We start from the raw sequence: 111937 nt of genomic DNA on the forward strand, positions 1-111937 counted from the left end.
CAGCACGACCCGGGGGGTTTCAGGAACGCCGCTTGAATCGAACGCGGCAACGGAGATGACGGCCTTGCCGGTCGCGTGCGGATAGTCCTCGACGAACACGAAAGGCCGGTCCTGCCACCAGAAGGGGAACGGGTCGGCGTAGAAATGATCGCCGGGGTCCGGCAGCACCGACCAGCCGGTGCCGAGCCTGCCCGTGTCGGCGACGCCCGGTGCATCGGTGAAGCGATAGCCGACACGCCAATGCGCGTGGCGGAAGCGTGCGCGCCTGAGCGCTTCACGGCCAAGCCGCGGCAGTGCCGCGCCGAGATAGGCGGATGTGAACCGGCTTCGCCCGCCACCACCATGAATTTCAGCAACGGCCGCCCGTGGCAGCTGGTCCGCGGCGAACGCGCGAGCGAGCGACTGCACCAGCGTGATGGCGCGGGCGAATACATCCTCGGTGCCGAGCGCCGCCGATTCGCGCTTGTCGACCATCGGCCGCGCTTGGCCCACCACCGTCTTCCTGTCGAGCACGGCCTCGATCAACGGCAGCCTGCCAGCCGCGACGGCAATGGCCGCCTGGAGATCGGCGCTGGATCCGTCGAAGCGAAGGCCGATGGTCGGAACAGTCGACAGGGCAGCGCCGCCGGCAAGGTCGAGCCTCAGCGCGGCAGGGCGGTGGCCGGGCCGCGCCTGGATCGCTTGAACTGCGGAGCCGAGAAGGGGCCCGCGCCGACGGAAAAGACGTTGCTCGAACCGGAAGGCGGCGTTTGCCACGGCCGGCCAGCTTGCGGGCCCGGGCTGATGCAGAATGGCGACATCGTGGCCGTCCGCCTCCAGCCGCTCGATGGCGACCTGCTGCCAATGGCGGGGCGCCGATTGCGGAACGATGACCTCGATCGCCAGCATGTCTTCCCGCGATTACGTCCTGTTGGGATTTCGACAATGGGGAACGAGAGACTGGCTGAAAATGCTTACATCGAGGTTACGTGCGAGGTTCGACTTCGCCGGCCGCGGGATTTCTTGCCTTGCGATACCGAACCGGTCTTTTGGCGCACGCGCCTGATCCCTGTGCAACGCAAGATTAGCACTTTGCGCATATACCAAGATTCCAACAATCCCGGCGATCGATCTTGACCTGAGACGCAAGACGTCGTCGATAAGCCGCAGTCCCGCCGGTTCGGATCACATGTTTGAAGTCACTGCCGAGGATGCGTTCGATTTCCGTTCGACGGAATACGCCGAGCTCTTCGCCAGTTCGGCGGCGACCGCTTTTCAGCATCCGATTTGGCTGGCGCAGCTCTATGAGAGGCTCGTGCGGCAAGGCGGCGCCACGCCGCTGATCGTCGTCGTGCGCGCCCGTGCAAGCGGAAAGCTCGCGATGGTCCTGCCTCTGGTGAGGCGCCGGTACACGCTGCTGAAGGTCGTGGAATTCGCGGATATGCGGGTTTCGGACTATGTCTCGCCCGTCGCCGACGAGGAGACGTTCTCCCGCATCCTTGCCGACCACAGCACGGTCGCCGCCATCCGCAGGCATCTGCGGCCATACGATCTGCTGCGCATCGGCAAGCTGGCGGACCGCTCGCTGGCGATGGAGCGCCTGCTTGGCGTCGACAAGCGCGACAGCATGGGCATGAGCGCCTATACCAGCAAGCTGGAGCCGACATTCGCCGGCTGGCGCGAGCATCGGCTGGACCAGTCCTATCGCAAGGAGCTCGACAAGAAATCCCGGCAGCTCAACCGGATGGGCGAGGCGCGCTTCGAATGCGTCGGCGGTCCGGCCGCCATCCGCACGACATTCGATGCCCTCAAGCTCTATCGCGGCAAACGCTTCGACGGCAGCAACGGCCCCGCCGATCTTTTGCAGCTGCCTTCCTATTTCGATTTCTACCTGGCCGTTGCCGATGAAGGGCGCGGCGGCTTCGCCCGCACCTACGCATTCTGGATGAACGGCCGGGCGATCGCCGGCGCGCTCGGGCTCGAGCACCGCGGCTCGCTGCTGGTCATTCTCGGCGGCTTCGACGAGGCCGGCTACAGGAAGCAGTCGATCGGCAGCCTGATGTTCGAGCAGATCGCCCGCGACTGCATCGAGCGCGGCGACCACTATCTCGATTTCACCATCGGCGACGAGCCCTACAAGCGCGTTTTCGGCGGCCGGCCTTCACCGATGTGGCAAGTCTACCGGGCGGGGAGTCCGCTCGGCTATGCGGCACATCTGACGGTGGAGAAAATGCCGGCGGCCAAGGCGCTGGCGCGGCGCATCCTGGAGGCGGCGCATGTCAGGAAGGCCAAGCCGTCTGCCGTTATGGTGCAGCCGGCCCCCGATGAGGCCGCAGAGTCGTCCTGACATCTGGAAGATCGAAGCGCGCCGGGTCCCTGACGCGATTCAAAATGCTCCCCGCGGTCCCAAAACCGGACCGGGCAGGTTGATGCAAGGACGGTTTTCGACGTGCCGGCCGATTGGCCGCGATCAGGTGACGGCTTCGACTCGCGGCCGCTTGAGACCGCGCAGCCTGGCGGCGAAGCTCGGGCTGAACTTGTCGATCTCATGCAGGATGCGGCGGCGGCTGAAGTGAGCCTGCCGGCGCGCCCGCCAGCGCAGGTCGGTGTCGATGGTCAGGCTGCGGCGGAAATTCGCCAGCTCGAGCCCCCGCTCGTCCATCGCCAGCTTCATGGGATCGTCATAGAAGGTGGCGATCTTTGCCGCCGCCATGCCGGGCGAGGCCATCCATTGCGGCACGTGCACCATGCACAGGCGCTCCACATCGGTGAGCAGCCGGCTGACCCCTGTTCCGGCAGCCGGACAGGAGGTCTGGTAGGCGTCTCCGATCAGGACGACGCCGTCGCGCTTGCAATTTTCGGCGACGGTGATGTCCGTGAGCCAGCTCGAGACACGGTCGATGACGTCGAAGTCGCCGAATGTCTTGAGAAGTCCGGGAAGCGTTTCGATGAGCGTTTCGCGGGGGCGGTCGCGCAGCGCCTTGACCCAGGGGTCGGTGTGCTCCCGGAAGACAAAGAGATTGGCGCGCGTGACCCCGCCGGCCGGGAAAAAGTTCAGGTAGTCGATCCCGTCGGAGACGCGTTCACCGTAATAGGTCAGCGCCGGATGCTTGAAGGCTCCTGCGCCCGCCGGCCGGACATTGAAGCCGAAAGTCAGCGATTGCCGCTGGTGGACGAATCGGCGCTCGATGCCAACGTCACGCCGCAGGATGTCCCCCATGCCGGTGGCGAGCACGAGCAGGCGAGCCGTCACATCCGGCTGCCCGATGATCGACACACGCTGCCGCTCCGGCCCGGCCTCCACCGCGCTCACCCTGCCGGCGACGAAGCGCACGGTGTTGGGCAGCTCCGACCGCATCGCCGCGACGAGGTCGTCGTAGAAGATGCCGTAGTGGCGGGCGCGCGTGCGATCGAGCACCCGCCCCTTGCGCACGTTGACGATCTCGTCGAATGCCGCGGCCGCCGCGGAAAGACTGTCGAGAAGGCCGATCCGGCGCAGCTTGTCGATCTGGTCGCCGGCGATCTTCTCGACGCGGAACTCGCGCGGAAAAACCGGGTGGCGGTCGATCAGCGTGACATGGTAGCCCGACCGCCCGAGCAAGGTCGCGGCCAGCGTTCCCGAGAGCCCGCCGCCGACGATGGCGATCTCCGTATCGGTTCCCGCCGGCAGCGGACGAAGCGATTGTTCGGCGGTCATTGCGAGTACCTCAAGAGGGCATAGAGGGCACGGGGATTGGTGGTGAAGTAGCGCCAGAAGAGCCGGCGCGGTTCCATCAGCATGCGCCAAAGCCACTCGAAGCCGGCCTTCTGCACCCAGAGCGGGGCGCGGCGGACCTTGCCGGCGATATGGTCGAAGAGTCCGCCGGAGGTCTTGATTACGCCGACATTCGAGAGCCGCGACGCAAAATCGCGGACAAAAATCTGCTCGCGCGGCACGCCGAGACCCAGCCACAATATGTCCGGCGCAAGCGCGTTGATCTCATCGAGCTTCGTTTCGAGCGCTTCGCCGGTGAGATAGCCGTGGCTGTGGCCGACGATGCGCAGGCGCGGATAACGGGCCCTGATGGCGGCCACGGCCTTGGCGTTTCCGGCCTCGGTCGATCCCAGCAGATAGAAGGTCGCCGCCTCGTTCTCGGCGAGCTTTGCCACGTCGTGGAACAGATCGGTGGTGGCCACGCGCTCCGGCAGCGGCCTGCGGCACAAAAGGCGCGAGGCAAGGACTAGCGGCTGGCCATCGGCGAAGATCTGGTCGGCTTCGCGGAAGAGGGCGGCTATCTCGGACTTGGCGCGCGCCTGGGCGATGACCTCGCCGTTGGCGGAGGTGAAGTAATACGGGCGGCTGCCATGGCGGTGTTGCCGCGCTGCGGCGATCATCAGCCGGGCGGCGCCTTGCCGGTCGATCACGGTGACGGGCAGCCCGCCAAGCTGCACCGTCGGCAGTGCAGGCAGGTCCTGCCGGGAAGGTGCTGCTTCCAGCTTCGCCACGGCATTCACGCTGGTATGCCCGGTCGAAGTCTGATGCTGCAACCGAGGGAAATGAGAGGTCTCATGCTTCGCGGGCGTCAAAGGTTGGCTTGGATAGAGCGGATCCGGTCCGCCGGTCGTAGCGCCGTCTTGTTCAAAATCCTTTTTTGAATTCCCTAAAACTTTTCGCATAGGAGAAGTCGCCCCACTCTCCGATATTCAAGCTACCCCCTTCATGGGCACCATACGTAAAAAAATCAAAAAGTTAAGCGATACGTTAATAGTTAGTTAATAAGTAAAATTTGAATCAAAATATAAACCAATGCAATTCTTTTTGCCCAACTTCGGCTTGTTCTTTTTTCGAACTGAAGTTCTATTTTTCTTGGCGAGTCATGAGATTCGCCTGTCGCTGATCGCAGCTACATTGCCATGTCCATGGACGGCTGATCCCCTCTCGGGTGATCGCTGGCGGTCGACAGTTGTCAGGATGCAGACGCGGGCGGCGGCGCAACGCCGAACTTCATGAGCCTACTTCACGCCTATTCCGGCGGTCAGGCCGCCGTCTATCTTGTAATCCGCGCCAGTGCAGAAGCTCGCGTTGGCGGAGCACAAAAAGGCGATGAGCTCCGCCACTTCCTCCGGCTCGCCGATGCGGCCAAGCGGATGCGCCGCGCCGAAGCGCCTGTAGGCTTCCTCGACATCGGCGTCGCTGCCGTTTTCGCCGCGCGCGGCCTTCTCCAGGATGGGCGTGCGGATCGAGCCCGGGCTGACCGAATTGACGCGAATGCCGACCGCCGCGTAGTCGAGCGCCAGCGAACGCGTCAGCGTGTGGATGGCCCCCTTGGTCGTGGCATAGGCGGCGACGTTCTGCTGACAGGCGAAGCCTTGCACCGAGGCGACATTGACGATGGCGCCGCCACCGCGGCGGATCATTTCGGGGATGCCGAAATGCGCCGTCAGATAGATGGAGCCGACATTGACCGTCATCGCCCGGTTCCAGGTTTCCCAGTCGGTCGTCGTCGCGGTCCCGTACGGATGGACGGCCGCCGAATTGACGATCACGTCGAGGCCGCCGAAGCGCTCGACGCCGGCCGCGACGGCGTCGCGGACCTGGTTGGAAACGGAGACGTCGGTGTCGATGACCAGCGCGCCGGCTTCGGAGTTTTCGAATTCGGCTCTCATCGCCGCGTTGGCCGAGCGGTCGATGCCGCAGGCGATGATCGCCGCGCCTCCCGCCGCGAGACGCCTGGCCGTTGCAAGACCGATTCCGGTCGTCCCGGTCACCAGGGCCACCTTGCCGTCGAAATCCTTCATTGCGGGAGCTCCTTCAGTCACGTGTCCGAAGCCGGCTCTTCCGGCAGGAATCGCAGGGCGAAATCGAGGTGACGGCTCACCAGGTAGGCGTAGGCCAGCCTGTCGCGTGCGCGAAGCGCGGCAATGATCTCGCCATGCGCGGCGCGCGTGTCGGCCAGCACCGGGCGCATTTCCTTGCCGATGGCCATGATCCGCAGGATCACTGGCGAAAGGAAGGAATACATGTCCGTCAGCATGCGATTGTCCGCCAGCCCGATCAGCGCCATGTGAAAATTGAAATCGTTCTTGGCGGCCTCCTCGATCGAGCGGCTCTCGACGATCCGGGCATTGATTTCGTCGAGCGCCTCGATCTCGGCGTTCGTGGCATTGAGAACGATGTGGTCGCCGATGCCGACTTCGATGATGCGCCTGAAGCCCTGGATGTCGGCGAAGGACGAGCGCGAGACATCCATGTGCGCGGCGAAGAAGTTCTGGATGGCGATGCTCTGCCCGTCGGCGAGCACGGCGCCGACGCGGGGCCTGGGCTCGATCAGCCCGTAGGTGCGGATGGTGCGCAATGCCTCGCGCACCGTGTTGCGGCTGGCGCCGGTGATCTCGCTGAGCTCGCGCTCCGTCGGCAGCACGTCGCCGACATTCAGCTGCCGCGCGCGGATGAGGTCGAGGATCCGCCCGGCCGCGGCGTCGACCGCCGAGCTGCCGCCGGCGCGGCTGTCGGCGCCATTGTCGCGCACGGCATGGACGTTCTTCGGCATCGATCCTCCTAATTTGTTGGACCACAATATCGCAAGGTTTGGAGAAAACAACTGACTTAGGACAATTCAGGGCCGAAACTGTGCGCCATGCTCGTTAGGCAAAACCAGCTCCGCGGAGCGCGGAAATTTAATTGACTCATATTGTGGTCCAACAATACGTTGCGGCTTTCTCGAAAAGGAAAGCGGCGATGGAACAGTGCTGGCGTTGGTACGGTCCGGACGATCCGGTGACACTCGATCATGTCAAGCAGGCGGGGGCGACCGGCATCGTCTCGGCCCTGCACGACATCTATGACGGACGCGCCTGGCCGCTGGAAAACATCCTGGAACGCAAGCGCATCATCGAGGCGGCGGGGCTGATCTGGTCGGTCGTCGAGAGCATTCCCGTCCACAATTCGATCAAGATCGGCGCGCCGGAACGGCTCCGTTATGTCGGCTTCTACAAGGACACGATCCGCACGCTGGCCAAGGCCGGCATCGCGACGATCTGTTACAATTTCATGCCCGTGGTCGACTGGACCCGCACCGATCTGGCCTACCGCCTTCCGACGACGGGCTATGCGTTGCGCTTCGACGCGATCGATTTCGCGGCTTACGACCTGTTCGTGCTGAAGCGCGGGAATGCCGAGGCCAGCTACAGCGCCGCGCGCATCGCGGAGGCGGAAGCGCGATTGAAGGAGCTCGGCGACGACAAGATCGACAGGATCGAGCGCAACCTCATCGCCGGCCTGCCCGCCACCGAACGCAGCTACAACCGTGACAGTTTCCGCGAGGCGCTGGCCGAATACGATGCAATCGGGCCAAAGGAATTGCGCGACAACCTCGCCTGGTTCCTGCGCGAGATCATTCCGGTGGCCGAGCAGGAAGGGGTGCGCATGTGCATCCATCCCGACGACCCGCCCTTCTCGCTCTACGGGCTGCCGCGCATCGTTTCGACGGCGGAGGACGCGCGCTTCATCCTTGGCGCCGTCGACAGCCCGGCCAACGGGCTGACCTTCTGCACCGGCTCCTACGGCACGCGCGCCGACAACGACATCGTCGCCATGGTCAAGGAATTCGCCGGCCGCATCCATTTCGTCCACCTGCGCAACGTCGCCATCGAGAATGACGGCTCCTTCCATGAAGCGGAGCATCTCGAGGGCGGCACCGACATGGCGCATGTCATCCTTGCCCTGATGCGGGAGGAGACACGGCGCCGCGCGGAAGGCCGCGCCGACTGGCGCATTCCGATGCGACCCGATCACGGACATCTGCTCGCCGACGACATCGGCAAGACCAGGATCAATCCCGGCTACTCGCTGATCGGCCGGCTGAAGGGCCTCGCCGAGCTGCGCGGCATCATGCGGGCCGTGGAGCGGTTCGATCTGGCTTGAGGCTACGGCAGGGAGGAGCGGCCATTCCCGCTTTTTGCTTTCGCAGACCTTCGGTTCGGAATCATGCTCTAACCGCAGGTAGGTGATGCGCTGCGGCTTGAGCCGACGGCCATCGGTGGCCGTATCCTGCCGGCCTTCAAACCAGTCGAAACCGAAACAGAGGAGAGGCCGGAATGAGCACCGAAACGAAGGACGGTTGGGTCGGCGTGGTGAAGGGCCGTCCGCAGGTCGGCGCCTTTGCCGAGCGCACGCGCCGCACGAGGATGAGCGACATCGAAGCCTTCACCGAGATCACCGGCGACCGCAATCCGCTGCACTATGACCGGGCGCTGGCCGAGAAATCGGTGTTCGGCAAGCTGATCGTCCAGGGCGGCGTCACTTCTGGTATTCTCAACGCGCTGGTCGCGGAGGATCTGCCGGGACCGGGAACCGTGTTTCTCGAAGTCGCCTGGAAGTTCCTCAAGGCGGTCGGCGTTGACGAGGAGATCACCGGACGCGTGGAGGTCAAGGAAGTGCGCCCCGACAAGCCGATCTGCAAGATCGAGACGAGCGTGCGCAACGGCCAGGGCGAGCTTTGTCTCACCGGCACCGCGACGGTCTTCACCGTGCCGCTGCAAGGCGCATGACAGCGGTGAGCGGCAACCCGCTTGGCATGGCCGCCGACGGCGGTCGCTGGCGCGTGCTGTCGCTGCTTTGCCTGGCGGTCGTGCTGTCGCTGACCACCTGGTTTTCGGCGACCGCCATCCTGCCTGAACTCACGCAGGAGCTGGCGCTCGGCGCCGGCGAGGAAGCCTGGCTGACCAACGGCGTTCAGGTCGGCTTCGTGATCGGCGCGCTGGCGGCGAGCCTGGTCAATCTTCCCGACCTGGTGCGGCTCAGCCGCCTCATGGCGGCCGCGGCGCTCGCCGCCGCGCTCGCCAACGCAAGCCTGCTGCTTCATCCCGGACCGGGTGGCGTGATTGCCGCACGTATCATCACCGGCATGGCGCTGGCCGGTGTCTATCCGCCGGCGCTGAAGCTCGTCGCCACCTGGTTCACGCGCGACAGGGGGCTGGCGCTCGGCGCGGTTATCGGAGCGCTGACCATCGGCTCGGCGCTGCCACATCTCTTCCGCGCCGTTTCGACGTCGTTCGACTGGCGGCCGGTGGTTGCCGCCGCCAGCCTGGCGACGGCCATCGGTGCGCTGCTGTTTCTTTTGTTCGCAAGGGAAGGGCCCTATCCCTTCGGCAAGGCGGTGTTCGAACCGTCGCGCATCGGTCAGGTGTTTCGCGAGCGGCCGCTGCTTCTCGCCAATCTCGGCTATCTCGGCCACATGTGGGAGCTTTACGCCATGTGGGCCTGGCTGCTTGCCTATACGCGCGCGGCCTTCGAGGCGCAGGCGATCGGATCGGTCGCAGCCGCCTCGCTTTCGACCTTCTTCGTCGTGGCGTCCGGCATCCTTGGCTGCCTGTTGGGCGGCTATCTGTCGGACCGCATAGGCCGCACCGCGACCACCGCCGGCATGATGATCGTCTCGGGAAGCTGCGCGCTGCTGATGGGCTTCCTGTTTGCCGGTCCGCTCTGGCTCTTCATGCTGGTCGCCGTCGTCTGGGGCATTTCGGTGATCGGCGATTCGGCGCAATTCTCCGCCGCCGTCACGGAACTCGGCGACCGCCGCTTCGTCGGCACCGCGCTGTCGGTGCAGCTTGGGCTGGGTTTCGCGCTGACCGTGCTCGCGATCTGGCTGACGCCGCGCTTTGCCGACTTCATCGGCGGCTGGCGCTGGGCCTTTCTGCTGCTGGTTCCAGGTCCGCTTATGGGGGCCGCCGCCATGCTATGGTTGCGAAACTTGCCGGAGAGCGTGAAAATGGCGGGCGGACTCCGTTAGGGAGGCGCTGCCGCTTTTTTCAGTCGCGGCAAATGATTTTGCGGCGGTTGAAGACCGAATGGAACAGATGACCAGAATGCGCGGGCGTCCTCGTTACGACCAGGAAGATGCCGCCGCTGCCGAGGCGTTCCGCTCGATCGGCTCCAAGGTCCAGCTCAACCGCGACGAGGCCGCACCGCTTTGGGTCCAGTTGCGCAACCAGGTGGAGGAGGCGATCAACACCGGGCTGCTGGCGGCCAATTCGCGCATTCCGTCGGAGCAGGCGCTTTGCGATTTCTTCGGCGTTTCGCGCCCCGTCGTGCGCGCCGCGATCGGCTCGCTGTCCAACGAAGGCCGCATCATCAAGATGCCGCGCAAGGGCATGTTCGTCGCCGCGCCCCGCGAGCATGTCGACTTCATGACCGCCAATCTCGGCGTGTTCGACGACTTGACCGCCAAGGGCCACAAGGTCTCGACGCGCACAATCGAGGTCTACCGCTGCCCGCCAAGCGCAAAGGAATCCAGCGTCTTCGGCATTCCCGCCAACGGCAGCGTGGTCAGGATCAGCCGCGTCTACATGACCGACGGCACGCCGATCACCATGACGCGCATCAGCCTGCCGGGGCATCGGGTGCCGGGTCTCGAAAACATCCTGTCGGAAAACCAGTCGATCTTCGGCACCATCCGCGCGGTCTTCGGCCTGACGGTGAAGCGCGCCGACCGCTGGCTGCGCGCGGCGCTGCCGACCAAGGAGGAGGCCGAGCAGATGGGCGTCGCCGCCAACACCCCGCTGATCGAGATCGAGTCGATCGCCTACGACGCGGACGGCGCCGCTCTAGAATATTACGAGGCCTTCTACAACTCCTCCGTCGCCCGCATTCATATGGCGGTCGAGCAGCCGTCGGCGACGGTGAACGGCGTCGATCGCACCTGATCCCAAGCGTCCGCCAAAAAATCTGTTTTCTGGTTATAACCAGATTGACGAGCCCAGGAAGCTTCTGTAACCTCCTCGTGCATGGGGTCAGGAGGAGCCTGACCCGGAGGCATTTATCAGGACCAGTCGGGACTGCGACGCCGCTGCGGCGGCGAGGTCGGAGTTTTGCCCGCGCTCCAGCTCGGTTCCTGATGGAGGACGTGCATGGATTACGGGTCGCAATTCGATCTGGCAGGCGAGGTTGCCGTCGTCACCGGCGGCGCCAACGGGATCGGCTTCGAGGCCGCCAGAGCGCTCGGCAATTGCGGCGCGCGCGTCTCCTGCTCGACATGAACGCGGATGGGCTGAAGGCAGCCGCCCAGGCGCTGAAGGCGGCCGGCGTCGCAAGCGTCGACGGCCGTGTCCTCGACGTGACCGATCCGAGCGCGCTGAACCGCCACAAGGCGAGGCCGATCGGATCGTGCCCAGCCTGACATTGACCGGCACGCGGCGAAGATCGCTCTTGGTGCGATCCAACTTACTGATTTTGTTGAGTGGTAGCGGAGGAGCGCTACCGTCAATGCAGCGCTTCGATCGAAATCACTTGTTAGAGCGCCGGCAGTCTGCGGCAAAAGGAAGCCACTTGGCTGCTCATTCGGCGTTTAGGGCGGCGCGACCCGTAACGGCCTACTGTAGTGAAAGAGGCTCCGCCGGCGGTTTCGATAACTGAAGTCGCGAGTTGACCCGATACTGACCTTTGGTCCCCTCACTCGGAACGTCAGCATGTACCTCGAATCGACCCTCCGCAGCCGCGCGGACGATCTCCCGACAGCGGCGCGCGGGATGTTTGGCGCGGCTAAGTTTCGCGCTCGCAACGAACGCAGATTGGGCGTATGGTCGCATATCGTCGGTTGCTAATGCACTAGCCCGCGACTGAGAGCGCAAGACTCCCGCATTGGACTGGGCGCGCTCCACTGAAGACAGCTCGCGCGCTCACGAGACGAACTGCCTCTGTCGGAACCTCTTTTGCCCGGTTCCGAATGGAATTGCCCTGCAGTTCACGAGAGGGGAGCGATGCCATGCACATCGTCCAGAACCGCCGCCATTTCCTGGCCGGCGCTGCGGCAGCCGGCGCAGCGGGCCTAATCGGCGCAACGGGGGCCTGGGCCGAGCCACTGCCGGAAACGACCTCCGTCCGCCTGCCGCGGTGGATCAATGGCGCCTACTGCTGGGCCGGCCTGTACCTTGCAGGAGAACTGCTGCGAGCGGACGGCTTCACCGACGTTCGCTACATACAGGGCGACCCCAAGCTCGATCAGTCGGTGTGGATCGCGATCGGCGAGACAGATTTCAGCATCAACTATGTGCCGGTTCACGTCAGGTCGATCGATGCCGGCGTGCCCATCAGGGTGCTCGGCGGCCTGCATGTCGGGTGCCTCGAGTTGCTTGCCAATGACAGGGTCAAGACGATCACGGATCTCAAAGGCAAGCGGGTTGGCGTACATGACCTGGATGCGCCGTCATACGTGTTGGTCGCCCTGATGGCGGCCTATGTGGGGCTCGATCCCGCCAATGACATCGACTGGGTGATCGAGCCCGACAAGCCGACGAAGGCATTCGCCGACGGAAAGTTCGATGCATACCTCTTTACGTCGCCGCAAGTGGCTGAGCTGCGCATCAGGAATATCGGTCACACAATTCTCAATTCGACCCTCGACCGCCCCTGGTCCCAGCATTTTTGCTGCATGATCTCGGCTAGCGCCGAATACGTGGACAAACATCCGGTGGCGACCAAGCGCGTTCTGAGGGCCATCGTGAAGGGAGCCGACCTTTGCGCGTCCGATCCGTCATGGACCGCAGGGCGGCTGGTGGAGCGAGGCTTCGTGCCGAGCTACGAGATTGCGCTGCAAACGCTGAAGGACACCCGCTACGACGTCTGGCGGGACTATGATCCCGAGGCGTCGATCCGCTTCTACGCGCTCCGAATGGCAGAGACGGGCATGATCAAATCCAGCCCCCAGGCCATCATCAACAAGGGCACGGATTGGCGGTTCCTCGATGAACTAAAGCGTGAGTTGAAGACGTAAACCACATCCACGGGGAGACGCTCATGCATATCATCCAGAACCGCCGCCATTTCCTCGCCGGCACCGCGGCGGTGGGCGCCGCGAGCTTCCTGGGTACCGCACCTGAGGCCAGGGCCGAGGCACCCCTGGAAACAACTTCGGTCCGGCTGCCCCGCTGGGTCGGCGCTTCCTATTGCTGGGCGGGCGCATACATCGCCGGGGAACTGATGCGCGCAGATGGCTTCACCGACGTTCGCTACATAGAGGGCGACAGGAGCCTGGACCAATCGGAGTGGATCGCACGCGGTGAGACGGACTTCTCGGTGAACTTTCCACCGAAGCAGATCGCCTCGATCGACGCCGGAGTCCCGATAAAAGTGCTGACCGGATTGCATTCGGGATGCCTCGAATTGATCGCCAATGAAAGCATCCGCAGCGTTTCGGATTTGCGGGGCAAGAGGGTGGGCGTGGACGGCTTCAACAACTCGCGACACGTGTGGCTCACTCTCATGGCCAACTATGTCGGGCTCGATCCCGCAAATGACATCCATTGGGTTATGACCGGGGACTTCAAGCCGACGGAACTCTTCGTCCAGGGGAAGATCGACGCATTCCTCGGGACGCCGCCCCAGCCGCAGGAGCTGCGTGCCAGGGGGATCGGCCACACGATCCTCAACAATGCGGTCGACCGGCCGTGGTCGCAGTATTTCTGCTGCATGATCTCGGCGACGACCGACTATGTGAACAGCTACCCGGTGGCGACCAAGCGGGTCCTGCGAGCCATCCTCAAGGCCGCGGACCTGTGCACCTCGGATCCGCAGGTGGTGGCGATGCAGATGGTCGATCGCGATTTCGTTCCGTCGTACGACTACGCGCTCCAGACGCTGCAGGATATCCGGTACGACCGCTGGCGCGATTTCGATCCTGAAGACTCGTTGCGGTTCTACGCCCTGCGCATGCAGGAGACGGGCATGATCAAATCTGGCCCGCAGGAGATCATCGCCAACGGAACCGACTGGAACTTCCTTAACGAGCTGAAGCACGAGTTGAAAACCTGATCCCATTTCTCTCGAAGGGAGGCGTCGACATGCAAACCATCCAGAGTCGCCGGCGCTTTCTGGCTGGCCTTTCGGCAGCCGGTGCCTTGAGTCTCGCTCGGCCTCAGCAATCGCTCGCCTCAGAGCCGCCGCCGGAAACGACTAGTGTCCGTCTTGCAAAGATCAGGGGCATCTGCATCGCGCCTCAATATGTTGCCGAGCAGCTGTTGCATGCGGAAGGCTTCACCGAGGTTCACTATGTGATGACTGAGGCAGCCACGGGGCAATCTGACGCGGTCGCGAGTGGTCAGGTGGACTTTACTTTGAACTTCGCGGCGCCGCTTGTCGTGACGTTGGATGCAGGGGGTCCGATCAAGGTCTTGGCCGGCGTGCACCCTGGCTGCTTTGAGCTGTTCGGGAACGAGAATATCCGCGGGATTAAAGACCTGAAGGGCAGGAGTGTCGGCGTCCAGGCCTTAGGCTCGAGTCCGCATGTATTTTTGACGGGCATGGCGGCCTATGTCGGGCTGGATCCAATGAAGGACATAAACTGGGTTACCAGCCCGACCATCAAACCAATGACGCTCTTCGCGCGCGGGGAAATCGACGCGTTCCTCGGCTTTCCGCCGGAGCCTCAAGAATTGCGTGCACGAAACGTCGGTCACGTCGTGATCAACAGCTCCGTCGATCGTCCCTGGTCCCAATATTTTTGCTGCATGCTGGCCGGCAACGCCGACTTCGTTCACAGCAACCCGGTCGCGACCAAGCGCGTGCTCCGCGCCATTTTGAAAGCGGCGGACCTTTGTGTTGCTGAGCCGGAGAGCGTCGCGCGACAGATCGTCGATGACGGATTCACGGCCAACTACGACTATGCTCTCCAGACGATGACGGACGTGCCTTACAACAAGTGGCGTGAATATGATCCGGAAGACACGATCAGATTCTACGCGCTGCGGCTTCAGGAGGCCGGCATGATCGGGTCGGGTCCCCAGAAGATCATCGCCGACGGTACCGACTGGCGGTTCTTCGAAGAGCTGAAGCGAGAGCTGAAGATATGAGCAACTGGCACGTATGTGGCCCAAGGCCGCCATGCCGGCATGGCCGACGCTCGGGCCCGCGCACGACATAGCATCCAGGGTCAGCGCTCTCGGCGTCAAACTGGCCAGCAGTTGGAAGGGAGGTTCCGATGCGTATCCTATGCCCCGGACGGTTCAACCGACGCAGCTTCCTGCATGGGATGACGATGGCGGGGACAGCCGGGCTCCTGGGCTGGCCCCACCCCAGCCGGGCCGCTGCCGAGCCGCCGCCTGAGACGACGCGGATCCGGCTCGTCCGGATTCCCAGCATCTGTCAGGCCCCCCAGTACGTAGCCGAGGAACTGCTGCGCAGCGAAGGGTTCACCGACGTGCAGTATATCCAACGAGAGGGGACCGCGGACATTGCACCGGCCCTCGCCTCCGGTGAAGCCGACCTCAACAATCATTTCGCCGCCCCGCTCCTTCTCCGCCTGGAGGCGGGGGATCCCATCGTCATCCTGGGAGGACTCCACGTCGGCTGCTTTGAGCTGTTCGGGAACGATCGCGTCCAGTCGATCCGCGACCTCAAGGGCAAGACCGTGGCCGTGCCGTCGCGAGATTCCAGCCGATACGTCTTTCTCGCCGCTATGACGGCGTACGTGGGCCTCGACCTCCATAAGGACATAAATTTCGTCACGCATCCGGGACCCGAGTCTGTCCGGCTCCTGAGTGAGGGGAAGATCGATGCCTACCTGGGCTTTCCCCCCGAACCGCAAGAGATGCGGGAACGGCGGATCGGGCATGTGGTGATCAGCAGCACCATCGACCGGCCCTGGTCGCAATACTTCTGCTGCATGCTGGCTGGAAACCGGGAGTTCGTCCGCACAAATCCGGTGGCCACCAAACGCGCGCTGCGTGCCATCCTGAAAGCGGCGGATTTCTGCGCCAGCAAGCCCGAACTGTCCGCGCAGCTCTTGGTGGAACAGGGCTACACCAAGCGCTATGATCATGCCCTCCAGGCGATAAAGGCGATCCCCTACGCTTGGCGCGAGTATAGCGCCGAGGACACGCTGCGCTTCTACGCCTTGCGCCTCCACGAGGTCGGGATGCTCAAGAGCACCCCCCAACAGCTCCTGGCCCAGGGCACCGACTGGCGTTTCCTCGATGAGCTGAAGCTGGAACTGAGGACGTGAGGCGACCCGCCTATGCACTTTCCGAGAAGGAGGATTCTCAATGAAGATCATCCAGGATCGCCGCCATTTCCTGGCCGGCGCTGCGGCCGCCGGCGCGGTGGGGTTCACGAACTGGCAGTTTCTCAACGAGATCAAACGCGAGCTGAAGACGTGAGCAGGTGGCTGGCTCGGCTGTCGCTGCTGGCGGCGTTGATCGCGGGCGCCGCATACGCGCATGACGCTCCGCACGACGAGCGCCTGCCGATGATCGGACCGGCGTCGGACTTCACGCTGGAATCGCAGGATGGGGCGCGCGTGTCGCTGCATGACTTTCGCGGCAAGGTCGTCGCGGTCGCGTTCATCTATACCCACTGCACCGATGTCTGCCCGATGCTGACCGCCAACATGGCGCTCGTGCAGGACAAGCTCGGCTCCGAATTCGGGTCGAAGGTCGACTTCATCTCCATCACTGTCGACCCTGAGCGCGACACACCCGAAGTGCTGAAGGAATATGCCGAGACTTTCGGTGCCGATCTGAAGGGCTGGTCGTTCCTGACCGGCGATCCAGCGACCGTCCGTGAAGTTGGACTGAAATATGGCGTCATCGCGCGAAAGACGGCAGACGGCGACATCGATCATACCCTGCTGACGTCGCTCGTAGACCCGAACGGCACATTGCGCGTACAATATCTGGGCGCTCGGTTCGACCTTGAGGAGTTCCGGAGTGATCTACTCAGCCTCCTGGACGAGGCCAGGTAATGTCACGGGCCGGCTGGTCGGCTGGGTGGCGCGGTTCCCTGCGCGCGTCCAAACCAAGCTGCTGATCGCTTTCCTGTCGATCGTCGGGCTGCTGGTCGTGCTTGGGGCCGTCGGGCTGCAGGTGCTGAGCGGAGTGAATGATCAGACCGACGAGCTGATCAAACTGGAGCGCAAGATCGCAGCCTATCGTCAGGTCCAGCACGACACCACGAACCAGCTCTACAGCATCTCGACCGCACTTCTACTTGAGGACAACCAGACGCTGGATTCGGCGCTGCGCCAGCTCAACCAGTTCAGCTACGACTTCGACCGCATGGAGTTCGTCGCTGAAAGCGAGGCGGACGTGCTTGGCAAGGTCCGGCAAGAGTACGGCCAGCTTACCACCGAAGTGAAGCATGTCGCCGAGCTCGTTCGTGCCGGCCGCACCGATGACGCCCGCAAGGTCCAGCTGGACGCAATCATGCCGTCGGCCGACCGCCTCGAGCGGCTGACCAACCAGCTGGTCAATATGGCCGAGTCCGACATGGTGGCAGCCATCGACGCCAGCGAAGGGGCGTACGGGACTTCGCGGGTGATGGTGGTCTCGTTCTCCGTGGCGAGCATCCTTCTGGCACTGGGGCTTGGCTACATCATCTCGTGGTCGCTGATCGAGCCGGTCAAGAAGATCGAAGCACGGCTCAGCGAGATCGCCGACGGTGACTTTAGCCGGCAGGTGACCGTCGCCAACCGCGACGAACTCGGAGTGCTCGCCACCAACGTCAACCAGGCGTCCCATCGGCTGGGGCGGCTATATCAGGAAGTGCAGGCGCGCACGGCGGAGCTCGCACGCTCGGTCAGCGAACTGGAGGCACTCGGCGAAGTCAGCAAGGCGGTCAATTCGACGCTCGATCTCGACACGGTGTTGAAGACGATCGTCGCCAAGGCGGTTCAGCTGTCGGAAACGGATGCAGGCACCATCTATGTGTTCAGCAGCACGAGGCAGCAGTTCCGCCCGCGCGCGAACAACGGCATGAGCGACGAGCTGATCGCCGCGATCTCGCACCAGACGATCGGTCTGGCTGACATGGGAATCGGCGATGCTCCGGGGCGCTGCATGCCGGTGCAGTTTCCCGATCTCGGCGAGGCGACGTCCTCCTTCCTGGTCAGGAAGACGATCGTCGACGCGGGATATCGCGGTATCCTGATCGTCCCGCTGCTCAGGCCTAGCAAGATCGTCGGCGCCCTTGTCGTCAGGCGTCGGATGCCTGGCGCTTTCGACGAGCAGGTCGTCCACCTCATGGAGACGTTTGCGGCCCAGTCGGTTCTTGCCATCCAGAACGCCAAACTATTCAGCGAAATCGAGGAAAAAAGTCGCGAGCTTGAGGCCGCCAGCCGCCACAAGTCGCAGTTCCTCGCGAACATGAGCCATGAGCTCAGGACGCCGCTCAACTCGGTCCTGGGCTTCACCGAGCTTCTGGTCGACGGCATCTACGGCGAGCTGCCGGAGAAGGCGAAGGCAACGGTGGCGCGCGTCCAGGCGAACGGCCGACATCTGCTCGGGCTCATCAACGACGTCCTCGATCTCTCCAAGATCGAAGCTGGCCAGCTGACGCTGGCGATGGAGGATTACTCGGTAGCTCAGATCGTCCGAACGACCGTTGCAGCTGTCGAGCCGCTTGCGCAAGCGAAAGGCCTCGTGCTCTCAACGAAGGTTGCCGACAACCTTCCGATCGGCCGCGGCGACGAGCGCCGTTTGACCCAGGTGCTGCTCAACCTCGCCGGCAATGCGGTCAAGTTCACGGAGGCCGGCTCCGTCGACATTCTTGCCGCTGCGGTCGACGGCCGTTTCGAGATCGCGGTGCGGGACACTGGCCCGGGGATCGCGCCCAAGGATCAACTGCTCATCTTCGAGGAATTCCAGCAGGTCGACAGCAGCAGCACGAGGCAGAAGGGCGGCACGGGACTTGGCCTGGCGATCTCCAAGCGCATCGTGGAAATGCACGGCGGATCCATCGACGTCGAGTCCGTGCTCGGTTCGGGCTCGACGTTTCGCATGAAGATACCCATCCGTGTGGAAGAGGATGTGATGGCCGCATGAGCAAACGCATCTTGATGGTGGAGGACACCGAGGACAATCGCCAGATCATCCGCGATCTCATCGCAACCACGGACTATGGTCTGATCGAGGCGGCGGACGGCGCGGCCGGCCTCGCCGCAGCGGCCGAGCACAGGCCCGACCTGATCCTCATGGACATCCAGCTTCCCGTCATGGACGGCTACGAAGCCGCGCGCCGCATCAAGGCAGACCAGGCGCTGCGGCATATCCCTATCATCGCCGTGACCTCCTACGCGTTGTCAGGCGATGAGGCGAAGGCGCTTGCCGCGGGGTGCGACGGCTACATCGCCAAGCCGTTTAGCCCGCGCCAGCTGCTCGCAAAGATCCACGAGTTCCTTGCTTGAAGGAGACAAGGTCTTGGACGATCCGCCTTGCATTCTCGCGGTCGACGACACGCCGGAAAATCTCGAAATCCTGCGCATGCGGCTCGAGGCAAACGGCTATCGAGTCGAGACCGCCGCGGACGGCGAAGAAGGCCTCTCGAAGGCCCGCGAATTGGAACCGGACCTGATCCTGCTCGACATTATGATGCCCAAGCTCGACGGCATCAGCGTGGTACGCATGCTCAAGCAGGATGATGCGCTGCGATCGATCCCGGTTATTCTCGTCACTGCAAAGGCAGACACCCGCGATGTCGTCGCGGGGTTGGACGCGGGCGGCGACGACTACCTCACCAAGCCGTTCGAGCACCGGGCGCTCTTGGCGCGCGTGCGCTCGATGTTGCGCCAGAAGGCTTTGAACGACATCGTCGCAAGCCAGGCGCGACGCCTCGAGGAGCAGGCCAGGGAACTGGCCAGGTGGAACCGCTCGCTTGAGGACAAGGTCGCAGAACAGGTAGCGCAGATCGAGCGAATGGGACGGCTCAGGCGCTTCCTGCCCGAGCAGGTCGCCGACCTCGTTGTCGACGCCGGCGGCGGGGAGGGGCTGCTGCAAAGCCATCGGCGCGAAGTGACGGTCGTCTTTTGCGATTTGCGAGGTTTCACGGCGTTCGCCGAAACCGCCGAGCCCGAGGAAGTAATGGCCGTCCTCGGCGAGTATCACCGCTGCCTTGGGGAACAGATCACCCGATTTGGCGGAACACTGGAACGGTTCGTCGGCGACGGCATCGTCGTCGTATTCAACGATCCATTGCCCACCGCCGAACACAGCGAGAGGGCCGTCGCCATGGCGACGGCGATGCGCGACGCAATCGACGAACATTCGCAGCAGTGGCGCAAGCGAGACTACTTGCTCGGCTTCGGGATCGGCATTGCCCGCGGCCACGCAACCATCGGAAGGATCGGTTTCGATCAACGCTGGGACTACGCGGTCATCGGCAGCGTCGCCAATCATGCGGCTCGCCTGTGCGAGGAGGCCAAGCCGCGCCAGATCCTGATCAGCCAGCGCGTCCTGAGCGCCGTTGAAGAGCTGGTCGAGGCTGTTCCTCTTGGCGACGTGGCCCTGAAGGGTTTTCACCGCCCGATGGCCGCTTACGAGATCGTGCGTTGGCTTGGTTAATCAAGTTAGTGTTAGACGCACTCTGGTCACCCTCGGACGATACGGTCCGTCGAACCATCCGTACAAAAGCATCTCAGCCATCGACCGATCTCGAAATCGCTGCAACGGAGGAAAGCGGTCATTCCCCCAGCAGCAGGCAGAGTTCAATGCTTGGTATAGTGATCGCCATTCGGCCCGGCTCGCGAAGCATCGAGCGAGCCATGTGCGACTGGTGCGAGAAAGCCGTGGCAAGGCTCCTCCATCATTGCTCGCCGGCAAGCCCCTCTTCTTCGATGGAACCCAGCTTGGATCATCACGTTCGATCTTGACGTCGCTCGAAGTCGTCGAAGCTGCTCCCGCGGTGAAAGGCCGATCCGATGTATGTTTTTCTGGAGGTCTTGACCGTCATCCTAGTGGCGGGCTCGATGGCCATGGCGCGCGCAAGGGCATGTTCGTCGCAGCACCCCGCGAGCATGTGGACTTCATGACGGCCAATCTCGGCGTGTTCGACGACCTGACCGCCAAGGGCCACAAGGTCTCGACGCGCACGCTCGAGATCTACCGCTGCCCGCCGAGCGCGAAGGAATCCAGCGTCTTCGGCATTCCCGCCAACGGCAGCGTGGTGAGGATCAGCCGCGTCTACATGACCGACGGCACGCCGATCACCATGACGCGCATCAGCCTGCCGGGGCACCGCGTGCCGGGCCTCGAAAACATCCTGTCGGAAAACCAGTCGATCTTCGGCACCATCCGCGCGGTCTTCGGCCTGACGGTGAAGCGCGCCGACCGCTGGCTGCGCGCGGCGCTGCCGACCAAGGAGGAGGCCGAGCAGATGGGCGTCGCCGCCAACACCCCGCTGATCGAGATCGAGTCGATCGCCTACGACGCGGACGGCGCCGCTCTCGAATATTACGAGGCCTTCTACAACTCCTCCGTCGCCCGCATTCATATGGCGGTCGAGCAGCCGTCGGCGACGGTGAACGGCGTCGATCGCACCTGATCCCAAGCGTCCGCCAAAAAATCTGTTTTCTGGTTATAACCAGATTGACGAGCCCAGGAAGCTTCTGCAACCTCCTCGTGCATGGGGGTCGGGAGGAGCCTGACCCGGAGGCATTTATCAGGACCAGTCGGGACTGCGACGCCGCTGCGGCGGCGAGGGCGGAGTTTTGCCCGCGCTCCAGCCCGGTCCTGATGGAGGACGCTCTTGGCGCGATCCAACTTACTGATTTTGTTGAGTGGTAGCGGAGGAGGGACTTGAACCCCCGACCCCAGGATTATGATTCCCGTGCTCTAACCAACTGAGCTACTCCGCCAGGAGCGGCGAAGAGGCTCGAAGAGGCACACGGAGCGTGGGCAATTCGAGGCGTTCGCCAAGGTCGCGCGGATATAAGGTTGGCAGGGCAAAGCTGTCAAGCCGGACGCATCGGCATAATCTCATCCCAGAAAAGCTTTGCCGGGCAGACGCTGAAGGGCATGCATCGGGGTTGAGTTCGACGGGGCACGTCGCTATGTCTCGGCCATGAAATTCTAGAGTTTGAACGAATGAAGCCGCGCATCGCCGTCCTCGGTTGCGGATACTGGGGCAGCAACCACATCCGCACCCTCAAGGCGCTTGGCGCGCTCCACGCCGTTTCCGACGTCAACCGCGCTCGGGCCGAAGGGTTCGCCAGCGAGCAGGATTGCCTGGCGATAGAGCCGGACAAGCTCTTCGAGCGCGCCGATGTCGACGCCATCGTCATGGCGCTGCCGCCGCAATTTCATGCCGACACGGCTGTTCGCGCCGTCGAGGGCGGCAAGGACGTGCTGGTGGAGAAGCCGATCGCGTTGACGGTCGCGGACGCCGAGCGCTCGGTGCAGGCGGCAAGGAAGAACGGCCGCGTCTTCATGGTCGGCCACGTGCTGCGCTTCCATCCCGCCTTCGAGACGCTGAAGGCGCTGATCGACAATGGCGAGCTCGGCGAGGTACGCTACATCCACTCGCACCGGCTCGGCCTCGGCAAGTTCCACACCGAGAACGACGCGCTCTGGGACCTGGCGCCGCATGATCTCTCGATGATCCTCGCCATCACCGGCACGGAGCCGATCGAAGTCAGGGGCGAGGGCGCGGCGCTGCTCGACAACCTCAGCGACTTCGCGCATCTGCACATGCGCTTTCCCAACGACGTGCGCAGCCATCTCTTCGCCTCGCGGCTCAACCCCTATCGCGAGCGCCGGCTCACCGTGGTCGGCACCAAGGCGATGGCGGTGTTCGACGACGTCGAGCCCTGGGAGCGCAAGCTTGCCGTCTACCGGCACGCGGTCTGGCAGGACAGCGGCCAGTGGGCCTTCACCGCCAACGAGCCTTCTTACGTGGCGGTCGGCGAAGGCATGCCGCTGACGCGCGAGCTCGCGCATTTCGTGCAGTGTATCGAAACGCGCGCCGAACCGCGCACCGACGGCGAGGAAGCGATCCGGGTGCTGCGCATCCTCACCGCCGGTACCGTGACGCATAGCGGCTCATCGGCCTGAGCCGATCACGAAGATGGTCTGATCTGAAGCGGCCGGTCGAAGCGGCGCTTACTCGGCAGGGATGTGCGCGGGCCGCTGGGCAAGCCTGGACAGCATCGCTTCGGCTTCGGCGCCGCGCTCGGAGCGCTCGATGAAGCCGCCGCCGAACACACGCGCCTCATTGCCGTCGTCGGAATAGAGCACGCAGGCCTGTCCGGGCGCGATGCCGGATTCGCCGTCGACCAGCTCGACCGACGTAACTCCGTCGCGGTGATGCAAGACGGCCGGGCGCGGCGGCCTGGTCGAACGGACTTTTGCGAAAAGCTCGATCCCGCCCTCAGGGACGTCAGTAAGGGGGCCGTCGCCGAGCCAGTTCACGGCGCGCAGGTAGATCCTGTGCGTCTCCAGCGCCTCGCGCGGGCCGACAATGACGCGGGCGCGGTCGGCGTCGAGATGGACGACATAGAGCGGCTCGCCGGAGGCGATGCCGATGCCGCGGCGCTGGCCGATTGTGTAGCGCAGGATGCCCTCATGGCGGCCGAGCACGCGGCCGTCGATGTGGACGATATCGCCCGGGTTGGCGGCCTCCGGCTTCAGCTTGGCGATGATGTCGGAATATTTACCCTGCGGCACGAAGCAGATGTCCTGGCTGTCCTGCTTGGCGGCGACCGTCAGCCCCATCTCCTCCGCGATCGCCCGCACCTGCGGCTTGGAGAGACCGCCGAGCGGGAAGCGCAGATAATCGATCTGCGCCTGCGTGGTGGCGAACAGGAAGTAGCTCTGGTCGCGGTCGGCATCGACCGGACGGTAGAGCGCGCGATGCGCACCATTGGCGCGCGAGCGGATGTAGTGGCCGGTGGCCAAAGCGTCGGCGCCGAGATCCTGCGCGGTGGCCAAAAGGTCGGCGAACTTGACCGTCTGGTTGCAGGACACGCAGGGGATCGGCGTCTCGCCGGCGACATAGCTCTCGGCGAAGGGATCGATGACAGCCTTGCGGAAGCGCTCTTCATAATCGAGCACGTAATGCGGGATGCCGAGCGTCTCGGAGACGCGGCGGGCGTCGTCGATGTCCTGGCCGGCGCAGCAGGAGCCTGCCCGGTGCGTCGCCGCGCCATGGTCATAGAGCTGCAGGGTGACGCCGACGACATCATAGCCTTCGCGCTTCAGAATACCGGCAACGACCGACGAATCGACGCCGCCCGACATGGCGACGACGACGCGGGTGTTTTCTGGGCGTCCGGGAAGGTCGAGGCTGTTCATGGTTCTTTCAATCTGCGTGGCGCTGGCTGCCAATCGCCGGAATATAGGTCAAGCGCCCCGGCTGCGCCAGCTTGCCTCCTTTAGGCGATTTTTTTGGCGATTTTTCCCGGCAAATTCGGTCCCGGGACCGCGATTATCTCAAATGCCGAACAAAAACCTAACGCGACGTTCACGATCCTTACCTAGTCATTAGGGTTCGCTTAGGCAATTTTTAAAGCTGTGGCGGTACTGTGGCGGGGATTGGGTCTTTGAGTTTTTAGTAGAGAGTACGATGACCGATCTGGTTAGACCTAGAGTCAAATATGTTATCGGGCCTGACGGCAGCCCTCTTACGATAGCCGATCTGCCGCCGACCAACACACGGCGCTGGGTTATCCGGCGCAAGGCGGAAGTAGTCGCTGCGGTGCGCGGCGGCTTGCTCAGCCTGGAAGAAGCCTGCCAGCGCTACAAGCTCACCACCGAGGAATTTCTCTCCTGGCAGGCATCGATCGACGAATATGGCCTTGCCGGGCTGCGCACGACGCGGATCCAGCAATACCGGCACTAGCACTGGCCGGGAAACGAACAAGGGCGCGGATTCCGCGCCCTTTCATTTTTCTGAAGCGGCCTTGCACTCAGACCGTCAGCACGACCTTGCCGATCGGCCGGGTTGCGAGGAAGGCATGGGCGGCGCCCGCCTGATCGAGCGGGAAGATTTTCGCTACGTGGGGCGAGAGCTTCTTTCCCTCGACCAGCCTGGCGAGCTCGACCAGGCCGTCGCGGTCGGGGATGACCGAGATGCGCTCGACGCGAATGCCGCGCGCGCTGGCCTTCGCCCTGGTGGCGTCATGGACGTTGAGCAGCGAGACCAGCACGCCGCCGTCGCGCAGCGACTTCAGCGATTCGTCGGCGTGGTCGCCGCCAAACGGATCCAGGACCAGATCGACATTGCCGGCCTTCCCGGTGAAATCGTCCCTGGTGTAGTCGATGACCTCATCGGCGCCGAGCGAACGCACGAAATCGAGCTTGTCCGGGCTGGCGGTCGAGACGACATAGGCGCCCAACGCTTTGGCGATCTGCACCGCCAGATGGCCGACGCCGCCGGCGCCGGCATGGATCAGCGCGCGCTGACCGGATTGCAGGCGGCCCTGCCGGACAAGGCCTTGCCAGGCGGTGAGGCCGGCAAGCGGTAGCGCCGCCGCATGGGCATGATCGATGCCGGCGGGCTTGACGGCGATCTCGTCCGCCGGCGCTGCCGCGAGCTCGGCATAGGCACCGGCCTGTTTGGGAAAGCGTGGCATGCCGAACACCTCGTCGCCGACCTTGAAGGCGGTCACGCCGGCGCCCAGCGCCTCGACGGTTCCGGAAATATCCCAGCCGAGAATGAAGGTCGGCTCGCCAAGCAACGGGTAAAAGCCGCCGCGCACGGCGCCGTCGACAGGGTTGATGCCGGCCGCCTTGACGCGAACCAGCACCTCGCCAGGCTTGGGTGACGGATCAGCTTGTTCGGCGACAAAAAGGACGTCGGGCCCGCCGACGGTGTTCTGGATAACGGCACGCATGGAAGCCTCCTGTTCGATTGGCATGCCGCTATCATTTGGATAGTAATATCCTATTGTCTAGTATGTACCTTTTCTATATATAGGCACCTCATGGATAGTGACGACAAATCCCCTTTCGGCTACGACGCTTTCCGCCGCACCTGCCCATCGCATACCGTGCTCGAGATGCTGGCCAGCAAATGGGTCTACTTGACCGTTTGCGCGCTGCGGCGCGGACGGATGCGCAATGGCGAGCTGGCGCGCAAGCTGGAGGGCATCACGCCGAAGATGCTGACCCAGACGCTGCGTGTGCTGGAGCGCGACGGCCTAGTCAGGCGCGAAGTGTTCCCGGTCATCCCGCCGCGGGTCGAGTATGAATTGACCGAGCTTGGCCAGAATCTTGCGGAACTGCTCAGCCAGATCCGCTCCTGGGCGGAAGAGCATGCGCCCGACATCAAGGATGCCCGTGCCAGGGCATCGGCGGACCATCAGGACGATATGGCAATGCTGCCTTGACGCGGAAGCGCGGGCGGGAACAGGCCCGGCGCGGTCTCAAGGGCGATGCCGGAGGACCCCGGCGATGGCGGCAAAGCGCGCTCGGCTCAGCCGATCATGGCGCTGCGGCCGCCCACTTCGGCGTCGCGGATCTTGCTGTCGCGCGATTCCAGCATCTCGGCCTTGGAAAGCTCCGCTTCAGCTTCGCCGAGTAATGATTCGGCCATGGTTCGCTGCTGGGCAAGGTCACCCTGGGAGTTCCTGAGGTTGTCGCGGCGCAGGCGTGCCGCCTTGGCGAAGGTCGGATAGGCAAAATGATTGATGTCGGTGATGCCGGCTTTTTTCTCTTCGGCGACGATCTGCGCCTCCAATTCGACGGCCATGCGTTCGAACTCGGCGATCATCATGTCCAGCTGCAACAGCTGGCGCCGCTTCTCATTCACCTGAAACTGCTTCAGCCGAACGAGGTTTTCACGTGACTTCATGACTCGGTACTCCGCAAACGCACATCTGCTTATCGTCCCATCGGCCTCGAAAGGCCCAAGCGTCGCCCGTTTCCCCCGGCTTTCCCCACTCTATGGGAAACAAACCCCTAAAGATTTTTGCCGGCGGTAACCATTCGTTTACGGGCATTGTTAATCATACGGGCGAGGACTTAAGGCCGGGTAAAAATTCCGGCAGCGGCGGGAAGCGCGGCCTGCGAGTCTCTGGAGTCACTTAGGCTGGCTTATTAATGTGGTACATGAGCAATTTGGGTCTACGATTCGTTATTAGATTCAAGTAGGTGTAGAAAGGGGTTAAAAATTCTGATATCGTGACCGACACGAAATTAGGATTTGTTAACCAGTCGGTGGCACCTTCTGTTCAGGCAATCACTGCTCCGGGTCCCGGACGGGCCGTGAAAGGGTCCGGCAGCAGAAAAGGGGAATGAAATGCGTGTTCTGCTGATTGAAGACGACAGTGCAACCGCACAGAGCATCGAGTTGATGCTGAAATCGGAAAGCTTCAACGTCTATACGACCGACCTCGGCGAAGAAGGGGTCGATCTCGGCAAGCTCTACGACTACGACATCATCCTTCTCGATCTCAATCTTCCCGACATGTCGGGCTACGAGGTGCTGCGCACGCTTCGCCTCTCCAAGGTCAAGACGCCGATCCTGATCCTCTCCGGCATGGCCGGCATCGAGGACAAGGTGCGCGGCCTCGGTTTCGGCGCCGACGACTACATGACCAAGCCTTTCCACAAGGACGAGCTGGTGGCGCGCATCCACGCCATCGTGCGCCGCTCCAAGGGGCATGCCCAGTCGGTCATCACCACCGGCGACCTGGTGGTCAATCTCGACGCCAAGACGGTCGAGGTCGGCGGCCAGCGCGTGCACCTGACCGGCAAGGAATACCAGATGCTGGAGCTGCTCTCGCTGCGCAAGGGCACGACGCTGACCAAGGAGATGTTCCTCAACCACCTTTATGGCGGCATGGACGAGCCGGAACTGAAGATCATCGACGTCTTCATCTGCAAGCTGCGCAAGAAGCTCGACGCAGCGTCCGGCGGTCAGAACTATATCGAGACGGTGTGGGGCCGCGGCTATGTGCTGCGCGAGCCGGAAGACATCCGCGTCAGTGCCTGAGCTAAGATCAGGAAAATCAAACGAAAAACCCGGCTCCGGCCGGGTTTTTCGTTTGCGCGAAAACTGCCGTCCGCGAGATCAGGCGGCGATCTTCAGGACACGGAAGCTCTCGAGCAATTGCGCCCGATTGAACGGCTTCAGCAGATAGCCCTGGGCGCCGGCCCGCTTCGCCCGCATGATCGCGCCGACATCGACTTCGATCAGCGACACCAGGATCTGTGGCTTGACTGCAGCGTCCATGCTGCGGATGCGACGAATGAGATCCGCGGCCTGCATATCCGCCAACCCGCCGTCGACGACGACGACATCGGGCATATCGCTGGAGCAGATCTCGATGGCATCAAGGCCGGTGGCCGCTTCTATGACCACGATGTCCGAGCCGCCAAGGATCCGCTTTGCGACCTTCCTGATGACGCTCGAATCGTCCACGAACAGGCAGCGCTTCATTTCCGGGTCCTCTTTGCCATCTGCCGAACCGGCAACCTCCGGTAACCTCAGGGCACCATAGGGCAATCTGGTAAAGAAGCCGAAAAGCCGTTAGGTAAAGTTTTTGCAAAGAGGCGTAAGGCGCGGTTTTTCAGCGCCAAGCCGACACTCCGGCAAGGGCGGACGTTGCTTCGTTTGCGCGGCAAGCGACAACATCGGCGAAAACAATACTTGGCCTGTTCTTGGCCTTTGCCTCATACCGCCGACAAAACGATCTCGTCCGCGGTCGCATGGATCGAGATCGTCATATTGGCCTCACGCGCCAGAAGCAGCGTGTAGTAGGGCTGGACCGAATGGGCGTCGATCGGCTCCTCGGGTTTGTGGCCGGAGTGCAGCTCGAGGAACTTCGGCGGCACGCGCAGCATCGGACCGCTGGCCGACAGCGAAAAACGCGGCTCGGTCTCCAGGTTCTCCAGAGTGACCACCAGCTTGCCGCCGCGCGGTATGGCCGCGTTGGCGACGAGAAGGAGATTGAGCAGCAGCTTGACCTTGTTCTTGGGAAGCAGCGCGCGGGCGCCGTTCCAGACCAGTTCCGGCTTCTCGTTCTTCAAGAAGGCGATGGCCACGGCCTCGGCGTCGCCGGTGTCGATCATCATGCCGGCCGAGCCGGCGGCGCCGAAGGCGATGCGGGCAAACTGCAGCCGCGCCGAAGCGTTCCTGGCGCTCTGGCGAATCAGTTTCATGGCGTCTTCGTCGGCGCCGCCTTCATCGAGCAGTTCGAGACCGTTGTTTATGGCGCCGACCGGCGAAATGATGTCATGGCAGACGCGGCTGCACAGAAGCGCCGCCAGATCGGGGGCGGAGAGGGTGAAGAGCTCGGCCATCGGAGAAATCCCTGCTGGTTCACATATTCATGGCCGAGCGTTTTCGCGCCCGCCACGCGAATCACGCTCTCTTCCAAGGCCTCTGAATACACAGCGCCCGCCCGTGCATCAACAAATCCGCGGCCACCGACGGCGAAAATGGCGCGTTCAGGCCGGGAAAACGAGGCTTGTGGACACCGTGTCGGGCCGCCAGCCTTCGAACCGCCATCTTCCTGCGCCAGCTTAATGGTTGAAAAAGGATTACGGCATAGTTTGCCCGTGATAGTCATCTCGAAACGGCCGCCAAGAGCCGTAGGGGTACGAGGCGTCGGCGAAAGTGCTCCCTGACGGAGATTGGAAGCATGTTTTCCCGATTCTATGACCGGACATTCGTCCGCGTCCTCGCCATGACGATCGCCCTCATGGGCGCGCTCATTGTCTCAACCTCCGCGTCGCGGGCGCAGGAATACACCGCGCAGGAGATCGTCGATTCCGGCCACAAGTTCTTCGGCGCTACGTCCGGCGGTCTCGCCACTGTGGTCGAGAAGATCTTCGCGTCCTACGGCCTGCCCAACGGCTACCTGCTCGGCGAGGAAGGATCCGGCGCGCTGATCGGCGGCCTGACCTATGGCGAGGGCACGCTCTACACCAAGAACGCCGGCGACCATAAGGTGTTCTGGCAAGGCCCATCGCTCGGCTGGGATTTCGGCGGCGAAGGCTCGCGCGTGATGATGCTGGTCTACAATCTCGACGACATCAGCAGCCTCTACAACCGCTTCGGCGGCGTCGCCGGTTCCGCCTATGTCGTGGCGGGCGTAGGCTTCAACGTGCTGCAGAGCAACAGGGTGCTCATCGTCCCGATCCGCACCGGCGTCGGCGCCCGGCTCGGCGTCAATCTCGGCTATCTGAAGCTTACGGAACGGGCGACCTGGAATCCGTTCTGAGCGGACAGGATTGTCACAACCGCCCGTTCGCGCCGCGGCATGCTCTTGCCGCGACGCTGGATTTCCGCCATGCCAAGGTGGCACAGTCGGGCATTGGCGGGTCGCCGCCTCGCATACGGAATAGTCCACCTTGGTCCAGTCGATCCTGTTCTTCGCACTCGGCTTCCTCTGCGCCGTCTTTCTGGTGTCGCTGATAGCGCCGGCCGTCTGGCGGCGCGCCGTCGTCCTGACGCGCAGGCGCCTCGAAGCCTCGATGCCGCTGACGCCTGCCGAGATCCTGGCCGAGAAGGACCGGGTCCGCGCCGAATTCGCCATGAACACGCGCCGGCTCGAGATGAACATCAAGAGCCTCAAGGAGAAGGTGGCCGAGCAACTGGTCGAGATCGGCCGCGGCAGCGAGGCCCTGAAGGGACTGGCGGTCGAGAAGAAGGACAAAAACCAGGCGCTATCCGATCTGCAGGCCAAGAACGCGGAGCTCAGGCAGCGCGGGGAGGAATTGCACAGGCTGTCGGAAAAGCTGGGGCAGACGGAGCGCGCCCTGGAGAAGCGGGCGCTGGAGCTGCAAAAGCTGGAGCAGATGTACGACGACGCCAGCTTCTCTTCCTCGAACCGCCAGATCGAGCTCGTGGCCCGCGAATCGGAGCTGGACAAGCTCGCCAACGACATTGCGGTGCTGCGCAGCCAGCGCAAGGAAGCGGACCGGCGCAATCAGGAACTCGTCGCGGAAAGCAAAGCCGCCAGAGACACGCTCAAGGCGGAGAAGAAGCGGGCAACCGAGCTGGACAAGAAGCTCGAGCGGCTGCTTGCGACCCTTGCCGATCGCGAGGAGAAGCTCGACCGGCGCGAGAAGGAGCTGGCTAGGATGCGTGAACGCCCAAGCCAGGATCGCGCGGCAAACGGCGGAGCGCACCAGGCCGATCAAGGCGGCGGTGGCATCGACAAGGCCATCGCCAAGCTCGAAGGCGATCGCGAGCGGCTGGAGGCGAGGCTGACGGCGCTTGCGCGGGAAAACAAACGGCTCAAGACCGATCTTGCCGTACTCGAAACGGCAAAGCCCGAACAGGCAGGCGATGCACGACGCGCCGGCGCGGCGCTTCGCGAACAGATGAACGAACTGGCGGCCGAGGTCGTCAATCTGACGATGAGGCTGGACGGGCCGGATTCGCCGATCGCCAAGGCCCTGGCGACCCCTCGCGAGGGGCGGCAGGACGTGGGTGAGCGCGGAATTAGCCTCGCCGACCGCGTAAGGGCCCTGCAGAAGACCGACCCGACCAACTAGTGCATTTGACCGTGTTACCGAAACGGCCAAACGCCCTATCTCCTTGTTTTTACGCAATTCCGACGGAAAACCGCTCACACTTTTCCTGGAATTGCTCTAAGCCAGCCGAGCGGCGGGCGGTGGTTGCGGCGCGGCTACCGTTTCGAGAAGTGATGCAGGGCGATGGCCGAGGCGGCTGCAACGTTCAGGCTGTCGAAGCCCTCCGCCATGCCGATCCGCACGGTCCGCAGGCGTTCGAGCAGTGCTTCGGGCAGGCCTTCGCCTTCAGTGCCGAGATAGAGCGCCAGCCGAGACGTTCTTTCCGCGGCGCGGATGTCGGTTTCGCCGCGTGGCGAGAGCGCAAGCTGGCTGAAGCCCAGCCGGTCAAGCGTTGCGGTCAAGCTCGAGGCGTCGCCGAAAGAGCCGACGGGAACCTTCAGCGCCGCGCCGACCGAAACGCGGATCGCCTTGCGGTAAAGCGGGTCGCAGCAGGTGGAATCCAGAAGCACGGCATCCGCGCCAAAGGCCGCGGCGTTGCGGAAGATCGAGCCGATATTGTCGTGATTGGATATGCCGACCAGAACCACGACCAGCGCGCTTGCGGGCAGGGTTTCGAGCAGGGCTTCGGCGGATTGCGGACTGCTCCGAACGCCGATCGCCAATATGCCGCGATGCATATGGAAGCCCGCGATCCGGTCCATGACCGCACCGCCGGCGACATAGACCGGGAAATCGGCCGGCGCTTTGCGCAACACGCCTTCCAGGCCCGCCAGCCTGTTTTCCAGAATGAGGGCCGACTCCGCCGTGAAGCGTCCGGCCGATAGCAGGAGATCCAGCACCACCTTGCCTTCCGCGACGAAGCGGCCTTGCCGGCCGACGAGATCGCGCTCGCGGATGTCGAGATAGGCGGCGACGCGGGGATCGTGCGGGTCGTCGATGGGAATGAGGTTCATGCAAATCTCGCCGGCAAAAAATGCCAGCGAGGTAAGGCGCTTTGGAGAGCGCGGGTCAAGTGCCGGCGCGGCGCATCCTGTAGGCCATCTGGGATAGGTCGCCGTCGCCGAAAATGCCTTCCAGCATGCGCAGCAGCTCGCGCACCGCGTCGGACTTGCAGGAATAGTAGATCATCTGGCGATCGCGGCGCGTCTCGACGAGATCGAGCGCTCTCAGCTTGGCCAGATGCTGCGACAGGGCGGACTGGCTCAACTGGACTTTCTCGGCGATGGCACCGACCGACATTTCGCCTTCGATCAGATAGCTGACGATCAGCAGCCGCTTTTCATTGCCCATGAGCGTCAGAAACGCGGCAGCCGATTCGGCGTTGGCGACTAGCTTGCTCGAGATCATAGATCCCCCATGTTTTCTGGCTCATCCAGCCGCCATGGGGGCAATGGTGGCTGATTCCACGATGTTCAGGTCAGGAAGCGCCGTGAATCAGCGCTGCAACGAAAGGTAGATCATTTTATCTAAATCTCAAGAGTTGCTTTCGATCTAGAGCGATTAACTTTCGCTACTGTGCCTGGCCGGCGCCGCGTCCGGTCTTTGCCATCTCGACCAACACGGAGCGCAACTCGCGGGCAGCGCCCAACGGCTGCGGGAAGAAGACCCTGCACACGGCATCCGGCGAAGCCAGGTCCATGCCGTCGGCATCGAAGCCGGTGACGGTCCAGCCATCGCCCTCGGCCCGGCCGAAATGGCGCGCATAGATGCAAAGCGCATCGCCATGGTCGGCGTTCATGTGATCCAGCGCCGACTGTTCGCTGGCCGCGAGCTCGTCGACGATTGGGCCGCCGGTGGTCAGGTCGGCGCGATCCAGAAGATAGGCCTTGCCGAAGCCGCCATTCAGGCCGGCGCGCTCAGGCTCGAGCCGGAATATCGAGAAATCGCCGAGCCCGGCATAGAGCTTCGCCTTCGGATTGCGGTTGAGATAGCGCCGTTCGGCGCGGGCGTGATCGGCCGATCCACGTTCCAACCGCAGCGCCCGGCACACAAGGGCGATGCGCGGATGCGCGAGCGGATCGCCCTTGCCGGGTTCGCCAAGAAGCAGCGAGCAGCGCGGGTCGGCGAGAAGCGCGCCGGTATGTGCGGACAGCATCGAGACCAGGATCAGCGGCGCGCCGTCCATGTCGGTCGCCACGCCGACCCGACTTGCCAGCGGCGCGCCGGTGCCGGGCTCGATCACCGCCAGCGCGCCGAAGCGAGCCGAGCGGACCAGCGTCTTCGCCAGCCTGACGGCCTCGGCGTCGGTCTCGCGAATGACATCCTTCCTGGTCTCGGCCAAAGCGTTCACCGCGATAAGGTGATTTCTGCCCTCCGGTTTATTGGCCAAACAGGCCGGACCTGACAAGGGCTTCGATTTCACTTTCGTCGATGCCGAAGCGGCTCAGCACATCCGAAGGTTGGCGGTCGGCGGCCGTCGGCGCCGCGGCAGGCGTCGACGCGGCCTTCGAGAAGCGCGGCGCCGGCGCTGGGCGTTCGAGCGTACCCGATCGCACAAAACCTTGCCGGGCACGGCTCTGCGGGTGGTCCCTGGCCTCGGTCAGCGACAGGACGGGAGCGACGCAGGCATCGGTCGGGGCAAAGACCTCGGTCCACTCGTCGCGCGTCTTCTCTCTGATCCTGGCGGCGATCGCGGCACGCATCTGCGGCCACGACGCCCGGTCATACTGGCTGCCGACAAAACGCCGGTCGAGCGGCAACTGTCTGGCGAATTCGGCAAAGAACCGCGGCTCGAGGCAGCCGACGGCGACGTGCCGGCCGTCGGCGGTCTCGTAAGTGTCGTAGAAGGGCGCTCCGGAATCGAGCAGGTTCTCGCTGCGCCGGTCGTTCCAGAGGCCTGCCGCCATGAAGGCGTGGACGGGAGCCGCGAGCATTGACGCGCCTTCGGCCATCGCGGCATCGATCACCTCGCCCTCGCCGGTGCGCGAGCGCTGGAAGAGGGCGGCCAGCACGCCGGCAATCAGCATCATGGCGCCGCCGCCCTGATCGGCGACGAGGTTGAGCGGCGGCACGGGCGGCGCCCCTTGCCGGCCAATGGCGTGTAGCAGGCCGGCATAGGCGAGGTAGGTGATGTCATGGCCGGCGCGGGGCGAAAGCGGGCCGTCCTGGCCGAAACCCGTCAGGCGGCCATAGATCAGCGCCGGATTGCGGTCGCGCACGATGTCGGGTCCGAGGCCCAGCCGCTCCATGACGCCCGGGCGAAAGCCTTCGATGAGGATGTCGGCCTTTTCCGCAAGACGCAGTAGGAGCGCCGCGCCATCGGGGCGTTTCAGGTCGAGCCTGAGGATGGAGCGGCCATGGCGGTCGAGGTCGCAGGCGTCCGGCAAGGACAGAAGCGGTTGCTTGGCGTCCGCCCGCTCGATACGCAGGACGTCTGCGCCCATTTCCGACAGCATCAAGGCTGCGAGCGGCACCGGGCCGATGCCTGCCATCTCGATCACCCTGAGGCCAGCCAGCGGCCCTGTCTTGTCGGCGGCTGTCTGCGTCGTGACCATTCCCTTTTATTTGGGCGCCATGCGGATCGCGCCGTCGAGGCGGATGGTCTCGCCGTTCAGCATCTGGTTCTCGATGATGTGGAGCGCGAGCGCGGCATATTCCGAGGGTTCGCCGAGGCGGGGCGGGAAGGGCACTGAAGCGCCGAGCGAATCCTGCACCTCCTGCGGCATGCCGGCCATCATCGGCGTCTTGAAGATGCCCGGAGCGATGGTGCAGACGCGGATGCCGGAGCGGGCGAGATCGCGCGCGACCGGCAGCGTCATGCCGACGACGCCGCCCTTGGACGCCGAGTAGGCGGCCTGGCCGATCTGGCCGTCATAGGCCGCGACCGATGCGGTGTTGACGATGACGCCGCGCTCGCCGCCGGCGAGCGGGTCGAGTTTCGCCGCCCGGTCGGCGACCAGGCGGATCATGTTGAAGGTGCCGATCAGGTTGATCTCGATCACCTTGCGGTACTGGTCGAGCGGGTGCGGACCGTCCTTGCCGACCGTCTTCACGCCGATGGCGATGCCGGCGCAATTGACCAGGATACGCGGCTCGCCAAGCTTCTCAGCCACATCGGCAATGGCAGCGCTGCCGCTGTCGGCACTGCCGACGTCGCATTGAAGCGCAATGCCGCCAATGTCGGCCGCGATCTTGGCCGCGCGATCGATGCCGATATCGAGTATGGCAACCTTGGCGCCCTTGCCGGCGAGGGCGCGCGCCGTCGCTTCGCCAAGGCCGGAGCCACCTCCGGTGACGATCGCGATCTGGCCATTCGGATTCATGCCGGCGTCCTCCCAGGATTTCGGGTCATGCTACGAAGCGCGCTGCTGCGGCGCAACCTGGATGACCGCGTCGATCGAGGGCTGAGGGTTGACCGAAGCACGGACCACGGCCGAGGCCAGGTCGGCAACCCGCGCCGTATCCGCATGGCAGACCTCGCCGACGAACCGGGCCACCGCGCCGGGCCTGATTTCGTGATGGAGCAGCCGGTCGAGATCGACCGGGCGCGGCATGGTGATCTGGCCGCGCGGGAAGCGCTTGAAGCCGAGCGGCCCGTAATAGGGCTCGTCGCCGACCAGCATGACGGCCGGGGCGCCGGCCTTCGCGGCGGCCTCGAGCGCTATCGCGACCAGCCGGCGGCCGATGCCAAGATTCTTGAAGGAAGGCCGCACGGCAAGCGGGCCGAGCATCAAGGCGCGCCCGGCGCCGGCGGCGACCCGCGTCATGCGCACCGAGGCGATCACCGTCTCGTCCTTGACGGCGACAAAGGACATCGAGCGGTCGTGCCCGCCGGCCTCGCGGATCTTGTAGGCGGCAAGCACGAAACGGCCGGGCCCGAAGGCCTCGTCGTTGATGGCTTCGATTTCAGGATCGTGCGCCGGGGCTTCCGGCAGGTATGTCACGTCGGCAAGGCTCATGGTCTTTGCGTTCCGGTATGCGAGGGAAGGTTGCTGCAAGCGGCAGCGTTCGCCAGTCAGCGCTTTAAGCGCGGGCGCCCTTTCGTCGTCGGTCGAACCGGATCGTGGCAAAGTCGAACATGGGCGCCTCCGCTAGCATCAATTCTTCCCCGCTGCAATCGGCGCTTTCACCTTTCTTCCGCCGCTTGACGATCCGGTTCGTCGTTGACGAACTGTTCAGCGCCTGAGGGTTTCAGATTCCGGTCAGAAGCCTAAATGTCTGTTGGATCCGCAAGGAGATTTCGCATGGGATTGCTGATTGAAGGCAGATGGCAGGACCGGTCGACCGTTGCCGATGGCAGCGGCAGGTTCGTGCGCGCCGAAGCGCAATGGCGCGACTGGGTGACGCGCGACGGCGCGCCGGCGGAAGGCAGCAAGCGCGGCTTCAAGGCCGAGCCCGGCCGCTACCATCTTTACGTCTCGCTCGCCTGCCCCTGGGCGCACCGGACCTTGATCTTCCGTGTTCTGAAGAAGCTGGAAGGGATCATCTCCGTCTCCGTGGTGCACCATTTCATGGGTGAGAACGGCTGGACCTTCAAGGCGCAGGACGGTGCCACCGGCGACGCGCTCTACGGCCTCGAATATCTGCACCAGATCTATGCCAAGGCCGATCCCGCCTATTCGGGCCGGGTGTCCGTACCGGTGCTCTGGGACAAAAAGCAGGAGACCATCGTCAACAACGAGTCTTCCGAGATCATCCGGATGCTCAATTCCGCCTTCGACGAATGGGGCGATGCGAGCCTCGACTTCTATCCGCCGTCGCTGCGCGCCGAGATCGACGAGATCAATGCGCTGGTCTATCCGGCGATCAACAATGGCGTCTACCGCACCGGCTTTGCCACCACGCAGGAAGCCTATGAGGAAGCGTTCGGCGAATTGTTCCTGGCTCTCGACACGATCGAGGAGCGGCTTTCGAAGCAGCGCTACCTGGTGGGCGAACGCATCACCGAGGCCGACTGGCGACTGTTCACCACATTGGTGCGTTTCGATCCGGTCTATGTCGGCCACTTCAAGTGCAATCTGCGCCGCATCGCCGACTATCCGAACCTGTCGAACTATCTGCGCGACCTCTATCAGGTGCGGGGCGTCTCAGGCACGGTCAACCTTCATCACATCAAGTCGCACTATTACGGCAGCCACAAATCGATCAATCCGACGGGGATCGTTCCGGTTGGGCCGGAGCTCGACTATGCGGCGCCCCATGATCGCAGCCGGTTCAGGAGGGCGGCGTAGCTACCAGTAAGGCGAAGGCTGCTCGCCGCCAAAAATCTCTCCAATCCGCCGCAACGTCGCCGGCGTCGTGCCCTTGGGCAAACGGTCGAGCGGGAAGAACGCTGCCTCGGCGATCTCGTGGTCAGGCAGCTTCGGCGCGGTCTGGCTGAAGGCCTCGATCAGATAGAGGCCGACATGGTCGCGGCGGCTGGCGCGGTGGTTGAAATGCATCGATTTCAGCACCGGCGGAGCGGTCAGCGCGACGTTGCCTTCCTCGGCCAGTTCGCGCGCCAGCGCCTCGACGAGCGTCTCGCCCAACTCGACGCCGCCGCCTGGCAATTGCCAGCCCGGCACATAGGTGTGGCGGATGAGGAAGACGGAATTGGACTCCCGGTCATAGATCAAGCCGCGCACGCCAAGCGTCATCGGACGCCGCAGCAGGAAATAGAGATGGAACAGCCTTGCCCTCAGGCCTGACCAGCCGGTCTGGCGGAACGCCTGTTCCGGATCGATGGCGCCGGTCATCCGGCAATCGCCAAGCGAACAGCAAACGGTGAGTAGAAAGCCTGAGCGGGGTCGCTTAAGAATGGGCTATGCTCAGGCTCGCACATATTTCCGATGTCCATCTGGGGCCGCTGCCCGATGTAACCTATCGCGACCTCGCGTCCAAGCGCGTGCTGGGTTACGTCAACTGGCAGCGTAACCGCCGCCGCCATATGCACGATGCGGTCATCGACACGATCGTTGCCGATATCAAGGCCAACGCTCCCGACCATCTCGCCGTCACCGGCGATCTCGTCAACCTGGCGCTCGACGGCGAGATCGAGATGGCGAAGCACTGGCTGGAGACGCTTGGCTCTCCGAACGATGTGTCGGTGGTGCCGGGAAACCACGACGCCTACGTGCCCGGCGCCTTCGACAAGGTCTGCCGGTCGTGGGCGCCGTGGATGACGGGCGACGGCGTCAACAGCCTGGTCGACCGCAATTCCTTTCCCTATTTGCGCGTGCGCGGCGACGTCGCGCTGATCGGCGTCACGACGGCGCGGGCCACGGCGCCCTTCATGGCCAACGGCTTCTTCATGGAGGGCCAGGCGGAGCGGCTCGGCAAGATCCTCGACGCCACGGCCAAGCAGGGGCTGTTTCGCGCCATCATGATCCATCATCCGCCGGTGCGCGGCGCGGTTTCGCAGCACAAGCGGCTGTTCGGCATCGCGCGCTTCAACAAGGTCATTCGCCGGCACGGCGCCGAGCTTGTCCTGCATGGCCACTCGCACCTGCCGTCGCTGTTCACCATCGGCCCGCGCGGCGCCAAGGTGCCGGTGGTCGGCGTGGCCGCCGCCGGCCAGGCACCTGGCGGCAAGCATCCCGCCGCGCAGTACAATCTGTTCGAGATTGACGGGGAAAAGGGCAGCTGGAGCATCCGCCTGACACGGCGCGGCCTGACCGGTCCGGCACTGCCGCCGTCAGACCTGCAGGTGATAGAGCTGGGCGCCGACACAGCGGCGGCCCGTGAACTCGTCAGAAGCTGAGCCAGTCAAAAGCTGATCTTCATCTGGGCGATGCGGTCCCAGAACAGCAGGAGCGATATCGCAAGGCCCACCAGCGCGCCGGCGGCGATCAGGCCAAGCCCGGCGAAGAAGGTCGTCCAGCCGTTGCGGCGCGTTGCGGACTGCAAGGGCGGCTCGGCTTCCTGGACCTCGGCGCGATGCAGGCCAGGCGCGGCGCTCTCGACCAAGCCCTCCATCATCCGCTGCCGCTCGACGACACGCTCGGCCACATATCGCGTCACGGCATCGGCGACGGGCTTCATGTCGGTCGATTCGGCCAGCACCACGCGGCCGATGCGCGTTTCCTTGAGGAAGCGGAAGGTGCGGCGGTCCCGCCCCATGGCGACATGGCTGACGGCATCGATCCACAACCGCGGCTGCAGGCCGGAGGAGACGGCGAAGTCGAAACTGTCTATCTCGGTCGGTACACCGGCGAAGACGGGCGCGAGCTCGGCCGCCAGCAGCTCGAGCCGCATGCGATGCGCCTCGCGCATGTCGACCACCACGTCGTCGCGGTCGGCGAAGGCGTTCTTGACGTCGCGGATCGCGTCCGTGAGCTTTTGCGACGGCTCGATCGGGGTGATTTTGTCGCCTGCATCCTTCATGGCGGCTGCCTCGCTGTTGGTAAACAGCGAGTTAACACAGTCGCCGGCAAAATGCACTGCGAGATGGGCTCAGCTCGCCGCCGCGCCGAATACGGGCTGCTGGCTCCTGCCGCGGCGGCGCGTGTTGCGGCGTACGGCCTCTGCAACCAGGTCAGGCGCCTCCTCGACCAGCATATGGCCGGCCGCCAGCACGTGGTGCAGGTGGAAATGCGGCGGCAAGCCTTCGGCCTGGGCGACCGGCAGGACGGGATCGTCCGTTCCCCAAACCACCATTACCGGCATGTTCAGGGTTTCCAGCCGCTCGCTCGGGATGACGCCTTGCCGGTCATCCCTGGTCATCGCGGCCGCCGTGTCGACAAGGGTCGGCAACTGGCCCGGCCGCTCACGCATGCGGAAAAGCGCCTCCACAACATGTTCAGGAGGCGCGCTCCGCGGCCCCGACATGGCGGCAAGACAAGCGCGGACCTCGTCCCTGTCGTCGGCGGCGGCATAGCGGCGCAGCAGCGAACCGTTGATCTCGGGACCGAAGCCGCCGGGCGCCAGCAAGGTCAGCGAGGCGACTCTTTCAGGGTCGGCGAGCGCCATCAACGTTGCGATCGCGCCGCCCATGGAATGGCCGACGAGGTGGACCTTGCCGAGCCGGCGGCCGGCCAAATCCGCGAGGATGGCGCGTGCCGCCTGCTTGGCGCCTGCCGTTTCCGGGTACTCAAGGGAATTTCCGTGGCCGGGCAGGTCGTAGGCCAATGCCCTAACGCCGGGCACCAATTCCGCAATCACGTCGCGCCAGATCGAATGGCAACCGCCGAAGCCGTGCAGGAAGATGATCGTCTTCGAGCCAGCACCGCTTTCGGCGACGTGAAGGGACAGGAGCATCAAATTTATGGCTGCGAAGCAAGGCGAACGGCAATTCAGGATTGTGGCTGAATTGCTCCCCGGGCGGCTCGATAGCCAGTAAAATTTTCGCGACCGGGAATGCATGCGCCTGACCGAATGTGGAAGCATGCCCTAATACTTGTTGAATTTCGGTCCCATGCCTGGCCGAGCGAGCCGGCACGGCGAATATCGATGGCAATTCGGGATCGGCGCACCGGCACATAGCCCGCGACGGTTCAGCTCGGGTTGCCGATTCCCGCTGAGCGCAAGGATTGCACCAACCGATCGGTGAGATCGGCGGGATACTTCCTGTCGACGAAGACCGCGCGCGGATTGGCAGCGAATTTCGGGAATTCGGCCGTCAGTTCGTTCGCCAACTCGCTCGCGAGCTTGTCGCGGCCTGAAATCTTGGCGCCGATCAGCCGTGCGGCCAGGTAATGCGATTTTGACGCGGTGGTCCTCAGCGACTCGCTGGCGATCGCGGCCTTCTTGGTATCGCCTTGCATGAAGGCTCCGACAAACAGGCCATAATCCCACCAGGTCGGGTGGCCGCTGAACGCTTCGACCGCGTGGGCGAGGATCGGCGTTCCTTCCTGGTATCGGCCGGCGAAGATCAGGCCATAGCCATAGGCGGCCGCCATGCCTAGATCGTAGGTGTTGAGCTCATAAGCCTTGCGCATCCAGCGGATCGCTTCGTCCGTGTTGCCCAGACGAGAGTTGAGGTAGCCATAGGCGCGATGCGCGTGCGGGCTCATCGGTCCCATCTGGATGGCGCGGTGGGCAAACGACATGGCCTGCTCGACCGTGGCGTCGGGCGGATAGGCGTAGTGATTGTTGACGGCTTCCAGATGCAGCGAAGCCATTTCCGAATAGACGAGCGACGATTTCGTGCCTTCGCCGACCAGCTTCTCCAGGCAGCGATACGCAGCCTCATGCGTCTTGGCGCTCTGGTCGAGATAGTAACGGTCGTTAAGCACCAGACATCCGATCTGGCCGGTCCGGATGTCGCTCTGGTCGATGTAGTTGTAGATCGCGCCGGAAGCGGGGATGGTCGAAGTCAGGAGATTGGCGATGTTGCTTTCGACCGCACCGGGCGCGCTTTCGGCCGATGTCAGGTTGCGTGACAGGAGAACCCGTCCCGTCGCGACGCTCTGCAGCTCAATCATGACGTCGCCTGCAGCAGGTCCGGGAATAAGATCGAAAACGAAGCTGACCGGATCGGCGGAACGATCGCGCGTGGCGTCGGCGTCGCGTCCGATGAAGTCGATGGTGTCGAAGCCGGCGAGCCCGGCACGCAGCGAGGCGGCAACACGGGCCGCCTCGGGTCCGTCGGCCTTGATGGCCATGTAGATCAAAGGCAGGGTGTCGAATATGTCGGGGGCGACGCTGCCGGTCGCCGTTTCGACTTCGACGGGCGCAGTCGCGTCGTCACTGTGAAGAAAGGCGTTGCCCTGGCGGATGACAAGGACGCTCAGCATGGCGATGACCACAACCATGGCGGCCCAGAAGAAGCGCAATTGACGCGCCAGCGACGAGGCGGATGCGGGCGGTGCCGGAGCCGTCATCAGCGGCGCGGCGTCGGCCCGCGCGGCGCGGGCAGGCGAGGGGGGCTCGAAACGCTCGGCCGATGGCGGAGCGGCCTTGCCGCCATCGGCGCTCTGGGCCTCGGCCGGCAGCCGGATGGCGTTCAGCTCGTAGGAAGGCACATAGCCGCCGCGCGGGATGGCGATGCGCACCGGCTCGGCGATGCCCTCGTTAGCGAAATAATGTTCCAGAAGCTCACGCAGCCGCCCGGCCTGGACCCTGACGACGGCGTCGGTCGATGCGTCGAAATCGCCGTCCTTGCCGAAGACGTCCATAGCAATGGAAAGGCCCTTCAGCCTGTCGCCTTCGCCGGCCTGCTCACGCTCCACGAGATAGCGTAACAACCTGCGCGCGCGCTCGGACCGTCCGAACGTTTCGCTGGCAAGCAGTCGCTCCAATGTCTCGCGCACTGCGGGGGCGGCAGGCGTGGCAGGCTCCAAGTGTCGAACCTTTCGAAGGCGGCACAGGTTAGGGAGTGATCATATAGCGCTCGCGCCGGCGCACAAGAATGCATCTGTTATGCGATCGCGTAAGCCACTGCAAATTTCCCTGCCGGTTAATGAATGGCAGGAAATCGTGCGCGTTTTTAAAGCACGGCGCGTCTGGTGGACGCGCCGTGCAAAGGTCGAGGGTCAGCCGGCCCTGCGGCCGATGATGCGGTTGGCGGCCGAGACCACGGCCTCCAGCGAGGCGGCGACGATATTGGTGTTTATGCCTGCGCCGAACAGCTTGCCGCCCGGATATTCCATCTCGACATAGGAGATGGCCGATGCATTCGAGCCGCGCTGCAGGGAGTGCTCGGAATAGTCGAGCACCGACATCTCGACGCCGACATGGCGCGACAGCGCATCGACGAAGCCGTCGATCGGCCCGGTGCCGGAACCGGTGATGGTCGTCTCCTTGCCGTTGTCGAGGATGACCGCTTCCACGACGCGCCGCCCTTTCACCTGGGTGTCGGGATAGGTTTGGTGATCGAGGAATTTCAGCCGCGCGCCGGGTTGTTCGACATAGGTTTCGAGGAAGCGGTCATGGATGCGCTTGCCCGGCACTTCCTTGCCTTCGGCATCGGTGATCGCCTGGATGTCCTGGCTGAACTCGATCTGGAGGTTGCGCGGCAGGTTGAGGCCGTAGTCGGCCTGCAGCACATAGGCAATGCCGCCCTTGCCGGACTGCGAGTTGATGCGGATGATCGCCTCATAGGTGCGGCCGACATCGGCCGGGTCGATCGGCAGATAAGGCACTTCCCAGAGCGGCGTGTTGGCCTTGCGCAGCGCCTTCATGCCCTTGTTGATGGCATCCTGATGCGAGCCCGAGAAGGCGGTGTAGACCAGCTCGCCGACGTAGGGATGCCGCTCCGGGATCCTCAGCTGGTTCGAATACTCGTAGACGTCCTTCATCCGGTTGATGTCGGAGCAATCCAGCCCGGGGTCGACGCCTTGCGTGTACATGTTGAGCGCCAGCGTGACGATGTCGACATTGCCGGTGCGCTCGCCATTGCCGAACAGCGTGCCCTCGACGCGGTCGGCGCCGGCCATCAGGCCGAGCTCGGTCGTGGCGATGCCGGTGCCGCGGTCGTTGTGGGGATGCAGCGAGATGATCAGCTTGTCGCGATTGTCGAGATTGCGGCACATCCATTCGATGCGGTCGGCATAGACGTTGGGCGTCGACATCTCGACCGTCGAGGGCAGGTTGATGATCAGCCTGTTGTCGGCCGTCGGCTTCACGATCTCGGTGACGGCGTTGCAGATCTCCAGCGCGACCTCGAGCTCGGTGCCGGTGAAGCTCTCCGGTGAGTATTCGAAACGGAAGCCGCCGCCGGCCCTGGCGGCCATGTCGGTGATCATCTTGGCGGCGTCGGTGGCGATGCGCTTGATGCCGGCGACGTCTTTCTCGAAGACGACGCGTCGCTGCAGCTCACTGGTCGAGTTGTAGAAATGCACGATCGGGCGATGCGCGCCCTTGAGCGCTTCGAAGGTCCGCGTGATCAGCTCGGGCCGGCACTGCACCAGCACCTGCAGCGACACGTCGCTCGGCACGCCGCCCTCCTCGACGCACCAGCGGGCGAAGTCGAAGTCGGTCTGCGAGGCCGACGGGAAACCGATCTCGATCTCCTTGAAGCCCATGTCGATGAGCAGCGCGAACATGCGCGCCTTGCGCTCGTGGCCCATCGGGTCGATCAGCGCCTGGTTGCCGTCGCGCAGGTCGACCGAGCACCAGATCGGCGCCTTGTCGATGACCTTGGAGGGCCAAGTGCGATCGGCGAGGTTGACGGTCGGGTAGGGCTGATATTTGCGGGCGGCGTCCGGCATCTGCCCGCTCGCTTGCGCGCCCGTTTCGGCCTCGCCAGCGCGGATTGCTTCTCTTCTGTTCATCGTCGTTTCTCCCGGCGGCTCGTGTGACCGCCCTCAGGCGGATTGGTGCCGAGCGGCGCCTTTACCAAAGTTTCGTTCGCTTGATGTGACTTGCCAATCTAGCCGAGGAGCATGCGCCTGGGGCGGCGGCTATCGACCGCCGGGCGCTCCTTCAGCGAACCCGGCGATCGCCGATAAGGCCGAGAAGAAGCAGGGTCGAAGCAAGCGCGCGCACGGTCTCGCCGGCAAAGCCGGGGCGAGGAGAAGCGACGGAGCGGGTGCGCGTGGTCATGCCGGCTCTCTTACAGGAGCGGCCATCAGGAGGCAAGTGCAGGGCCGACGCACTTGAAGCGCGTCGCGTCGAAACGGATTCGAGCGACGCGCTCCAAGTCCTTGGTTTTTGTGCATGTCGTTTCCAAATCCGCCGCACACTTTCGCGCGACATGCATTTGGTCCGGGCTCTTCCCCGCACCAGGCAAATGCGCCACACTCGCTTGCGGAGGACCTGATCCCAGGGGAGGCCGTGCATGAATTTCGTGTTCTTCTCGCCGCATTTTCCGGCCAACGGCGCCGATTTCTGCGACCGGCTGAAAAAGGCCGGCGCCACCGTGCTCGGTATCGGCGACGCGCCCTATGAGGCGCTGAGCGGCAAGCTCAAGGCGGCGCTTTCGGAATATTACCGCGTCGCCGACATGGAAGATTACGATGCCGTGTTCCGGGCGATGGGGCACTTCATCCACAAATGGGGCCGCATCGACCGCTTCGAATCCCTGAACGAGCACTGGCTGGAGCTGGAAGCCAACATCCGCACCGACTTCAACATCTTCGGCACCAAGCTCGATTTCGTGAAGAATCTGAAGCGCAAGAGCCGCATGCGCGCCTTCTTCCGCAAGAGCGGTGTCGAGACCATTCCGCAGCGCAAATGCTCGGACCGCGCCGGGGCCATGACCTTCATCCGCCGCGTCGGTTATCCTGTGGTGGTGAAGCCGGACTCCGGCTCCGGCGCCTCGAATACGTTCAAGATCTCCAACGCGAAGGAGCTCGACCGGTTCTTCAAGGACAAGCCCGAGGGCGTCAGCTTCGTCATGGAGCAGTTCATCGAGGGGCTGGTGGTGACCTTCGACGGGCTGGTCAACCGCGACGGCGAGGTGGTGCTGGCGGCGAGCCACCGCTACGACCAGAGCGTCATGGAAGTGGTGAACCGCGACCGCCACATGAGCTACACCTGCTTCCCCGAGATCACGCCGGCGGTCGAGGAAGCGGGCCGCAAGATCCTGAAGGCGTTCGACGTGCGCGAACGCTTCTTCCACATCGAATTGTTCGAGACGGAGGGCAAACGCGTCATCGCGCTCGAGGTCAACATGCGTCCGCCCGGCGCCTGGATGACGGACGCCATCAACTACACCTTCGACATCGACGTCTATGCCGAATGGGCAAACATGGTGGTGAAGGACGCCGCCGGCGGCCCCTACAAAGGCAAGTATTTCACCGCCTATGCCAGCCGCAAACGGCATCTCGACTATTTGCACAGCCATGCGGACGTGCTAGCCGCGCACGGCGACAAGATCGTCCACCACCAGGCCATCGAAGAGGTTTTCAGCCGCGCCATGGGGAACTACGCCTACCAGATGCGCTCCAAGGACCCGAAGGCGCTGCGCCATGCGGTCGACTATATCCACGCGGAAAAGGCGTGAGGCGATGGACGTTTCCTACCACAAGGGCCATGCCCGCAATCTCGGCCGCGACATGGAATACAAGCGCTACGGTCATGCCGGGCGCCCGGTGGTGGTGTTCCCGACCTCGCAGGGGCGCTTCTACCAGTTCGAGGATTCGGGCGGCGTCTCAGCGCTCGCCGAATTTATCGACACCGGCCGCATCCAGCTGTTCACGCTCGACGGCATCGATTCGGAATCCTTCTTCGACAAGCATGGCGACCCCACTCATCGCATCGCCCGCCACGAGGCCTATTTCCGCTACGTGCGCGAGGAGGCGCTGCCGGAGCTGCAGTCGGTTGCGGCCAAGGCCAATGGCGGACGCACTCTCAAGCCGCTGTTCTGCGGCTGCTCGATGGGCGGCTACCACTCGTCGAATTTCGTGTTCCGCTTTCCGGAGCTGGCAAGCGGCGTGATCTCGCTGTCGGGCGTCTATTCGAGCCGCGATTTCTTCGGCCGGACGCTCGAGGGCAGCATCTTCTACAATTCGCCGCTCGACTATCTGCCGGGCATCGTCGACCAGAAGCTGCTCGGGCGGCTGAGGGCGCTGAGGCTGATCTTCTGCTGCGGGCAAGGCGCCTGGGAAGAGCGCATGCTTGTCGAAACCCGCGAACTGGAACAGGTGCTGCGCGACAAATCCATTCCGGCCTGGGTCGACTATTGGGGCGGCGACGTCAGCCATGACTGGCCGTGGTGGCATAAGCAGCTGGTCTACTTCTTCGGCCGCTGGCTGGACGACGATCTGATGCACAGGATCGATTGAGCTGTGCTGAGATTCAGGTGATGCCGGCCCGCAAACGACGGCCTTCTGCGCTTCTGGTGCTCACGGACCTGAATGTCCGCTCCGCTCCGGTTCTCGAAAGCCACCGTTTTCGGCTCGGCCTGACCTGAATCTGAACACACCTAAGGCACAAAACAAATGACCACGCCCGACCCGATCCGCCGCTTCGTCGAAGCGACCAACGCGGGCGACAGCGAGGTGTTTCTCGAAACCTTCACCGCCGATGCCTTGCTCACCGACTGGGGCCGCTCTTTCCGCGGTCGCGAGGGGATCGCGCGCTGGAACCAGTCGGACAATATCGGCGTGCGGTCCCACTTCGACATCGTGCGCATCGCGCAGTCGGACGGCGCCTGGCATGCGCGTATCAAGGTGGCCGGCGACGGCTTCAACGGGGAAGGCGACATGACCTTCACGCTCGAAGGCGACCGGATCGCGAGCCTGATCATCGCCTGAAATCCCTTTCGTCTGTCCATCGGCCGGCGGCCGATTTCATAAATATGACTTTTATTGTCATCTTTTTGTGGAAAGGTGACCGGGGCTGTGGCATGCACGCCTGACCATGGCGTCGGCCCCGGTGGCCGCATCGCCTCACCCTTGTCGAAAGGCCTGGCGATGGTTCAGCTCAGCGCGCAAACTCATATCCGCAACGACGCCATCCGGGCGGTGATGGACAGGCTGCGCGCCGAGCACAGCGACTGCGAAGTCGATCGCGGCGCCACGGATCAGTGGCAGCTCCGCATGCATTACGGCTTGCTTCACGCCACACTCGAAGATGGCGGCGCGCTGATCCGGGTCGCGGCGCAAGACGAGACCTGCCTGTCCTACATGAAGATGATCGTCGCAGGTCATATCGCCGGGCAACTGGGGAGCACCGGCGGCCTGCGCTGGCAAGGCGACGGCAAGGACGCCGGCACGCCCGTCTTCTTCCGCGAGATCACAGTCGTGTCCTCGACGCGGCTGTCGCCGCATATGCAGCGGGTGCGCTTTTCCGGCCGCGACCTCGGCCGCTTCGCCCATGGCGGGCTGCATGTGCGGCTCCTGCTGCCGCCGGCTGGGCGGCAGCAGGTATGGCCCTCCATGGGCGCCGACGGCATGATTGTGTGGCCGTCGGGCGAGGACGCGCTCACCGTGCGCGTCTATACGATCCGCGCGCTCAACGTCGCTGAGGGCTGGCTCGACGTCGACTTCGTGCTGCATCCCGGCACCGAAACGCCAGCCGCGGCTTTCGCGCAGAATGCGCGGGCGGGCGACGTGATCGGCATGATCGGCCCCGGCGGCGGCGGCGTTCCGGAGGCGCAAAACCTGCTCCTGGTCGGCGACGATACGGCGCTCCCCGCCATCGGCCGGATCCTGGCGGAGCTTGCGCCGTCGACTCGCGCCGAAGTCCTTATCGAGGTCGATGCTCCGCAAGACCGGATTGTGCTGGCGGCGGGCGACAACGTCGCCGTCCGCTGGCTTTACCGGCATGGCCGCGAGGCAGGCTGCGCCGGTCTCTTACCGGCGGCGCTGCGCGAGCGCGGGCATTCGGTCGATAATCTCTATGTCTGGGCTGGATGCGAGTTCGCCGACTTCCGCGAGATCCGCAGGATCGTGCGCAAGGAGTGGGGCCTGCCGCGCGACCGGCACTTGGTCACCGCCTATTGGCGCCGGGGCGCGCAAGGCGGGGACGGGGGCGACGAGGAATAGGACAAGCTGCGAATGCGGCCACGAATGTTGATTTGTCCTCGCCGCCCGTCTTTCAAAGGTCAGCGACGCCTCAGAAGCGATAGCGCGGGCTTCCGAACAGCGAACGGCCTTTCGAGCCCATGCGGAACTTCATGACGTCATGTGGCGTCAGCGCGGCGAGGATCGAAAAGGGGCGCCGCGCTTTGGTCGGGGGCTACCCTTCCTGGCAGGCCGGGAGAGGCGCGACGTCTTGTTCGGGCGCCGATCCGCGACGCAGGCCGAGGAAGACGACGATGGCGGTAAGCACGGTGATTGTCGCCAGCACGACGAGCAGCCGGTCGAAAGCCGTCTGGTAGGCCTGGATGAGGACACTGGCGTTGGCCTTAGGCAGATGTTGCGCGGTTTCGCCGACATTGCCGGTAGCAAGCAGCTGCGCTGCCGCAGCCACCTGGGCGGGTGAAGCAAACGCTTGAGCACCGAGCTGCGCTGCGGTGAAACCGGACAGCGCCGCCATGACGATCGCCAGCGCCACGCCCTCGCAAGCGACGCGGGTGGTGTTGAAGATGCCGACCGCCATGCCGGCGCGCTCCTTCGGCACGACACTGACGGCAAGCCCGTCCATCAGACCCCAGGGCAAGGCGATGCCGGCGCCGATCAGGATCAGCGGGGCCACAAGAGCGCCGTCCACCGCGGGAACACGGCTGAGCCAGACAAGACCGGCAGCCGCGACAAGCAGGCCGACACCGCAGATCGTGGCTGGAGCGATCCAGCGTGCCACCTGGCCGGCAAGCAACGGCAATATCAGCAGCGGCCCGGAGAGGCAGATCATCAATTGCCCCGCCTTGATCTCGCTCATCCCCTCGATGCCGATGAAGCGGATCGGCAACAGCACGAGCAGGACGACAAAGGCATAGGCAGGCGCGGCGGCCAGGAACTGGACGCCGACGAAACGCGGGAAGCGAAACAGCGTCAGGTCCAGCATCGGCCGGCGCGCGCGCCGCTCGACCATGACGAAAGCGATAAAGCAGACGGCAGCCACGCCGAGAAGCGCAATGACGAGGGGATCGGTCCAGCCGTTCTGCGGCGCCTGCAGCACGCCGTAGGTCAGCGCGGCAAGCGCGGTGGTGAAGGCGCCGGCCCCCGCCCAGTCGAGCCCGGTTGCCTCTGGATCGCGCGATTCGGTGACGGTGCGCAGGCCGAAGGCCGCGGCGGCAACCGCCAGCACCGCCACCAGAAAAAAGATCGCGCGCCAGCCGAATGCGTCGATGAGCAAGCCGGAGGCAACAGGGCCGAAGGCGAGGCCGATGCCGAAGCTGGTGCCGAGGAAGCTGAAGGCGCGCAGCCGCAATTGGCCGTCGAATTCCTGGGCAAGCGCAGAGGCGCCGCCGGCGAAGGCGGCAGCACCGCCTATTCCTTGCAAGGCCCTGAAAATGTCGAACCAGACGATGTCAGGCGCAAGCGTGGCGCCCAGCGCGGCAAGGACATAGGTGGCGAGGCCGGCAAGGAAGATCCGCTTGCGGCCATGGTTGTCGGCCAGCGCTCCGGCCGCCATGAGGCTGGCGCCGAAGGTCAGCATGAAGGCGTTCGTCACCCAATTGAGCTCGATCGGACTGCCGCCGAGATCGGCGGCAATGCGCGAGAGCGCCACGGCAGGACCGGTGAAACTCAACGGCATCGTCATGGCGGCGAGACAAACCGACAGCAGCACAAGCCATCTGCCGGCAGGGCCGGTTCTGGTCATCAAAGTCATGGATTTTCCTATCTGAGGCAGGATCTGCCGGCATGCCGCCGATTGGCGGCGCCGATCACAACGACAAGATAGGGCGGCGACATTTCCGGCAAAATAGTATTAAATCTCCGGTCATACCGGAACAAGACGCTCGAATGGACTCATGCGATGGATCGTCTCAACGGGCTTCTCGCCTTCGCCCGCACCGCCGAGCTCGGCAGTTTTGTCACCGCCGGCCGGGCGTTGGGAATCTCGGCCTCCGCCGTCGGCAAGAGCGTCGCCCGGCTCGAGCAGGAGCTCGGCGTGCGTCTCCTGCAGCGCAGCACGCGGCGCATAGGTCTGACCGAGGAGGGCAAGCTGTTCAACGAACGCGTGCGCCGCATCCTCGACGACCTCGAGGATGCGGAGGCGATGCTGTCGCGGACACGCGAAACACCGCATGGGCGGCTGCGCATCTCGACCCCGATCGTCACCTATCATCTGCTTTTGCCGGTGCTGTCGGAATTCATGGCCCGCTATCGCGACATCGAGCTCGATATCGATTTCAACGATCGCATCGTCGACGTCATCGAAGAGGGTATCGACGTCGCGATCCGAAGCGGCGAGCTGCCGGACTCACGATTGGTGTCGAAGCCGGTTGCGCCCTTTCGCATGCTTTTGTGCGCGGCCGCTTCCTACCTCGATCGCCATGGTACACCCGGCACACCGGCGGATCTGACACAGCATTTCGGCATACAATTCCGCTTTCTCAACAGCGGCAGGCTGCTGCACTGGCCGTTCGTTACCGGGAGTGCCGAGCCGCAGATACGCTCGAGGCTGACCTGCAACAACATGGAGGCATTGAAGGGCGCCACGATCGCTGGTCTCGGTATCGCCTGCATGCCCGATTTCCTGGTGCGGGAGGCGCTGCTTGAGGGAAAGCTGCGCATCGTGCTCGACGACCATGTCGACGGCCGCAGCCAGTTCCGCATGCTCTGGCCGTCCAATCGCCACCTCTCGCCGAAGGTCCGCGTCTTCGTCGATTTCCTCCCCGAGCGGCTTGCGGCCGGGCGATAGGGTTCGCCGCAGGCCGCAGTTTTAGCCGCGGGATGGATCAGTAGGTGGCGCGCCCGCCGGAAAGATCGAAGGTGGCGCCGGTGGTGAAGGAATTCTCGTCCGAGAGCATGAAGGCGACCATCGCCGCCGCCTCCTCCACTTCGACGAAACGACCGCGCGGCACCTTGCCGAGCATGTAGGTCACCTGGGCCTCGGTGAGCTGCTCGAGGATCCGGGTGCGGGCGGGCGAGGGGGTCAGCGCGTTGACGGCGATGTCGTAACCGGCGAGCTCCTTGCCGAGTGACTTGGTCAATGCGAGCACCCCGGCCTTGGCGGCCGAATAGGCGGCGGCGTTCGGATTGCCCTCCTTGCCGGCCACGGAGGCGACGTTGACGATGCGGCCGTAGCTGCGCGCGATCATGCCGGGCACCAGGCGTCGGCAGCAGTAGAAGACGCCGTTGAGGTCGATGTCGACGATCTGCCGCCAGGCGGCGGGGTCATAGTCCACCACGGTCGCTGCCGGCCCGGCAATGCCGGCATTGTTGACGAGAAGATCGACGGGCCCAAGCGCCCGTTCGGTCTCGGCGGCGGCGCGGTCGACGGCCTCGATCTGCGACTGGTCGCAAAGGAAGGTTTTCACGCGGCCAAGCGCCGAAAGCCCGGCGACGGCGCTTGTCATCGCGGCCTGGTCGATGTCCCAGATGGCGACGCTTGCGCCCGAGGCGAGCAGGCGGCGGGCGACGGCAAGGCCGATGCCTTGCGCGCCGCCGGTCACCACGGAGGAACGGCCAGAGAGATCGACGGCGTTCAAACGGCGGTTCATCGGTATTTTCCTCCCCCCTTTATCGATACCGCGGATCAGTCCTTGACGTTTCGCGCCACCAGCTTGGCGACGCTTGGCCCAATGAGCAGCACAACCAGGAAGCGGGCCGACTGCAGCGCCATGACGAAGGAGATGTCGACGTTCTGCGCGGCGGCGGCAATGATGGCGACGCTGTCCATGCCGCCGGGGCTGGTCGCCAGATAGGCGGTCAGCGGGTCGATGCCGAGCACGCGGCTGATGACGAATGCCATGCCGCCGCAGAAGGCGATCAGCGCCACGATCGAGGCGATGATCTGCGGCAGCGCGCGTGCCGCGTGGCGCAGGATCGGCCGGGTGAAGTTCAGCCCGATCGACCAGCCGACGATGGCGTAGCTCGCCGCCAGCAGCCAGGGCGGCAACTGCATCGGCACGCCGAAGCCCAGGTGGACGACGGCGCCGAAGACGAAGGTGCCGAGGAAGAAGGGCGAGGGCAGCCGCAGCAGCCTTCCCAGCAGGCCGCCGACGATCGTGATGGCGATGGTGGCGCCAAAGGCCATCGGATCGATCGGCGGAAACCAGACGACAGGCGGCACTTCGACGCCCGACGTGTCGACCCACATCTTGGCGACCAGCGCCGCCGTCATCGAGACGAAGATGACGCGCAGATACTGCATGAAGGCGACGAGGCGCTGATCCGCGCCGAAGGCGCCGGCCATCAGCACCATGGCGGTGGCCGCGCCCGGCGAGGAGCCCCAGACGGCGGTGGTGCCGGGCAGGATGCGCCAGCGGCTGATCAGCCAGCCGAGCAGGCTGGAGGCGGCGACAGTGGCGATCACCACTGTGAGGAAGAGCGCCCATTCGGCGTAGAAGACCGGAAAGATGTCGACCGAGATCGAGTTCGCCACCAGGCAGCCAACCACAGCCTGAGCGGAGCCGAACAGCGGGCGAGGCACGCGCACCTTGGCGCCGTTGGTGCCGGCAAGGATCGCGGCCATCATCGGGCCGATCAGCAGCGCCGCCGGCAGGGCGGCCAGTTCCAGCGCGCCGGCAAGGAGCAGCGAGAGCACTATCAGCACCAGCCACTGCTGCGGCGGGCGCAATCGCGCCATGCGTTCAATGGGCGGCTGGTCCGGGTGCTGATGTTCCGGCGAGGAGTCCATACCCGGCTCTTAGAGCAATTCCGGGAAAAGTGTGAAACGGTTTTCGGGCCGGATTTGCGTCAGACCGGAGATAAAGCAATCCCCGTGAAACGACGAGCCGCTCTTAGTTGGTGCCGCCTTTCTGTTTTGTGGCGATGGTGGCGGCCGGCGCCACCGGCGTTTCGGCCGCTGCCGTCGGGGCCGGGGCCTGGGGACCGTCCGGCGCCTGAGGGCTGTTGTTGCCGAGATCGACCGAGATGCCAAAGAGCTTCCACTGGTGGTCGGCGGGAGCGAAAAGCAGCTCAAAGTTCAGCCGCAAAGGCACGGATGGAAAGAAGCCCGCCATGTGCAGCATGCCGTTGGTCTCGATCTGCGGCAGCAATGTCAGCTGCGGCTCCAGCACGGCGACGCCGGCGAGGTCGAGGCCTCGCTTGCGCTGGCTGGCGAATATCTCGGCCAGCTGCGCGGCGGTGTTGGCCTGAAGGCCCGGTGCGCCGAGGTCGCGCAGCACGGTGTAGTTGCCGGTCTTGTTGGCCTGGTCGACCGCCAGCAGCGCCGATCGCACCAGGATCAGCACGCCGTTCCTGTCGATGTTGGCGGGCTTGGGCTTGTCCGGCCCCGCGGGTTTCGCCGCGCGTTGCGTCTTCTTCTCCTGCTGGGCCGCCGCTGGAAGCGGCTGCGCTAACGCGAGAGGCAGTGCTATGGCGAGCAGGAGGCGGGGCAGGTTAGGCTTCATCGGATCGCTATCGGCTTTCGGTCCGTCGGGGCAGGCGATTGCATTGAGCGTCGCAAGTTACCAGGCGTAGGTCAGGCCCGCGCGGCCGCCCACCGCCCCCGACGAGCCGACGCCGATGCCGCCATGGACCATGAAGCTTTCGCTGATGCGCGCCTGGGCGGTGCCGGCGAAGGCGTTCTTTCCCTCGAAATCGCCCCAGTTGATGGAGACGGCATAGTTCTTGTCCGGCGGCATCGCCGGCGCCGCCATCGCCATCGCCATCGCCGCGCCCTCGAAAGCCCGGTCGATGCGCCCGTCCAGCCTGGAGAAACCTTCGCCGAGGCTGGCTTCAAGGCCGGTCACCCGGTTGTCGAGGCTGGCGATGTCCTGCGTGTTCGTCGTCACCCGGGTGTCGAGGTCGGTGATCTGGAGTGTGTGGGTGTCGAGTGTCGCCTGATGCGCTGCCAGCATCGTGTCGTGGCCATCGAGGCGGCCATCCTGCTCGACGTTCCTGGCCTCGACGCCGTCGAGCCTGCCGTCCTGCTCGGTGTCCTTCGCCGCGCCGATACCTGCCAGGCCGTCGACATAGTCCTTTGTGGCCGCATCGGTTCCGGCCGTCGGCGTGCCGACATTCTCGATCCGGTTTCCGCCCATGTTGACGGTCGCGCCACTCGCGGCCGACAGGCTGCCGCTGAACGTGCCCTGGTTGATCGTCGCCTGGTGGACCTGGATCAGCCCATCGAAATTTACGTTGGCATCGAAGGTCGAGAGACCATTGACGCCGGTATTGAGGTGCACGGGACCCATGTTCATGCTGGTCCCGGAATCAAAATTCATGGATCCTATGGGAACCTCATTGGGGACGTCGCAGTCGTCCGCAAGCCCTGTATACATATGTCCCGTTGTATAATTCTGGCAAACCGCGGCCGGGTCAGCGACGGCAACCGAGCTTCCAACAAGGAACGCCGATAAACCAACTATCAGAAACATCCCGGCTGGAAGGATCGCTGGATGGCGGCGGCGCGAAATCCCCGTTGCGACCAGCGCGCCGTCGCGACGACCCGCATAACCCCTAAGAACGTCCAAAGTCGAAACCAAGAGCGCCCCCCGCCCGATCCAATGTTCATGCGGCTATCCTGACCGGGCAGGTCGGGCGATGGCCAGTCGTCAAATGACGACTGCGGCACTCAAAAATCGCGGTCGATCGATGCGATCCGCTGCCGTGTTGCGTCAACGCAACAAGCGCCACAGTCTCTTCACTGTTGCGAGCATGTCTTCGCCAAGATGGGCGTGCCCGGGCGCAGGGCAAATACGAGCCCGCCTCCTGCACATAACTACCTGATCCGTGATAGCTTCAGCCGCTCTTCTCAGGCACGGAAAGGCCGAAGCCGCCGACCGGATGGGTCTCGACCTGGAATTCGAAACCGGCGATGAAGGGGCGCGCCTTGGCGATCGCTGCCTGGACTTCCGGCAATTGCAGCGAGGCCTTGTGGCTTGCCTGGTCGGTCCACACTTCGGTGACCCAGATCGCGTCGGCATCGGCCGGGTCTGTGGCGATGATGTAGCTCAGGCAGCCGGGCAGGGCACCGGTCGTCTCACGCAGCACATCCATGACTGCGTCGCGCTGGCCGCGTGCCGCCCGCATCTTGCCGATCAGTCCGAACATGCCTTCCTCCAGGTTGTATGCCGCATGAGTATGCCGGTCTCGGCTCACGGCATCAACTGGCCGCCATTGACCTCGATAACCTGGCCGATGATGTAGCCGCTCAACAGGCCGGAGGACAGGAACAGATAGGCGCCGACGCAATCCTCGGCCGTCCCGGCGCGGCCTTGGGGTATGGTCGCAACCATGGCTTTCATCTGCTCGGCGTTCGAATAGCGCTCGTGGAACGGCGTCAGGATGGTGCCGGGCGCCACGGCGTTGACGCGGATGCCGAAGCCGATCAGCTCCTTGGCCATGCCGCGCGTCACATTGGAGACGAAGGCCTTGGACGAGCCGTAGAGGCCGGCGCCGCCGCCGGCGCCGTTGCGGGCGGCGATCGAGGTGGTGTTGATGATGAAGCCGCCTTGGCGCTTCAGCCAAGGGATCGCCTTGCGCGAGGCGGTCAGCACCGATCGCGCGTTAAGATCCATCACCGCGTCGTAATGCGCCTCGGTCTGGTCGGCATAGGCGACGCGGCCGAGCATGCCGCCGGCATTGTTGACCAGCCCGTCGAGCCGGCCGAAATGGTGCGCACTCTCTTCGACCACGCGCTCGACGTCTGCGGGAACCGAAAAATCGCCCTGGGTCAGGAACACTTCGCCGCCGTCGTCGCGGATGGCCTCGGCGAGCTTTTCGGCGGCTTCCCGGCTCGAATTGTAGTGCAGGGCGACACGGCAGTTCTGCCGGGCATAGGCCTGGGCAAGCGCGGCGCCGATCCCGGTCGAGGCACCGGTGACAAGCACCGCCTTGCCGGCAAGGTCCGGGATGACAAGCGTGGTCGGATCAGCTGGCACGTCGATATCTCCGGGATTGCGCCAGCCATTGGTAGACGCATGCCGGCCAGGTGTTCAAGTCCAGCCGAAATCAGGGCCCCGAAATCAGGGTCGGAGATAGACATAGCCCTGCCGCTGCAGCTCCGCGAGCTTGACCACGCCGCCCTTGTCGGCGACCTGGAAGCCGGCGAGCAGGTCGGTCACGGCGATGTCCATGCCGCGCAGCGTGTTGCCGCAGGCCTGCGGAACGAGCCCCTGCTGGACGAGGCCGGCAAAGCGACTGGACGTCGCGCCGGAAGCGCTCCCGGCCTTGAAGGACGCAAGGGCCGGACCGTGCACGACAAGCACGATCTCGACATTGCCGCCGGTGCCCTCATAGTGGTTCTTGATGTTGCCGAGAACGAAATTGACCTTGTCGGCGTCGCTGAGATGATAGGTGACCTTCAGCTTCTCCTCGCCGGTCGCGGCACTTGCCTGACGCAAACCGAAAAGACCGGCGGCTCCGGCAAGACCGGCGCGGAAAATGTCACGGCGCAGCATCGCATCCTCCTTCGTCCGGCTTGCGCAATTTTGCGTGGCCCGGGCTCAACACCTAGACTAGCATAAATCACAATCCTGTCGGTGCGAGGAGGGTGGCATGACGTCAAGGATGATTGGAGGCGCGGCGTTCGGCGCGGCATTGTTCATTTCGGGCGCCGCACTTGCCGAAGACGCTCCCAAGCTCACGGAATTGAGCCCAAACGGCGCAGACGTCTGCTTCGGTCGCATCTACGATGCCGCCCACCTCAAGGCGCATGCGCACCAGAAGGTGGCGCGCATCTTTTTCTACTATGGCCATGACCCGGTGAGCCGGCCGAATGAGGAGCCGAGCGCGCTCGGCGATGCCGCCTATAACGGCTTTCTCACCACCACGGTGCGCGGTGCCAGGAAGCCGGAATGGGCGGCCGGCTGGTGCAACAAGGAGGACCCGGGCGACAGGGCGAGCGGCATCCGCTGCGGCATGGAATGCGACCGCACGCTCGCTTCGCTCAAGGTCGATGACAAGGGCCGGCTGATCCTCTCCAACGTGCAGCCTGACGTCTATCTCGACGCCGGCGCGGAGGAGGATCTCGGCAAGGCGAAGTACAACGAGCAGGCGCTGGGCAGCGAGGATGACAATTTCCGCCTCGACCCGATGCCGGCGGACACCTGCAAGGCGGAGTTCGCGCGCATCGACCCGATCGATCCGGCGCTGGGGGCTCCGCTGCGCCAGCGGCTGAAGCCCGACCAGCCCTTCTGTTACGGGCGCGACTACGACGACGCGCATCTGAAATCGCATCCAGACCAGGTGACGCAGTCGATCCGCGTCTTCCGCGGCCCGATCGAGCTCGCCTCGTTCGCCGCCAGCGGCGATGCCGCCAACTGGCCGGACGGCGCCGACATTGCCGTCTCGGTGACGACGAGGCAGAAGGGCGCGAAGGTCACCCAGACCTATTCCTGCCAGGGCGAGGCCGACCAGTGGCGCTGCTCGGGAAGTTCCAAGCAGAAGGAGATTTTCCTGAAACGTGGCGCCAGCGGCACGATGATGCTGGCCAATCCCAACAACGCGCTCGCCATCGTCGATCTCTGCTCGAAGGCGGCGGGCGGCAAGACGAAGTCCGACGACAAGGTGTACCGGCTGAACCCGATGCCGCAGTCGGCCTGTACGCCGTAACCAGCGCTTCGTCATTCTATGGCGGAGCAAGGAGCGAAGCGACGCGGCGCAGACCATAGAATCCATACCGTGACTTGGAAGCGCCGCCACGGTGCAGAATTTTGTTCCGTTGCACTCCTTCGCGAAGGTAACGGCATGGGTTCTAGGGTCTTCGCGACGGAGCTTCGCTCCTGCTTCGCCCTAGAATGACGAAGTTGGGAGGCTTGCTGAAACTTCCAAGGCTGCGATATGAATTGCCTTACGCGAAAGGCACCGCGGTCGTGCCCTTCGGCAGCTTCGCCTCGTCGTCCGGCTCGACATGGATGGTGACGCGCACCGAGGGAATCTCGGCTTTCAGCGCATCCTCGATGCGGTCGCAGATGACATGGCTGGCGCCGACCGTCATGTCGGCGTCGACCACCAGGTGGAACTCGATGAAGGTGGCGCGCCCGGCGATGCGCGTCTTCAGGTCATGCACCTCCAGCGCGCCCCTCGAATTGGCCGAGATGATGTCGCGGATCTGCATGTGCTCCTGGGTGTCGACGGCGCGGTCCATCAGCCCGCTCATCGACGAACCGATGACGTGCCAGCCCTGCCAGAGAATGTTGAGCGCGACGATGACGGCAAGTGCGGGGTCGAGGATCTGCCAGCCTGTAAGCACCGCACCGACAAGGCCGCCGAACACGCCGACGGACGTCACCACGTCGGTCATGATGTGCTGGCCGTCGGCAGTCAACGCGGGCGACTTGGCGTTCTGCCCGGCGCGGATCAGTGCCCAGGCCCAGATCGCATTGATAATCGTCGCCACGCCGTTGACGGCAAGGCCTTTCCAGGGCTGCTCCAACGGCGCCGGGTGCTGCCAGGATCGCCAGACCTCGCTGATGATCAGCAGGGCCGCGACGACGATCAGCACGCCTTCGAGCACGGCCGAGAAATACTCGGCCTTGTGATGGCCGAAGGGATGGTCCTGGTCGGCGGGCTTGTAGCTGATCTGGATCGCCCAGAAGGCGGCGGCCGATGCAATGACGTTGACGATCGATTCCGCCGCATCGGAATAAAGCGCGACGGAGCCGGTGATGTACCAGGCGGCAAGCTTGAGGACGAGCACGACACAGGCGACGACGATCGACCAGAAGGCAAGGGTGGCGACCTTTTGCCTGGCCGCCGCCTTCGTTTCCGCCGTCGTCATCGTGGTCGCCGCGCTCATCCCAGCACCGCCCTAGGCGGCCTTTTCCTTGGCCTTGCGCGGCAGATGCGCGACGATGTTCTCGATGATGCGCATGCCGGCATTGTGGCCGAGCGTCATGATCGATTCCGGATGGAACTGCACGGCGGCGATCGGCTCCTTGCGATGCTCAAAGGCCATGATGATGCCGTCCTCGGTCTCGGCGGTTACGACGAATCCATCGGGCAGGCGCACCGGATCGGCGAAGATCGAATGGTAGCGCCCGACCGTCACTTCCTTGGGTAGGCCGGAGAAGATGATGCCGGGCTTCGAGACGCGGATGCGCGAGGGCTTGCCGTGCATCGGGATATGCAGTTGCCGGAGCTCGCCGCCATAGGCCTCGGCCAGCGCCTGCAGGCCAAGGCAGACGCCGAAGATTGGCAGGTCGCGGGCGCGCGCCCTTTTGATGGTGGCCGCGCAGTCGAAATCCTTCGGGGTGCCCGGGCCGGGCGACAGCACGACGAGGTCGGGCTTCAGCCGCTCAAAAACCTCCTCCGGCACCGGTGTGCGCACGGTGGAGACATTGGCGCCGGTCTGGCGGAAGTAGTTGGCCAGAGTGTGGACGAAGGAGTCCTCGTGGTCGACGAGCAGGATGTTGACGCCGTCGCCGACGCGCGCGGTGGCGCGTTCGGTGCCGGCGGCGTTGCCGGCCTTGGCGTCGCGGATGGCGGAGAGCATGGCGGATGCCTTCAGTTCGGTTTCGGCTTCTTCTTCCTCGGGAACGCTGTCGAAGAGCAACGTGGCACCGGCGCGCACCTCGGCGATGCCGTCCTTGATGCGGATGGTGCGCAGCGTCAGCCCGGTGTTCATGTCGCCGTTGAAGTTGACCATGCCGATGGCGCCGCCATACCAGGCGCGCGGGCTCTTCTCGTTCTGCTCGATGAAGCGCATGGCCCAGAGCTTCGGCGCGCCGGTGACGGTGACCGCCCAGGCGTGCGACAGGAAGGCGTCGAAGGCGTCCATGCCCTCGCGCAGCCGTCCCTCGATGTGGTCGACGGTGTGGATCAGCCGCGAATACATCTCGATCTGGCGGCGGCCGATGACGCGCACCGAGCCCGGCTCGCAGACCCGCGACTTGTCGTTGCGGTCGACGTCCGAGCACATGGTGAGCTCGGACTCGTCCTTCTTGGAGTTGAGCAGCTTGAGGATCTGCTCGGAGTCCGAGATGGCGTCGTCGCCGCGCTTGATGGTGCCCGAGATCGGGCACGTCTCGACGCGCCGGCCGTTGACGCGCACGAACATCTCCGGCGAGGCGCCGATCAGATATTCGTTTTCGCCGAGATTGATGAAAAAGGAATAGGGGGAGGGATTGATCGATTTCAGCTTGCGGGAAATGTCGGAGGGCTGGGTCTCACAGCGCTCGTAGAACATCTGGCCGGGGACGACCTCGAACAGGTCGCCGCGCTTGAAGCTGTCCATGGCGCGCCGCACCAGGTTGGCATATTCGCCCGGCTCATGGTCGCCGCGCGGTGGGATGCGGTCGGCGGTTCTGAACGGCTCGACATGGGCGTCGCGCGGCAGACCTTCGGTCGAAAAGCCTTCGCCGGAATAGTCGTAGCGATCGGTCCAGGCCTTGGTCGAATAATGGTCGACGACCAGGATCTCGTCGGGCAGGAACAGCACGAGGTCGCGCTGGCTTTCTCTGCGCTCGAGCTTGTAGTCGACCGGATCGAACTGGAAGGCGAGATCGTAGCCGAAGGCGCCGTAGAGGCCGAGATTGGCGTCCTCGGCGGTCTTGAACAGCGCGGTGATGGCGCGCAGCACCGTGAAGACGGACGGAACGCGGCTGCGCTCCTCCTCGGTGAAGACGCGACCGGGCTTGGCGACATCGAGGCGGATCAGCTTTTTCGAGGCTTCGGCGATCGTCACCTCGCTGAGCTCGCCGAGCGCCTTGCCGATCACCGGCAAGAGCACCTCGCCGCGGGCGTTCAGCGCCTCGATGCGCATGGCGCGGCCGCGCGCCGAGATCACCAGCGGCGGATCGATGATGGCCGTGTCCCAGCGCGTGTAGCGGCCTGGATACTCGTAGTTGGAGGAAAACACCGCGCCGCGGCGCGAATTCAGGCCATCGACATAGGCGTCGATGGCGCCTTCATAGGGTTGGTCGTGGCGTTCGCGGGTGATCGTCACCCCGCCCGCGGTGACGAAGCGCTCGGCCCCGTTGTCCAGAACTTTAGTCGTCATTGCCGTCTCCATCAGCGTTTGGGCAACGGACCCGGGAATGGCTTGGAAAAACAAATGGCCGCCCGGACATTCCGTTGCGGCCACCCTCTCTTAACGCACGCGCGTTCGAACCGGCCGCTGTCAGCGAGCCCACCACCAAACGGTCTTGTTCGAACGCATGTTCATGGCGACTCCCATAGCGGCGAATGGAGGTCCGTGCAACTGGATTTCATGCGGATGGTGAAAGCCTGCAAGCCTTTGTCTGGTGCAAGTCGTTCTCCCAAAACCGCTGCGCACTCTTGGGCGACATGCGTTAGTCCTCCAGCGTGCCCGAGCGCGCGTCGTCGCTCCTCTGGTCGCCGGCGAGCTTCAGCAGGTCCTCGCCGGCGCGGATGATGCGGCGCGAACGGCGGGTCAGGATGAAGCCCGACTGCGGCGCAAAGACCTCGGTGCGACCGCCCGGCTCGCCGGGCGCATGGACGATCGTGGCCAACCTGTCGCCCTTCTCAACGCGATCGCCGGGCTTGACGTCGTAAAGGATCGCGCCGGCCCTGGGCGAAGGCATCATGTCGATGTTTTCCAGCGGCACAACGGCACCAGTGAAGTTGCTCGCCTTCGAAACGGAAGCATCCTGGATGACGCCGCGCGTCACCAGCAGGCAGTATAGGCCGGCGGCATCGGACGCGGCCAAAGCGCCGTCGACGTCCAGCATGCCGCGGTATTCGACCGTGGTGGCGACGCGGCGGTCGAAGCGCGCAACACTCGAAGGGACATTCTGGTAAGGCATGATCGAGGCGCCCTCGAAGGTGCCGCTGTTGTCCTCGCTCCACAGCACGACGGTATCGACGCCCATGGCGGCCGCGCAGTCGGCCATATGCGGCCACAGGCTGGTGTGGATGTAGAGATAGGCGAGACCTTCGTCGTCGCAGTGGAGGTCGAGCACGATGTCGTTGCCGAGCGAAAGCTGCACGAGCCGGTTCTTCAGCCGGCGGTCGGCGCCGCCGAGGCTGACATCCGGCAAGAGCTTGGCATCCGGCGCTGCAAGCAGCGGGAAGGAACGGTTGAAATTGGTGCGGGTGCCGAGGTTGAAGCGGCCCTGATGCTCGCCGAAATGATACTGGGCGCGGCCGATCGGATTGGCCCATGGCACGACGGTGATGGCGCCCCTGATGCGGCCCTCCGCTTCCGCCTCGGCAAGCATCGGCATCAGCGCATCGATGGCGACGACGCCCGGCAATTCGCCGGCGTGAAGGGCGGCTTGCAGATAGGCCCTCGGCGCCGCCTTGTCCGTGCCTTCGAAGCGAAAGACCGGGAACTCGTAAGTCGTGCCTTCGGCGTCGCCGGCAATGCGTTCGATGTCTTTCTGCATGGGTGCCTCCGGTGGAGAGGCAGACATGCATGTTTGCGGTTCGGCTGTCGAGTGGGCCGATTGGGCTGTCGGCGCAGGATCGGCTGCGCCTGCGGCAGGGCGCGGCAGTCAAGCGCCCGCGATTGCCTCAGACCAGCGGCTTTAGTTCCTGGGCGATGGTCGGCAGAAGTTCCGAGACGTTGGGGTGGATGTGCATGGCGCGCGCCAGCGTCGAGATCGGCGCCTTGGCGTACATGAGGTCGAGCACTGAGTGGATGGCCTCGTCGCCACCCGGTCCGAGCACCGCGCAGCCGAGGATCTCGCCGGTGTCGGCGTCGGCCAGGATCTTCATGAAGCCTTGCGTCTCGCCCTTCTCGACGGCGCGGCCGACGCGGGTCATCGGGCGCTGGCCGACGAGCGCCCGGCGGCCGGATCTCTTCACGGCCGCTTCGGTCATGCCGCAGCGGCCCAGCGGCGGATCGATGTAGAGCGCGTAGGCCTCGATGCGGTCGCTCACCTTGCGCGGATCGTTGTCGAGCAGATTGGCGGCGACGATCTCGTAGTCGTTGTAGGAGGTGTGTGTGAAGGCGCCCTTGCCGTTGCAGTCGCCCATCGCCCAGATGCCGGGCACGCTGGTGCGCAGCTGGTCGTCGACGACGATGAAACCGCGCTGGTCGACCTCGACGCCGGCCTTGTCGAGACCGAGATCGTCGGTGTTGGGCACTCGGCCAAGCGCCAGCAGCACATGCGTGCCGACGGCCGGCGGCTTGCCGGCGGAGAAGGTCACGGCGATCTCGTTTCCCTTCCTGGCGAAGCCGATGTCGTCGGCGCCGACATGGACGGTGATGCCTTCGTTTTCGAGGATCGACTGGATGGCGGCCGAGGTGTCCTCGTCCTCGCGGCCGGTCAGCCGCGGCGCCTTCTCGATCACGGTGACCTCGGAGCCGAAACGGCGAAACATCTGCGCGAATTCGAGCGAGATGTAGCTGCCGCCGACGACGACGAGATGGCCGGGCAGCACATCGAGGTCCATCATCGAGGAGTTGGTGAGGTAGGGGACATCGTTGACGCCGGGCAGGTCCGGCACGGAGGCGCGGCCGCCGGTGTTGAGGAAGATCTTCGGCGCGGTCAGAAGCTCGTCGCCCACACGCACGGTGTTGGCGGCGACGAAGCGGGCATGGCCGCGGTAGAGCGTGCACTTCTCCATGCCCGCGATCCAGGTCTCGAGCCCTGTGCGGGAGGCGCCCGACACCTTGTCCTTGCGCGCCTTGATGGTCTTGTAGTCGACGCCGACGGCACCGGAAACCGTCACGCCGTAGTCGGCGGCGCGGCGGGCGAGATGGGCGGCATAGGCGCTCGCCACCATCGTCTTGGTCGGGATGCAGCCGGTGTTGACGCAGGTGCCGCCGACCAGCTTGCGCTCGATGAGCGCCACGTTCATGCCGGCCTCGTTCAGCCGGCCGGCAAGCGGAGTGCCGGCCTGACCGGCGCCGATGACGATGGCGTCGAAGCTCTTCGCGCTCATGCGACCCCCGCCACGATGAGCAGGCCGCCGACGATGGCGACCGCGTCCTCGATGAAGGCGGCGGGCGGATCCTTGCCGAAGGCGGCGGCCAGCCGGCCGCGCGCTTCGGCGCCGCCGAGCGTGCCGATCACCGCGCCGATCGCGCCGGCGATGAGGCCGCCGATGGTGGCGCCGCCGGTCGCGCCGATCACCGCGCCGGTGAAGGCGGCCGTGACGATGCGGGCGCCGAACTGCTGCGGCACCTTGCGGCTCGGCGTCGACGGCAGCTGGTCGGTGACGAGCTCGACGATCGCCAGGATGGTGAAGATGCCGACGGCAGCCCAGTGGCCCATGAAGCTCGCCCAGGTACCGGCAACCGGGAGCCAGCCGAGATACGAACCCCAGGCGACGGCGGCCGGCGCGGTCATGGCGCGCAGGCCGGCAACGACACCGATCAGCAATGCAAGCAGGTAAAGCATGATCGACCCCCTCAAAATCGGGCCTCGCGCGGTCCCGAGATGGCAGGCTAGCATAGACCCGGCGTTTGGCCATGGGCTTTTGCCACAGGATGGATCGTGCTTTGGCAGCAGTCGGCATCGGAGGAGCGGCCATGACGACAAGCGAGCGCATGAAGATGGCGGCAGGTGAATGGTACACCTGCATTGACCCGGAGCTGGAAGAGCTGCGCATTGCCGCCCGCGATGCCGTGTTCGAGCACAACGGCCTGCCGCCCCGGCAGCGCGGCAACATCGGCCCGGCCTTGCGGGCGCTGCTGGGCGGCGTGGGCGAAGGCGCGCGCATCGAGGCGTCGTTCCATTGTGCCTATGGTTTCAACCTGTTCCTCGGCGAAGGCGCCTTCCTCAATGCCGGCTGCACCATCCTCGACACCGCGCCGGTGCGCATCGGCAAAGGGACGCTGCTTGGACCCAATGTGCAGATCTATTGCGCCGAGCATCACCGCGAGGCCGCCGGCCGGCTTGCCGGACTGGAGATCGCCAAACCGGTGACGATCGGCGACAATGCCTGGATCGGCGGCAGCGCGGTGATCCTCGCCGGCATCAGCATCGGCGACGGCGCCGTCGTCGGCGCGGGAGCGGTGGTGACGCGCGACGTGGCGGCCAATGCAACCGTCGTGGGCAACCCGGCGCGGACGATTGGGAAGCGGTAAAGCTTCGGTCTAGAGCAATGCTGCCCGGCCCGATGGCGTTTGCCTGGAGAATTCGCGCCGGTATTGCATTGGTGAGGTTCTGAGCCGCGCGGCGAAATGCTGGCGCAGCGACGTCGCGCTGCCGAAGCCGGCCTCGAAGGCCACCATATCCATCGACTTGTCCGTCTGTTCCAGCAGCCGCTGCGCCAGCGCCACGCGCTGGTCGGCCAGCCAGTCGCCGAAGCTGGTGCCGATCGTCTTCTGGAAGCGGCGCGTGAAGGTGCGGCGGGTAAGGCCCGCCGCTTCGGCGACGCTGTCCAGGCTGTGGGCGTCGCCGAGCGTCGCCTGCACCTCTTCCAGGGCCTTGGCGAACCGGTCGGCGGTCGGCGTCGGCGCGAGCGGACGTTCGATGAACTGGGCCTGTCCGCCCTGCCGGTGTGGCGAGAGCACGACGTGGCGGGCGAGCCGAAGGGCCGCCTCCGCACCGTAACGGGCGCGCACGATGTGCAGGCAGCAGTCCAGCCCGGCGGCGACGCCGGCCGAGGTGACGATGTCACCGTCGTCGACATAGAGCACGTCGGCGTCGACGGCGATGTCGGGGTGAAGCGCCTGGAGCTGATCGGTATAGGCCCAATGCGTGGTCGCCTTGCGTCCCGCCAGCAGCCCGGCGGCGGCAATGGCGAAGGTGCCGAGGCACAGGCCCACGATCAGCGCGCCGCGCCGGTGGGCGCGGTTGAGCGCCTCCTTCATTGGGGCGGCAAGCGGAGCTTCAAGATCCTTCCAGCTCGGGACGATGACGATATCGGCGTCGTCAAGCGCCTGCAGCCCGTGCGGGACAGCGATGCTCAGCCCGGCATCGGTGTGGATCGGTCCTTCTTCGATGGCGCAGACGCGGAAGTCGAACCGCGGCAACCCGAGCTTCGTGCGGTCCGCGCCGAACACCAGGCACGGCACGGAAAGATGGAAGGGGCTGATGCCGTCGAAGGCGACGGCGGCGATAACAGGATTGCGCATGACGCACCATCGAGTTTGGAAGCGGGAAGTGTCCCGATTTTTTCGAATAATGTCAATCGGGCCACTTTCTGTGTGTGAGCGTCCGGCCTAGCTTTGCGTCCGTCAACCCGGTCGAAAGGAAACGCCATGTCAGCACCAGCCACCCAGCCGCGCCGCGCCCTCGTCGTCGTCGATGTCCAGAACGACTACAACGGCGGCAACCTCGCCATCCAGCATCCGCCCTTCGCCGACAGCGTCGCCAACGTGGCGCGCGCCATGGACGCCGCGGCCGCCGCCGGCATCAAGGTCGTGGTCATCAAGCAGATGGCGCCCGAAACCTCGCCGATCTTCGCCAAGGGCAGCCATGGCGCCGAGTTGCATCCCGAGATCGCCCGACGTGCCCGCGACCATTATGTCGAGAAGACGCTGCCTTCCGCCTTCACCGGCACGAACCTCGAGGATTGGCTGCGTGCCAACGGCATCGATACGATCGCGGTCGTCGGCTACATGACGCATAATTGCGACCTGTCGACCATCATCCATGCGGTGCATATGGGCTTTGCCGTCGAATTCCTTTCGGATGCCAGCGGCTCAGTGCCCTACGCCAACAGCGCCGGCTACGCGTCCGCCGAGGACATACATCGCGTGGTGAGCGTCGTGCTGCAGTCGCGCTTCGCCGCGGTGCTCAGGACCGCCGATTGGATCGACTGCCTGAAGACCGGCGCCTTGCCGGAACGCGACACCATCTACGCATCGAACCAGCGGGCGCTGGCGCGCAACGCCGCTTGAGCGGACCGGTACGAGGGCGCCGCAGCGATGCAGCGCTCTCTGTTCGATGGAGGTGCTTTTTGATGGACATTCTTCAAGCGCCATCGCGATTTATTGCGCCAAGCATTTCTTTTCCGGGTGGCTCGCCGCCCGAGTAACGTCCCCGAAGGTTACGATTTTTGCCGTCGCGTTAAAGCAAATAGGAACCATGCGGAGAGTGATGCATTTCACAGACGTCGCCGTCGTCTTGCCGCACAGTAAGATTTGAGCTTTAATTCAAGTCGATTGGTAGGCTGCGGGGGCTAGCAATTGAAAGCGCGGATTGCACGAAATGCGGTGGCCGCGGCGTTAGTCTGTGTTGCGACAGTCCTGCCGCGGCCTGCTTTCGCTCAGGTTCCCCCGCACGCTCCAGGGACAATCTGTTTTACTCCGAATTTCTGGTGCTGGGCGCAGCCGCCCGGCCCGCCTGGATCGCCCTGTGGATGCCCGAGCCCCTATGGCTTTGTGCCCGGGTGGCTGGGCTGAGGAGGTCCGCTTGGCGCAAACGACACAGATTGAAAGCGTCGAGGATCTGCTCTTGGAAGCGGACCGGCTTGTCGTGGAGGCGAGCAAAGGGAAGTCACGAAACGAGCAACTTATCGCCGCTCAAGCGAAAGTAGCGGCGCTGCCGGCAGATCAAAGAAAAAATGATCATGCCGACGTTATTGAGCTGAGAGCCCAAGTGGAATCGGCTCGGCAGTCGTTGAAGAGTGCCAGCGACAATCCTGTCTCTCGAGGTATGGTCTATACCTGCATCTTTCTTTCGATGCTTCTCATGTTTCTGGTCGGGTCTCTGTCTCTGGTGTACAACAAGGGTGTCGCCTTGCTTTCAGAGGTGCAGACTTTGGCGGCTCAGCAACCGGATCGCCGGTTTGGTCAGCTGGAGCGGCAACTGCTTGTAGCCCAGGATGACCTGTTCTCCCCGGACCAGATGCAACTCGCGACCCTTCCCGTTGAATTGGGCGGAAAGCCGGAAGACCCCAAGGCGCCAGTGAAAAGGCCGATCGACGAGCTGGCGCGTGAGTCTTCTTACCTGACCCTGCACGAGCTTCGTGATCTGAATTTCAAGCTGAAATCCCTGGAAACAAGAGTGGGCGACTTCGAGAATTTGTCAGCCTCGCCATTTCCAGGAGTGATGAAGCTCGAAACCTTCGTCAGTACAGCGATGGCGAGCGGCCGGAATTTTGTCGAGGTGTTCAAAACCGCGGATGTCACCGCGGGGCTGCATTCAGCTCCGACGAAACCCGTCGATGCCGGCAATGCGGAGACCGCCAAGCGGGCATCCGCTGGAAACGACACCATGAACTTCTTTTGTCAGGCTCAACCGGCAGCGAAACTGGAAAGCAAGGACGGAAAGCTCGTGGATGGCGCTACGACGCAAGCAACCTCTCAGGCTGAACTTGCGCTGCAAGCCTCCGAATCTCAAGTCCTCGGGATGGACATGAGGAAGATCGTGGATCAGGCCTGCAAGTATTCCTTGAATTATGTCTCGATGACTGTTCCGTCCGTAGATTCCTGGTCTCTAAGGATAAAGGATTCCATCGATCCCTATGCTGTATGGATTCTGCCGTGTCTTTATGCAGCCTTAGGTTCAATGATCTACTATATGAGGCTCATTCTCGATACGACCCAACCAAATCCGCCAGTTTATCGCATAGCACATCGCATGGCGCTGGCCGCGCTGGCCGGGATGATCCTGGCCTGGTTTTGGGGTCCGACGTTCGGCAGCAACAACGAGTTCAAGTCCGTGGGCTTCGGCCTCTTCACCTTCGCCTTTGTCGTCGGGTTCAGCATAGACGTCTTTTTTGCGCTGCTCGACCGGCTGGTTTTCATTTCCACGAATGCAATCAGCAAATTCGGTGGGAGTTAGAGTAGTTTCCGGGACAAGCGCAGCGGCTTTCCGTCCGGAATTGCCTCAACACAAATAGTGAGAGCAGCTCGTCGTTTCACGGAAACGCCGAACTGCTCTTAGGGTTGGTGAACCGAAAGGATCGGCAGCGCGGCTGCCAATCCTTGCTTCAAATCCGCAGGCAGGGACACCTGCGGGGCAAAAAGCACTGGATCTCAGAACAGGCCTTCGATCTGACCCTGCTCGTTGAGGAAGATCTTTTCCGAGGAGGGCGCCTTGGGCAGGCCGGGCATGGTCATGATCTCGCCGCAGATGATGACGACGAAGCCGGCGCCGGCCGAAAGCCTGACCTCGCGCACCGGTACGGTATGCCCGGTCGGCGCGCCGCGCAGGTTCGGGTCGGTCGAAAACGAGTACTGGGTCTTGGCCATGCAGACCGGCAGGTTGCCGTAGCCGGCCTGCTCCCAGGCATGCAACTGGTCGCGGATCGATTTGTCGGCAATCGCCTCGTCGCCGCGATAGATGCGCTTGACGATGGTGTTGACCTTCTCGAACAGCGGCATCTCGTCCGGGTAGAGCGGCGAGAACTGCGAGGCGCCGGATTCGGCGATCTCGACGACCTTCCTGGCGAGGTCCTCGATGCCGGCCGAGCCTTGCGCCCAGTGCTTGCACAGGATCGCCTCGGCGCCCTGCGCCTTGACGAAGTCCTTCATCGCCTGGATTTCGGTCTCGGTGTCGGTGGTGAAGTGGTTGATCGCCACCACCGCCGGCACGCCGAACTGCTTCACGTTCTCGATGTGGCGGCCGAGGTTGAGGCAGCCCTTCTTGACCGCTTCGATGTTCTCCTTGCCGAGGTCTTCCTTCTTGACGCCGCCATTCATCTTCATGGCGCGCACGGTGGCGACGATGACGGCGGCCGCCGGCTTCAAACCGGCCTTGCGGCACTTGATGTCGAAGAATTTCTCGGCGCCGAGGTCGGCGCCGAAGCCGGCTTCGGTGACGACGTAGTCGGCAAGCTTGAGCGCCGTCGTGGTGGCGACGACCGAGTTGCAGCCATGCGCGATGTTGGCGAACGGGCCGCCATGCACGAAGGCCGGGTTGTTCTCCAGCGTCTGCACCAGGTTGGGCTGGATGGCGTCCTTCAACAGCACCGCCATGGCGCCGTCGGCCTTGAGGTCGCGGGCATAGACCGGCGACTTGTCACGGCGGTAGGCGACGATGATGTCGCCGAGCCGCTTCTCGAGATCCTTGAGGTCGGTGGCGAGGCACAGGATCGCCATCACTTCCGAGGCGACGGTGATGTCGAAGCCGGCCTCGCGCGGAAAACCGTTGGCGACGCCGCCCAGCGAGCAGAGGATGTCGCGCAGCGCCCGGTCGTTCATGTCCATGACGCGGCGCCAGGCGACGCGGCGGATGTCGATGCCGAGCTCGTTGCCCCAGTAGATGTGGTTGTCGATCAGCGCCGAAAGCAGGTTGTGGGCCGTGGTGATGGCGTGGAAGTCGCCGGTGAAATGGAGGTTCATGTCGTCCATCGGCACCACCTGGGCCAGGCCGCCGCCGGCGGCGCCGCCCTTCATGCCGAAGTTCGGGCCGAGCGAGGCTTCGCGGATGCACACGATCGCCTTCTTGCCGATGCGGTTCAGACCGTCGCCGAGGCCGACGGTGGTGGTCGTCTTGCCTTCGCCGGCCGGCGTCGGGTTGATGGCGGTGACGAGGATCAGCTTGCCGTCCTTGTTGCCCTTCACCGACTTGATGAATTCGGCCGAGACCTTCGCCTTGTCGTGGCCGTAGGGCAAAAGGTGCTCGTTCGGGATGCCGATCTTGGCGCCGATCTCCTGGATCGGTTTCTTCTTGGCTGCGCGCGCGATCTCGATGTCGGACTTCACTTCGGCCATGACGGCTTTCCTCTGGATTGGGCGGTGGAGGGTAGGGGTTCGATCATTGGTGCATGTTCGAAATGTCGCGCGGAGGCGAGGGCATGTTCTAACCCTATCGATGCCGCCGCGTCAATTTTCATGCAACATTGTTTCCTGCGAAGAAAGACATTGCTGTTCCCGGCCGACCTTTCCAGCGTCTTCGGCGCCCGGTCGTTGCGCCGTATAGAAGCCAGAGCGAGTGTCGCTCCGCCGTCCCAAAACAGCCGCGCAATGCACCGAATGCGACAGAGGCGACGGCGCAAATCCGCCAGCGCCCGGCGCTGGCGGCAGCATTACTGGCTGAGCACGTTGCTGATTTCGACCATGTTGGAGCGCACGCGCAGGATATAGAAGCCCATGGTCGTCAGATGCGTCGGCAGGAGCCAGCCGTCCTCACGGCCGTTGGCGATGATGAAGGGCTGGATGCGCAGCGCCGAGACGAATTGCGCATCCATCGTGTCCCACAGATTCTGCAGGTGCTTTTCCTTGATCACGTCCTCGAAATCGGCCTGGGCGCCCTTCATCAGGCCGTAATAGCCATAAAGCTGGCCGTACGCGAACCAGAAGCGGTCGTCGGCGCGGAAGTCGAACCAGCCGTCATTGTGGTTCTCGGCGCGCTCCTTGAGGATGGCGGAGGTCGAGCCGATGTCGCTGGCGATGCGGTCGATATACTGCTTCAGATTGTCGGCGCGGGCATCGAATGTGGCCTGGCAGGTGGCGAGGCGAGCATTGAAGGAGCGCAGCTTGCGCACCGCGTCGCGATAATAGCTCGGCGTCGGCGTCTTCGGACCGAACGGGTTCAGGCCGAAATACCAGGTGTATTCATCGAATTGCAGATTGCCGCGCGCGTCCTGCAGGTCGCTGTCGATCTGCGAGGTCGTGCGCACGCGGCCGAGATTGTCGGCAAGCTCGGTCGCGGTGCGGCGTACCGCCTGGTTGATGCCGCGCTGGAAGGAAGCCTTGTTGTCCATCCACGGCGTGTGGTCCCAGTCGATGCCGAACAAGCCGAGCTTGTAGAGGATCATCGAGGAGACCCAGGCGTTCTGGTTGACGTTGAAGTCCGTCAGATCGGCCGCCACCTGGGCGATCGCCGAGTTGCCGCAGGTCTTTGCGGTGTCGGTGCCGGCGCCGGCCGAGACCTGCTCGCCGGCCGAAATGTTGCGCTTCTCGAAGGTGTATTTGTCCGGATAGTTGGGGTCGAAATTGTTCCACCACTGGGTGGCGTAGAAGAAATTGGCGTAGAGGCCGATCAGCACCAGAAGGGCAAGCCCGACCACCGCCTTCAGGATCCAGCCGCGCTGGCCGTACCAGCTGCCGACCCACATGAATGGCCAGAGAACAATGCCGACGACGAAACCGATGCCGCGGCCGATCCATTGGAAAATCCGGGTGAAGAAGTTCACGATCGGATCAAGCATGGCTTTCTTCACCCCTCAGTCAGTCAAGCCGTAAAGGCGCGCGCGGAACACCGCCTTGTCTTTCAAATATGTGGTTTTCAGAACGTCCACAACATGCGATCGCCAGGCGTCGCTGAAGCCGTCGAAGTCCTTATAGAATCCCGGTTTGTTGAAGACGTAGCGCGAGACGAAGTCCTGCGGCACGAAATCCGAGATCAGCTGGTTGGTGAGCCAGGCATCGGGATGGTCGGGCTTGGCGCGCACCACCAGGAAGCGCTGGCGCGGCGGCACATCTTCCAGCTTCAGGTGGCCGAACTGGGCGATCTCGCGCTTTGCGGCGTTGAGGAAGGGGAAGTTGCCGTCGCTGGCGATCAGGTCGGCATGGCCGTGGATCCATGTCTGCAGCCAGACCTTGTCGACGTTCGTCAGGTTGCGGTTGGGCTCGGCGTCGCGGATCAGCGCCCGCACCACCATCTCGGCGCGATGCTCGAGATAACCCGAAGCCTCGATCCAGGAGGCGCGCGGCAGGTCGAGGCGGCCGGTTCCCGCCAGGAAGCGGAACACCTTGTCGGCGTCGTTGATCGACAGATAGCTCACCTGCCAGGGCCGTGAGCGGCGGAAGCCAGGCGCTGCCGGATCGGAGATCACCGTCGTCATGTCGGGGTCGACGAAGACGTAGAGCCCGCCGAAATGGCTGGTCCAGTAGGCGTTGTGGCGGAAGATCACCTGGTCGGGCACCAGCGCGTTCTCGCGGATGTCGCCGCAGATCTTGGCGAGATCGACCATGCGCTCGAGCATGGCGTCGTCGCGCCAGGCGTCGGGCTCCTGCTTCAGCCGGTCGACCAGCTTGCCGAGCTCGGCCGCCTTGCCCAGCACATCCTCGGCCGACAGCACCTTGAACTCGACCTGGTTGATCGACAGCAGGTCCTCGATGTCGTTGACCTTGGGGACGGAGTCCTCGATCTCGCCGTAGATGACGTCCTTGATGGTCAGCGCGTCGATGGCGCGCTGGTTCTTGGACATGAACTCGAACATCAGCTGCGAGGTGTTGGAGAAGGCGGTGTGCACCACCGGCAGGTCGATCTGCGACGGCGTCAGGATGATGAAGCGACGGTTGACCTCGTTGGGATCGAGATAGTCGTAGTCGCCGCACTCCTCGGCGACCTCGGGCGAGAAGCCCGTGCGGTCGATCTGGAAGCTCTTCAGCTTGGTGGGCTCAAGGCCGAAGGCGACAAGCGCCTTGTTGTAGCGCTGGATGAGATGCGGCTCGTCGACCGCAAGCAGGCGGCCATAGATCAGCTCGTTGTCGCGCAAGAGGTCGGGCTTTTTGGCGGCGGGCTGCGCGCCCGCCGCCGGCGAAGGTCTACGCATCCCACAGGCCCTTCTTCTTCAACTCCTCCATCTCGCGCGCCGCGCGTTCGCGGAGCCGTGCGTCGCGCAGGAGCTTCTCCACCGCGGCGTCGTCGGACTTGTCGGAATAGCGGAATTCGGAATCGGCGTAGCGGTTGATCTCCTGCATGACCATGTCCATCGAAAACGGCCCACGCAGGTCCTCGATCATCGCCTTCTTGTCATCGTAGCTCTTGTGCATGAAGGCTTCAGGCTTCTCAAACCAGTCGTCCGGCAGCTCGATGTCCATGGCGCGCATCTTGATGGCGTCGGTGACGTTCTTGATGGCGCGGCCGGTGAAGCGCGGCTCGGCGTCCTTGATCATGTGCAGATAGGTGCCGATATCGGCCATGGTCTTCGGCGCGCCGTTCTCCTTCATATAGCGCTCATAGACCTTCATCAGCCCGTCTTCCTGGGGTTTCTCGTGCTCCTCATAGGCCTCGGCGACGGCGCGCTGGATCTCCTGGGCGGCATAGAGCTTGTGGTCGCCGAGCGGGATCTTGTAGTTCTTGCCGGCGAGCAGCACGAAGATGTCGATGTAGTCGTCGCGGGTCTGCGGCCCGTCGACCAGCCAGCGGGCGCCGGCGCGCTGCCGCAGCGCATCGTCGACGTTCTCGGGATAGTTGGAGAACATGCCGAAGGAGCAATTGCCGCGCACCACGGTGGAGGCTCCGGCAAAAGCGTCCATCAGGACGCCGGTGATTTCCTGCTGGCCGGCCGAGGCGCGGTCGTCGGAGCGTCGCGCCGCCACCTGGTCGATGTCGTCGATGGTGCCGAAACCGATGGCGCGCGGGTTGAGCACGTTGTTGATGAACTGGCGGCAGTTCTGCCCGGACTTGCCCTGGTAGGACGAGATCTGGTCGACGCCGAAATTCTCGTAGGCGAAAGGATAGCCGGCGACCTGGCAATAGCCGTTGACGAGGCCGGCGATCATCTGGATCAGCGTCGTCTTGCCGGTGCCGGGGGCGCCGTCGCCGATGAAGGTGAACAGGAAGCCGCCGAGCTCGACGAAGGGGTTCAGCTCGCGTTCGAAATCATAGGCCATCAGCATCTTGGCCAGCCTGACCGACTGGAACTTGGCGATGTGATTGCCGACGACCTCTTCCGGTTTCTTGAAGGTCATCACCAACGGCTTGGAACGCTTGCCGGGCGCGACGTCGAAACCGTCGAGGGTGAAGTCGTCGACGTCGATGCGGATATGCGCGTTCTCGAACGCGCCGATGCCGTCGAAGCGGCCTTTTCGCGCCAAGAGCCCGTCGATGGCCACGCGGGCGAAGGCGCGCGCCCGCGTCATCAGGTCGCCATCGTCCTTCGAGCCGGCAATCGCCTTGTCGAGGCCGGCCACGATCGACTTCACCGCGTCCTGCGGCGTGTCGAACAGGAAGTCGGGTTCCGGACTGTCGTTCGGCGCTTCACCGTCGCTGTCGATCAGCTGGAAGAGATAGGAGGCGAAGCTGAAGGCGGAAACATAGGCCGATGCCGACAAAAGCTTCTTGAAGGTCGCAGCCTCGTCGCCTTCGAGCGGGGCGCGAGCGTTCTTGGCCTGCAGGCTTTCGAGGTCGGACCCCTCGGCGAAGACATCGGCTATGGCAAGCGCGATCGCCAGGCCGCGGCGGGCGCGGAACAAAAGCATGTGCTGGGGAATGGTCAGCAACTGGTCGTCGGGATGGATGGCTTGAACCGTCTTCGTGAGCTCGACGTCGCGCGTGCGGCGCACCGAGCCGACCGAGACGGTCGAGACGAAGCGGCGGTTGGTGCCGGCAAGGGCGGTGCCGGATTCGCGCGACGGATCCTCCAGCACGACGATGCGGGTGATGAAGCTCTGCGCGGTGGCGCGGTGCTTTTCGATTGCCGCTTCCGAGATCGTGGTCAGCCCGGTGTCCATGAAGGATGCTCCGCGGTTGAAATCAGACGTCGCTGATGACCTGCCCGTTGGACAGGATGTGGACCTTGTAGCCGGAAAAGATCTTCTGCGCCTCGCCGGCGGCATAGAGCGCCTGGTAGGCCTCGTGCGGGATCAGCGCATGGTTCTCGTAGCTCGAGACGCCCTGGCGCGCCGCTTCGAGGTCGTCGGTGTTGATGAAGAATTCCTGCGTCGCCTTCTCGCTGGAGAACAGGCCCTTGCGGCCGGGCTTCTCAGACTTGGAAAAGACTTCCTGGATGGTCCAGGTGAGCAGCCAGGCATTCTCCGGCTTGCGCACCTTGGCCAGCACCTCGGTCACCGTCGAATTGTTCTCGGTGATGCCGGCCGAGTAAAAAGGACCGAGCACGACGCGGCGGAGTTGCTTGGGATGCAGCGGCTCGAAATCCTTGTCGAGATTGACCGCGATGGTCGCCGGCGACAGCGTGTAGGCCGAATTCTTCTCTGTGAAATCGTCGAAGCGGTGAGCAAGCTCGGGGTTGAGCAGGCCGTCGACCGGGAGCGGAATGTCGACGCGCTCGTTCAGCTTGCCGGTACTGTCGTCGACGAGCTGGCGCACCATGCTCTCGGAAGAGTCCTCGACCGTCACCATGTAGACCAGCGGCAGGTTGGCGCTGCCGTCGAACGCGGCCCAGTGGACGAGATAGTAAGGTCGCATGGTCTTCGGATTGACCGAGACCTTGGCCGTCTGCGCCAGGATGAAGGGACCGAAGGTCGCCTTGCTCTTGACGTCCTCCAGATAGAGCCGCTCGGCCATCGACTTCTGGAGTGCGGCGGGAAATTCCTTATGGCGAAGGATGAAGTCGGCCATCTCCTCGCGCAACTCGCCGGCCTGGGGAATGTTGGCCAGGCGGCTATCGGCCTGGCGGCGGTCGTTCTCCAGCTCGAGCAGGTTCTGGAAGACGGGATAGCCGCTGTCGGCGCGCGAAATGCGGAACGTATCCATGAAGCCCAGCCGGTTGCGCCAGCAGGCGAAGGACTTGTCCAGCCGGGCGATGTACTCGGCGACGATCCTGGCGACGATGCCATGCCGGTAGAGCGGCGAGCGGTCGTCGCGCATGAACACTTCCAACCCGGTCAGCGCCGCGGTGATGGCGGAGAAGTAGCGCGCCGCCGCTTCATTTTCAGGTGTCATTGCACTGCCCTGAAGAATGCCCGCACGCCGCCTACGACTGCACGTAGTTGGCGGAATTGTGCTTCTTCATCACTTCGTCGAAGCGACGGGCAAAGGCGTCGTCGGCAAGCTTCTTGCGGCGCTGGATGTCGGCGCTGGCCACCATGTTCTTCTCGTGCATCTCCAAGAGATCGCCGATGTGCTTCTGCGAGGCGGCGCCGATGCCGGCCATCGTCTCTTCGGCCGTGTTGTCGACCTGGCTGCCCAGCGTGTTGATCTTGTGGGCGACGTCCTGCTGGGCGGCGGTCTTCAGCGAGTCTTCCAGCGCCTTGTAGAGGACGATGCGCTGCTCGGTGTCGATGGTCAGCTTGTTGATCAGCGTTGACTGCGCGGCGATCTGGTTGTTGAGAGAGTCCACGAACGTCTGGAACATCGAGGTGTAGCGCTCCAGCGTCTGGCTTTCGGCCAGCAGCTCCTGCTCCTTGGCCTGCTTCTCGTTGTATTCGGTCGCCAGCTTCGAACGCTCGCCCTCGAGCTGGGTGCGCTCCTTCTGGCTGGTCGAGGCGGCGATCTTGTTCTCGATGTCGAGCAGCATCGGATTAAGCTCCTCGATGCGCTTCTGCACCGTCTCCAGATTGGACATTGTGGCCTTGCGGCGCTCGATCACCTGCGACAGGCTGGTTTCGGAGGTCTTGTAACGCTGGTCGAGGATCTGCTTCTGGGCTTTCAGGATGCCGACGATGGTGTCGGATTTCGCCAGCAGCTCCTGCAGATTGCCCGCCAGCGACATGTTGCGCACGCGGTCGGTGCGCATGCGCTGCTTGCGCTGCGCCGAGAACACGCCGACGAAGTTTTCCCAGCCGGTGTAATTCTTCATGCTCTCGAATTCGGCGCCGAACACATTGGTGGCGTCCTCCAGTCCGATGATCAGGTCGGCGATATTGCCTTCCATCACCTTCTGCTGCTTCAGCACATCCTCGATGCGAGCGTTCTCGATGTCGAAATTGGCGTCGCCAATCTTCTTGTCGGCCTGGGCGAGGGTGTCGAGCACGGTGCCAGATTGCTCGATCTTGGTGCGCATGTCCTCAACGACCTGCTTGGTCTTGGCAATTTCGGCATCGAAATTCTGCAATGTCGCCATAGGGGCCTCCCGCTTCGGCATCCGGTTTCGTGTCGCACGTGGCGGCGAATATATGTGGGGCCTCAAGGGATTGAAAGACGCAACGCAAGAACGGGTGTCAAAACAAAGAATTCCCGTCGATCTTGAAAGACGATGTGGTCGTATGCATGGCGCGGCGACAGGTATCCACTCTCTGTCAGCCCGGATGTGAGGTCGATGGCCGGCAATTGCTGCCAAAGGCCGTGCAATTGCAAAGCTGTTGAGACCGCGACCCAGCCTGACCTTCCCCATTGAATGTATATTCAGAGTTTTATAAGCTAACCGGGGCTTGGGAGGGTAATATGCTGTTCGTTTATCGGGCAAGGAGCCTATGCGTGTCTCATATAGGCTCGACGATCCTGGTCGTTTTTGGACTTTTCTTTTTTCCGCCGGGGATCAGCCGAGGCCAATCCGCCGAACTGGAAGATTATGTCGGAAGCTTCGGCGGCGTGCCGATATCAGTCTCCTCCGCAAACAACTATGTTTCCCGTCGGGATTGTGGCGATTTCGGTCTGGCGGCAAACATTGCCAAAGGGTCCGACGCGAAAACAAGAGAGCTTCGGCTGTATAAAGATTTCCAGGGCGACGGAAAGGACAAGGTATACAAGAAAATCACTCTCACCCGGGAGAAGCGCATTGAACATGGGATTCCGACGGAATTCCTGTCGGCGCATGATGTTGAATACGAAGGGAAGAAAATCGATATCTCTTTGAGGCGGTCCTTGAGTTTGCGATACTGGACGTGGACTTCCGGATTTGGAGCGTGCGCGGATGCCGGCTGGTCATCCGGCTATCTTCTCATCGCAGTCGAACCAAAATCATGGGGCCGCTTATCCGAGTGGGCCAAGCTGAACGACAGCGAGATTGTACCGGACCTGCCATTCCCTTTCGAGGCGCAAAATGTTCTGCTGTTGGCTGTTCCTTCGGGCTCCGAATATTCCTTGATCGCCGAATTGCAGAAGCAGAGCTGGGTTCTGGATGTCAGGCGCGAGGGCGTCGAGGCCGGGCCGGACAACGCAACCGTGGATTTTCCTCTCGACAGTGTCATCACAAAGGATGTCACGCAAACGGTCTTGAAAGAGAAGCTGGCGGCGTTGCTGAAGGATACCTTTCCGGGGCTGAAAGAGGCAGACGGCTTGCTGAGCGCCAGGAAGGGGCTTTCCTATTCATTCGCCATATACAGGCCGGCGCTCGAGATTGAGGACGGCGATAAGGAATATAACGGATACTGGTTGAAGGCGACCGTGGATTTCGATTTCTCGCAGCAGCTGCGCCGTGAAGGCGACGCTTACGATCGTGTCGAGATCGGCATCCAAGACGGCTGGCTTCCGCGTTGGCCGGACAACAGAACCGACGCGCCGCCGGACAGCCACACGACCCAATATCACTTGTCCCCCGATGGAAGCGACAAGTTCAGCGACTTCCATATCCTCGGAAAGCTGCAGGAGAAGATAGCTAACGCAGTTGCAGCAAAGTGGAACGGCGAGGCGAATATTCCAGATTTTCAATAGGAAGGGGGATCCAGGATGGGAAGAAACAGGGTAAAGAGCATTGTAGGATGGATCATAGTTCTAGGGCATTTGGCTCTAGGCCTAGTGATCCTCATTGCCAAGGATAGTGTTTTCAATCAGAGCCAGAAGATCAGTATCTTGCTGATACTTGGCCCAGTTTTTTCTATATATTTTGTCTCCGTTGTGCGCGGTTTCATTGAAACCCAGGCGGATTTGTCGGCCGGGTCCGCTGTCAATTACAATTTCGTGGCGATAGCCATTTTTCTTCCCGTTGTGCAGCTCGCGGCGGTGTTCTATCTGCTCTATTCGTATCCGGGAAGCATCGCCGCCGACACCGACGGTCTGCAGAGATGGATATCGGCGCTCGAAGTCTTCCTCGGAGGAACCGTAGGCCTCGTTGTCGATAACCTCTTCCCGAAGAAGACCGCAGCACCCTGATATCCGACGGCACACGTCAGGGCTTCGTGTCAGCCTTGAGATAGGCGATCACATTGGCGATGTCGCCGTCGCTGGTCAGGCCGCCGAAGGCCATCCTGTTGCCGGGAACCTTTTGCCGTGGCGCCCGCAGATATCTGGCAAGATTGGCCTCGTCCCAGACCAGGCCGGCGGCGCCGGCATCCTTCATGGCTTGCGAATAGTGGCCGGCAAAGCTTTTCGCCGAGCGGCCCTGCGTCCGACGACGCCCATAAGATGCGGGCCGACCTTGTCGCGGTCGGTCGCCGCCTCGTGGCACGCGATGTAGCGGTTGAAGACCTTCCTGCCGAGCGCCGCGTCGCCATCCGCATAGGCGGCGAGGCCACCAGGGCGCCGCGATCGCAAAGGGTGGCAGCCGCTTACCCGACGGTCGGCAGGCTATCTGTTCAATTGCCCGTAAAGCCGATGAAGTCATCGGGCGCGGCCCGGCCCATCTCCTCTTCCCAGTGCCGGCGGCAGAGCGAGACATAGACGTCCTTGCCGATCGCCACCTGCTCGCCCTGCCTCGCCACCTTGCCGTCGGGACCGAGGCGCACGACCATCGTCGCCTTGCGGCCGCAGCGGCAGATGGTGCGCACCTCGCGCAGGTCGTCGGCTATGGCAAGCAGGGCGCGCGAGCCGGAAAACAGCTTGCCCTGGAAATCGGTGCGCAGGCCGTAGCACATGACCGGGATGTTCAGCCGGTCGGCGATGCGGGCGAGCTGCCAGACCTGCTCCTCCTCGAGGAACTGCGCCTCGTCGACGAAGACGCAATGCACGGTGGTGTGCTCGTGATGCTCGGCGACGCGGGCATAGAGATCATCGCCGTCGCGGAACATCTCGGCCTCCGCGTCCAGCCCGATGCGCGACGAGATCAGTCCGCTGTCGCCCTTGCGATAATGACCGGCGACGAACAGCATCGTCGTCATGCCGCGTTCGCGATAGTTGTAGGACGCCTGCAGGAGCATCGTCGTCTTGCCGGCATTCATCGTTGCGTAGTTGAAGTAGAGCTTGGCCATACGGGTCTTTAAGCTCAATTGCCGCGGCGCGGGGAGGGGTCGCCGGCTCCTTCCACCAAAAAAGCGGGCCCACCGGAAAGCGCGCCATGTCGCTGAATGGCCAGCGCGCGCCGTTGTTCGTGATGTGGCGCCGCTTGAAACCACATCAAAATGGTGTTTGGCTGACGAAACAAGGCGGTCGCAAGAACCGTGACTTCGCGCCGCCTCGAATTGCAATGGGAGAAAGTTAATGTCGCGTATGAAATCTTTCGTCGCCGGCCTCGGCCTGGCGGCGCTTCTATCCACGACCGCCGCCTATGCCGGCGATCCGGCGAGTTGCAAGGCCGTGCGTCTGTCCGATGTCGGCTGGACCGACATCCAGGCAACGACCGGGCTGGCCTCGGTGCTGCTCACCGCGCTCGGCTACGAGCCGCAGACGATCCAGCTTTCGGTGCCGGTGACCTATGCGTCGCTGAAGAACAAGGACCTCGACGTCTTCCTCGGCAACTGGATGCCGTCGATGACCAATGACATCAAGGACTATACCGCCGACGGCTCGGTCGAGACGGTAAGCACCAACCTGACCGGCGCCGGCTACGGCATCGTCGTACCGACCTATGTCGCGGACGCCGGCGTCAAGACGCTGACCGATCTCGGCAAGTTCAAGGACAAATTCGACGGCAAGATCTACGGCATCGAGGCCGGCAATGACGGCAACCGCATCATCCTCGACATGATCAAGAACCCGAAGGACAATCTCGAGGGGTTCGAGCTGGTCGAGTCGTCGGAAGCCGGCATGCTGACGCAGGCCGAGCAGTCGATGAAGAACAACGAGTGGATCGCCTTCCTCGGCTGGACGCCGCATCCGGTGATGGGCGCCATGAAGATCACCTATCTCGACGGCATGGGCGACAGCGGCTTCGGCGCCGCGACCGTCTACACCAACGTGCGCAAGGGCTACACCACCGAATGCCCGAACGCCGGCAAGTTCATCGCCAACCTGAAGTTCAATCTCGACATGGAAGGCGAGATGATGGATGCGATCCTGAAGGGCGGCGACGCCCAGACAGTCGCCACCGACTGGCTGAAGAAGCATCCGGACGCGATCGCGCCCTGGATCGCCGGCGTGACCACTTTCGACGGTGGCGACGCGACGGCGGCCGTCAAGACCGCGCTCGGGAGCTAAGCAAGCTTTGAGTCCGGCATGATCTCCGGAAAAGGGCAGCCACTGGAAAAGGCTGCCCTTTTTCATATGCTGAGAAGACGACCGTCCGCCAAAAATGGCGAAGGCCAGAGAGGGGAAAGATGGATCCGATTTCGAAATTCCTGGTCGCCTACAAGATCCCCATAGGTCCGTGGGGCAAGGCCTTCTTCGGTTTCCTCACCGACAATTTCGACACCATTTTCAGAGCCTTCTCCAACGGCCTGAACTTCATCCTCGACGGGGCGGTGGACCTCCTATTGGTGGTGCCGCCGGTCCTGCTGGCGCTGGTCGTTGCCGTCATAGCCTGGTTCCTGCAGCGCTCGCGCCCGCTCGCCGTCGGCGTCTTCATCGGCCTTATCTTCATCATCAACCAGAACCTGTGGAAGCAGACCGTGGAGACTTTGGTGTTGGTGGTTGCGGCCGCCGCCGCCTCGATGGCGATCGGCGTTCCGCTCGGCATCTGGGCCGCGCACAAGCCGAAGGTCTACCGCTTCATGCTGCCGGTGCTCGACCTGATGCAGACTCTGCCAACCTTCGTCTACCTGATCCCGGTGCTGACGCTGTTCGGGCTTGGCAACGCCCCCGGCCTCATCGTCACCATCATCTTCGTCATTCCGACCCCGGTTCGTCTCACGCATCTCGGCGTCACCTCGGTGCCGAAATCGATCGTCGAGGCAGGTGAGGCGTTCGGCGCCACCAAAAGGCAACTTCTCTGGAAGGTCGAGCTACCTTCAGCCTTGCCCACCATAATGGCGGGCCTGACTCAGTCGATCATGCTGTCACTGTCGATGGTGGTGTTCGCGGCCCTGATCGGTGCCGGCGGCCTCGGCACTGAAATCAACCGCGCGCTCGGCTCGCGCCGGATCGACCTCGGGCTCGAGGCCGGCCTTGGCATCGTCGTGCTGGCCATCGTGCTCGACCGAATGACCCGCATTGGCGTTGGAGGCAAGAAATGACCGTCGCCGTCGATTTCAAGAATGTCGATATCGTCTTCGGCGCCGATCAGGCGGGTTCGCTGGCGATGATCGACCAGGGCGCCACCCGCGCCGAGATCCTCGAAAAGACCGGCAATGTGCTGGGCTGCGCGGGCGCCAGCCTGACGATCCATGAGGGCGAGATCTCGGTGCTGATGGGCCTTTCCGGTTCCGGCAAGTCGACCCTGCTCAGGGCCGTCAACCGGCTGAACGTGGTGTCGCGCGGCCAGGTGCTGGTGAAGGACGGTGACCGCACGGTCGACGTCGTCACCTGCGACGAGGCGACCTTGCGGCGGCTGCGGCAGAAGCAGGTGGCGATGGTGTTTCAGCAATTCGGCCTGCTGCCCTGGCGCACGGTGGAAGAGAATGTCGGCTTCGGCCTCGAGCTCGCCGGCGTGCCGGAGGCCGAGCGCAAGGAGCGGGTCAGGAAGCAGCTTCAGCTCGTCCATCTTGACCAGTGGTCGAAGAAATACGCGCATGAGCTTTCGGGCGGCATGCAGCAGCGCGTCGGCCTGGCGCGCGCCTTCGCCACCGAGGCGCCGATCCTGTTGATGGACGAGCCGTTCTCGGCGCTCGATCCGCTGATCCGCACCAAGCTGCAGGACGAGCTTCTGCAACTCCAGGCGGAACTGAAGAAGACCATCATCTTCGTCAGCCACGACCTCGAGGAGGCGCTGAAGATCGGCAGCCACATCACGATCATGGAAGGCGGGCGCATCGTCCAGACAGGCGCGCCGGAAGACATCGTGCTCAGGCCTGCCAACGACTATGTCCGCGACTTCATCGCCAATGTGAATCCTCTGTCAGTGCTGACGGCGTGGAACGTGATGCGCGACCGGCGCGACCTCGAACACGGCGAGAACGGCTGGGTCTGGCTCGACCGGCGCAAGACGACGCGCTTCAAGATCGACGAGCACGGCCTGGTGGCGGCGGCCGAACGCGACGGCAAGCCGGCGGTGTGGGTGTCGTGCGCCGATGTCGAGCGCCAGCCGGAGGAGGGGGCGCAAGTGTTCTGGGCCAATCCCGGCACGTCGCTGAAGACGGTGATGCTGGCCATGCACCGCTCGCAGACGGCTCCGGTGGCACTGTTCGACGAAGGCTCCCGCTTCGTCGGCGCGATCGGCATCCGGGATGTGCTGAGCGCGGTGCTCAGGCGGTAGGCATTTTCGCCCACGCCGACGGATGGCGCGGTTTCATCGAAATGATGAACCGCTCTGTCTCCCGGTTCTGGCGCCATTCCGAACGGAAAACCGGCTTCACAGTTTTCCTGGAAATTGCGCCAGCGCCGGGCACGTCGCCTCCGGCTTGTTTTTCGCTTCCGTCGGGCGCAGAGTCGGCTAGTTGCGTGCCCATGCGAGGGGGATGCCGACGTCGCATGCTGGGCTTTCCGGCGCGGTTGCGCTGTCAATTCTCGCCGCGGTCTCGCTTGAAAGCGGCGCGGCGCGCTCGCAGAGTTTTGTCATCGGCAATGGCGTGACTGCCGGCCAGCAAACGATGACCGGCGCCGGCGACACCGGCGCTGTCAGTGCAACGGGAGCCATCGAGACATCTGGCGCCGGTATCGATGCCGTGCGGATGTTCGGCCCGGCCCAGAGGTTCAACAACCACGGTTTGGTTGAAACGTCGGGCGGCGGCGCCATCAACGTCAATTCGCAGGGCTTGGACGCGGCGATTCTCAGCGACGGGACCATCCTGGCGATAGGCGATGCCTCCATCGGCATCCTGTCCGAGGGCGGGAACGCGCACATCGTCAACAACGGTGCGATCGAGGCGCTGGGGGTCGCCACATACGGCATCATCAGCGATGCGCCCGGCGGGCGTATCGACAACCGCGGCTTCATCGGCGTTGCCGGCGCGGCCGCCGCGGGCATCATAGGCGCCGGACCGGACCTGAGGATTTCCAACAGCGGCTCGATCGAGGCTTTTGGTATCGCCGCCGCCGGGATCGTCTGGCAGAACGACGGCCTGCGGGTGGACAATACCGGGTCGATTGCCGTGTCGGGGCTGGCTTCCATTGGCATCGGCGCCAGCGGCAACGACGTTGCAATCGTCAACAGCGGCCCCGTCGGCGTTTCCGGCACGGGCGCGACAGGTATCGGTACCCTGTCCGGCAATGCGGCGATCACCAATTCCGGTTCGGTCGTCGTGGACGGTGCGAGCGCCGTGGGCATCGCGGCGCTGGGCGACAATTCGGTCATCACCAACTCTGGCCGCGTCTTCAGCGACCAGAGCGCGGCAATCTATTTCGGCGCGCCTGGAGCCACGCTGAACCTTTTGGGCGGCACGGCTATCCAGGGACCGATCGCCTTTTCCGGCGGCGGCAACACCCTCACATTCGGCCCCGCACTGAACGCTGTCATGAGCTTCGTCGGAAGCGGGCCGCCGCAAACCATCCTGACCGGCGGCAGGCCATTCGTGACGAGCGGCAACAGCGTGGCAGTGGTCGACACCAGCGGGTTTGCGAGCAGCGCGCCACTGGTCGAAGATATTGTCGACGGCATAGTCGGCGCCGTCGAGGCGCGCATGCCCACCCCAGGCGGCGACGTGCTTGCGCCGCATAACGGTCCGGACTCCTGGATCTCCACATTTGGCGCGATACGCTCCCAGGGCGCTTCCGGCGCGTCGGCCGGGTTCAGCGAGGCGCTGGGCGGCGTGGTCGCCGGCGCTGAAAGGCGCTCGGGCGACGGCTTCCTGGGTGGCGTGCTGCTGGGAGGCGCTGCCGGATCGACCGAGGTCGACCACGACGCGCAGGAAATCGTCCATCGCGGCGTATTTGCGGGCGGCTATCTGGGCTATGACGGAGGAGCGCGTTTTGCCGAGGCGGCATTCGTTGCCGGGGTGCTCCAGGAGCGGAGCCGCCGCCGTGTCGCGAACAACCTGGCGCTCGGCGGCGTCGAGACAGCGCGAGCCGATTTCAACGGCGTCTTCCTCAGCCCGTCGGTGACGCTCGGCACGCGTATGCCGGTCATGGCCGGCACGCTGGTACCCAGCCTGCGGCTGCGTTACGTGGGGCTCATCCTCGACGACTACTCGGAGACCGGCTCGGACGGCGATCTCGCCGTCTCGGGGCGCGACGTCAACGTGTTCGAGGCGCGTGGCCAACTCGCGCTGGCTTTGGCGCCCGTCAGCACGCCGAGCCAGACTTGGCAAACCACCCTCCGTGCCGGGATCGACGCGATCGCGCAAGATAGCGACGAGCTGTCGGCGACACTGCTTGGCCAGGACATCTCTTTTGCCGCCGGCGGCAGAAAGGCGGTGTTTCGCGGCTTCGCCGGCGCGGACGTCGCGGCGGAGGTCGGTGCCGGCATGACCCTGAATGCCGGCTTCGAGGCCGGTTACGGGAGCGACAACGCCTTCACTGTCCGAGGCCGGGCTCGCCTCAGGAAGGCTTTTTGACGAGGCTCGACAAACTCCGGCGCCTGCTTACGGTTTGGGACTGTCGCTCCGTGGCTACAGGGAAGGCCCGGCTCCTGGAACATATTTTTCGAAATCCATTCCGCTCCAGCGGGTCTCTGCGGTAGGATATTGCCGCGACCGCGCGGAGAATGCCCGGCGGTGCGAACTGCAGCGGGGTATGCGGCAAATGATCTTCCGTCAGCTCTTCGATTCCGTTTCGGGCACCTACTCCTATCTGCTCGCCAGCCGCCGCGGCGGCGAAGCGCTGATCATCGATCCGGTGCTGGAGAAGGTCGAGCGCTACCTGCAACTCGTCAACGAGCTCGACCTCAGGCTGGTCAAGGCCGTGGACACACATCTCCATGCCGACCACATCACCGGGCTCGGGGCGTTGCGCGACAAGACGCATTGCATCACCGTGATGGGCGAACAGACCAAGGCCGATGTCGTCTCGATGCGGCTTGCCGACGGCGACAAGCTCGCCATCGAAGGGTTGGCGCTCGACGTCATCTATACGCCTGGCCACACCGACGATTCCTACAGCTTCATCCTGCCCGACCGGGTCTTCACCGGCGATACGCTGCTCATCCGCGGCACCGGCCGCACTGACTTTCAGAACGGCGATCCGCGCCAGCAATATGAATCGATCTTCGGCCGCCTGCTCAAGCTTCCCGACGAGACGATGATCTTCCCGGCGCATGACTACAAGGGCGAGACCGTGTCGACGATCGGTGAGGAAAAGGCTTTCAATCCGCGCCTGCAGGTGAAGTCGGTGGACGAATATGTCGACATCATGAACAATCTCAAGCTGTCCAATCCGAAGATGATGGATGTCGCTGTGCCCGCCAACATGCGGGTCGGGCTGCACCAGGATGATATCGCCAGCCGCGGCTGGTCGGTGACGGCGGAACAGGCGCTGGCGCTGGTCGGCCGGCCCGACGTGGCGCTGGTCGATCTGCGCGAGCAGTCAGAACGGGAGCGCCACGGGGTCATCCCCGGCGCGATCCATCTGCCTTATGCGCGGCTGCAGGAGAACATCGCCGTCGGCGGCATGCTGCATGAGCTGGCGAAATCGACAGCCAGGCAGATCCTGTTCTACTGCGCGTTCGGCGAGCGCTCGGCGATGGCCGTGCAGGCCGCGCAGGATGTCGGAATATCGAGCGCCCGCCACATCCAGGGCGGCATGGATGCGTGGCGGAAGGCCAGCGGCCCGCTCGTGCATTGACGCAGAGCAGACTCAGTGCAGCCCGATGAGCTTCGCGCCCCTGCGGAACAGGGCTTCGCCGTCCCGGTCGAAGCGGAAGGTGGCGATGAAATCGTCGGCCCGATAGTCAGGCCATGTGGTGCGGATCGCCGCGGCAAAGTTCCGCGCTTCGTCCTGCCGGTCGGCCAGCGCCAAGCAATGCGCTGCAATCGCCAGGATGATGACATGGGCATTGGGCCTGGCTGCCGCCTTGAGCGCCCATTCGGCGGCCTCGTTGTATTCACCCAGCCGGGCATGGGCCATGGCGCGCGCCCCCATCATGCCGAACAGCAGCGGATCGAAGGGGCTGAGATGGCGCGAGTGATCGGATGAGCCGATCGCCGACTGCGGATCGCCCGACTGCGAGTGGACGAAGGACAGCGCATAGTGGCCGAGCGCGAAGTTCGGACTGAGGTCGACGGCCTTTGCTAGCTGTGGAGCCTCAACAGGTTGTCCTCGGTTAGAGCGAGGCGACTGATAGGTGTTTTGGACTTTAGGCTCCCGTGGGGACGGTGCCAATTGTATCTGTGCAGCCAGACCGGCAACTCTGCGGCGCGGTGATCTGAAGTCGGATAAGCGATGGCATAAGCCCATTCGCGCAGTGCTGTCTGGATGAAGCGCTCGGCCTTGCCATTGGTCTTGGGTGTATAGGGTCTTGTCCTGACGTGCTTGAGGCCGAGATCGCGGCAGGCCTTGGCGAAGGCCTTTGATCTGTAGCAGGAGCCGTTGTCGGTCATGACGCGGGCTATCGTGACGCCGAGGCTGGCGTAGTAGGCCACCGCCGCCTTGAGGAAGGCGATGGCGCTTTCTTTTTTCTCGTCGGGCAGGATCTGCGAGAAGGCGATGCGGGAGGCGTCGTCGATGCAGACATGGACGAACTCCCAACTGCTGCCGCGCGAGCTGGCATTGCCGGTGCGCTTGCCGGTAATGCGATGACCGATGCGCTCGAAACGACCGAGCTTCTTGATATCGATATGGATCATCTCGCCAGGATGCTCGCGCTCGTAGCGTCGGATCGGCTCGGCCGGTTCGATATCCCGCAACCGCGACAGTCCGGCACGCTTGAGAACCCGGCTAACGGTGGCGGGCGAGACGCCGACCTCATGGGCGATGTGCTTGCCGGTCCAACGTTGCCGCCGCAGCGCCATGATGCGCTCGGCGATCAACGCAGCGGTGGCCTGCGGCATATGGGCGGGCCGCGAGGAACGGTCGATCATGCCGGCCCGCCCTTCGGACTTGTAGCGCTCGACCCAGCGCGCCACGATCTTGGCCGACACGCCGTAGACACGCGCCGCATGGGCTTTGGAGAAAGCGCCTTCTATCACCGACAGCGCCATCTCCTCTCGACGCAGCGGTGTGAGACGGGCATTCTTATGGATGTTCATTCGGATCCTCCGATGGATGCTGAAGCGTGGTAACTCCAGTCTCCTCGGTCCGGTCCGAATGGACAACCTCCCGAAAGCTCACAGCTAGCTCGAGCAGCGAGCCGTCCTGGTCGCCGCGCAGCCACAAGGCGCGGCCCATCGCCCAGTGACCCGCGGGATTGCGGTCGTCGACCAAAAGGCTGTGGCCGGCGGCTTCGAAAGCCAGTGCCGTCTGCCGGTCGCGATCGCCCCAACGCTGGAAGGCATTTTGCCAATGGGTGAAGGAAAGCCCGGCGTAGGCGCGGGCGAAGGTCGGGTCGAGCTTCAGGGCGTCGTTGAAGAATTGCTGCGCCAGCTCGTTTTCCTGACGGGTGAAGCGGTACATGTGCCAGAGGCCGCGATGATAGGCTTCCCAGGCATTGAGCGAGTTCGGCGCCTTCAGCATTGCCCGGTTTCGCTCGACGGTCGCGATCTCGGCGGCGATCGAGGAGACAATGCTGTTGCCGATATCGTCGATGACGACAAAGATTTCGTCCGGCCTGTGCTCGAAGGTTTCGGCCCAGACGATCCGCGCGGTGCGGACCTCGACGAGCTCGACCGAGACGATCACCCTGCCCGAAAGGCTGCGGACCGAGCCCGTCGCCACATAGTCGACATTGAGCCTGCGCCCCGCATCCTCCGGCGCGATGTCCTTCTCGGCCAGTGCGAAGACCGATCCGCGGGCGATGACGAAGAAATCGCGAAGCTTGGCGAGGCGCGTGATGATGTCGTGGGTCAGGCCATCGGCAAGCCCGCCGCGAAAATTGGCGGTGCTTTCCGCGAACGGCATCACCGCCAGCGAGGCCCGGCGCAACGCTGCGCGTTCGTCTTCCACGGCAACGATCGGCGGTTGCGGGGCCACAAGACCCGGCCCGGACCGCGCGCACGGCGCCGCGCTGGCGTTCCGGGCCCTAATCTCGTGCCATGCCTCGCGCAAAGGGGTGAAATCCAGCTCTTCCGAGTGAAAAAGCTCCGCCGCGGTGGCCAGATGTTCCTCGCCGGCGCCGATCTGGCCGCGCCGCGCAAGGTTCTCCAGCAGCGCCACATGCGCGCGCCCGTCGAACGGCGCCAGCTCCAGCCATTTGTCCAGATAGGCAGCGGCGTCATCGGCCCCCTGCGGGAGAAGGGCAATCATGTGCTCCAGGACGGCGACATGGCATGAATTGAAACGGCGGCGTTGCGCGGTCAGCCAGCTGGTGAAATGCGGGCTCCGATCGAGCTCGAGCCCGTCCAGGAATTCGCCGGCGAAGAGTGGCGCAAGCGCGCGAAGGCGCCCGAGGCCAAGCGTCTCGATCCCTTCGGCGACGGCGGCGGCGGCTTCGAGGGCATCGACGTTCGTATCGGCAAGACGAAGCGCCACGGTGTCGCCCTCGGTCTCGATCCTGTGCAGACCCGGTTCGTCGAGCGCGCCGCGAAGCTTGCTGAGGCACCAGCGAAGCTCACCGCGCGGATCATTGGGAACATCCCACAAAAGCTCGCAGAGCCGGCTGCGGCTGACGGGATGCGGCGCGAGCGCCAGATAGGCAAGCAGCGCGCGCAGCTTGCGCGAGGACGGCAACCTGACCGGCTCGCCATCACGGGTAATCGTCAGTTGCCCAAGCAGTCGCAGGGACAGGCCGGGGGTTGTGTCGTTCAGGCTCGATCGGGTGGATTCCACGTAAATTTCCACGCTCTCTCCAACGCTGACCAGCTGGTCCATGTTCTATCACCAAAGACGACAGGAAGCATCCGGCAGCCCCATTCCGTGCCGGAATGCGCCGTTGCCGCATTTGCGGCTGGTTCAGCAGCCTAGCGCGGCAAGGTGTCGAAACCGCGCCGCCGAAGTCGCCGGTCTGTAACCGGCACGTGAGATACCGAGGAGAAAAGCCCATGTTGCAGCAGTTGAAAATCAGGACCACTGCCGGCCGCGGCCGGCTGTTCGACAGCATTCTGGACACGGTCGGCGACACGCCGGTCATCCGCATCAACAATCTCGGCCCGGCGCACGCGACGATCTATGTGAAGGCCGAATTCTTCAATCCGGCAGCCTCGGTGAAGGACCGGCTGGCGCTCAACATCATCGAGGAAGGCGAGCGCAGCGGCAAGCTGAAGCCCGGCCAGACGGTGGTCGAGGCGACCAGCGGCAACACCGGCATCGGCCTTGCCATGGTCTGCGCGCAGAAAGGCTATCCCCTGGTGGTGACGATGGCCGACAGCTTCTCCGTCGAGCGCCGCAAGCTGATGCGCATGCTGGGCGCCAAGGTGGTGCTGACGCCGCGCGCCCAGAAGGGTTTCGGGATGTACAAGAAGGCGGTGGAACTCGCCGAAGCCAATGGCTGGTTCCTGGCGCGCCAGTTCGAGACCGAAGCCAATGCCGCCATCCATGAGGCGACGACGGCGCGCGAGATCATCAACGATTTCGCGGGCTCCAGGCTCGACGTGCTGGTCACCGGCTATGGCACCGGCGGTACGGTCGCCGGTGTCGGCCGGGTGCTGCGCCGCGAGCGGCCGGATGTCCGCATCGTGCTTGCCGAGCCTGCGAACGCCCAGCTGATCGGCAGCGGCAAGGGGCAGGAACGCGGCGCGGGCGGCGCGCCGGCCGCCAGCCATCCGGCCTTCGAGCCGCATCCGATCCAGGGCTGGACGCCGGATTTCATCCCCAACGTGCTGCAGGAGGCGATCGACCGGCGCTACTATGACCAAGTGGTGCCGATCCCCGGTCCGGAAGGCATCAAGTGGGCGAAGGCGCTGGCGCAGCAGGAAGGCATCTTCACCGGCATCTCCGGCGGCGCCACCTTCGCCGTGGCACGCCAGATCGCCGGAACCGCTCCGGCCGGTTCGGTGATCCTGTGCATGCTGCCCGACACCGGCGAGCGCTACATGTCGACGCCGCTCTTCGACGGCATCGAGGCGGAGATGGACGCCGAGGAGATGGCGCTGTCGCGCTCGACGCCAAGCTGCCAGTTCGAGGCCTGAAGACAACGCGCGGCGCTGCTATCCGTCCGGATGGCGGCGCCGCTCGACGATTTCGCACGCCACCCAATGGTCGCGTGCCTTTTTGGGGGAGAAGCGGATGGACAACTTGCAGGAAACGACGGTGATGGAAGAAACCCTCGATCCGCCGGACTGGACCGATGTGCAGGCGCTGTCGCACCGGGTCGTCGACGACGCCATCGGTTACCTCAGGGATGTTCGGGACCGCCCGGTGTGGCGCGAGATGCCCAACGAGGTCCGCGCCTTCTTTGCGGCGACGTTGCCGCGCGAGCCGACATCGATTGCCGATGTCTACGGCGACGTCGCCCGCAACGTGATGGCCTACCCGATGGGCAACGTCCATCCGCGTTTCTGGTCCTGGTATATGGGCTCGAGCAATTTCACCGGCGCGCTCGGCGATTTCCTGGCGGCGATCCAGGGCTCGAATCTCGGCGGCGGCAACCATGCCGCCGGGCTCATGGACAGCCAGGTGGTCGACTGGTGCAAGGAGATGGTCGGCTTTCCAACCTCGGCCAGCGGCACGCTGGTCAGCGGCGGCTCGATGGCCAACATCATCGGGCTGACCGTGGCGCGCAATGTCAAGGCGGGCGTCGATGTTCGCGAAAGGGGCGTCGGGGCGATCCCACGGCCGCTGCGCTTCTACGCCTCGGACCAGGTCCATTCCTGCCACCGCAAGGCGATGGAAGCGCTCGGCCTCGGCAACCGGGCGCTGCGGCGGATTCCGACCGATGCGGGCCTGCGCATCGATATTGCTGCGCTCAAGGCGGCCATCGCCGAGGATCGCGCGGCGGGTTTCAAGCCGGCCTGCGTGATCGGCACCGCCGGCACCGTCAACACCGGCGCGGTCGACGACCTGCAGGCGCTGGCCGCGCTGGCGGCGGAGGAAGACCTCTGGTTCCATGTCGACGGCTGCATCGGCGCGCTGATTGCAATCGCGCCTCAAAACAGGGCGCTTGTGGCCGGCATCGAGCAGGCGCATTCCATCGCGCTCGATCCGCACAAGTGGCTGCACGCGCCGTTCGAGGCGGGCTGCGCGCTGGTTCGCGATGCCTCCGCCCACCGGAACGCCTTCGCCGTCACGCCCGAATATCTGGAATCGACCCCGCGGGGCCTCGCTTCCGGGCAATGGCTGCACGACTACGGCCTGCAGACCTCGCGCGGCTTTCGCGCGCTGAAAATCTGGATGGCGCTGAGGGAGCACGGCGCCGAGAAGTTCGGCCGGCTCATCGATCAGAACATCGCCCAGGCCGCTCATCTCACCGGGCTGATCGAGGCGGAGCCGGCGCTCGAGCTGACGGCGCCGACCACCATCAACATCGTCTGCTTCCGCCATCGCCTTGAAGCTGCATCGGAGGAGCGGCTCAAGGCCCTCAACACCGAGATCATGCTCAGGCTGCAGGAAGAGGGCATCGCCGCCCTGTCGGACACCACCGTGCGCGGCCAGCACTGCCTGAGGGTCGCGATCACCAACCACCGGACGCGCCGCGAGGACCTCGATCTCCTGGTGCGCGAAACGCTTCGCATTGGAAAGGAAATCGAGGCAGCGACGCTACCGGATTGAAGAGAGTGTCCCAAATTCTGCTATTCGGGCAGGCCGGCCAGCCGCAGCGCCTCGACATATCTGGCGAAATAGTCCGGCCTGATCTGTCCCACCCGGTGCTTGAGGTTGGAAAGCGTCAGTTCCGGGTCGAGCGCCAGCGAGTGCGCTATGTGCTTGCTCGCGGCATCCAGCCTGCCGGCCATGGCGTCGCTGGCCGCCGCCACGCGTAGGCCGGTGAGATAGTAAGGCTGCGCGCGCGAAGCCGCTTCGGCGACCGGCCATGCGGCGTCGTAGCGGCCGGCGACGAAATGGGCGAAGGCGGTGAAGGACTGCATGAAGAAGGTCAACGGATCGAGCGGGCTTAGCCGCCTTGCCCTCGACATGTGCTCGATGGCGATGTCCGGGTCGTCGTGGCAGGCCTTGAGGCAGCCGCTGGCGCTCCAGGCGGCTGCGCAGTTCGGGTTCAGCATCAGCGCGCGGTCGGCCAGTGCCGAACCGGCCTCGTAGTCGCCGATGACGTAGCCCAGCGCCAGGCCGCTGAAGGCCAGCGCCACGGCGTCATCCTGGCCGGCGATGGCGACGTTGCCGACCAGCCGGGAGACCTCGGCGGTCTCCTTCAGCCGGTCGGTCATCCAGCCATTCGCCATCCGCCAGAAATAGCACCAGGCGGCAGCGCCCTGCGCGGCGGCAAAATCGGGGTCGAGCTGGATGGCCTTGTAGAACTGCGGCAGCGCCTCCTCCTGCCCCTCCCTCGTCCAGCGGTAAAGGCTCGCCATGCCGCGCAGGTAGTGGTCGTAGGCGTCGAGGCTTTCGGTGGGCTTGCGCTTGGCGCGCGCCATCTCGGCCTGTTCGAGCCTGGGCGAAATCGCGCCGATGACGCTGGAGGCGACGAGGTCCTGCAATTCGAACACCTCCGAGACGTCGCCTTCGAAGCGGTCGGCCCACAGACTCACCCCCGCCGCCGCCTCGATGAGCTGGCCCGCCACGCGCAGCCGGCTGCCGGCCTTGCGGACGCTGCCCTCCAGCACGTAGCGGACCCCGAGCTCGCGCGCCACGCGGGTGACGTCGACCGCCTGGCCCTTGTAGGCGAAGGCGGAATTGCGCGCGATCACAAACAGCCAGTTCACATGCGACAGCGCCGTCGTGATCTCCTCGACGACGCCGTCGGTGAAATAGTCCTGCTCGGCGTCGCCGCTCATGTTCTGGAACGGCAGGACGGCGATCGACGGCTTTTCCGGCACCGAGACTGCCGGACGCGGCGGCTCCGTCTTCACTTCCAGATGGGACAGTTCGACCTCGGGCGTCCCGCCATCGGCTCCCGGCGCTTTCAGGCGCTCTATATTGGGCCCTTCGACAGATTCGGCCAGCGTCCGCGTCGCTTCTTCGGGCTCAACGCCGAGCTCGCGCTTCAGCGCTTCCCTGCAGGCCAGGAACTGGCGGAAGGCATCGTTGGTCTTGCCGCGGCGGCGAAAGATGCGGATCAGGGCGCGGTGGGCCTGCTCGGCGCATGGGTCGAGCGTCACCAGACATTCGGCCAGCCTTTCGCAGGCCCGTTCCTCGTGCGAATCCAGCTCACGCAGGAGGCTCAGCCGCTCGGCAAGGTCCAGCGCCTTGCGGGTGTAGCTCGCCCGAAGCGGCGCAAGCCATTCATCGATCTCACTGGGGAAAGACAGCCCGTCGAGGAGCTCGCCCCGGTAGAGGTCGGCCGCTGCCGCGAGGCTCGTGCCATCATCGTCCTTGCAGCTTCGGTCGAAAGCCCAGATGTCGGCCTCGTCGGCATTCGCCGCCAGCCAGATGGTATCGGCATTGCCTTCGATGCGAATGGCCTCGTCGCCCGTGGACGGAAACAGCCGCCTGATGTCGACCAGGGCCTGGCGCAGGCTGTTTCGCGCCTGCTGCTCGCCACTGCCGGCCCACAGCATCGCCGCCACCCTCTCGCGGCGAAGGCCCTTGGGGCCGGCCAGAACCAACGCGGCAAAGAGCAGCGACGTCTTGCGCGTCGCAAAATGCAGAGGTTGTCCGCCTGCGGAGACAACCTCGATGCCGCCAAGCAATCGGATGTGCACTCCGGCCCCCGTGAAAAAGCCCCGGGCACATTATCACGTCCCGCCGCCGACTTAACGGCGAATTAGCGCTCCGATCCGCGGTTTTTCCGGCGGTTTCACGCCTGGATAAACACTGGCAAAGCGTGCCGATGGGACATTGCCCTCGTGAGTTCGAAACGAGGGAGAATGACAATGACCAACATCAGCATCAGGACCTTTCAGCCGACCACCCGCCTTGCCGGCGCGCTCGCCGCCAATATCGCCACGATCTTCGCCGGGGTCCGGCGCCGCCGCCAGGACGCCGCGCAGCGCAGGGCTTTGGCCAGCCTGTCGATGCCTGAACTGAAGGATTTCGGCTATCCGGCCGACGAAGCCCCTGCCGACATTGCGGCTCGCGGCGGCCGCACCGCAGGCCATCGCCCGCTGCGGTGAACCCGCCCCCTTTTCCCGGAAATCAGGCCAGCGGCGCGCCCGGCAGATAGAGCATGATCGGCCGGATCTCGTAGACGGCGGTGGGATTGACGCGCCTGAGGTCGCGCGCCACCGCGACCGCCTCGTCCTGGTCTGCGCAATCCAGCACATAGAGGCCGAGCAACTGCTCCTTGGTCTCGGCGAAGGGACCGTCGATCACCATGCCGTCGCCCGGGCCGCGCAACGTGACGGCTTTCCCGGTCCCGTCCAGCCTCGCCGCCGGCCCCAGCTTGCCGGCGCGGGTCAGCCTGTCATTGATCTCGAGCAGGTCCTTCATCAGGGCTGCATCCTCCTCGGATGTCCAGGACTGGACGGTCTCTTCGACATGATAGGCAAGGATCGCGTAGAACATGCTTCGTTTCCTCGTGCATGACCCCGAAAATCGGAATCGATTTTTGCTTCGCTGACCTTCGGTTCGGAAAGGATCATGCACCAAATTTAAGGGCTACGGCGTCCTTCGCGCGTCCAAGAGGACGCTCGACGCTGTCGAGCGGGCAGCACTATCACAAGGATGGCGCTGGCAATCCAGTCCCGGCATAAGCCGGGAAAGCCCCTGCTGACTCAAGCTGCCAGCGGCAGGCGCAGCTCCGTCAGCAGGCCACCGGCGGGATGGTTGGAAAGGCTGATCTCGCCGCCGGCGCCGCGGGCGATGTTGCGGGCAATGGTCAGGCCGAGGCCAAGGCCGCCGGTCTCGCGGTTGCGCGACTGTTCGAGGCGCACGAAGGAGCCGAACACCTGATCGAGCTTTGCCTGCGGAATGCCCGGACCTTCGTCGCGGATGCTGAGCGTGATGGTGTTGCCCGACCTTCGCACGCCGATATGCGCCTTCTTGCCGTAGGTGACCGCGTTCTGGACGAGATTGGTGATGCAGCGGCGCAGGGCCACCGGCCGCGCGATGCAGATCAGGCCGCGCGTGGGCGTGGCGTCGTCGTCGAATGAAGCATCCTCGAACATGTCGGCGACCGACTCCACCAGCGACCAGAAATCGATCCGCTCGGCCTTTTCCTCCGTGACCTCGAATTTGGCGAAGTCGATCACCGAGCTCGCGATGCTTTCGATGTCTGCGAGGTCGTGCGCCAGCGCCTCGCGCGCCGCCGATTGGCGCAGCAGCTCGAGCCGCAGCCGCATCCTGGTCAGCGGCGTGCGCAGGTCATGCGCGAGCGCCGCCGCCAGGTGCTCGCGGTCCTCGACATAGTCGCGCAGGCGCGTCTGCATTGCGTTGACGGCTTTTGCCGCGGCACGGATCTCGCGGCTGCCGGTCTCGGCGATCGGCGGGCTTTTCAGGTCGTTGCCGATGCGGTTCACCGCTGTCTCCATCATCCGGTAGGGCGCCGTCAGGCGGCGCAGCGACCAGATCGACATCACCACGACCAGCCCGGCGATCAGCGAATAGAGCGGCAGGCTGTCGACGCTGAGGATCGGCCCGGCCGGCGTGATCGGCTCGGTGAAGTTCAGCCATTGGCCGTCGGAAAAGCGCAGCGACGCCGTCAGCTTGTCGCTCTGGGCGAAATCCGCCGCCAGCACCAGCAGGTCGCGCTCGACCTGACCGACATCCTTGTTCATCACCTCGCCCTCCGGCGCATCGGCTTCCTGCGTTGCCGGGTCGCGCCGCACACGCGCGTCGGTGATGCCGAACTTGGACAGGCGGCCGACCAGAATGTCCTCCAGCTCGGCAAGCTGATCGTCGCCGGCGATCGAGGAGGTGACGGCAGGCGTTTCCGAAACGGTCAGAGCATAGGTGGCGTTGAACAGGCCGGATGCGGTCGCCTTGCGCTCCTCGGGCGTGGCGTCGTGCATCAATTGCACCAGCGAGAAGGCGCGATCGTTCAGCCGGTAAAGGTCGACGACGTCATTGGCCGCAGCGCGGTCGCGCGAGACGATATAGAGGGTCGCGACCTGGCTTATCATCAGGCCGGCAATGACGATGAGCAGAACCCAGACAGGCAGGGTTTGCGGCAGGAAGCGTCTCATTCGGAGGTCGTTTCGGGGAGAAACTGATAGCCGCCGCTGCGCACGGTCAGGATCAGCTTCGGCGTCTTCGGGTCGTCCTCCATCTTGCGGCGCAGGCGGCTCACCAGGATGTCGACGCTGCGGTCGAAGCTGTAGCCGGTGTCGCCGCCCGAAAGCTCGATGAGCTGCTCGCGGGTGAGCACGCGCTGCGCGCTCCTGACGAAGGTCTGCAGCAGGTTGAACTCCGCCATCGTCAGTTCCACCCGCACGTCGTCGGGCGCCGTCAACCGGCGACGCGAGCAATCCATGGTCCAGCCGGCAAAGCGGTAGATCTGCTTGCTGGCGGGTCGGCGCAGCTCGGCCGTGCCGTTGCGCCTCAGCACCGCGCGGATGCGGGCGAGCAATTCGCGCGGATCGAAGGGCTTCGGCACATAGTCGTCGGCGCCCATCTCGAGGCCGACGACGCGGTCCGTAGTCTCGGTCACCGCGGTCAGCATGATGATCGGTGTCGTATGGTTGGCGCGGATCTCGCGGCAAAGCTCCAGCCCGCTCTTTCCCGGCAGCATCACATCGAGCACGATCAGGTCGACCTGCGCGCGGCGCAGGATCGCCTCCATCTCGGCGCCGTCAGCGGCCACCGTCGTATGCAGGCCCCGCTTCTGGAAGAATTCCTGAAGCAGGTCCCGTATGCCCTTGTCGTCATCGACGATCAGTATGTGCGCGTCGGATTTCACTGGAACCCTGTCATGCTGGTGGCCAAGCCGGCCCTGCTCAAATCACCCACACGATAGAATTCGGGCCACATCTTGGCCAGTGGCGCCCATACGGCATGGATTGGCTCGCCCAGAAACAATCCAGAAACAAAATTCTACAGTCGGGAAAAACTCGTGAAAAATTTCAAGGGCATAACCGGTGTCGTGGCGGTCAGGTCATCGGCTGCGACGCAAGTTTCCGGAGTAACGGGCAAGACCGATGCAGAGGTTCTGGATCAGCGTGATGGGTGCTTTGCTCAGCATGTCGCTCATCACAGCCGCGGTCGGGGCCTCCAACGCAAAGGTAACGCCGCTGACCCGGACCGAGCGCTGCACCGATCTCAACCGTCAAGTTGACGAAGCCCTCGAAACCCATGCCGCGGCAACGCAGGTCACCGCGGCGAAGGCACTTCAAAGAAGGGGAAACCGGTTCTGCGCCGCCAAGAAACAGGCGCAGGGTATCCGGATGCTCGCAAATGCTTTGAAGCTGCTTGGAGTGACACCGATCGACCCGGTTCAGTGACGCTCACCTCCTCGACCCGCATGAAAAAGGAAATGAAGCCATGAAGAAGTCCCTCCTCTCCGCCCTCGGTCTCGCTGTCGCTCTCGCCTTCTCGATGCCGGCTCTCGGCAACGCCGCCGCCACGACGACCGCTGCTCCGGCTGCTTCGACCACGACCGCTGCTCCGGCCGCTGCCGCTCCGATGAAGGCCGCTCCGAAGAAGGTCGCGGCGAAGAAGGCTTGCAAGGTGACCAAGACGCACAAGTGCCCGGTCAAGAAGGCCCCGAAGAAGGTCGAGAAGAAGTCCTGATCCAGGCTTCAGTCCTGATCTTTCAAGACCGCTCCGGCCCCATCGGCCGGAGCGGCTTCATGGCGGCCGAAGCCTGACACCGGCGGCTTCCGCCGCGCTGCTTCCGATCCTTAACCCGATCGCAATGCCGCTGCTGTAGGACAATCCGCATGAAGAAGCGGCTTTCGTCCCGGATGCGCTCGCTGACCCTCGGCGGCCTGGTTGCCACCGCGGCGGCGAGAGCGTTGATCATCTTCACCGCCAGCCCGGTGCCGGATCCCGCCAGCGGCAGGACCGAGCCGGAGCTTTTCGCGCCGGTGGTCTCATCGAGCTTCGACTACATCACGCCGGCACAGAGCTGGATCCTGATCGTGCTGACCGGCGCGACGCTGATCGGCTTCGTCGCCTGGATGATCGCCGCCTTCATGGAGCGCAGACGGCGGTTCCGGCAGATCCGGCACAACCATGCGCCGTACGGGCCGTTGAACGGCAAGCACCGCTTTCCCACATAAGGCTGGATGTCGGTCTGCCTCTGTAGCGGGCAAACGGACGAATGCTTCCTTGCATGAGAGAGTGGAAGCGAGAACCCAGTTCCCAGCTGGCGGATTCCGATGCCTGAAACTGTCCTCAAACCGCGCACCAGGACGCAGCCGAAGACCGAGCGGCCAAAGCTCTACAAGGTTATCCTGGTCAATGACGACTTCACGCCGCGCGAGTTCGTGGTGACGGTGCTCAAAGGCGAATTCAAGCTCAGCGAGGACCAGGCGCATCGCGTGATGATCACGGCGCATACGCGCGGCGTCTGCGTGGTCGCCGTTTTCACGCGCGACGTCGCAGAGACCAAGGCCGCGCGAGCGACCGATGCCGGCAAGGCCAAGGGCTATCCGCTGCTGTTCACGACCGAGCCGGAAGAGTAGGGGTTTTTCTTCCTTCTCCCCTTGTGGGAGAAGGTGGATCGGCGCGCAGCGCCGAGACGGATGAGGGGTGCTCCAGCTTGGCGCCGACTACCCCTCACCCGGATTGCCATCCGATTTGTGAAGGACAAATCGGGGCAATCCGACCTCTCCCACAAGGGGCCTGTTGCGCAGTTAGCGCGAACAGACCCGCGAGGCGGTTTGGCCCGTGAGGTCTCGCTCATTTTTGGCTTTTGGGTGGAGTTTGATGGTGGCGGGCGGCCTTAGGCTGGATGCTAGGCGCACCTATCCTGTGATTGCCGCCCATCGGCGCATGTTGAAAGCGATCGCGGCAAGTGTCACCTGGGCTGCGGCCTTGGCCAATCCGACATAGCGGATTGTGGTCAGTTTCATGCGGTTCTTAAGCGTGGCGAAGGTCGTCTCCACCGCCGCCCGCCGTCGTGCGATCAGGCGATTGTAGCGCTTGAGCCGCTCGGGCAGCGAATGGTGCTTATTGGGGCGGCGGGCAATGCGCGGCTTCCTGCCCTCGGCCTTGAGCCGAGCACGCCGGGCATGCGTGTCATAGGCGGCATCCGCCCACACCGTCTTCTCGTCGCCTCGGATCAAGTGATCGGCCATTACCGTGTCGTTGACGTTGGCCGGCGTGGTGATCACCGTGCGGATCAGACCAGAGCCCTCGTCGACCCCAACATGGGCCTTGTAGCCGAAGGTAAAGCCGCCCTTGCCCCGCCGCACGGGACGGGCATCGGCATCCTTCGAGGGCCGCTCGGCTGTCGGCGGCGCCGAGACCGCATCGATCAGCGTCGCATCCAGCATCGTGCCGCGCTTCAGGATCACGCCGGCCTTCTCCACCTGCCGGTCCAGTTCGCCAAACAGCCTTTCCATCAGCCCTTCGCCGACAAGCAGGTTGCGGAAGCGCGACAGCACTGTGTGATCGGGAATGCTCTCCTCAAGGCCAAGCCCGACAAAGCGCCGGAACGACAGCCGGTCACCCAGCGCTTCCTCCAGCTCGCGATCCGACAAGCCATAGAGCGATTGCAGCAGCAGTGCTTTGAACAGCACCAATGGCGGCCAGGCCGCACGTCCCGGGCCGCCATCGCGTAGCGGGTTGAGCAGCTTCTCGAAGCGATACCACTTCACCAGACCGGACAGCCGATCGAGCGGCGAGGATCCACCAGCAAGCTTCTGGCCCAGAAATGCTTCCGCCAGGCTCAACTGACCCGTCCGCTTCACCGCCATCGCGATTCCCTCCGAGTTCCAACTCAGAGAATCACAACCAGCCAATTACGCAACAGGCCCACAAGGGGAGAGGTAGAAGGATCACCGCCCCTCGCGGTACCACATCGAGCCGATTGCCAGGAGCAGCAGGCCGAGGCCGAGGAAGCCGCCGAACAGCGGCACGCGCGAAACGGCCTTCAGCGTGCTGTCGCCGGTGGTGCGAAGCCCGATCCAGTCGTTGCCCGATGCCGCGCCCGAGGAACGGACCGGCACGATCGAAGGCAGCACCACGCCGCCGGCGAGATTGCCGAGCATGGAGGATGGCGCGAGCCGGCGCACGCTGCCCCCGGTCGCCTCGGCCGGCGCCTTCAGCCTGTCTTCGGTGGAAACGACGTCGGAGAATTCAGGCGCGTTGATCGGGCCGACATGGGCGAGCGCGGTGAGGTCGCCATTGCCGACCTGATAGAGGCCGATCTCGCTGGTCTGCAGGCTGCCCGTGAAAATCCCTGGTTCGGCTTTTTCCAGCTTGACCGTCATCGCCTTGCCGGAAGGTGTGATCACCTGGGCGGGGCCGGGATCGTCGCTCATCGTCTGGCGGCGGATTTCCAGCACCATGCCGCGGCCGTCGGCGGTCAGCCGTTCTTCTTCAAGTTCAGGCTCCTTCATCAGCCAATGGGCGATGCGCCGGTAGAGCTGGACATGCGGCCCGCCGTTCTCGAAGCCGCGCGCCCACAGCCAGCCCTGGTCGGAAAGCAGCATGCCGACCCGGCCTTCGCCCTTGCGGTCGAGCACGAGCAGGGGGCGGTCGTCGGCCCCTTTCATCACCACCTCGCCCTCGGGATTCTTGACGCCGATGGTGCGGAACCAGCGGCTCCAGTGCGGCGGCTCAGTGGCGGAGCCCTCGAGCCCGCGCGTCACCGGGTGACGCTGCCCGAGATCGGTCAGGCGCGGATAGAAGGCCTTGTCGACGACCTCGCCGCTCGGCATCGCGGGCAGGGCCGACATCAGCGGCGTGCGGGCAATGGAGCTTTCGCCGGCATATTCGGGGCCGGCCGCGATCAGCAGCGCGCCGCCCTTTTCGACATATTCGGAGATGTAGTCGTAATAGAGGATCGGCAGCACGTCGCGGTGCTGATAGCGGTCGAAGATGATCAGATCGAAATCCTTGATCTTCTCGACGAACAGCTCTCGCGTCGGGAAGGCGATCAGCGAGAGCTCGTTGATCGGCGTGCCGTCCTGCTTCTCCGGCGGGCGCAGAATGGTGAAGTGGACGAGGTCGACCGACGCGTCGGATTTCAAAAGGTTGCGCCATGTGCGCTCGCCGGCATGCGGCTCGCCGGAGACCAGAAGCACGCGCAGATGGTCGCGGATGCCGTCGACCAGCGCGATGGCCCGGTTGTTGGCGTCGGTCAGCTCGCCCGGCTCGTGATCGATCGAAAGCTGGACGATGTTGCGGCCGGCGTTGGGGATGGTGACCTCGAGCTTCATCGGCTGGCCGACGGTCGCATGCTCGACCGAGACCTGCTCGCCATTGACCGAGACCCTGACGTCGACCGGGCTGCCCTCACCTTCCGTGGAAATGACCCGGTAGCTCATGTCGAGCGGCTTGCCGACGAGGCCGAACCGCGGCGCGTTCTCGAAGCGGATGCGGCGGTCCTTTTCGTGCTCACTGCCGGTGATCAGCGCATGCAGCGGCGCGTTGAACTCCGGATGGCCGGCCGGCGCGTCATGCACTTCGCCGTCGGTGATCATGATCGCGCCGCCGATGCGCGAGGGCGGCACGTCGCGGAAAGCGCTTTCCAGCGCGCCGAACAGCCTGGTTTCGGTGCGCTCGTCGGCGGCCTCGGACTTGCCGGCGTCGACCACGCGGACGTCGAATTGCTTGAACCGGCCGAGACGCTCCTGAAGGCCCGCCAGCGCCTCGTCGGTCTGCCTGGTGCGGTCGCCGATGTCCTGGCTCTGGCTGCGGTCGACGATGACGGCGACGACGCTCTTCAACGCCTCGCGTTCCTCATCGAGGAAAACGGGATTGAGCAGCGTAGCCCCCAGTGCGAGCAGGGCGATGAAGCGCAGGACAGAGCCGCGCTGACGGAACCACAGGCCGGTCAGCGCAAGCAGCAGGAGCGGCGCGATGACAAGTCCCAACAACGGCCAGGAAACGAGCGGCTCGAAGGAGATCGACCAGTTCATGACCTACTGCCCCAGCCGCTCGAGCAGGACGGGCACGTGCACCTGATCGGATTTGTAGTTGCCGGTCAGCATGTACATCATGATGTTGACGCCGGCGCGAAGCGCGTAGACACGCTGCATCGGATCCGGCGGCACGGTCGGCAGCATCGGATCGCCGTTCTCGTCGACGGCCCAGGCACCGGCGAAATCATTGCCGGTGATCATGATCGGCGACACGCCGTCGCCGGTGCGAACGGGACGGTTCTCGGTATTGCTGGCGTCGAGCGAGGCCTCGACCCAGAGCGGGCTGCCGTTGAAGCGCCCGGGAAACTCGGGAAGGATGAAGAAGGACTTCGTCAGCACATGGTCCGACGGCACCGGCTCCAGCGGCGGCACGTTGAGATTGGAGAGGATGTCGCGCAACCGCTCGGTGGCCGGGCTTGTCGAGCCGGCGCCGATGCCGTTGGCGAACTGGTCGCGCGTGTCAAAGAGGACCGTGCCGCCCTGCTGCATATAGGCGTCGATGCGGGCGATTGCCGCTTCGCTCGGGATAGGGGCTGTGGCGTCGATCGGCCAGTAGATCAGCGGATAAAAGGTCAGCTCGTCCTTCGAGATATCGACGCCGGCCGGTGGGCCTGGCTCCAGCGCGGTCTTCTCGATCAGGAAGCGGGTGAGACCCTCGAGGCCGGCGCGGCTGATCGAATCGACGCCGGGTTCGCCGGTGATGACATAGGCGATCCGGGTTTTCGAAATGTCCTCGATGGCCTGGGAATCGCCGGGCTTCGAATCGTCCGCGCGGGCAAGGTCTGCGTGGCCGAAGAGCCCGCCGAGCACGACCAGCACGGCAGCGGCGGTCGCCGCGGCGCGGCGCGGCCGGCGCGACAACAGCCCGCCCATCCAGAATACCGCAAGCGTGTCGAGCACCATCAGCAACAGGACCAATGTGACCAGCGGGCCCTTCAGGTTCTCCGATTCGTCGAAGGCGTAGGGAATGGCGGTCACCGGCAGCGAGATCTGCGGCCGGGCAAGCGGCGTGAACGTGCTCGAGGGGTTGAGCAGGTTATGCGCGAAGACGCCGGTTTCCGAGCCATAGAGGCCTGGCGGGTTTTCCAGCGTCACCGGCAGCGGGCCGGCGGCGGGCACGAGCGGCCGCGCGTCGGGCGTCGGCGGCACCAGCGTGCCGTCGGCGCCGATCATGCGATAGGGCGCCAAGGATGCGGCGGCAGCCTCCGCATTGGCGATCGCGGCGCCCTGGTTGCGCGACAATTGCACCACGCGCCTCAGCATTTCGACGAAGCTGCCGGAGATCGGCAGGTTCGACCAGGTCGCCTCCGGCGTGACATGGAAGAGCACCAGCGTGCCCTTGTCCTTCTTCATGCCCGTGACCAGCGGCGTGCCGTCGGCAAGCGTGGCCCAGGTGCGCTCGACGATGTCGGGCGTGGGTTCGGCCAGCACCTGCCGGCTGACCGTCACCTCGGCCGGCGGGGAGAGATCGGCGAACGGGCCGTTCTTGGGAAATTCGGTGACCTGTTGCGGCGTCGTCCAGGACAGCGCACCGCCCAGCGCGCGCTCGCCGCTGCGCAGCCGGACCGGCAAGAGATCATCGTCATTGCCGGCGGCGGCCAGCCTCGAACCGGCAAAGCGCACCAGCGTGCCGCCATTGTTCACCCAATCGACCAGTCGCTGCCGGACCTGCGCGGGGATGGTGCCGACATCGGCCATGATGATCATGGCCGGCTTCTGGTCGAGAAGCTGTGGAATGGCATCGGCCAGATCGGCACTCGACGGCTCGACCAGATCGGCGAAGGGCTGCAGGGCGCGGCGAATGTAATAGAGCGGCGACAGAAGCGGCTGCGCCTGGTCTGCCTCGGCCTGCGAAAGTAGCCCGACGCGGCGGCGCTTGGAGCTCTCGTCGAGCACGCGCACGGCTCCGGCCTGATGCTCGCCATCGAGCGCTAGCGAGGCGAAGTCGTTGCGCAATTCAAACGGCACCTTCATCATTCCGATGGCGGTGGTCTCGCCCGGCGCAAAGGTCAGCGTCGCGTCGGCGATGCGGCGGCCCTTGTCGTCGAAGGCGCCCGCCGTGACCTGCGCCGGCGCCGGATCGCCCGGCGCACGGATGGCGGTCAGCGTGAAACCGTCGACTTGATTGTCGGCACCCGTCAGGCCGGTGAGCGAAACCCGGTCCGAGGCGGCCCAGATCAGCCTCGTGGCATTTTTTTCCAGAAGCGTCTTGAAGGCCGCTTCGTCGCCATTGGCCGCAAGGCCGTCGGCGAGCACGGCGACGCTGGCGCCCGGCAGGCGCTGCAGCGTGGCGGCGACGCGGGCATAGACGGCGGGGCGCTCGGCCGGGATCGGGCGCGGCTTCGCCGCGCGCAGGCGGTCGAGCGCGGCGGATGCATCGAAGGGACCGATCTCGGCATTCGGCTTCTCGGCGGTGAAGGCGATGACCACCGGCACGCCGTTCGAGCCGGCATCGGCGATCAGCCGCTCGGCGGTGGCGACGCGCTTGCCCCAGTCGGCGGCGCTCGCCCAGTCATTGTCGATGACCAGCGCAAGCGCCGAGCCCTCCGCCGGCAGTTTTTCGCGCGGATTGAAGACCGGTTCGGCAAGCGCGGTGATGACAAGAGCCGCCATCAGCAGGCGAAGCAGCGTCAGCCACCACGGGCTTTGATGCGGCGTCTCCTCGCGCCTCAAGACGCGGGCGAGGATCCTGAGCGGCGGAAAGACCTCGGTCTGCGGCCGGGGCGGCGTCAGCCTCAGCAGCCACCAGATCACCGGCAGGGCCAGCAGACCCCACAGCACCATCGGCGCGCCGAAGGAGAGCGGCAGCCAGCTCATACGACTGCCTTTCCGGTATGACCGCCATCGGCCGTCAGCCGTGCATGACCGTCATAGGCGGTCAGCCCTGCATGACTGCCGCCGGCAGTCAGCCCTGCATGACTGCCACCGGCGGTAAGCCCTGGGCGGCTGCTGTCGGCGGTCATCGCCATGTGGACCCGCACGAGCGCATCGGAGGCGAGGCGGTCGGTGTGGTTGACGGTGAAACTCCAGCCGAGGCGCTGGCACCAGCCGGCCAGTTCCTGGCGGCGGGCGGCGTAGAGCAGGCGGTATTCGTCTTTAAGCGTTTCGGCGCGGCCGGCGGTCAGCTTGTCGCCGGTCTCGGGATCGGTGAATTCGGTGCGGCCGGCATAGGGGAAGGTCTCCTCGGCCGGGTCGGCGACCTCGATCAGATGCGCGCGCACGCCGTGACGGGCGAGCACGTCGAGCCAGGCCATGGTTTCCTCGACCGGGTCGAGGAAATCGCTGACGATGACGATGTCGCAGAAGCGGCGGATGGCCGAAAGATCCGGCTTGGCCGGAAGCGCGCCGGCATGGCTGAGCTGGGCCGCGATGCGTTCGGCGCCGTTGCGGGCGGTGAACGGGTCGGTGAGGCCCGGCCAGGCAATGCGCTCGCCGCTGCGCGACAAAAGCTCGGCCATGGCAAACGCCAGAACCAGCGCGCGCGATTCCTTGGAAACGCCGGCTCCCGCCGATTTGTAGAGCATGGAGGGGGAGGGGTCGGCCCAGAGCCAGACGGTATGAGCCGCTTCCCACTCGCGGTCGCGCACATAGGTGTGGTCGTCGCGGGCGGAGCGGCGCCAGTCGATGCGCGAGGCATCGCCTTCGACATAGGGGCGGAACTGCCAGAAATTCTCGCCGATGCCGCGCTTGCGGCGGCCGTGCCAGCCGGCGATCACGGTGTTGACGATGCGGCGCGCCTCGACCAGCAGGTCCGGCACCAAAGAGGCTCGCAACCGGCCACGGGCGAGCGCGTCGCGCGTCGCAACCGGTGCCTGGACCTCGCCTATTCGACCCATCAGATGCCTTTTGCCAGTTTCGCCACCACGTCGCGCACGGACGTGCCCTCGGCGCGGGCGGCGAAAGTCAGCGCCATGCGATGCTGCAGCACCGGCTCGGCCAAGGCACGGATGTCGTCGACCGACGGCGCCAGCCTGCCATCATATAGCGCGCGCGCCCTGGCGCACAGTGTCAGCGCCTGGCTGGCGCGAGGACCGGGGCCCCAGGCGACGTGCCTGTCAGTGTCGACAATGCCCTGGCCGGGACGGGCCGAGCGCACTAGCTTGAGGATCGCCTCGACGACGCTTTCCGGCACCGGCATGCGGCGGATCAGCGTTTGGATCTCCTTCAGCCTTGCCGGCTGCAGCACATTGTCGGCCCTGGCCTCCTCGACGCCGGTGGTTTCGAGCAGGATGCGCCGTTCGGCTTCGATCTCCGGATAGAGGATGTCGACCTGCATCAGGAAGCGGTCGAGCTGGGCCTCCGGCAGCGGGTAGGTGCCTTCCTGCTCCAGCGGGTTTTGCGTCGCCAGCACGTGGAAAGGCGAGGGCAGGTCGTGGCGAACGCCGGCGATGGTGACGTGATATTCCTGCATCGACTGTAGCAGCGCCGACTGTGTGCGCGGCGAGGCGCGGTTGATCTCGTCCGCCATCAGAAGCTGGGTGAAGATCGGCCCCGAGATGAAGCGGAAGGAGCGCTTGCCGAATTCGTCCTGCTCCATCACTTCCGAGCCGAGGATGTCCGAGGGCATCAGGTCGGGCGTGAACTGGACGCGGCGGGAATCGAGGCCGAGCACGATGCCGAGCGTCTCGACGAGCTTGGTCTTGGCGAGGCCCGGCACGCCGACCAGCAGCGCATGGCCGCCGGCCAGCAGCGCCACCAGCGTGCGCTCGACGACGGCTTCCTGGCCGAAGATCACGCGCCCCACGGCGTCGCGCACCTTCGAGATGTCGGCCAGCGCCTTCTCGGCCTGCTCGATCATCGCCTTGTCGCTCAACGGGCTTTCCTTGATCATCACGCTCATGCCGTTCGATCCTTGTGGTTGGAAACACCGGCCTGCACCCTCAGGGTCGCAGAATGCCGCGATTCGGCCTCGCCTGGCGCCTGCGTTTGAACTTAAATCACAGGCTTAGGCTGACAAGCGAAACAACAGTGACTATTTCGTGACCATGACCGATCATTCCGGACATCGCGGGCAGAGTTTGACCGGCGCCACCGAAGCGCGCGGGCTGGAGGCGCTGATCTCGCGGGCGGCGCGCGCGGACAAGGGACCGGCCCCCGTGGAGCGCTGGAATCCGGACTTCTGCGGCGATCTCGACATGGAGATCAAGGCCGACGGCACCTGGTTCTATCTCGGCACGCCGATCGGGCGCATGCCCCTGGTGCAGCTTTTTTCGAGCGTCCTGCGCAAGGACGCCGACGGCAAGACCTATCTGGTGACGCCGGTGGAGCGCGTGGGCATCCGCGTCGCCGACGCACCCTTCATCGCCGTCGAGATGAACGTGTCGGGGACCGGCGATGGGCAGGTCATCACCTTCCGCACCAATGTCGGCGACGTGGTCACCGCTGGGCCCGGCCATCCGCTGCGCTTCGTCGACGAGGACACGACCGGCGGGCTCAAGCCCTATGTGCTGGTGCGCGGACGGCTGGAAGCCCTGGTGGCGCGGCCGGTGATGTATGAACTGGTCGAGCACGGCGAAAGGATCGACGTCGACGGCAAGGCGATGTTCGCCGTCCGCTCCGGCGGTGAGGTCTATCCGATCATGCCGGCCGCGAAACTCGAGCGGCTGAGCGCATGATGGACCAGGTGGGGCCGGTGCCGTTCTCGATCGCCGATTTCCGCGCCCGCGTCGCGGCGCAGGCCGAGGCTGAGCCCGGCGACGAGTTCGGCGATCATCGCTTCAATCCGGGCCACCCCAGGCTGAAGCACATAAAGCCGCTGCGCGACGCCGCGGTGCTGATCCCGGTCATCGATCACGCCGATGGCGCCACGGTGCTGCTCACCAAGCGCGCCGAGAAGCTGCGCAGCCATTCCGGCCAGGTGGCTTTTCCCGGCGGCACCATCGATCCGACCGATCCCGGCCCCGAGGCCGCCGCGCTGCGCGAGACCTTCGAGGAGATCGGCCTCGACCGCGACCACGTCGAAATCATCGGCCGTATGCCCGACTATATCTCAGGCAGCGGCTACCGCATCGTGCCGGTGCTTGCCGTGGTGCGGCCGGGCTTTTCGCTGACGCTCAATGCCGACGAGGTCGACGCCGCCTTCGAGGTGCCGCTGCGCTTCCTGATGGACCCCGTCAACCACGCGCGCGACAGCCGCATGTGGAACGACCTCGAATGGTTCTTCTACGAGATGCCCTTTGGCGGCCAGCGCATCTGGGGCGTCACCGCCGGCATCATCCGCACCCTCTATGAAAGGCTATATGCGTGAGCGCCGAGGTGTCTCTCTCCGGCCAGGCCGATTGGCTGGGCGAAAAGCATCTGCAGAAGCTGCTCGCCGCGCTGACGGCGGGCGGCGAGGAGGCGCGCGTGGCCGGCGGAGCGGTACGCAACGCGCTGATCGGCCAGCCAGTCGCCGACATCGACATCGCCACGACGACCGTGCCCGAGGAAACGATCCGCCGCGCCCAGGCCGCCGGCTTCAAGACCGTGCCGACCGGGATCGAGCACGGCACCGTCACGGCGATCGCCGGCGGCAAGGCCTATGAGGTGACGACGCTCAGGGCCGATATCGAGACCGACGGCCGGCGAGCGAAGGTTGTCTTCGGGCGCGACTGGAAGGCAGACGCCGAGCGGCGCGACTTCACCATCAACGCGCTCTATGCCGAAGCCGACGGAACGGTCGTCGACCTTGTCGGCGGCGTCGCCGATATCGAGGCGCGGCGTTTGCGCTTCATCGGCGATCCGGAAGCACGCATCCGCGAGGATTATCTGCGCATCCTGCGCTTCTTCCGCTTTTTTGCCTGGTATGGCGACGGCCGGCCCGATGCCGAGGGCCTGAAGGCCTGCGCCAGGCTGAAGGACGGGCTTGGCAGGCTTTCGGCCGAGCGCGTCTGGTCCGAACTGAAGAAGCTGCTTTCGGCGCCAGATCCCTCACGCGCCCTGCTGTGGATGCGCCAGGCGGGCGTTCTCACGGCGGTGCTGCCGGAGAGCGAGAAATGGGGCATCGACGCCATCCACGGGTTGGTCAGGACCGAAAAGGATCTAGGCTGGGATGCCGATCCGCTGCTCAGACTGGAGGCTGTCGTTCCGCCGGATGCCGCGCGCATGAAGACGCTTGCCGAAAGGCTGAGATTTTCGACCGGCGAAGGCGAGCGCCTGCGGCACTGGGCGCTGACTGCTCAGCCTGAGCCCAAGACGACCGAGACGGAATTCTCGAAAAAGCTCTATTTCGGCGACCGCGAAGGCTTCGTCGATCGGCTGCGGCTCGCGCTCGCCGCCGCGCGCGCACGCGCCGTCGAGGACGATCAGGCCATGATGGCAGCCGGCGGTTTCTCGCGCCTGCTCAATTTCGCCTTGAAATGGGAAAAACCGGTGTTTCCAATCAAGGGCGCCGATCTCGCCGAACTCGGCGCCTCGCCCGGCCCGAAGCTTGGCGCAACGCTGAAAAATCTCGAGAGGGAATGGGTGGAGTCCGGATTCGCCCTGGATCGCGGCGCGCTGCTCAAACGCGCCGCGCAAGCACTCGAGGCTTAAAACTGCAGGCCGGGCCGGTCAATGTATCGCCACAGGAGCCAGGGCGCGCGAAAGGCTTGCCTCGCCCTTGCCGTAGACGGACGGGTCGTAATTGACCAGGGTGTCGGTACGAGCAGTGTTGAGCAGGTCGTTGGTGATCTGAACCGGCGTCGCCTTGGTGAATTTGCTGCCGATGATCGCCGCGTAGCCGGAGATGATCGGCGCGGCGAAGGACGTGCCGTAGAGACCGGTCTTGTCGCCTTCGACCCCCACCACCAGGAAGTGGCTCTGCACGCCCGTGTTGGAGCCGGCATAGTTGGAATACCAGGCAAGCTCGGCCTTGTTCGATGTCGTGCCGTTTGTCGACAGCGCGCCCACGAAGATGGCCGTCGGCTTGCCGATCAGGGCAAGGTCGAGATAGTCCTGCTGGCCGCTGGTGACACCGCCAACGGCGATCGCGTCGTTGCCGGCCGCTTTCGAGACTATGGCCGATCCCTTGGTGGCGTAG

The 111937-nt window shown here is 64.3% G+C and carries 106 protein-coding genes, 1 tRNA gene and 2 pseudogenes (2 of these 109 running past the window's edge); 52 read left to right on the top strand and 57 right to left on the bottom strand.

Going from position 1 to position 111937, the window contains the following annotated elements; all coding sequences use genetic code 11:
• Window positions 1-888: the 5' portion of a hypothetical protein gene (locus EJ067_RS25330; RefSeq protein WP_126087924.1), read on the bottom strand. It extends 588 nt beyond the left edge of the window; only the first 888 of its 1476 coding nucleotides appear in the window; its start codon is at window positions 886-888; its stop codon lies beyond the left edge, outside the window.
• Window positions 889-1168: 280 nt separating this feature from the next.
• On the opposite strand from EJ067_RS25330, the gene EJ067_RS25335 reads away from it, so the two are divergent.
• The gene (locus EJ067_RS25335) at window positions 1169-2326 is read left to right on the top strand and encodes a GNAT family N-acetyltransferase (protein WP_126087925.1); all 1158 of its coding nucleotides are present in this window, start codon (window positions 1169-1171) and stop codon (window positions 2324-2326) included.
• Between the two features lie 123 nt (window positions 2327-2449).
• On the opposite strand, the gene EJ067_RS25340 is transcribed toward EJ067_RS25335, so the two are convergent.
• The 4 genes from EJ067_RS25340 to EJ067_RS25355 form a co-directional block, all read right to left on the bottom strand.
• Window positions 2450-3676 (bottom strand): NAD(P)/FAD-dependent oxidoreductase, encoded by a 1227-nt coding sequence (locus EJ067_RS25340; RefSeq protein WP_126087926.1) that lies wholly within the window; start codon window positions 3674-3676, stop codon window positions 2450-2452.
• A complete protein-coding gene (locus EJ067_RS25345; RefSeq protein WP_245468342.1) occupies window positions 3673-4353 on the bottom strand; it encodes a WecB/TagA/CpsF family glycosyltransferase in 681 nt (226 codons plus the stop codon). The genes EJ067_RS25340 and EJ067_RS25345 overlap by 4 nt, the downstream gene beginning before the upstream one ends.
• Window positions 4354-4971: 618 nt before the next feature.
• Window positions 4972-5757 carry an SDR family oxidoreductase gene (locus tag EJ067_RS25350; RefSeq protein ID WP_126087927.1) on the bottom strand — a complete coding sequence of 262 codons (786 nt, stop codon included), beginning with the start codon at window positions 5755-5757 and terminating at the stop codon, window positions 4972-4974.
• Between the two features lie 17 nt (window positions 5758-5774).
• Complete coding sequence (locus EJ067_RS25355) at window positions 5775-6509, bottom strand: FCD domain-containing protein (RefSeq protein WP_126087928.1); 735 nt, start codon at window positions 6507-6509, stop codon at window positions 5775-5777.
• 188 nt (window positions 6510-6697) lie between these two features.
• Between EJ067_RS25355 and uxuA the strand changes: the two genes are divergently transcribed.
• The 16 genes from uxuA to EJ067_RS25420 all read left to right on the top strand — a co-directional run bounded on the left by uxuA (window position 6698) and on the right by EJ067_RS25420 (window position 21262).
• Complete coding sequence (uxuA, locus tag EJ067_RS25360) at window positions 6698-7882, top strand: mannonate dehydratase (protein WP_126087929.1); 1185 nt, start codon at window positions 6698-6700, stop codon at window positions 7880-7882.
• Between the two features lie 173 nt (window positions 7883-8055).
• Window positions 8056-8508 (top strand): MaoC family dehydratase, encoded by a 453-nt coding sequence (locus tag EJ067_RS25365; protein WP_126087930.1) that lies wholly within the window; start codon window positions 8056-8058, stop codon window positions 8506-8508.
• A complete protein-coding gene (locus tag EJ067_RS25370; RefSeq protein ID WP_126087931.1) occupies window positions 8505-9749 on the top strand; it encodes an MFS transporter in 1245 nt (414 codons plus the stop codon). Before EJ067_RS25365 ends, EJ067_RS25370 begins: the two co-directional genes overlap by 4 nt.
• A 58-nt stretch (window positions 9750-9807) precedes the next feature.
• Window positions 9808-10662 carry a GntR family transcriptional regulator gene (locus EJ067_RS25375; RefSeq protein ID WP_245468037.1) on the top strand — a complete coding sequence of 285 codons (855 nt, stop codon included), beginning with the start codon at window positions 9808-9810 and terminating at the stop codon, window positions 10660-10662.
• A gap of 204 nt (window positions 10663-10866) precedes the next feature.
• Complete coding sequence (locus EJ067_RS35720; RefSeq protein ID WP_281058939.1) at window positions 10867-10995, top strand: hypothetical protein; 129 nt, start codon at window positions 10867-10869, stop codon at window positions 10993-10995.
• Complete coding sequence (locus tag EJ067_RS34725) at window positions 10965-11135, top strand: hypothetical protein (protein ID WP_189510091.1); 171 nt, start codon at window positions 10965-10967, stop codon at window positions 11133-11135. The genes EJ067_RS35720 and EJ067_RS34725 overlap by 31 nt, the downstream gene beginning before the upstream one ends.
• 585 nt (window positions 11136-11720) lie before the next feature.
• Window positions 11721-12728 carry an ABC transporter substrate-binding protein gene (locus EJ067_RS25380; protein WP_126087932.1) on the top strand — a complete coding sequence of 336 codons (1008 nt, stop codon included), beginning with the start codon at window positions 11721-11723 and terminating at the stop codon, window positions 12726-12728.
• Between the two features lie 23 nt (window positions 12729-12751).
• Entirely contained in the window at window positions 12752-13765 is a 1014-nt protein-coding gene (locus EJ067_RS25385; protein WP_126087933.1) for an ABC transporter substrate-binding protein, read from the top strand.
• Window positions 13766-13794: 29 nt separating this feature from the next.
• A complete protein-coding gene (locus tag EJ067_RS25390) occupies window positions 13795-14802 on the top strand; it encodes an ABC transporter substrate-binding protein (RefSeq protein WP_126087934.1) in 1008 nt (335 codons plus the stop codon).
• Between the two features lie 128 nt (window positions 14803-14930).
• Window positions 14931-15953 (top strand): ABC transporter substrate-binding protein, encoded by a 1023-nt coding sequence (locus EJ067_RS25395; protein WP_126087935.1) that lies wholly within the window; start codon window positions 14931-14933, stop codon window positions 15951-15953.
• Window positions 15954-15993: 40 nt separating this feature from the next.
• The gene (locus EJ067_RS34730; protein WP_189510093.1) at window positions 15994-16107 is read left to right on the top strand and encodes a twin-arginine translocation signal domain-containing protein; all 114 of its coding nucleotides are present in this window, start codon (window positions 15994-15996) and stop codon (window positions 16105-16107) included.
• A complete protein-coding gene (locus tag EJ067_RS25400) occupies window positions 16104-16691 on the top strand; it encodes an SCO family protein (RefSeq protein ID WP_189510096.1) in 588 nt (195 codons plus the stop codon). The genes EJ067_RS34730 and EJ067_RS25400 overlap by 4 nt, the downstream gene beginning before the upstream one ends.
• Window positions 16657-18768, top strand: a complete 2112-nt coding sequence (locus EJ067_RS25405) for an ATP-binding protein (RefSeq protein ID WP_126087937.1) — start codon at window positions 16657-16659, stop codon at window positions 18766-18768. The genes EJ067_RS25400 and EJ067_RS25405 overlap by 35 nt, the downstream gene beginning before the upstream one ends.
• Complete coding sequence (locus EJ067_RS25410; RefSeq protein ID WP_126087938.1) at window positions 18765-19130, top strand: response regulator; 366 nt, start codon at window positions 18765-18767, stop codon at window positions 19128-19130. The genes EJ067_RS25405 and EJ067_RS25410 overlap by 4 nt, the downstream gene beginning before the upstream one ends.
• Window positions 19131-19143: 13 nt before the next feature.
• Entirely contained in the window at window positions 19144-20283 is a 1140-nt protein-coding gene (locus EJ067_RS25415; protein ID WP_126087939.1) for a response regulator, read from the top strand.
• A gap of 427 nt (window positions 20284-20710) precedes the next feature.
• Complete coding sequence (locus EJ067_RS25420; RefSeq protein WP_245468038.1) at window positions 20711-21262, top strand: UTRA domain-containing protein; 552 nt, start codon at window positions 20711-20713, stop codon at window positions 21260-21262.
• Between the two features lie 236 nt (window positions 21263-21498).
• Here EJ067_RS25420 and EJ067_RS25425 read toward each other — a convergent pair.
• Window positions 21499-21575 (bottom strand) — tRNA-Met (locus EJ067_RS25425).
• Window positions 21576-21804: 229 nt separating this feature from the next.
• Between EJ067_RS25425 and EJ067_RS25430 the strand changes: the two genes are divergently transcribed.
• Entirely contained in the window at window positions 21805-22770 is a 966-nt protein-coding gene (locus EJ067_RS25430; RefSeq protein ID WP_126087940.1) for a Gfo/Idh/MocA family oxidoreductase, read from the top strand.
• Between the two features lie 48 nt (window positions 22771-22818).
• On the opposite strand, the gene mnmA is transcribed toward EJ067_RS25430, so the two are convergent.
• Window positions 22819-24009: a tRNA 2-thiouridine(34) synthase MnmA gene (gene mnmA / locus EJ067_RS25435; protein WP_126087941.1), complete on the bottom strand. Its 1191-nt coding sequence runs from the start codon at window positions 24007-24009 to the stop codon at window positions 22819-22821.
• 271 nt (window positions 24010-24280) lie between these two features.
• On the opposite strand from mnmA, the gene EJ067_RS25440 reads away from it, so the two are divergent.
• Entirely contained in the window at window positions 24281-24556 is a 276-nt protein-coding gene (locus EJ067_RS25440) for a DUF1153 domain-containing protein (protein ID WP_006203587.1), read from the top strand.
• A gap of 67 nt (window positions 24557-24623) precedes the next feature.
• On the opposite strand, the gene EJ067_RS25445 is transcribed toward EJ067_RS25440, so the two are convergent.
• Window positions 24624-25550 carry an NADP-dependent oxidoreductase gene (locus EJ067_RS25445; protein WP_126087942.1) on the bottom strand — a complete coding sequence of 309 codons (927 nt, stop codon included), beginning with the start codon at window positions 25548-25550 and terminating at the stop codon, window positions 24624-24626.
• A gap of 90 nt (window positions 25551-25640) precedes the next feature.
• Between EJ067_RS25445 and EJ067_RS25450 the strand changes: the two genes are divergently transcribed.
• The gene (locus tag EJ067_RS25450) at window positions 25641-26045 is read left to right on the top strand and encodes a helix-turn-helix domain-containing protein (protein WP_126087943.1); all 405 of its coding nucleotides are present in this window, start codon (window positions 25641-25643) and stop codon (window positions 26043-26045) included.
• Between the two features lie 86 nt (window positions 26046-26131).
• Here the strand turns inward: EJ067_RS25450 and EJ067_RS25455 are convergent, their stop codons facing one another.
• Window positions 26132-26509: a flagellar export protein FliJ gene (locus EJ067_RS25455; RefSeq protein WP_126087944.1), complete on the bottom strand. Its 378-nt coding sequence runs from the start codon at window positions 26507-26509 to the stop codon at window positions 26132-26134.
• Window positions 26510-26956: 447 nt separating this feature from the next.
• Between EJ067_RS25455 and ctrA the strand changes: the two genes are divergently transcribed.
• Complete coding sequence (gene ctrA, locus EJ067_RS25460) at window positions 26957-27652, top strand: cell cycle two-component system response regulator CtrA (RefSeq protein WP_006203583.1); 696 nt, start codon at window positions 26957-26959, stop codon at window positions 27650-27652.
• A gap of 78 nt (window positions 27653-27730) precedes the next feature.
• Here the strand turns inward: ctrA and EJ067_RS25465 are convergent, their stop codons facing one another.
• Together EJ067_RS25465 and EJ067_RS25470 are read right to left on the bottom strand one after the other, a co-directional pair.
• A complete protein-coding gene (locus tag EJ067_RS25465; RefSeq protein ID WP_126087945.1) occupies window positions 27731-28099 on the bottom strand; it encodes a response regulator in 369 nt (122 codons plus the stop codon).
• Window positions 28100-28332: 233 nt separating this feature from the next.
• Window positions 28333-28962, bottom strand: a complete 630-nt coding sequence (locus tag EJ067_RS25470; protein WP_126087946.1) for a histidine phosphotransferase family protein — start codon at window positions 28960-28962, stop codon at window positions 28333-28335.
• Between the two features lie 386 nt (window positions 28963-29348).
• Here EJ067_RS25470 and EJ067_RS25475 point away from each other — a divergent pair, with 386 nt between their 5' ends.
• Both EJ067_RS25475 and EJ067_RS25480 read left to right on the top strand, forming a co-directional pair.
• Window positions 29349-29885: an EipA family protein gene (locus EJ067_RS25475; protein WP_245468344.1), complete on the top strand. Its 537-nt coding sequence runs from the start codon at window positions 29349-29351 to the stop codon at window positions 29883-29885.
• 130 nt (window positions 29886-30015) lie between these two features.
• A complete protein-coding gene (locus EJ067_RS25480) occupies window positions 30016-31164 on the top strand; it encodes a hypothetical protein (protein ID WP_126087948.1) in 1149 nt (382 codons plus the stop codon).
• 134 nt (window positions 31165-31298) lie between these two features.
• Here the strand turns inward: EJ067_RS25480 and EJ067_RS25485 are convergent, their stop codons facing one another.
• The 6 genes from EJ067_RS25485 to EJ067_RS25510 form a co-directional block, all read right to left on the bottom strand.
• A complete protein-coding gene (locus EJ067_RS25485) occupies window positions 31299-32096 on the bottom strand; it encodes an RNA methyltransferase (protein WP_126087949.1) in 798 nt (265 codons plus the stop codon).
• Between the two features lie 55 nt (window positions 32097-32151).
• Entirely contained in the window at window positions 32152-32490 is a 339-nt protein-coding gene (locus tag EJ067_RS25490) for a metalloregulator ArsR/SmtB family transcription factor (RefSeq protein ID WP_126087950.1), read from the bottom strand.
• Window positions 32491-32653: 163 nt separating this feature from the next.
• A complete protein-coding gene (locus EJ067_RS25495) occupies window positions 32654-33424 on the bottom strand; it encodes a HugZ family protein (protein WP_126087951.1) in 771 nt (256 codons plus the stop codon).
• Between the two features lie 37 nt (window positions 33425-33461).
• Complete coding sequence (locus EJ067_RS25500; RefSeq protein ID WP_126087952.1) at window positions 33462-34637, bottom strand: CaiB/BaiF CoA-transferase family protein; 1176 nt, start codon at window positions 34635-34637, stop codon at window positions 33462-33464.
• Window positions 34638-34643: 6 nt separating this feature from the next.
• Window positions 34644-35405 (bottom strand): 3-hydroxyacyl-CoA dehydrogenase, encoded by a 762-nt coding sequence (locus EJ067_RS25505; protein WP_126087953.1) that lies wholly within the window; start codon window positions 35403-35405, stop codon window positions 34644-34646.
• A 30-nt stretch (window positions 35406-35435) separates the two neighbouring features.
• Window positions 35436-36041, bottom strand: a complete 606-nt coding sequence (locus EJ067_RS25510) for an N-acetyltransferase (RefSeq protein WP_126087954.1) — start codon at window positions 36039-36041, stop codon at window positions 35436-35438.
• Window positions 36042-36326: 285 nt separating this feature from the next.
• On the opposite strand from EJ067_RS25510, the gene EJ067_RS25515 reads away from it, so the two are divergent.
• Window positions 36327-37313 (top strand): glutathione S-transferase family protein, encoded by a 987-nt coding sequence (locus tag EJ067_RS25515; protein ID WP_126087955.1) that lies wholly within the window; start codon window positions 36327-36329, stop codon window positions 37311-37313.
• Here the strand turns inward: EJ067_RS25515 and EJ067_RS25520 are convergent, their stop codons facing one another.
• Window positions 37314-37817 (bottom strand): NUDIX domain-containing protein, encoded by a 504-nt coding sequence (locus EJ067_RS25520; RefSeq protein ID WP_126087956.1) that lies wholly within the window; start codon window positions 37815-37817, stop codon window positions 37314-37316.
• 68 nt (window positions 37818-37885) lie between these two features.
• Between EJ067_RS25520 and EJ067_RS25525 the strand changes: the two genes are divergently transcribed.
• Window positions 37886-38821: a metallophosphoesterase gene (locus tag EJ067_RS25525; RefSeq protein WP_126087957.1), complete on the top strand. Its 936-nt coding sequence runs from the start codon at window positions 37886-37888 to the stop codon at window positions 38819-38821.
• Window positions 38822-38826: 5 nt separating this feature from the next.
• Here the strand turns inward: EJ067_RS25525 and EJ067_RS25530 are convergent, their stop codons facing one another.
• The 4 genes from EJ067_RS25530 to leuA all read right to left on the bottom strand — a co-directional run bounded on the left by EJ067_RS25530 (window position 38827) and on the right by leuA (window position 44210).
• Complete coding sequence (locus EJ067_RS25530) at window positions 38827-39444, bottom strand: hypothetical protein (RefSeq protein WP_126087958.1); 618 nt, start codon at window positions 39442-39444, stop codon at window positions 38827-38829.
• A 69-nt stretch (window positions 39445-39513) separates the two neighbouring features.
• Window positions 39514-40317: an alpha/beta fold hydrolase gene (locus tag EJ067_RS25535; RefSeq protein WP_126087959.1), complete on the bottom strand. Its 804-nt coding sequence runs from the start codon at window positions 40315-40317 to the stop codon at window positions 39514-39516.
• Window positions 40318-40553: 236 nt separating this feature from the next.
• On the bottom strand, window positions 40554-42341 hold the full coding sequence (locus EJ067_RS25540) for a hypothetical protein (protein WP_126087960.1): 1788 nt from the start codon (window positions 42339-42341) through the stop codon (window positions 40554-40556).
• A gap of 192 nt (window positions 42342-42533) precedes the next feature.
• Window positions 42534-44210 carry a 2-isopropylmalate synthase gene (gene leuA / locus EJ067_RS25545; RefSeq protein ID WP_126089737.1) on the bottom strand — a complete coding sequence of 559 codons (1677 nt, stop codon included), beginning with the start codon at window positions 44208-44210 and terminating at the stop codon, window positions 42534-42536.
• A gap of 569 nt (window positions 44211-44779) precedes the next feature.
• Between leuA and EJ067_RS25555 the strand changes: the two genes are divergently transcribed.
• From EJ067_RS25555 to EJ067_RS25570, 4 genes are all read left to right on the top strand, one after another.
• Window positions 44780-45946: an ATP-grasp domain-containing protein gene (locus EJ067_RS25555; protein ID WP_126087961.1), complete on the top strand. Its 1167-nt coding sequence runs from the start codon at window positions 44780-44782 to the stop codon at window positions 45944-45946.
• Between the two features lie 4 nt (window positions 45947-45950).
• Window positions 45951-46727, top strand: a complete 777-nt coding sequence (locus EJ067_RS25560; RefSeq protein ID WP_126087962.1) for an alpha/beta hydrolase-fold protein — start codon at window positions 45951-45953, stop codon at window positions 46725-46727.
• A gap of 156 nt (window positions 46728-46883) precedes the next feature.
• Window positions 46884-47198, top strand: a complete 315-nt coding sequence (locus EJ067_RS25565) for a nuclear transport factor 2 family protein (protein ID WP_126087963.1) — start codon at window positions 46884-46886, stop codon at window positions 47196-47198.
• 87 nt (window positions 47199-47285) lie between these two features.
• A complete protein-coding gene (locus EJ067_RS25570; RefSeq protein WP_245468039.1) occupies window positions 47286-48431 on the top strand; it encodes a siderophore-interacting protein in 1146 nt (381 codons plus the stop codon).
• Between the two features lie 193 nt (window positions 48432-48624).
• On the opposite strand, the gene EJ067_RS25575 is transcribed toward EJ067_RS25570, so the two are convergent.
• Entirely contained in the window at window positions 48625-50160 is a 1536-nt protein-coding gene (locus tag EJ067_RS25575; RefSeq protein ID WP_126087964.1) for an MFS transporter, read from the bottom strand.
• A gap of 147 nt (window positions 50161-50307) precedes the next feature.
• On the opposite strand from EJ067_RS25575, the gene EJ067_RS25580 reads away from it, so the two are divergent.
• Entirely contained in the window at window positions 50308-51195 is an 888-nt protein-coding gene (locus EJ067_RS25580) for a LysR family transcriptional regulator (protein ID WP_126087965.1), read from the top strand.
• 37 nt (window positions 51196-51232) lie between these two features.
• Here the strand turns inward: EJ067_RS25580 and EJ067_RS25585 are convergent, their stop codons facing one another.
• The 7 genes from EJ067_RS25585 to EJ067_RS25615 form a co-directional block, all read right to left on the bottom strand.
• Entirely contained in the window at window positions 51233-51985 is a 753-nt protein-coding gene (locus EJ067_RS25585) for an SDR family NAD(P)-dependent oxidoreductase (RefSeq protein ID WP_126089739.1), read from the bottom strand.
• Between the two features lie 47 nt (window positions 51986-52032).
• Window positions 52033-53136 carry an AbrB family transcriptional regulator gene (locus EJ067_RS25590; protein WP_126087966.1) on the bottom strand — a complete coding sequence of 368 codons (1104 nt, stop codon included), beginning with the start codon at window positions 53134-53136 and terminating at the stop codon, window positions 52033-52035.
• Between the two features lie 103 nt (window positions 53137-53239).
• Entirely contained in the window at window positions 53240-53851 is a 612-nt protein-coding gene (locus EJ067_RS25595) for a hypothetical protein (protein ID WP_126087967.1), read from the bottom strand.
• Between the two features lie 57 nt (window positions 53852-53908).
• A complete protein-coding gene (locus EJ067_RS25600; protein ID WP_189510098.1) occupies window positions 53909-54643 on the bottom strand; it encodes a YadA-like family protein in 735 nt (244 codons plus the stop codon).
• A 541-nt stretch (window positions 54644-55184) separates the two neighbouring features.
• Window positions 55185-55496, bottom strand: a complete 312-nt coding sequence (locus EJ067_RS25605) for a putative quinol monooxygenase (RefSeq protein WP_126087969.1) — start codon at window positions 55494-55496, stop codon at window positions 55185-55187.
• A gap of 44 nt (window positions 55497-55540) precedes the next feature.
• Window positions 55541-56326: an SDR family oxidoreductase gene (locus tag EJ067_RS25610; RefSeq protein WP_126087970.1), complete on the bottom strand. Its 786-nt coding sequence runs from the start codon at window positions 56324-56326 to the stop codon at window positions 55541-55543.
• Window positions 56327-56410: 84 nt separating this feature from the next.
• Window positions 56411-56845 carry a DsrE family protein gene (locus EJ067_RS25615; protein ID WP_126087971.1) on the bottom strand — a complete coding sequence of 145 codons (435 nt, stop codon included), beginning with the start codon at window positions 56843-56845 and terminating at the stop codon, window positions 56411-56413.
• Between the two features lie 97 nt (window positions 56846-56942).
• Between EJ067_RS25615 and EJ067_RS25620 the strand changes: the two genes are divergently transcribed.
• Entirely contained in the window at window positions 56943-57998 is a 1056-nt protein-coding gene (locus EJ067_RS25620) for a hypothetical protein (RefSeq protein ID WP_126087972.1), read from the top strand.
• Window positions 57999-58236: 238 nt separating this feature from the next.
• On the opposite strand, the gene EJ067_RS25625 is transcribed toward EJ067_RS25620, so the two are convergent.
• From EJ067_RS25625 to EJ067_RS25645, 5 genes are all read right to left on the bottom strand, one after another.
• On the bottom strand, window positions 58237-59184 hold the full coding sequence (locus tag EJ067_RS25625) for a cation diffusion facilitator family transporter (RefSeq protein ID WP_126087973.1): 948 nt from the start codon (window positions 59182-59184) through the stop codon (window positions 58237-58239).
• Window positions 59185-59196: 12 nt separating this feature from the next.
• A complete protein-coding gene (locus EJ067_RS25630; RefSeq protein WP_126087974.1) occupies window positions 59197-61386 on the bottom strand; it encodes an anthranilate synthase in 2190 nt (729 codons plus the stop codon).
• Window positions 61387-61678: 292 nt separating this feature from the next.
• Window positions 61679-62734: a succinylglutamate desuccinylase/aspartoacylase family protein gene (locus tag EJ067_RS25635; protein ID WP_126087975.1), complete on the bottom strand. Its 1056-nt coding sequence runs from the start codon at window positions 62732-62734 to the stop codon at window positions 61679-61681.
• 127 nt (window positions 62735-62861) lie between these two features.
• Window positions 62862-64238, bottom strand: coding sequence for an FAD-containing oxidoreductase (locus tag EJ067_RS25640; protein WP_126087976.1), 1377 nt, complete (start codon window positions 64236-64238; stop codon window positions 62862-62864).
• Window positions 64235-64696, bottom strand: coding sequence for a DUF4126 domain-containing protein (locus EJ067_RS25645; protein ID WP_126087977.1), 462 nt, complete (start codon window positions 64694-64696; stop codon window positions 64235-64237). The genes EJ067_RS25640 and EJ067_RS25645 overlap by 4 nt, the downstream gene beginning before the upstream one ends.
• 131 nt (window positions 64697-64827) lie before the next feature.
• On the opposite strand from EJ067_RS25645, the gene EJ067_RS25650 reads away from it, so the two are divergent.
• A complete protein-coding gene (locus tag EJ067_RS25650; protein WP_126087978.1) occupies window positions 64828-65385 on the top strand; it encodes a sugar O-acetyltransferase in 558 nt (185 codons plus the stop codon).
• Window positions 65386-65394: 9 nt separating this feature from the next.
• Here the strand turns inward: EJ067_RS25650 and EJ067_RS25655 are convergent, their stop codons facing one another.
• On the bottom strand, window positions 65395-66378 hold the full coding sequence (locus tag EJ067_RS25655; RefSeq protein WP_126087979.1) for a helix-turn-helix domain-containing protein: 984 nt from the start codon (window positions 66376-66378) through the stop codon (window positions 65395-65397).
• 126 nt (window positions 66379-66504) lie between these two features.
• On the opposite strand from EJ067_RS25655, the gene EJ067_RS25660 reads away from it, so the two are divergent.
• Together EJ067_RS25660 and EJ067_RS25665 are read left to right on the top strand one after the other, a co-directional pair.
• Window positions 66505-67146, top strand: a complete 642-nt coding sequence (locus EJ067_RS25660; protein ID WP_126087980.1) for a cysteine hydrolase family protein — start codon at window positions 66505-66507, stop codon at window positions 67144-67146.
• A gap of 514 nt (window positions 67147-67660) precedes the next feature.
• Window positions 67661-69034, top strand: a complete 1374-nt coding sequence (locus EJ067_RS25665) for a hypothetical protein (RefSeq protein WP_126087981.1) — start codon at window positions 67661-67663, stop codon at window positions 69032-69034.
• 194 nt (window positions 69035-69228) lie between these two features.
• Here EJ067_RS25665 and EJ067_RS25670 read toward each other — a convergent pair whose 3' ends face one another.
• The 6 genes from EJ067_RS25670 to EJ067_RS25695 form a co-directional block, all read right to left on the bottom strand.
• Complete coding sequence (locus EJ067_RS25670) at window positions 69229-70908, bottom strand: formate--tetrahydrofolate ligase (RefSeq protein WP_126087982.1); 1680 nt, start codon at window positions 70906-70908, stop codon at window positions 69229-69231.
• 314 nt (window positions 70909-71222) lie between these two features.
• Window positions 71223-72347, bottom strand: a complete 1125-nt coding sequence (locus EJ067_RS25675) for a DUF2333 family protein (RefSeq protein ID WP_126087983.1) — start codon at window positions 72345-72347, stop codon at window positions 71223-71225.
• A gap of 15 nt (window positions 72348-72362) precedes the next feature.
• On the bottom strand, window positions 72363-73697 hold the full coding sequence (locus tag EJ067_RS25680) for a DUF6638 family protein (RefSeq protein WP_126087984.1): 1335 nt from the start codon (window positions 73695-73697) through the stop codon (window positions 72363-72365).
• Window positions 73690-75600, bottom strand: coding sequence for an AAA family ATPase (locus EJ067_RS25685; RefSeq protein WP_126087985.1), 1911 nt, complete (start codon window positions 75598-75600; stop codon window positions 73690-73692). Before EJ067_RS25685 ends, EJ067_RS25680 begins: the two co-directional genes overlap by 8 nt.
• A 22-nt stretch (window positions 75601-75622) precedes the next feature.
• Complete coding sequence (locus tag EJ067_RS25690; protein ID WP_126087986.1) at window positions 75623-76771, bottom strand: hypothetical protein; 1149 nt, start codon at window positions 76769-76771, stop codon at window positions 75623-75625.
• 31 nt (window positions 76772-76802) lie between these two features.
• Entirely contained in the window at window positions 76803-77891 is a 1089-nt protein-coding gene (locus EJ067_RS25695; protein WP_126087987.1) for a hypothetical protein, read from the bottom strand.
• 320 nt (window positions 77892-78211) lie between these two features.
• On the opposite strand from EJ067_RS25695, the gene EJ067_RS25700 reads away from it, so the two are divergent.
• Both EJ067_RS25700 and EJ067_RS25705 read left to right on the top strand, forming a co-directional pair.
• On the top strand, window positions 78212-79420 hold the full coding sequence (locus EJ067_RS25700) for a hypothetical protein (RefSeq protein ID WP_126087988.1): 1209 nt from the start codon (window positions 78212-78214) through the stop codon (window positions 79418-79420).
• A 138-nt stretch (window positions 79421-79558) separates the two neighbouring features.
• The gene (locus EJ067_RS25705) at window positions 79559-79858 is read left to right on the top strand and encodes a hypothetical protein (protein ID WP_126087989.1); all 300 of its coding nucleotides are present in this window, start codon (window positions 79559-79561) and stop codon (window positions 79856-79858) included.
• A gap of 16 nt (window positions 79859-79874) precedes the next feature.
• Here the strand turns inward: EJ067_RS25705 and EJ067_RS25710 are convergent.
• Window positions 79875-80239 (bottom strand): annotated as a pseudogene (locus tag EJ067_RS25710) (cytochrome c family protein).
• Window positions 80240-80280: 41 nt separating this feature from the next.
• A complete protein-coding gene (locus EJ067_RS25715; protein WP_126087990.1) occupies window positions 80281-80892 on the bottom strand; it encodes a thymidine kinase in 612 nt (203 codons plus the stop codon).
• An 86-nt stretch (window positions 80893-80978) separates the two neighbouring features.
• On the opposite strand from EJ067_RS25715, the gene EJ067_RS34735 reads away from it, so the two are divergent.
• The 6 genes from EJ067_RS34735 to EJ067_RS25740 all read left to right on the top strand — a co-directional run bounded on the left by EJ067_RS34735 (window position 80979) and on the right by EJ067_RS25740 (window position 87670).
• The gene (locus EJ067_RS34735; RefSeq protein ID WP_189510100.1) at window positions 80979-81122 is read left to right on the top strand and encodes a hypothetical protein; all 144 of its coding nucleotides are present in this window, start codon (window positions 80979-80981) and stop codon (window positions 81120-81122) included.
• Window positions 81122-82057 (top strand): choline ABC transporter substrate-binding protein, encoded by a 936-nt coding sequence (locus EJ067_RS25720; RefSeq protein WP_126087991.1) that lies wholly within the window; start codon window positions 81122-81124, stop codon window positions 82055-82057. Before EJ067_RS34735 ends, EJ067_RS25720 begins: the two co-directional genes overlap by 1 nt.
• Before the next feature lie 119 nt (window positions 82058-82176).
• The gene (gene choW, locus EJ067_RS25725; RefSeq protein WP_126087992.1) at window positions 82177-83031 is read left to right on the top strand and encodes a choline ABC transporter permease subunit; all 855 of its coding nucleotides are present in this window, start codon (window positions 82177-82179) and stop codon (window positions 83029-83031) included.
• Window positions 83028-84209, top strand: a complete 1182-nt coding sequence (gene choV / locus EJ067_RS25730) for a choline ABC transporter ATP-binding protein (protein WP_126087993.1) — start codon at window positions 83028-83030, stop codon at window positions 84207-84209. The genes choW and choV overlap by 4 nt, the downstream gene beginning before the upstream one ends.
• Window positions 84210-84411: 202 nt before the next feature.
• On the top strand, window positions 84412-86445 hold the full coding sequence (locus EJ067_RS25735) for an autotransporter outer membrane beta-barrel domain-containing protein (protein WP_126087994.1): 2034 nt from the start codon (window positions 84412-84414) through the stop codon (window positions 86443-86445).
• Window positions 86446-86632: 187 nt separating this feature from the next.
• Window positions 86633-87670, top strand: a complete 1038-nt coding sequence (locus EJ067_RS25740; RefSeq protein WP_126087995.1) for an MBL fold metallo-hydrolase — start codon at window positions 86633-86635, stop codon at window positions 87668-87670.
• A gap of 12 nt (window positions 87671-87682) precedes the next feature.
• Here EJ067_RS25740 and EJ067_RS25745 read toward each other — a convergent pair.
• From EJ067_RS25745 to EJ067_RS25755, 3 genes and pseudogenes are all read right to left on the bottom strand, one after another.
• A pseudogene (locus EJ067_RS25745) lies at window positions 87683-88123 on the bottom strand (transcriptional regulator); the annotation flags it as partial.
• The gene (locus EJ067_RS25750) at window positions 88117-89073 is read right to left on the bottom strand and encodes an IS481 family transposase (protein ID WP_126063820.1); all 957 of its coding nucleotides are present in this window, start codon (window positions 89071-89073) and stop codon (window positions 88117-88119) included. The pseudogene EJ067_RS25745 and the gene EJ067_RS25750, both read right to left, overlap by 7 nt.
• On the bottom strand, window positions 89060-90748 hold the full coding sequence (locus EJ067_RS25755; RefSeq protein WP_245468040.1) for a transcriptional regulator: 1689 nt from the start codon (window positions 90746-90748) through the stop codon (window positions 89060-89062). The genes EJ067_RS25750 and EJ067_RS25755 overlap by 14 nt, the downstream gene beginning before the upstream one ends.
• A gap of 212 nt (window positions 90749-90960) precedes the next feature.
• Here EJ067_RS25755 and EJ067_RS25760 point away from each other — a divergent pair, with 212 nt between their 5' ends.
• The gene (locus tag EJ067_RS25760; protein ID WP_126087997.1) at window positions 90961-92046 is read left to right on the top strand and encodes a pyridoxal-phosphate dependent enzyme; all 1086 of its coding nucleotides are present in this window, start codon (window positions 90961-90963) and stop codon (window positions 92044-92046) included.
• Between the two features lie 97 nt (window positions 92047-92143).
• On the top strand, window positions 92144-93625 hold the full coding sequence (locus EJ067_RS25765; RefSeq protein WP_126087998.1) for a pyridoxal-dependent decarboxylase: 1482 nt from the start codon (window positions 92144-92146) through the stop codon (window positions 93623-93625).
• A gap of 20 nt (window positions 93626-93645) precedes the next feature.
• On the opposite strand, the gene EJ067_RS25770 is transcribed toward EJ067_RS25765, so the two are convergent.
• Entirely contained in the window at window positions 93646-95670 is a 2025-nt protein-coding gene (locus EJ067_RS25770; protein ID WP_126087999.1) for a BTAD domain-containing putative transcriptional regulator, read from the bottom strand.
• Window positions 95671-95841: 171 nt separating this feature from the next.
• On the opposite strand from EJ067_RS25770, the gene EJ067_RS25775 reads away from it, so the two are divergent.
• Window positions 95842-96081 (top strand): hypothetical protein, encoded by a 240-nt coding sequence (locus EJ067_RS25775; protein ID WP_126088000.1) that lies wholly within the window; start codon window positions 95842-95844, stop codon window positions 96079-96081.
• Window positions 96082-96103: 22 nt separating this feature from the next.
• Here EJ067_RS25775 and EJ067_RS25780 read toward each other — a convergent pair whose 3' ends face one another.
• From EJ067_RS25780 to EJ067_RS25790, 3 genes are all read right to left on the bottom strand, one after another.
• Window positions 96104-96472, bottom strand: a complete 369-nt coding sequence (locus EJ067_RS25780; protein WP_126088001.1) for a YciI family protein — start codon at window positions 96470-96472, stop codon at window positions 96104-96106.
• 209 nt (window positions 96473-96681) lie between these two features.
• The gene (locus EJ067_RS25785) at window positions 96682-98091 is read right to left on the bottom strand and encodes an ATP-binding protein (protein WP_126088002.1); all 1410 of its coding nucleotides are present in this window, start codon (window positions 98089-98091) and stop codon (window positions 96682-96684) included.
• On the bottom strand, window positions 98088-98804 hold the full coding sequence (locus tag EJ067_RS25790) for a response regulator transcription factor (RefSeq protein WP_126088003.1): 717 nt from the start codon (window positions 98802-98804) through the stop codon (window positions 98088-98090). Before EJ067_RS25790 ends, EJ067_RS25785 begins: the two co-directional genes overlap by 4 nt.
• A gap of 238 nt (window positions 98805-99042) precedes the next feature.
• On the opposite strand from EJ067_RS25790, the gene EJ067_RS25795 reads away from it, so the two are divergent.
• The 4 genes from EJ067_RS25795 (at window position 99043) to clpS (ending at window position 100530) form a co-directional block, all read left to right on the top strand.
• Window positions 99043-99345 carry a hypothetical protein gene (locus EJ067_RS25795; RefSeq protein ID WP_126088004.1) on the top strand — a complete coding sequence of 101 codons (303 nt, stop codon included), beginning with the start codon at window positions 99043-99045 and terminating at the stop codon, window positions 99343-99345.
• A gap of 40 nt (window positions 99346-99385) precedes the next feature.
• Complete coding sequence (locus tag EJ067_RS25800) at window positions 99386-99634, top strand: hypothetical protein (protein ID WP_126088005.1); 249 nt, start codon at window positions 99386-99388, stop codon at window positions 99632-99634.
• A 149-nt stretch (window positions 99635-99783) separates the two neighbouring features.
• Window positions 99784-100125, top strand: a complete 342-nt coding sequence (locus EJ067_RS25805; protein WP_245468041.1) for a hypothetical protein — start codon at window positions 99784-99786, stop codon at window positions 100123-100125.
• A gap of 99 nt (window positions 100126-100224) precedes the next feature.
• Window positions 100225-100530, top strand: coding sequence for an ATP-dependent Clp protease adapter ClpS (gene clpS, locus EJ067_RS25810; RefSeq protein ID WP_126088006.1), 306 nt, complete (start codon window positions 100225-100227; stop codon window positions 100528-100530).
• Window positions 100531-100812: 282 nt separating this feature from the next.
• Here clpS and EJ067_RS25815 read toward each other — a convergent pair whose 3' ends face one another.
• The 5 genes from EJ067_RS25815 to EJ067_RS25835 form a co-directional block, all read right to left on the bottom strand.
• Window positions 100813-101766, bottom strand: coding sequence for an IS5 family transposase (locus EJ067_RS25815; protein ID WP_126088007.1), 954 nt, complete (start codon window positions 101764-101766; stop codon window positions 100813-100815).
• Between the two features lie 81 nt (window positions 101767-101847).
• Entirely contained in the window at window positions 101848-103935 is a 2088-nt protein-coding gene (locus EJ067_RS25820) for a hypothetical protein (protein WP_126088008.1), read from the bottom strand.
• Window positions 103936-103938: 3 nt separating this feature from the next.
• Complete coding sequence (locus EJ067_RS25825) at window positions 103939-106755, bottom strand: DUF4159 domain-containing protein (protein ID WP_126088009.1); 2817 nt, start codon at window positions 106753-106755, stop codon at window positions 103939-103941.
• Window positions 106752-107774, bottom strand: a complete 1023-nt coding sequence (locus EJ067_RS25830) for a DUF58 domain-containing protein (protein WP_126088010.1) — start codon at window positions 107772-107774, stop codon at window positions 106752-106754. Before EJ067_RS25830 ends, EJ067_RS25825 begins: the two co-directional genes overlap by 4 nt.
• Entirely contained in the window at window positions 107774-108778 is a 1005-nt protein-coding gene (locus tag EJ067_RS25835; RefSeq protein ID WP_126088011.1) for a MoxR family ATPase, read from the bottom strand. The genes EJ067_RS25830 and EJ067_RS25835 overlap by 1 nt, the downstream gene beginning before the upstream one ends.
• Window positions 108779-108923: 145 nt before the next feature.
• On the opposite strand from EJ067_RS25835, the gene EJ067_RS25840 reads away from it, so the two are divergent.
• From EJ067_RS25840 to EJ067_RS25850, 3 genes are read left to right on the top strand one after another with little or no spacing between them, the layout of a single operon-like run.
• Entirely contained in the window at window positions 108924-109553 is a 630-nt protein-coding gene (locus EJ067_RS25840) for a DUF1285 domain-containing protein (protein WP_126089740.1), read from the top strand.
• Window positions 109553-110185 carry a CoA pyrophosphatase gene (locus tag EJ067_RS25845; protein WP_126089741.1) on the top strand — a complete coding sequence of 211 codons (633 nt, stop codon included), beginning with the start codon at window positions 109553-109555 and terminating at the stop codon, window positions 110183-110185. Before EJ067_RS25840 ends, EJ067_RS25845 begins: the two co-directional genes overlap by 1 nt.
• Window positions 110182-111450 (top strand): CCA tRNA nucleotidyltransferase, encoded by a 1269-nt coding sequence (locus tag EJ067_RS25850; protein ID WP_126088012.1) that lies wholly within the window; start codon window positions 110182-110184, stop codon window positions 111448-111450. The genes EJ067_RS25845 and EJ067_RS25850 overlap by 4 nt, the downstream gene beginning before the upstream one ends.
• Window positions 111451-111468: 18 nt before the next feature.
• Here the strand turns inward: EJ067_RS25850 and EJ067_RS25855 are convergent, their stop codons facing one another.
• Window positions 111469-111937, bottom strand: the 3' portion of a protein-coding gene (locus tag EJ067_RS25855; protein ID WP_126088013.1) for a S8/S53 family peptidase. 512 nt of this gene lie beyond the right edge of the window; the window shows 469 of its 981 coding nt (coding positions 513-981); the start codon falls outside the window, past its right edge; it ends in the stop codon at window positions 111469-111471.

This window comes from Mesorhizobium sp. M1D.F.Ca.ET.043.01.1.1, from assembly GCF_003952385.1.
GTDB lineage: Bacteria > Pseudomonadota > Alphaproteobacteria > Rhizobiales > Rhizobiaceae > Mesorhizobium.

Excerpts from the sequence above, each read along its gene's own strand:
- EJ067_RS25635 (WP_126087975.1), bottom strand. The coding sequence starts at position 62,734 with ATGCAGAAAGACATCGAACGCATTGCCGGCGACGCCGAAGGCACGACT.
- EJ067_RS25840 (WP_126089740.1), top strand. The coding sequence starts at position 108,924 with ATGACCGATCATTCCGGACATCGCGGGCAGAGTTTGACCGGCGCCACC.
- EJ067_RS25625 (WP_126087973.1), bottom strand. The coding sequence starts at position 59,184 with ATGAGCGCGGCGACCACGATGACGACGGCGGAAACGAAGGCGGCGGCC.
- EJ067_RS25565 (WP_126087963.1), top strand. The coding sequence starts at position 46,884 with ATGACCACGCCCGACCCGATCCGCCGCTTCGTCGAAGCGACCAACGCG.
- EJ067_RS34730 (WP_189510093.1), top strand. The coding sequence starts at position 15,994 with ATGAAGATCATCCAGGATCGCCGCCATTTCCTGGCCGGCGCTGCGGCC.
- EJ067_RS25620 (WP_126087972.1), top strand. The coding sequence starts at position 56,943 with ATGACGTCAAGGATGATTGGAGGCGCGGCGTTCGGCGCGGCATTGTTC.
- leuA (WP_126089737.1), bottom strand. The coding sequence starts at position 44,210 with ATGCCGGACGCCGCCCGCAAATATCAGCCCTACCCGACCGTCAACCTC.
- clpS (WP_126088006.1), top strand. The coding sequence starts at position 100,225 with ATGCCTGAAACTGTCCTCAAACCGCGCACCAGGACGCAGCCGAAGACC.
- EJ067_RS25485 (WP_126087949.1), bottom strand. The coding sequence starts at position 32,096 with ATGAACCTCATTCCCATCGACGACCCGCACGATCCCCGCGTCGCCGCC.
- EJ067_RS25555 (WP_126087961.1), top strand. The coding sequence starts at position 44,780 with ATGAATTTCGTGTTCTTCTCGCCGCATTTTCCGGCCAACGGCGCCGAT.
- EJ067_RS25355 (WP_126087928.1), bottom strand. The coding sequence starts at position 6,509 with ATGCCGAAGAACGTCCATGCCGTGCGCGACAATGGCGCCGACAGCCGC.
- EJ067_RS25765 (WP_126087998.1), top strand. The coding sequence starts at position 92,144 with ATGGACAACTTGCAGGAAACGACGGTGATGGAAGAAACCCTCGATCCG.
- EJ067_RS25510 (WP_126087954.1), bottom strand. The coding sequence starts at position 36,041 with ATGAGCCTTGCCGACGTGACATACCTGCCGGAAGCCCCGGCGCACGAT.
- EJ067_RS25500 (WP_126087952.1), bottom strand. The coding sequence starts at position 34,637 with ATGGTCACGACGCAGACAGCCGCCGACAAGACAGGGCCGCTGGCTGGC.
- EJ067_RS25845 (WP_126089741.1), top strand. The coding sequence starts at position 109,553 with ATGGACCAGGTGGGGCCGGTGCCGTTCTCGATCGCCGATTTCCGCGCC.
- EJ067_RS25505 (WP_126087953.1), bottom strand. The coding sequence starts at position 35,405 with ATGAATCCGAATGGCCAGATCGCGATCGTCACCGGAGGTGGCTCCGGC.
- EJ067_RS25380 (WP_126087932.1), top strand. The coding sequence starts at position 11,721 with ATGCACATCGTCCAGAACCGCCGCCATTTCCTGGCCGGCGCTGCGGCA.
- EJ067_RS25655 (WP_126087979.1), bottom strand. The coding sequence starts at position 66,378 with ATGCGCAATCCTGTTATCGCCGCCGTCGCCTTCGACGGCATCAGCCCC.
- EJ067_RS25690 (WP_126087986.1), bottom strand. The coding sequence starts at position 76,771 with ATGACACCTGAAAATGAAGCGGCGGCGCGCTACTTCTCCGCCATCACC.
- EJ067_RS25450 (WP_126087943.1), top strand. The coding sequence starts at position 25,641 with ATGGATAGTGACGACAAATCCCCTTTCGGCTACGACGCTTTCCGCCGC.
- mnmA (WP_126087941.1), bottom strand. The coding sequence starts at position 24,009 with ATGAACAGCCTCGACCTTCCCGGACGCCCAGAAAACACCCGCGTCGTC.
- EJ067_RS25335 (WP_126087925.1), top strand. The coding sequence starts at position 1,169 with ATGTTTGAAGTCACTGCCGAGGATGCGTTCGATTTCCGTTCGACGGAA.
- EJ067_RS25720 (WP_126087991.1), top strand. The coding sequence starts at position 81,122 with ATGTCGCGTATGAAATCTTTCGTCGCCGGCCTCGGCCTGGCGGCGCTT.
- EJ067_RS25800 (WP_126088005.1), top strand. The coding sequence starts at position 99,386 with ATGAAGAAGTCCCTCCTCTCCGCCCTCGGTCTCGCTGTCGCTCTCGCC.
- EJ067_RS25580 (WP_126087965.1), top strand. The coding sequence starts at position 50,308 with ATGGATCGTCTCAACGGGCTTCTCGCCTTCGCCCGCACCGCCGAGCTC.
- EJ067_RS25440 (WP_006203587.1), top strand. The coding sequence starts at position 24,281 with ATGACCGATCTGGTTAGACCTAGAGTCAAATATGTTATCGGGCCTGAC.
- EJ067_RS25715 (WP_126087990.1), bottom strand. The coding sequence starts at position 80,892 with ATGGCCAAGCTCTACTTCAACTACGCAACGATGAATGCCGGCAAGACG.
- EJ067_RS25815 (WP_126088007.1), bottom strand. The coding sequence starts at position 101,766 with ATGGCGGTGAAGCGGACGGGTCAGTTGAGCCTGGCGGAAGCATTTCTG.
- ctrA (WP_006203583.1), top strand. The coding sequence starts at position 26,957 with ATGCGTGTTCTGCTGATTGAAGACGACAGTGCAACCGCACAGAGCATC.
- EJ067_RS25680 (WP_126087984.1), bottom strand. The coding sequence starts at position 73,697 with ATGCGTAGACCTTCGCCGGCGGCGGGCGCGCAGCCCGCCGCCAAAAAG.
- EJ067_RS25805 (WP_245468041.1), top strand. The coding sequence starts at position 99,784 with ATGAAGAAGCGGCTTTCGTCCCGGATGCGCTCGCTGACCCTCGGCGGC.
- EJ067_RS34735 (WP_189510100.1), top strand. The coding sequence starts at position 80,979 with ATGTCGCTGAATGGCCAGCGCGCGCCGTTGTTCGTGATGTGGCGCCGC.
- EJ067_RS25775 (WP_126088000.1), top strand. The coding sequence starts at position 95,842 with ATGACCAACATCAGCATCAGGACCTTTCAGCCGACCACCCGCCTTGCC.
- EJ067_RS25520 (WP_126087956.1), bottom strand. The coding sequence starts at position 37,817 with ATGACCGGCGCCATCGATCCGGAACAGGCGTTCCGCCAGACCGGCTGG.
- EJ067_RS25685 (WP_126087985.1), bottom strand. The coding sequence starts at position 75,600 with ATGGACACCGGGCTGACCACGATCTCGGAAGCGGCAATCGAAAAGCAC.
- EJ067_RS25385 (WP_126087933.1), top strand. The coding sequence starts at position 12,752 with ATGCATATCATCCAGAACCGCCGCCATTTCCTCGCCGGCACCGCGGCG.
- EJ067_RS25600 (WP_189510098.1), bottom strand. The coding sequence starts at position 54,643 with ATGAACATGGGTCCCGTGCACCTCAATACCGGCGTCAATGGTCTCTCG.
- EJ067_RS25795 (WP_126088004.1), top strand. The coding sequence starts at position 99,043 with ATGCAGAGGTTCTGGATCAGCGTGATGGGTGCTTTGCTCAGCATGTCG.
- EJ067_RS25640 (WP_126087976.1), bottom strand. The coding sequence starts at position 64,238 with ATGAGCGCGAAGAGCTTCGACGCCATCGTCATCGGCGCCGGTCAGGCC.
- EJ067_RS25615 (WP_126087971.1), bottom strand. The coding sequence starts at position 56,845 with ATGCTGCGCCGTGACATTTTCCGCGCCGGTCTTGCCGGAGCCGCCGGT.
- EJ067_RS25695 (WP_126087987.1), bottom strand. The coding sequence starts at position 77,891 with ATGGCGACATTGCAGAATTTCGATGCCGAAATTGCCAAGACCAAGCAG.
- EJ067_RS25830 (WP_126088010.1), bottom strand. The coding sequence starts at position 107,774 with ATGGGTCGAATAGGCGAGGTCCAGGCACCGGTTGCGACGCGCGACGCG.
- EJ067_RS25345 (WP_245468342.1), bottom strand. The coding sequence starts at position 4,353 with ATGATCGCCGCAGCGCGGCAACACCGCCATGGCAGCCGCCCGTATTAC.
- EJ067_RS25670 (WP_126087982.1), bottom strand. The coding sequence starts at position 70,908 with ATGGCCGAAGTGAAGTCCGACATCGAGATCGCGCGCGCAGCCAAGAAG.
- EJ067_RS25560 (WP_126087962.1), top strand. The coding sequence starts at position 45,951 with ATGGACGTTTCCTACCACAAGGGCCATGCCCGCAATCTCGGCCGCGAC.
- EJ067_RS25750 (WP_126063820.1), bottom strand. The coding sequence starts at position 89,073 with ATGAACATCCATAAGAATGCCCGTCTCACACCGCTGCGTCGAGAGGAG.
- choV (WP_126087993.1), top strand. The coding sequence starts at position 83,028 with ATGACCGTCGCCGTCGATTTCAAGAATGTCGATATCGTCTTCGGCGCC.
- EJ067_RS25365 (WP_126087930.1), top strand. The coding sequence starts at position 8,056 with ATGAGCACCGAAACGAAGGACGGTTGGGTCGGCGTGGTGAAGGGCCGT.
- EJ067_RS25515 (WP_126087955.1), top strand. The coding sequence starts at position 36,327 with ATGGGATTGCTGATTGAAGGCAGATGGCAGGACCGGTCGACCGTTGCC.
- EJ067_RS35720 (WP_281058939.1), top strand. The coding sequence starts at position 10,867 with ATGGATTACGGGTCGCAATTCGATCTGGCAGGCGAGGTTGCCGTCGTC.
- EJ067_RS25820 (WP_126088008.1), bottom strand. The coding sequence starts at position 103,935 with ATGAACTGGTCGATCTCCTTCGAGCCGCTCGTTTCCTGGCCGTTGTTG.
- EJ067_RS25465 (WP_126087945.1), bottom strand. The coding sequence starts at position 28,099 with ATGAAGCGCTGCCTGTTCGTGGACGATTCGAGCGTCATCAGGAAGGTC.
- EJ067_RS25590 (WP_126087966.1), bottom strand. The coding sequence starts at position 53,136 with ATGGACTCCTCGCCGGAACATCAGCACCCGGACCAGCCGCCCATTGAA.
- EJ067_RS25410 (WP_126087938.1), top strand. The coding sequence starts at position 18,765 with ATGAGCAAACGCATCTTGATGGTGGAGGACACCGAGGACAATCGCCAG.
- EJ067_RS25835 (WP_126088011.1), bottom strand. The coding sequence starts at position 108,778 with ATGAGCGTGATGATCAAGGAAAGCCCGTTGAGCGACAAGGCGATGATC.
- EJ067_RS25445 (WP_126087942.1), bottom strand. The coding sequence starts at position 25,550 with ATGCGTGCCGTTATCCAGAACACCGTCGGCGGGCCCGACGTCCTTTTT.
- EJ067_RS25535 (WP_126087959.1), bottom strand. The coding sequence starts at position 40,317 with ATGCTCCTGTCCCTTCACGTCGCCGAAAGCGGTGCTGGCTCGAAGACG.
- EJ067_RS25470 (WP_126087946.1), bottom strand. The coding sequence starts at position 28,962 with ATGGCCGAGCTCTTCACCCTCTCCGCCCCCGATCTGGCGGCGCTTCTG.
- EJ067_RS25455 (WP_126087944.1), bottom strand. The coding sequence starts at position 26,509 with ATGAAGTCACGTGAAAACCTCGTTCGGCTGAAGCAGTTTCAGGTGAAT.
- EJ067_RS25785 (WP_126088002.1), bottom strand. The coding sequence starts at position 98,091 with ATGAGACGCTTCCTGCCGCAAACCCTGCCTGTCTGGGTTCTGCTCATC.
- EJ067_RS25475 (WP_245468344.1), top strand. The coding sequence starts at position 29,349 with ATGACGATCGCCCTCATGGGCGCGCTCATTGTCTCAACCTCCGCGTCG.
- uxuA (WP_126087929.1), top strand. The coding sequence starts at position 6,698 with ATGGAACAGTGCTGGCGTTGGTACGGTCCGGACGATCCGGTGACACTC.
- EJ067_RS25660 (WP_126087980.1), top strand. The coding sequence starts at position 66,505 with ATGTCAGCACCAGCCACCCAGCCGCGCCGCGCCCTCGTCGTCGTCGAT.
- EJ067_RS25760 (WP_126087997.1), top strand. The coding sequence starts at position 90,961 with ATGTTGCAGCAGTTGAAAATCAGGACCACTGCCGGCCGCGGCCGGCTG.
- EJ067_RS25375 (WP_245468037.1), top strand. The coding sequence starts at position 9,808 with ATGGAACAGATGACCAGAATGCGCGGGCGTCCTCGTTACGACCAGGAA.
- EJ067_RS25735 (WP_126087994.1), top strand. The coding sequence starts at position 84,412 with ATGCCGACGTCGCATGCTGGGCTTTCCGGCGCGGTTGCGCTGTCAATT.
- EJ067_RS25605 (WP_126087969.1), bottom strand. The coding sequence starts at position 55,496 with ATGTTCGGACTGATCGGCAAGATGCGGGCGGCACGCGGCCAGCGCGAC.
- EJ067_RS25525 (WP_126087957.1), top strand. The coding sequence starts at position 37,886 with ATGCTCAGGCTCGCACATATTTCCGATGTCCATCTGGGGCCGCTGCCC.
- EJ067_RS25595 (WP_126087967.1), bottom strand. The coding sequence starts at position 53,851 with ATGAAGCCTAACCTGCCCCGCCTCCTGCTCGCCATAGCACTGCCTCTC.
- EJ067_RS25645 (WP_126087977.1), bottom strand. The coding sequence starts at position 64,696 with ATGCTTTACCTGCTTGCATTGCTGATCGGTGTCGTTGCCGGCCTGCGC.
- EJ067_RS25825 (WP_126088009.1), bottom strand. The coding sequence starts at position 106,755 with ATGAGCTGGCTGCCGCTCTCCTTCGGCGCGCCGATGGTGCTGTGGGGT.
- EJ067_RS25630 (WP_126087974.1), bottom strand. The coding sequence starts at position 61,386 with ATGACGACTAAAGTTCTGGACAACGGGGCCGAGCGCTTCGTCACCGCG.
- EJ067_RS25370 (WP_126087931.1), top strand. The coding sequence starts at position 8,505 with ATGACAGCGGTGAGCGGCAACCCGCTTGGCATGGCCGCCGACGGCGGT.
- EJ067_RS25650 (WP_126087978.1), top strand. The coding sequence starts at position 64,828 with ATGACGACAAGCGAGCGCATGAAGATGGCGGCAGGTGAATGGTACACC.
- EJ067_RS25780 (WP_126088001.1), bottom strand. The coding sequence starts at position 96,472 with ATGTTCTACGCGATCCTTGCCTATCATGTCGAAGAGACCGTCCAGTCC.
- choW (WP_126087992.1), top strand. The coding sequence starts at position 82,177 with ATGGATCCGATTTCGAAATTCCTGGTCGCCTACAAGATCCCCATAGGT.
- EJ067_RS25530 (WP_126087958.1), bottom strand. The coding sequence starts at position 39,444 with ATGAAGGATGCAGGCGACAAAATCACCCCGATCGAGCCGTCGCAAAAG.
- EJ067_RS25390 (WP_126087934.1), top strand. The coding sequence starts at position 13,795 with ATGCAAACCATCCAGAGTCGCCGGCGCTTTCTGGCTGGCCTTTCGGCA.
- EJ067_RS25395 (WP_126087935.1), top strand. The coding sequence starts at position 14,931 with ATGCGTATCCTATGCCCCGGACGGTTCAACCGACGCAGCTTCCTGCAT.
- EJ067_RS25575 (WP_126087964.1), bottom strand. The coding sequence starts at position 50,160 with ATGACTTTGATGACCAGAACCGGCCCTGCCGGCAGATGGCTTGTGCTG.
- EJ067_RS25340 (WP_126087926.1), bottom strand. The coding sequence starts at position 3,676 with ATGACCGCCGAACAATCGCTTCGTCCGCTGCCGGCGGGAACCGATACG.
- EJ067_RS25430 (WP_126087940.1), top strand. The coding sequence starts at position 21,805 with ATGAAGCCGCGCATCGCCGTCCTCGGTTGCGGATACTGGGGCAGCAAC.
- EJ067_RS25675 (WP_126087983.1), bottom strand. The coding sequence starts at position 72,347 with ATGCTTGATCCGATCGTGAACTTCTTCACCCGGATTTTCCAATGGATC.
- EJ067_RS25420 (WP_245468038.1), top strand. The coding sequence starts at position 20,711 with ATGTTCGTCGCAGCACCCCGCGAGCATGTGGACTTCATGACGGCCAAT.
- EJ067_RS25490 (WP_126087950.1), bottom strand. The coding sequence starts at position 32,490 with ATGATCTCGAGCAAGCTAGTCGCCAACGCCGAATCGGCTGCCGCGTTT.
- EJ067_RS25350 (WP_126087927.1), bottom strand. The coding sequence starts at position 5,757 with ATGAAGGATTTCGACGGCAAGGTGGCCCTGGTGACCGGGACGACCGGA.
- EJ067_RS25700 (WP_126087988.1), top strand. The coding sequence starts at position 78,212 with ATGCTGTTCGTTTATCGGGCAAGGAGCCTATGCGTGTCTCATATAGGC.
- EJ067_RS25740 (WP_126087995.1), top strand. The coding sequence starts at position 86,633 with ATGATCTTCCGTCAGCTCTTCGATTCCGTTTCGGGCACCTACTCCTAT.